This is a genomic window from Colwellia sp. BRX10-9, assembly GCF_014077405.1.
Taxonomy (GTDB): Bacteria; Pseudomonadota; Gammaproteobacteria; order Enterobacterales; family Alteromonadaceae; genus Colwellia_A.
In genome coordinates, this window is the sequence record NZ_JACGVV010000009.1 from 1 (window position 1) to 115,343 (window position 115,343).

A 115,343-nucleotide genomic window follows, 5' to 3' on the forward strand; every position below is an offset into this window, starting at 1 on the left:
TGTTTATTTTAATTTTGTTTATTTTATTGTTTTAATTAATTGAGTTTAATTAGCCGCACAGCGAGTGCGAGTACATAAACTCATCATAACGCGAACATCCATCATAGATATGGCACCATCATTATTGAGGTCAAACGCTAAATCGATCGTTTGTCCAAACTGTATTGCACGCATCAAACCGCGTAAATCATTGATATCAATATCGCCATCTCCATCAAAATCGCCTTGGATTGCTGCAGGTGTAAAATCGAATGCAACGATAACAGGGTCATGGTCAGACATTCTGTAAGCATTATTGTCATATAAGCTAACTAACTGATCAGCCGTCTTATCCGGATGGCTAAAACCAGAGCCACAAAGTTCAGTGTTGTAATCAAGTACGCAAGGTTCATCCGCATTAATATGCCATTCTGTTGTATCAACCACTTTGGTTAATAAACTACTGCTCGCTAGGGCATGATCTAGGTAACCCACTTCACCACCAAAGAGGTAAGAATAGGCTTGTTCGCCTGCAAATTGATTAATGAGGTTAGTGTAACCGTTACTTGTAAATGCTCTAATGGGATCTTCCATTGCATAAGCGTTCAAATCCCCCATCACTAGCACATCTTCTTGCAGACTCAATGTCGAATCAGTCTCTAACCAATTCATCAGTTCGTTGGCCTGCGCTACCCTTTTTGCATTGAAACAGGCTTGTCCATCGTTCTGATCTTGGTCTGCACCTGAAGCACTGCTACAACCCCCTTTAGATTTAAAGTGGTTAACAACAACGGTTATAGCTGAACCGTTATTGTTTAGCGTAAATATTTGAGCTAACGGAGGTCGATTAAATATGCCGTTGTTATTTAACATGGCATTACCCGACGCTGAAACACTGCTAGGTTTATAAAGAAGCGCAACTGCAATCGCATCGGTGCCAATGGTTCCTCCCGTGTTAACAAATGCATAGGTATCTGCACCCACAACGGCATTAATACGCGCAACTAATTGAGCTAATGTACTGTTTGCGTCTACTCCATCATTTTCGATTTCCATTAAACCAATAACGTCGGCATCAATAGCGACAATTGCAGCCACTGTTTTAGCAAATTGACGTTCTAACTCTTCAGCGGTATCTGCGCCCCTTGCTGTTGGGAAACCTCCACCTTGACCATCACCATTAAATAGATTTAAAACGTTCAAGCTAGCTATTTTAAGGTTAGATGGCGAGAGTTCCGGTTGGACAAGTCTGATGTTGTCATTTACAAACGTAGGAGCTACTACTGGAATTATTCTGTAATTACTGAAACTATAATCAATTATTCCAGTTAACTCAGTAACTAAGTCGCCAATGCGTAAGCTGTTGTCAGCCGATAAGCCTCCAGTAGGGAAGATTATTTGCTCAGGATATGAGCCATTAACACCATCGTCTAAAATAATTCGGTTCAAGGAGTTTTCATTCGCAAGTGCTACAGCTTCAGCCGAACCAGGCAAATGTATGTTAGTTGGCACAAACAATCTACTGCTGGATAACGTAACTTCGCCAAATTTGGCTAGGTTATAATTATCGCTAACGGTAAGTGAATCGGCGTTACTAACCAACATTCCTTCTAATGCTTCAGGTTGTTCAACAGAAGTAAAAGGCAAGGATAAGGTCGTAGTAGATACACTACCCGTTCCACAAATAATAAGATCTTGTGCTGGCGATAATTGCGTTCGCCCGAAGAATTCTAAAACATTACCAGCAACACGGACTAGATCACCATTTGATGGTGTAATTGTATTGGCCGTATTAAAGACAAACAGTCCTTCTGAAGTTAACGGATCCGCATCAACATCTGTATCGCTTTCTTGTATAAAGAACCCGTCAAGTGCTGGTAACACTGATGTTACGATAGCTTCAACGACAAGGTTTTGGCCTACTAAAGGTGAAACATCAGCATTGCCTTGGATATCATGGATAAACGTCGATGGGTCTGAACACTGACCTATTAGCATTGGTGTACCATCACCATCGCCGCCGCCAGTATCACCACCAGAACCAAAAGTTTGATTTGTATTTACATTATTGAATGTATTAGCATTGGCATCTTCCCAAGTAAAATCAGCTGAACTGTAACCCGTTCCGCCAAGCTGTAAAGAAAGACCAGCAAGAGTATTACTTGTTTCTGAAACGCCTATGTCGGTGCTAATCATTCCGCTTGCGGGACCATTAGTAGCGGTAAGTGAGCCTTCATAACTTAAAAATTCAATGACAGTTCCGTCGTTATCAATCAGAGCAATGCCGTCAGGAGAACCATTCTGGATGCCGCTGATGTCAAATGACATGGTTCCAAATCCAGCTTGTTGATTAGTCAACACACCAGACAAATCAACTGTTTTGTATGTAGTTCCGTTTGAACCGTTGTAAAGCACTAAACTCAAACCTGATAAGTCGGTTCCTGCTGGACCGGCAACTTCAATCGCTTCTCCAGTATCACCGCCGACGTTGTCATAGTGAATTTCATTAATAAAGACACTACCCGCCAAAAACGTTTGATTGGTATTTACATTGTTAAATGTATTTTCAGCTGCGGCTTGCCAAGTAAAGTCTGCAGAAGTAAAACCTATACCCGCTAACTGAAGAGAAAAACCAACCACTGTGCTACTTACTTCTGAAACACCAATATCTGTGCTAGTCATGCCAGTTGCAGGACCATTGGTAGCAGTTAACGAACCTTCATAACTTATGAATTCTAGAACACTGCCATCACTATCAATAAGCGCTATACCATCTGGTGCGCCATTCTGCATACCTGCAATGTCAAATGACAAGGTACCAAAACCATTCTGTTGGTCTGCCAATACGCCAGCTAATACTTCTGTTTTGTACGTTGTTCCGTTTGAACCATTGTACAGAACCAAACTCATACCGGTTAAATCAGTTCCAGCAGGACCTGCTATTTCAATCGATTCACCAATATCACCGCCGGCGTTGTCATAGTGAATTTCATTAATAAATATATTTGATGTACTGCCGCCAGTATCGCCACCGCCAGTATCACCGCCGCCAGTATCGCCGCCGCCAGTATCGCCACCGCCGTTAGAGTTACAGGCTTCGCTACCATATAAAGTTGATACCCATTCAGGGTGATCAATAAAGGGATTACGATTTCCTTGATATTCGTAAATGGTATTGTTTCGTTTTTGCTCAAAGGCATCAATTGGATCTGCATTATGCCACTCAATTAAACGACATAACCTGCCAAGTTCAGGCCCACTGGTATTTGTACTTTCCACAACGCGCAAATCTGGCATGTTAGCGTCGGCTACTTCATATCGCGCATCCATATAAAAGACCATTCGTGCGACATCACCTTTTACTGTATCTCTAGGTTCGAATGAATTGCTGTCAACCTTATTACCAGGCGCCTCTCCAATTTCAGACCCACCACTATCAAAATCTAAATTGCCTCTTGTGCTGTTAACTGAAATATCAGTAGGCCTTAAGTGATGAATATCTGTATAGCCAGACTGACTTTCACTACTAAAACCACCATGACTTTTCGCCCATACATGTTCCCTGTTCCAGTTTTCTGGATCACTAGAAGCTGGGCCACTGCCGTTTGAAAGTTTAGCTTTGGAAATACCACGATAGAATAAGATTACGTTATCTGAATTTGACGGGTCTTCATCAGTTTCAGTCAATGCGGTCCAAACCTCTGCATAACTTAAGTCTTTATGATTTTGACTTATTGCGGTAGTTATTTCTGCTTTTATTGCTGTGGTACCATGTCCGCCATTAATCGCCAAAATTACATCTTCATAATAAGTGGCATCGTCAAAATTGGTCGAATTAGTAACTTTTTCTAGATCTGGGCAGTTAACACAAACGCTGCCACTGGCACCATCGTCAACATTGCCGCCACCACTATTATCACCGTTGTTACTATCACCACTGTCATCAAATGTTTGGCCTGTATTTACTGCGCCGAATGTATTTGCATTAGCTCCTTGCCAAGTTGAACCATCAAACTGTAGTGAATAACCCGTAGGTGTACTACTGGTTTCAGCAACACCAATATCAATACTTGTTAAGCCATTTGCTGGACCATTTGTGGCTGTTAACGTTCCTTCATAACTTAAGAATTCAACGACAACACCAAGATTATCTACTAATGCAAATGCATCAGGTGCGCCGTTTTGTATACCCGACTTTGTAAAAAATTGCGTACCAAAGCCTCCTTGTTGATCAGGAATAATGCCAGACAGGCTTACAGAGCTATAGCTAGTTCCATTACTACCATTATATAAAATAATTGACCAACCTGTTAAATCTGTTCCTGCAACACCAGCGATTTCAACTGCTTCACCTACGTCTGATCCTGCATTGTCGTAGTGTATTTCGTTAATAAAAACATCTGCTGCAAACGCTGTTTGTGTCATAGAAAAGCATAATGCAGACATAAGCATTACTTTTTTTAAGCAACGTTTGGGGTTGTGATTGGTAAGGGGAACAGCCATGATTTTGGGTCGTAAGGCTAATCGATTTTTTTTCATTTTATTTTTCCATATTATGTTTATTATTATTATTAAAGTGCAATATATTTGCACTTAGCCACTTGATTCAATACTTTTTGTAAACCACTCATTCACACCGTAATTAATTTATTTTTGGACGTATTGTCTATAATTTAGAATGATAAAGGTTTTATAATTACTGCCGTAATTAATATTTTTTCTTTGGATAAAAATTTTAAGAAATAATCGCAGATAGATTTCACCAAAAATTGGTGGTGCAAATAATAAATTGAAACGATTATTTTCAATGATAGAGAGCAATATAGGGTGGATAAAGAAAGTGGATAAAACTTTCCAGTATTAGAGAGAAGAGAAAATATAAAAAAAGATAAGTCCGTGTATCTAAACTCCATTTTACATCCTTATATTGTTGTTTTATATATGCCTATTATTTCCCTGTAATATGACATTTTAATGAATAACTTAATAAAATATTTATATTAAAAATCACATTAAAGTAAAATATGCCATAAACTGACTAAGTGGTCAAATAACAAACAATGAAATAGAAGCCTGTTTAACTTAACAATTCTGCTTAAAAGTAGTAGCCACTTGACCATCAGGATGGATAATTAAATAATGGATGAACTATTTATTCCAAATAGTATATTTGTATCTTCTCTTCTCGTTGATTGCTAATTAATAAGATATTTTTTTGGTGGGTGGCAAAACACTTTCAGCAAAAAAAAGGCAAAAAAAAGCCCACTTATATCACTAAGTGGGCTATTGCTTTTTTAGTAAATGATTAAAGTGTCGCTGTTGTACCCACCATTGGCGCAGCAGTTACTGACTTCGCATCTTCAGGTTCGACGACCATAATCGTGCCATTAGCTGGGTTTACTACAAACTCAACTAGCTCCACAGAACCTACAGCAGACTCAGCAGTACTTGCTTCGGTACTCGCATCTGATTCATTTAGTACCATTTGGTCTAACACAATAGTAAATTGAGTTGGACCATTGGCATAACCTTTAACACGCAGAGTGTAGCTTTCACCACCAACAACCGTACTACCTACCTGCTCTGAAGGACCTAAGTTACCAGATGTAACCATGACATTGCCGTCACTGTCGAGCATTGAGAAATCCAAATCTGGAATGGCTCCCCCCACTTCAGTATCTGCTGTTAAGGTTGCAACAATACTTTGTGCACTTGTCTCTGCAGTAAATACCACATCAACATAATCAACACCGTCAGCAACTTCTACGTCTGTAGTGCCAATAGCAACTAAGCCTTTATGCTCAGAGATATTATGATAAACCACAGTACGATCTGCACCCGCAGATGAATCCATCGGTTTTTGGCTACCATTAGCCGCAACTGAAGGTTTCTCTATCTGAGCAAACACTTTAGCTTTAAAGGTAAACATCTCAGCCATCGGGTTGTTAAAGATAAAGTTAATCGCTGAAGAGTCCATTTGTGATGATAAAGATTCGTCATAAATAAACGTCGCAGTATCGCCATTTTGACCTGTGCCACTTTTAGCGTTAGCTACAGTTACATCAGGGCTACTAATTGAGACAATATTGAACTTTAACGGCCCAAACAAATCATGCGAAGCATTATTTGTTAAGATATTATCAAAAGAAAATAAACCTTCACTAAAAGAAACATTATCGATCCGCGTGGTAACTTTCTTAGTGACATTTCTTTGTTTCAAGTTAGTTTTCGCCGTACCTGACAAATCAGAAAAACCAACTTGACCCGAAGCATTAACTTCAATAGCACGAACAACATATTGATAATCATAAGCATCAATACCTTGACCTGCGCCACGACCAAAACCTTGTCCTTTATCGCTGTAACTGGCACCCGTTACAAATTCAACATGGGTATAGCCATTATTTTCTATATCACCGTCGACATATTCACGACCCGGGACACCAGCGAATAAACGAGCTGGGCTGCCACCTTTACGCTTTAATATTTGATAGCCAATGGCATTATCTACTTCATTCCAAGTGACATCTATTGTGTCTGGGTTGGTAATACTCGCTACAATATTTTGTGGTGCAGCTGGTGCTTTTTGACCCGCAGTAAAGTCACTTACCGCTGTTGAAATCATCTGCACACCACCTAATGGAGCTGAAGCGTTTAATCCCAATTCACGAGCGGCAAATACACGTTCAATAATAGCATGATGTTGACCTAGAGATTTAGCATCAACAGAGGCAGTTGGATATAGCATAGCGTCAGCTGTTAATGCCGCATCTCGCGCTTTAACAAAGGTATCTGGCGCAGTAACCCCTAAAATATACATAGAGCCAAGGAAAATACGTTCCCACGTTTCTTTACCTAAACTGGTTAACTGTGTTGCATCACCCGTTGTTGGATCTGGGCGAGCAAAGTCGTTAGCTGGATACATCTCTAACATAATTTCTCGTAAGTCCCACATCGCGCCGGCATATATTTCGCCATCTCTGTGTACTTCAAAGTCGTCATCGCGTGTGCCTAATTGTGAATAACGTAATTGGCTTTGGCCACTACGAATATATTCAAAAGAATCAGGATCTGTACCATTTTCGCGTAATAAGTCTCTTAATCCACAACCTGCAACTGGGTAACTACCTAAATCAGGTGTTTCACCTATAGTATAAGCCCATAAATCGGCTTGCCCTTCGTTCAAGGCGCCACCTTCAGGGCTACCTTCAAAGCCAGCAATAGGTGTGATAGTCGCATGCGTACCTTCGTGCATTGGTACACTAAAATCTATTGCTAAGTTGTTAAAGTAATAACCATGACCATAAAATGTTGGGTTAACAACCACTTCCTGACCACCAATTTCTTGTGTAAGGGGTATAGCAAAAGCATTATCTAAGTTTACTATTTTATTTAAAAGCTCAGGATCACTAAAGTCTATATCTTGAGCTTCTAGTGCCATAAACACGTTAGGTATATGAACGACACCTACTAAAGGCGTTGACTCATTAGGGTATTGATCAGGAAAACTACCACTGCCAAACCCTCTATTATGAACATCGTCACCATCTTTGTGCAAATAGTCTAAATATTCCATTAAGTTAGTGATATATATAAATTGACTGATACCGTCGAATTGCTGTGCAGGCTCAGCAGTATGATCTTTTTCATTAACGCGGCCATAAAGAGGTGCAGCGTCTTGGTCAAAATAATAAGTGCCTAAAGCCGCTTGAGCGAATGGCAATTTGCTCGATGAAGCATTAAGAATAAGTGCATTAGTACCTGTTAATACACTACCAACACCTGTTACTCGGTTAGTTTCATCAAATTTTCTTAATTTAATGCGCAATAACCCTTCAGGTGTGCCCGTTAAACCGTCATCTGCATCAACAATTTCACAAGAGTCTTGTAATTCTTTGGTGATCGGTGGGAAAGTCGGAAAATAATCAGCAAATTGATCGGTGGGTTGTGGCTCTTCGGCCGTGCGCACTTGATCTTCACGGTAAACTATATCACCCGTTTGTGCATCAACCATGTATTTAAATACGCCAAAAGGATTCGTTGAGTAGTAATAAAACTGCCAAACTAAACTATGGCTATCAGCCGTTTGCACTATGCGTAGCTCTGGTATTGGTGTTTTAAACACACCTAGCTCTGCTGCTATTAATTCATAGGCCGGGGTTAGTATTGACATAGCCTCTGCGGGGATATTCTTTTGAAATTGTACAAGATTACGCGTTGCCATTAACACCGCATCATCAGCAGATAACCCCGGTTGACCCGCTACAGTAAGGGCTTTTTGATAAGGACCCATAATGGCGCGAACGTTGTTGTTACCATCAATAACAACACCTAAACCATTGCCATCAACAAGAATACCATCGACAACTTGATCGAAACGAACAACTTGTCCACCTAATGCCGCTTTAGAGCGATTACGATTATATTTCAGTTGGTCATTGCTTAAACCTTCAAAAATTTGCTGATTGTCGGTAATGAAATTACGCGCCATATTCTCAACAGAGTTACCCGCCGTTTTAACGGTCATACCGGTAATAGCATCAACAGTCCCTGTTGCTTGATTGATATTTACCTGTGCGTTTGGATTAGCTGCTTGAAAGTGACTGATGGCTTGAGCCTGCTCAGCGCTTAAACTCATTAAAGTATTTAGGCCCGTATCTTGAATTTGATTAACGTTTGGTACACCAGCAACGTCAAAATTTAAGATTTTATTAGCAGCATTACTTCCAGTAATGATATCGCTTGTTGATGCATGAACTTGACTAGATATAACGCTTAGCGGAACAGTCAGTGCAAAAGCAATGGCACTTGATATTAATGTATTCTTCATTGTAATCACCTTTTATTATTTGTGACCTTGAGCATGATAATTAAACATATAAGTCAACATCATTCGCTTTCATGGACACTTTATGGGTAAGAAAATTATTTACTTAGTTAGGGTGCCCATTTCTCAGACAAAAAATAATCAGGTATTTCCCTCTTTTACACTAGGTATTAACCCCCAGTGTTATTACTGCTTATCTATGTAGAAGAAAAAAAGTAAAACAAAAAGCCAGCCTAAAATATTGATATACAGACTTAAAAAAAACAAAACCTTTAAATTTGTATTTTTATTTAAATAAACTTGGAATAAATATCTCACATCATCCGTTATCTAAGTGTCATTAACATAAACAAACCTTAGAGGAAGCAAACATGACTTCATTAAATAAAATTGCAAAAGTATTGGTAGTAAGCGGATTAAGTTGTTGGGTAAGTGTTGCACAAGCAAACACTATTCAAATTAATCAAGACGCCCAAGTTAATCAGAATACTCAATTATCTCAAGGAGTTGATAGCACTGATAATTCAGCACAAATGTCGGTACATTCAGACAGTTCCGCAACGAGTAATACACAAGTTACGGCTAATAACGCAGACAACAATCCGCAAGCCTCTGCTCCAAGTGAACCAGCGCAAAGCGAACCAACAGAGCAGCAAATCAGTAATAGCGTTAATGCAACAAGCGTTAAAGCTTTTGATAGCAATAATCAGATGGTTGCGACCCTAACAAATAATACGGGAAGCACTGTCAATATAACCGCTGGTGTTGCGGCCACGTTGAGCCAATCACTGACCCAATCACTTACCCAAGTAAGCACAACAGAGCTACCAGAAGATGATATTCCCCAAGAGAGTGAAGCGACACCTGGTGAAGACTTAGCTGAATCTGAATATGTTGCTAGGGCGTCCAACCTTGATAGCCAAACGTCTTTTGCTAATACGTCGCAGCTGTCGCAGAGTTTATCGCAAGGCATGTTTGAAAATATGTCGGGAGGCTTACAAAATGCCAGTACGTTAGATACCGCCACCTCTTTAACTGGTTCCTCGCAACTGTCGAAGAGTTTGTCAGGAGATTTGCAAAACATTGCCGCTGCAGATGCAGCAGCACAAACCACACAGGTCTTGGAGCAAAGTATTAATGCCAATATTGTTAATTCAATTACCAGCGATACGCAAAGTGTTATTACTCAAGACGTGAATAGCCAAATTAGTCGTGTAGTTACTGAGCAGGTTAACGCTGAAATTGCTGCAGCAACTGCCGCTGAAGTGGTAAGCACTTTGGCAAGCGACTTAGCTATTGGCTTGTAATCTTACTGACTAACTTGTTAAATGCGCCAGTTACCCTGGCGCATCCTATTTAAGGAAATTAAGATGAAATATATGTTGAGCAGTTTAGGGTGCATCCTTAGTATGCAAGTGATGGCAGCAACGCCAGAGACATTTACTTTTAGTGGTGAGGCTTCGCTGGCTTTAATAAACAACTCAGCGCTTAGTGTCGATGAGCTTGATGAAGTTTCCTCACAGGGTGACAGTGGCATTCAAAAAACGGCTGCGGTTACTGGCTTGTGGACGTTCAATAATAAAGCAAAGTTAACGTCATCATATCGATATAATGACCAAGATTATCATCAGTTAGATTCTTTTGATCTTGCCTTACATCAAGTCAGTATTGATGGGACCTATAAATGGCAGGAAAAAGATTTAGGGCTACGTTATGATGGTGCTAAAGCTAAGTTAGCTGGCGAGACATATTTAACCTTTCAACAAGCCAGTATTTATTTGGGAACTTTTCTTCAACCCCAAACATTTTTACGCACTAGCCTTAAAATAAAGCGTAAAGACTTTGCCGTAATAACTCGCCGAAATGCCAACACTTTTGGTGTAAGTACTGAATTATTTCACTTTATCAATGACGGTCGCACTATGCTGATGCTAGGGCTTAGCGCAGATAAAGAAACGGCAACAGACTCACAGTTTAATTATGGTGGCTATGGGGTTAACACTAAGTTATCTCAAAAATTTGAATTATTTGGCTTAGCTCACAAAGCAACTATCGGTTGGCGTTTTCAATCGAAAGATTTTCAAGCAGTCAGCAATAATGATATCCCTAGTCAGCGTGAATCAAAAGCAGATGAACATAGGCATATATTTCACGGACAGTGGCAGTTAAACGTTAACGAACATTTAGTGGTTATTGGCAACGTTGAATATGGCGACTACCGTTCAGAGCTTGATAGCCAAACATACACTCAAACCCTTTCGACTTTAGCGATTAAAGCGCAATTTTAACGGCTTACTATCGCGCCGACACCATAAATAGGGTCCTTACCGCGAGGACCCAAATCTATTGTTGATTCATTGAGCTTTTCTAATAATTGATTTCTGTTGACGCCAATTTTTGCAATTAAACAGGCTAAAGCTGCGGTTACGTAAGGTGCGGCAATCGATGTGCCTGACTCCCGCCCCACCCGCTGACCACTTTGTGCCGTTAAGACATTAACCCCTAAGGCAGAGTAATCGACATAATCACCGCGATTTGACCAACGGTAAGGTTGTTGAAATTGGTCAATAGCACTCACCGCAATAACATCTTTATAAGCCGCTGGAAACATCGGAGGAGCCGCCGGACCTTCATTACCGGCTGCAGCAATAATTAAAGCGCCCTTTGCCATGGCCGAAGTAAGCACAGCCTGCAAAATTTTATTATCTGGGCCCGCTAAACTCATATTGATCACTTTTACTTCTTGTTCTATTAGCCAATTTATTCCCGCTATCATCGCTGACAAAGTTGCACCCTGAACATAATCTGACTGCTGGTAAAATACTTCTGCCGAGTAAATTTGACCCTGTGGTAAAAGCGGTACCAACTGCTCTGTCTTACCAACCAATAAACTTGCGATCACGGTACCGTGTTGAACTGAGGCATCTAATTCAGCAGGCAAAAAAGACTTTGCGGTAATACTTGCCTGCTTAAAAGCATCATGGTTTGTGTCTATTGCACTATCAACTAGACCAACTTTTACCTTTAGCTGACAAGCATTAAATAGGCTTTTAGTTTTTAGCTTTTCACCGACTACTTTTTTATCGGTAAGCTGACGGGCTTGACTTTGTGTTTGATAAATATGATTTCTAGCTAAACTCAGTGACGCTTTGGCAGAAAGTATATTTATTAAGGCTTTCTTTGAGTCGAGAGCTTGTGGCACATTAAAACGTAACAATGTCATGCCCAAACCAGAATAACGAGATTCATTGATTATCACCGCACCCTGACCAATTAAGCGTGCCTTATTAAGGTCGTCGGCTAAGAGTATCCATTGTCCCTTCACGGCTCGCCATCCCTGTTCTACCTCAACATCAAACCAAAGGTTTTTTCCTGTTACTGTTTCTATTGATAATGAATCAGGTAAAGCCGTAAGTGGCTCAGTCGTCAATTTATCAACATTGGGTAAGCGACTTAACGCAAATGGGGCTAGTTTACGTGGTACTTTTATTTGCTGGCTAATATCGTCTAAATTGCGATCTACTAGGGTTATATTTCCTAGAACATCACCGCTAGTGAGTTGTTGTGCCGGTAGAGATGTACTAAGAATTGAAATAAATATGGCGGTAAGTGGTAAGGTTTTCATGTTAGTCTTCAGCCTAAAAAATAAGTGTGTCGTTAATAAAACGTTTCAACTAAAAATAAATTTCCTTTTATGGAATAAATATTTTTTAGATACGTCTACTTAGTAGAGAGGAGTAAAAAATGAATAAACCTATAGAAAATATACTACCAATGCTAAGACGCTTTGCCTACTCTTTAACGGGTAATCCTGCTGATGCAGATGATTTAGTACAAACCACGCTAGAGAAAATACTCAATAAAGGTGTGCCTAGTGGAGTAGACGAAACTAGGTGGGCATTTAAGGTTTGTCGCAATGTTTGGATTGACGAATATCGGTCACGAAAAGTTAGGCAGAATGCGGTACTCAAACCAGAGCTTCAAGAGCCACAAACTGCTAATGAACACCAACAATTTGACAACAAAGAAACGCTGGCACACGTTAATAAAGCGATGAGTACCTTGCCTGACGATCAACGGGCAATTTTATCTTTAGTGGCCGTTCAAGGCATGTCATATAAAGAAGTGGCTTCTTCTATGGAGATCCCTGTTGGTACGGTGATGAGTCGGCTATCTCGAGCACGTGTTGCACTAATGGATATGATGAAACCCTATCAAATAGGAGCAGGCTTATGAAAATAGACAATGAAATATTGAGTGCATTTTTAGACGCCGAACTGAGCGAAGAAGCAATGGAAGAGGTCCGTTGTGCGCTAGAGACTGACGACGATTTAGTGATGCGTTTGGCTGACTTATCACAAGTTGATCACTGGGTTGACGAAAATGCTGCCATTATTGATAGCACTACAATGCCTGATGGTATCTTACTCTTAGCACAAACCTTAGATAAAAAAATAGCAGAAAATAAAGAAGACCAGACGCCTGAAAATGTTGTTAGCTTGTCACGCTGGAAAAGTGTTAACCAACGCATTAAAAAACATTACGCCTTAGCGGCAGGTATTTCGATGATATTTGGCGTAGGAACAATAACCCTAATGCAGTCAGAGCAAACAACTGCGATTACTGCAGAGATATCACAGGTGTTAGATAAGGCAAAAAGTGGTGAAATGTCGTCAACAGACCAAGGTGATAAGGTCATGGCTAATTTAAGTTTCACTAATCATGCGGGTAATTTTTGTCGACAGTTTCAGCACATTAATTTACAAGCGGCCAGTATCAACATTGCCTGTAAAGAAAATCAGCAGTGGCAGCTTAAAATCACCAAAAACGTAGCGTTTTCCCAAGATATTGAAAATTACCGTGTTGCCAGTAACAAGGCACAACTAGACAGCGCTATAGATGAGATGATCAAAGGACAAGCAATGGATAGCGCTCAAGAACAACGAGCAATAAACAATAACTGGCAAACAAATAAACAATAACCGAGGTACATTATGAAATCATTTATTCCCTTTTTATTCGTCACTTTATTAATATCAGCTTGTGCTTCTCAACCTGACTACCGCCCTGCAACTAAAGGGTCATCAGGTTATAGTGAGCAAAAAATTACCAGTGATAGGTATCGTGTACAATTTAAAATCATCTCTAACAGTGTCGCTGATGCAGCTGATTATGCGCTATTAAGATCCGCGGAGCTCACTCAAAAGCAAGGTTTTGATTGGTTTGTCGTGACCAATAAAGAAACTTTTGTTGAGTCTCAAAAAGTAGAGGTTGCCTCTGCATTTGGTTTATCGCATCAACAGCGCATTGAACGCCGTTGTGGCCTATTCAACTGTGAAACTTACCAACGCCCACATAGTGAAATAGGAATTGCCTTTAATAGCGGCAATAACCGTAAAGAAGTGCATAGTATTTTAGAGATTCGAATGGGCAAAGGCATTATGCCTAATGAATCGACTTATAGCGCCGTTGATGTGATTGAAAACTTGTCACAAAAACTGGATAAGCATTAGAAATAAACATGTGATAATAGCTAATGTAAACGCAAGTAATAATCACATAACTTGAGGTAGCTGTTAATCTACTTATTAAACCCGGTAACATGCATGTTACCGGGTTTTTCTATAACTAAAGGGTAAATATTCAAGGTCCCATCACTGTAAATAGCATAAGACACCTCTTTTGAATGAATTAATACCCCTGCAAATCATCCGCTTACCTAACAATGAAAAACATAGCACTCATATTAATTTTAAATTAATGTGACCTGCAAAAGAATCGAATGCTAGAATACACAATAATTCAAATTAATCGGATCAGTTATGAAATATGTTGTATTGGTTATAATTATTGCCTTGGTAATTTTCTTTATTTCAAAAAGTTCAAATGATAAAAAAGCCGCGGTTGAAAATATAGCTATAGCTAACCAGTTCTTAGCTACAAATAAAACCCTTGAAAATGTTGTTGAAACAGCTTCAGGTTTGCAATATCTAGTATTGGAAAAAGGTGATGGATTAAAGCACCCAAGTGCCAGTTCAAAAGTGAAAGTGCATTATCATGGCTCTTTACTCGATGGCAGTGTATTTGACAGCTCAGTTGATCGCGGTGAACCCATTAGTTTTGGCTTAAACCAAGTGATACCTGGCTGGACTGAAGGTCTTCAATTAATGGTTGTTGGTGATAAATTTAAGTTTTTTATTCCATCAAGCTTAGGCTATGGCAATAAATCTGCAGGAAAAATAACCCCCGGTTCGTTACTTGTTTTTGAAGTGACACTACTCGACATTCAGTAAATAAAATATCTAAAACAGCAATAATAGAAATATCATTGCTGTTTTATTTAGTCAGATGATTAGCTATTGCCAGCATATAATAGCCACTATATTTTGTATTGATAACAGCGAACATACGGCTGTTAACTACTCACCTTTGCACTGTAAACTGAATAGAACAATGCTAATAGCAAGCAAATAACAGCAGGAATTAATAAAGCATTAAACTTAAACATACTGAAAAAATAAGCACCCAATCCCCCACCAACAATAAATCCCGTTATTATCAGTAGAAACAATACCGCCTTTCTTTTATCAAAGAGTTCGCCTCGAAGTCTTGAACCTAACATAAGACCAAGATCGGTAAATAACCCAGTTACATGTGTTGTTCGAACAACAGCGCCACTATAGGTTGTCACTAGTGCATTTTGAAGCCCACATGCAGCTGAAGCTAAATAATGGCCAAATAGTGATCCCTTGGATAAGAAATACATTGATGCGAAAATAATGATTGCCTCCAAGATAAGCAGTCGACTGTAATTACGACCCAACTTTAACGAACCACTATTTAGGAAATAGCCTGATATGGCAGAGCCTACTAAGAAGCTAAGCAGAATTAAAACCAAATGAAGCGTATCAGAAAAACTTGAGTTTAAAACACCTACGCCAAGCAGTGTTGCTGTTCCAGATAAGTGTGAAATAGATTGGTGATTAAATCCTAAAAGTCCAACAGCGTTAATAAAGCCCGCAACCAGTGCTAAAACAAACGAGCCATACTCTACCCACCGAGGTAATTTTGATATCACGATAATCCTTTAATCACAAATGCCACGTTAAGCGCCGATTTGAGTGACTTATAGTTCTTGTGTAAGTGCGGCACTTATAGCGATAGTAAATAACAATATTAAAGCGGCAAGTCCTTTAATTACACCTTTTATACGTTTATATGAGAATTCATTATTCCTTTTATCGTAATGATCGATAATTTCAATCAAAAGATATAAAGCACCTAACAAAAGAGCAGCAAAAGAAAAATATACTGCATTACCTTGAAAGGTAACTTCACCTCTTCCTAGGGGGAGATAAAGAGTACCGCTATAGACGCCATAAGTGCCATAGCAAAGTAAAAAAATAATAAGTACTTTTTTAGCTACCGCTGTGGTAAAGGAATATTATTTGGAAGATAGTTTTCACTATTTTCTGACTGCTTTTCCCCACGACGCATACATTAGATTATTGATAAGTTCGCATATAAACTAAATATATATTTTATCGCAAAATAAATAATACTCATGTGCGTTAACATTAAAATCTAGTTCATCTTTAAATCACAGGGATTTTCAAATCAAAACTACCCATACAAAATCCCACGCTATTTCTCGTTTAGTAACGCAGGCAATCGTGTCTTAATTATAATCTTTCTGGAAAATTACAAAAAATACCATCGATATTTAATTCTTTTACTTTGGCAATGTCATCATAGTCATTAACCGTATAAACATAAACTTGTAACCCTTTTTGATGTGCGTCATCAACAAAGTCCTGATTGATAAAATCTAGACTTAAGTTGATGGATTGAGCATTAAGTTCAACGGCACAATCAGCATAAGAAAGAGGAACGCCTTCAAGCAAAACACCGATGGGTATTTGAGGATACAAATGTTTAAATTTATTTAATTCATGATGATCAAATGAAGAAACCATAAAATCAAGCTCAGACCAGCCCTTTTCTTTTATGTATTTATCTATTACCTGATACGTTGCAATTGCGGTACTTCTTCCCTTTAATTCTATATTTACTATCACGCTTTTATCAACAAGATCCAAGACTTCTTCAAGTGTTGGTATAAGTTCACCTTTTCCCGCGTCTAGTTGTCTTAGCTCAACAAAGGTTTTATCTTCAGTATAGCCTATACCATTAGTTGTTCTGTCTACTTTATCGTCATGTATAACAACAAGTTCACCTGTTTTACATACATATACATCTAATTCGATCGCATCAACATTTAACGCTAATGCTTTTTTAAAAGACCTTAGCGTGTTTTCAGGTTCATGACCCATTGCGCCACGATGTCCTATTTTTAGTATCTTTTTATCCAAAATTTATTTCTCTTTATTTTCTATAGTAAAATAATTAACACGACAATATCAATACGCATAGCGCTCATTAACAGCCAACGGCTATAAAAACAGTTCTAGCACTTTAGAAAGCCGACCTAGCTTTTTAGTGCTTTTTTTAATGGTGTTAAATGAGACTCATAATTGCGCCATTGTTCAAGACCACTTTGATAAATAGGTTGTCGAACTTGCTCAGAGCTAGGCGTGCGAACAGCGCGTTTATTTGTATGAAAATCAATACAAGCCTGCTCAAAAGGCAGTCCACAATAGTCTAATATGCGCCTAACTTGGCTTTCAAGATCGGCAACCACATCTTCATACTGCACACGTAAAATCTTACCGGGTAATTCTTTGTCCCAATGGTCCATCAACTCAACATAACTACGATAATAATGTCCAATGTCTTCAAGATCATAGGAAAATTGCTGCCCCTCACCAAACAATTGTTTAAAACCACTAAAACAACAGGACAAAGCATCGCGTCTCGCATCGATAATTTTCGCATTAGGCAAGATCAGATTGATAAGTGCAATATGCCGGAAATTGTTTGGCATTTTATCGATAAAGAACATTGCTCCTTGGCGATGATGCCGAGTCTCTTCAATATACAGCTCGCCCATTTTAGTGAGGTCATCAGCAGTAAGATTGCTTAGAATACTTGGGTATTTGGGGGTGTCACGCGTGGCTTGTCGACCATTTAAGCGATGCGCTAGACCGATAATGTTGGCCAATTCCATTGTCCCATCGACCTGTGAGTGTGAAGAGAGGATTTGTTCTAAAAGTGTCGACCCCGCTCTGGGTAGTCCAACAATAAATATAGGATCTGCAGCAGAGCAACCGGTTTGTTTATGGCGATTGAAAAACGCAGCGTCAAAATTATTTTTCTGAAATTCAAACGATAACTCGAGAGATTTGCTGTCAAATTTGTCTTGCTCGCTCTTGAGTTTGTTGCCGCGATGGTAAAAAGAGAAGGCTTCGTCAAAGAGCTCACTGTCTTCTAAATCTTTGCCAAGAGCAAAGCAAAAATGAATTTTATCATTTATCGATGTTGTCGCGCTTGCTTCTTTAACCCGCATTTGCTGACGTTCATCAGAGGTAAATCGGTAAGTTTTTAAATTGGCCAAACTCCAGAAAGCATCACCAAAGTCAGGTTTGAGATCGTAGCTTTTACGGTAAGCTTGGATCGCGTCTTCAACACGCCCCATCGTTTTTAATGCATGCCCAAGAGTTAAATAGATAGAATAATTAGCTGCGTTGCTATCCAATACACTTTCAAAGGTGCTTATAGCTGCTTCAAAATCTCCAGTGGCTTGTTGCGCATTGCCGAGACCAATTTTAAACGTTGCATTTTCCGGGTCTGAATCTAATAGAATTTTTGCTTGCTCAAGTGCCTTATTAAATTTTTGTCGTTTATGCAGAACATGAACATAGTCAAGGCGTGCTCTTTTGTAATTTGGTTCAAATTCAAGGCAGCTGGCTAATAAGAACTCCGCGTCATCAAGAATTTGAAACTTTGTTCCTAACTCAGCCAATAAGCGCATAGCTTCTGGTTGATGGGGATTGTCTTTGAGAAAATGACGACAGAGCCATTCAGCGCGATGTAATTGCTTTTGATATATTAAGCTAGAAACAGAAACTAATGCTGGCGGCAAACTGGAGAGCCAATCAGCACGTTTTTTTGCTTCCTGATGCATCGGATAACCAGGTTGGTCTGCTAAAGCGCGCCAACTTCCAAACAAAGCTGGATTTAAGGCGACTGCTTTTTCAAAGGATGCTATCGCTTGGCTAGTGTTCGCCATTGCTTTGTGAGTATAACCTTGCTCTTGATGCGCCCGGCCATGGTCCGGTTGTTTTATAAGAATTTGATCAAGACTTGCCATAGCCAGATTATATTTTTGTTGTTTACGCTGACAGACTGCAAGACAATAAACACCTTCAATATGTCCTGGATTTTCCGCAAGCATATCTTCTAGGTTCTTAGCTGCTTGGCTTAAGTGGCCTTTTTGAATCAAAAGTTGACACTGTTTAATAACTTGGTCTGGTTGGAGGTTTTTCAACTGATTTGGCAACATAATGTCTCGGTAAATATCAAGAGATGGTTGATATTGTCTATAAATATACAAAAAAATGGGTCGACGTTATTAAACGCCGACCCTATCTTATCTTATCTTAAAATACTTTAAAATAATGTAAAATGCTAATAATCATAGCTTATTCTAAAGCCAACTGTGCGAGGTCTCGTTGGTGAAACCCTAAAGACATTATCAGCTGAACCCGCAGCAACTTGTCCAAGAGAATCGGTAGCATTGTCAATAAAGAGTGTTGCTTTCCAGTCATCTTTTCCAATAGAGGCAGATAGGTTAACTTGATTATAAGACGGTAACTCGACACGATCAGCAGCAACTAAGCTATTAAAACGTGAGTCTGTCCATTTAAATACGCCTTGAAAAACAGCAGCAAAGTCGCCGATATTTTGATAGTAACGCGCGCCAACCACACCTTCATTTTCTGGTGCGTAAGGGAGATTAGACCCTACTGGTGTGATATTAACTAAGGTGTTTGGAATATCAGTCAACTCTGAATCAATGTAACTAAATGAGCCAAAAAGGTCGACATTATCGGTCGCAGCCCAGTTAAGTTCAAATTCAACACCATTGATATCAGCAGAACCAACATTATCAAAGAATGAGCTATTAGCGATACTAAGATCAAGAACGCCTTGCTGCATGTCACTGAAATCAACATTGTATATCGCGCCATTAAAACGCAAAGTATTATTAAGCCAAGTTGTTTTCCAGCCTAATTCAACACTAACAACATCATCGGTATCAAAAGTAGCCGGAATGCCACCAGTGCCAACTGCACGATTGAATCCACCGCCTCTAAAGCCTTCAGAATACGTAGCATAAAACATCGCGTCAGCATTCATTTCCCAGCGTATATTGGCTTTGTAAATCGTTCCCGATATCGTTGCAGGCGATAAACCAGCCAGTCTTGAATCGACATTGGTTCCGGCATCTGCCTCTGGTCCAGATGCTCTTTGACCGAAAGGAGATTGTCCCATCAAGCCCATTTCAATATTATAGTGACGTGCACCAACTGTTACGGTTACCTCTTCAGTAACGTCGTAAGCAAGCTCACCAAATACAGACATTTCTTCACGGTCTGATTGATAATCATTGAAATAAGTTACGCCCGGCGGTCGAGCACTGCCATCGGTGTTAGTGAAAGCACCCGGTATCGGAAAGTTTGGTGAAAATCCAGCGGCGATAGAACCCGCATAAGTAAAGTCAGTTAACGTATTAAGTTGCTGATCATCATAGAAAACACCACCAATCGCTCTAAAACGGTCTTCCGCATTGGTTGCAACACGAATTTCGTGCACAACGCGTTCTGTTTCAAACTGCTCAGAAGTAGTCATCACAGGACTAAAGCATTCATCATAACCTGGGTAACTACAAATGTAGTAAGGAACATATGGTCCTATTTCTATATAAGCAGTATAGTCAGTATTACCTTGGAACGTGCGGTTGGTGAACGAGCCGTTATAAATAACTTCAAGGCCGCCAAGCATACCATTCAATGTCCACTGTGTTAGGTCAACTTTATCATCACCAGCCGTCGGCGAAAAAGTGGCTGTATTTAAGTCGTCTTCAGTGCTGATAGACGGATCATATTCAAAAGAACCTTCAGTATCTAACTGTTGGTTTGTGTGCTGTACTAACAAATCCCATTCGTCGTTGATTTGCCATAAGCCACTAATTCTGACGCCACGGTGTGTCGCTTCATTGTAATCATCTTTTGCAAGTGTAGAGTTACTGACTACTTGTCGAGATGAAGGAACGCTGCCACCCAGTGCTGGATTAGTTAATGGTAATTGCGTTGTAGACAGCGCATTATCAATAAACCCACCATCAGTAGAATTATAAGCTGCAATTCGTATAGCAAACTCATCTTCTATAATAGGAAGATTGACATAACCTTCAGTTTTATTACTGATGCCACCACTCTTGGTAGATGACATACCTACCTCGCCACCGGCTCTAAATTCGTTCAATTCCGGTTTGTTGGTAATAAGGCGAACGGTACCTGCTTGTGAACTAGCGCCAAACAATGTGCCTTGAGGACCTTTTAACACTTCGATACGTTGCAAATCAACCGCATATAAATCTATATTACGACCTGGAGTAGTGATTGGAGTTTCATCAAGGTAAAAAGCAACGCTTGGCTCGCCCCCTATGCCTGCAAGTCTAACATCAGCACGACCGGCGGATACACCACGGATATAGGTTTCTTGCTTACCAGGACCTTGACCTTCAGAGCTAACACCCGGTAGTAATGCAATATAATCTTCAAAGCTGTCAATACCCAGTTGCTGAAGTTGTGCTCCACTAATGGCTTGAACAGCAAGCGGCACTGCTTGTTGGTTTTCTGAACGGCGAGTTGAAGTAACCGTTATAGTTTCGATCTGGCGCTCAGTCTCAACTTTTTTGTCTTCTGCTTTACTCTTTTCCTGAGCTTGAACGGCACTACTACTCAATGCAAGAGCGATTGCCATGGTCAATACGGTTTTAACTGGTCGGTTTTTATGATACATAAGTACCCTCGTTGATTATTTTCTGTGACTTAGCAGATACTAAGTAAATTAATAGATCAATATCGAAGCAAAACGCTTATCAAGTGACAGCCTTTTGCTTCTTTGTGACAAACCGTCAAAAGTTTTCGCAAACAGCTGTGTCGTTAAAATAGCCTGTAATATAACTTAATGATTAATATCACAGAAATTTTTGAGTTGTAGCATACTACAATATCGGAAAGATTACTGAATATAGCTAAAATAAACAGCAAACTTCGGTGAAAAGATGGTATTTTGAAGAAGTAACGTTTAGAACGACTCACGGGGTTTATTTAAGCTTGTGGCGATAAACTCTTAAAGGGTTAAAGAGTTTATCGCATTAAATACCTTACTTGACGACACTTTCCCCTGACTTTGCCGCTTTATATTCCGCATGCATAAATGCCCAAACAGATATAATACCCACAGCTGAAATCAATATAAGCATATTCATAAAGCTAGACCAACCACCCGCACTATCAGCTAACCTGCCGCCGATAAAAGCAAATGTTGCACTGGCCGCAAAACCAAAAGCATCAATAAAACTCACCAACTTTGCACTGTGGGGTCCACCATATTCGATAGAGAATATTGACATAGGTAGGTAATAAGCGGGAGAAATTGAAAAGGCGAATAAGAAAATTGCGCTCAAAGCGACAATGTAATTCACTTCAACACTCAAATCAAACCAAGATAAATACTTCAGGGTCAGGATACTCAATAAACTCAGAGTCATCGCTATCGTTAATACGGTGCGAATACCTTTCTTTGAAAATCGGTCGTAAAATGCTATCGAAGCTAACAATCCAGCCAAAGAACCTACGGGGAAGATAGTAGAAGCCATTGCTGCTTGTGAAGGAGATAATTGATAGGTTTCCATAAGATAAACGGCAACAAAGTCTAAAAAAGCCATCATACAAGTAAGCATCATTAGCATTAGCACCACGAGCCAAACTCTTGGACTTTTAATAAATGCCAACATACCTGCACCCATACTCGTATTTTGAAGTGGGTGGTTATATTTGTTATCAACTGCCTGCTTTGCTGCTTTGGCTAGCGCTATACCTTCGGCACTGGTATCAGTATGATCACTTTCAATTTCTCTAAAAAAGTTGGGGTTTTCTGGTTTTTCTTGTAGAAAAAAATAACAACCAATAAAAACAACCAGTCCAAAAGCCGCAGCGATGAAAGCGACTGAACGCCAATCCATAAAGCTTAATAACCAACCAAAGAACAAGGTCGCTAACACAACACTGAATCTAGAACTGGTAGAAATAATACTCCAAACTCGCCCGTAATGATGAGGGTGATACCATTCTCCAACCAGTTTGGTCATCGCTGGCCAACCTGAAGATTTTGTACAGTACAATAGGAATGAAAAAACAGTAAAAGCCATTACATTAGGAGAGAGTCCAAAAGCGATAACAAAGAGCGCCGTTAGAAAAATGCCAATCAAAAAAGTAAAGCGCCCACCTATAATATCAGCAAGGGGCCCCCAAATGAGTTTGCCAACCAATGCACCTAAAGTACCATAAGCAGCAAAATCACCCAGATTAGTTTTTGTTAAGGCTAAGGTTTCATCGGCAAGCAAGGCAGGACTAAGAATAGTGACCATTTGACGACAAATCATCATGGCGGCATAACCAAGATACATGGCGATAATAATATTTAATTGCTGTGGGGGTCGGTTAGACATAATTTCTCTATGAACAGTTGTAATATAGTTAATGGTACTCCTATAAAACAATGGCTCTGTTGGGTTAATGATTATGGATTCGATGATACTATGTTATTCAGTAGTTTACGTCAAACACGCCAAAAAAATTAGCCTTATATCAAACTGACAATAATTACAGATGCACTACTTTCAAGTAAAGTGACGATATTTTATTCAAGAATATTTTGAGTTTAAATTAAAAAGATAATTGTTACAGCCTCTATCGTTTATAACAACAGAGTTATTAGCCATGATCGATATTCTCTCGTTAAGCAGAAAATACAATCAAATTCAGCTGTGAATCTTTGAACGTTTTTACGAAGTTATTAATGCAATATAATTCAAGGGAAAACTATATAAACGATGTGAATAATGACTTGTAGTAATGAGAGATATTTTAATTAACTGAATACGAAGTTTAGAAAAAGGGTGCCCGGTGTACTGAACGCCATTGAACGTCAGCCAATTCTTCTTGGCGGTATATCAGCTTACCAAAAACATCGAACATCCGCGATAAAATACTTTTTACCAACCGGCGCTAACAAAGGTTTTCCACTGTCGCCACTTGCATACCGCGTGACAAGCCTTGGGTAGGTGTTAAGACTATACATCGTACCTGCTTAGCATTTCGTTGTTCTAATACTTCAATAACCACTTGTCTATATCAGCTGATTCACTTTTACTTAAATCAATACTAAGTATTGAGTAGAACCGCGGTAATTTCCCCTCAAAAATATCCGTAAATTACACTGCCGCGTATTGCCGTTATATTGCCAATATTTATTTCATTCTCAGATGGTTTCATGAAAAGGTGCACATATTGTTGGTGTCCACCGCCAACCAACAATTTCAAGCATATCTTGACCATGTTTGATGATATACTTTTTATGCTCAAATAACTTTTCATTTCATAACCTGTTACTTAACTTTACCGCTAGTTCAACATCATGGCCATCAATAGTAATGATGTATGCACATAAATAATTATAACTATAAGGCCAGAAACATTAATACTCTGTTCTATAACGTCCCCATAACCAAAATGATTAGGGAATATCATGCTCAACGATATTGACCGCTAAAGCGTTTGAGTTTTTAACCTAAGGGCATTGACGATGACGGATACTGAGCTAAGGCTCATTGCAGCACTGGCTATCATTGGGCTGAGTAATAAACCAAACCAAGGATATAAAATACCAGCAGCAACTGACACACCGAGAAAATTATAAATAAAGGCGAAAAATAAATTCTGACGGATATTCTTCATGGTGTTTTGGCTAAGTAAACGGGCCTTGGTGATACCACGCAAATCGCCTTTAACCAGTACTATTCTTGCGCTATTCATGGCAACATCGGTACCTGTTCCCATTGCAATGCCCACGTCAGCCTTGGCAAGTGCTGGTGCATCATTAATACCGTCACCTGCCATTGCGACAATATGTCCTTGTTTTTGCAATTTTTTAAGATAATTAAGTTTGTCTTCTGGAGTAGCATCCGCCTCCACGTCATCAAGGCCTAGGGTTTTAGCGACAACCTTAGCTGTGGTCGCGTTATCGCCAGTTAATACCACTATTTTCAAGCCAGCTTGATGGAGTTGTTCTATTGCTTCAACTGTGGTTTTTTTGATAGCGTCACCAATACCTATAACACCTCCCAACAGGCCGTCTATGGTAACAAAGATAACGGTCTGTCCATTTTCTCTCATTGACATTGTCTGAGAACGCAACGAAGAAACGTCTATTCTTTGTTCTTCTATTAAGCGGTTATTCCCAATTAATATAGATTTACCGTCGATTGTCGCGCTGACGCCTTGTCCGGTAATTGATTTAAAATCATTGATCGGTTTGAGCTCTAATTTCTCCTGTTTTGCATGTGCTACGATAGCCGTAGCCAATGGATGTTCACTTGACGTTTCTAAACTTGCTGCAAATAGCAATACATCGTTTTCCGTCAAACCTTCTTTTTCGGCTTCATCGCTTACCAATATGTATTGCACTGTTGGCCGCCCTTCTGTCAGCGTACCGGTTTTGTCGACAACTAAGGTATCCACTTTCTCCATCAGTTCTAATGCTTCGGCATCTTTAATCAATATGCCTTCTTGTGCCCCTCGGCCAATGCCAACCATAATCGACATCGGCGTTGCCAATCCCAAGGCACAGGGACAAGCGATAATGAGCACAGATACCCCAACAATTAAAGCATTTGACAATGCAGGTGCAGGTCCAACTATCGCCCAAACAGTAAAAGCAGCGACGGCAACCAAGATAACTGCAGGGACAAACCATTTAGACACTTTATCTGCTAGTTTTTGGATGGGAGCGCGCGAGCGACCGGCCTCATTCACTAACTCAATCATTCTTGCCAGTAAGGTATTACTGCCTACTTTTTCGGCTTTAAGTAGGAATGAACCTGTGGTATTTAGCGTTCCTGCCGTCACTTTACTCGCTGTTGTTTTGTTTACCGGTGCAGGTTCGCCAGTGATCATAGATTCGTCAACATGAGAGTGACCTTCGATAATTTCACCATCTACTGGGATCTTCCCCCCCGGTTTCACCCGTAATTGGTCATCTTCTTTAACCTCATCAAGCGCGACTTGTTCTTCACTGCCATCTGAATTAACACGCAAAGCCTTATTGGGCGCCAATTGCAATAAAGATTTAATAGCACTGTTCGTTTTTGAACGAGCACGCAGCTCAAGCACCTGCCCTATTAATACCAAGGTAATAATCACCGCTGCTGCTTCAAAGTAAAGCGGTGCTCTACCTGCTATTTTAAAGGCTTCAGGCAGTTGTGAGGAAAATAATAAAGTAAACCAACTAAATACAAAAGCGGTAGAGGTACCTAACCCAATTAGGCTGAACATATTGAGCTGCCAACTTTTGAATGACTCAAATGCACGCACAAAGAACGGCCATCCCCCCCACAATACAACAGGCGTTGCTAAAGTTGCCTGTAGCCAGTTAAAAGCACTTTCGCCCAGCCAGTTACCCACATTTACACCCGGAATAAGGTCTCCCATAGTGATGATAAGCAAAGGTAAACTCAAGCTCAAACTCCACCAGAAGCGTCGTGTCATATCTTTGAGTTCTGTATCGTCATCATTGTCAACAGGGGTTATCGTTTCTAGCGCCATGCCACATTTGGGGCACAAGCCAGGGTTGTTTTGACTGATTTCTGGATGCATTGGACAGGTAAAAAATACATTTTTATTTTCGCTACTTTTATTATTACTTGCGGCATTTGTCTCTTTCTGTATTTTGGCTGTGCCGCACACCGGATAATTACGATCACTCTTACCTGTATGGGCATAATGCTCAGGATCGGCATTGAATTTATCAGCACAAGACGAACTACAAAAATAGTAAACAGTTCCTTCCCACTCGACTGTCTTTTCACTATTACTTGTAGCATCATTCGCAACTTTCATTCCACAAACCGGATCATGATTCATTTTTTCTCCTTTATCGATATCGCTGTAATTCGAAAATACAATATCCCTAATAATGCTGATAAACCCGAGGCAACTAAAATCGATGTTTTTGCATTATGTAGATGTTCTGGTTGGCCATCAAAACCAAGCGCAGCAATGAAAGTGGACATAGTGAAGCCTATTCCTGCGATCAGTGATGCCCCAATAACATGTTTAAAGGTGATGTCATTGGGTAAACAACCTATGCGGTAACGCAGGCCAAGCCAACATGCACCAGAAATCCCGAGGACTTTACCAACTACTAACCCTAAGATAATGCCCAGCCCTACAGGTTGTGTCAGGCTATCTATAAAAGAATTTTCACTAAAGACAACCCCTGCATTTATTAACGCAAATAGTGGTAAGATAAATATCGCCACAGGTAAATGAAGGGTATTTTCCCAACGACGCAAAGGTGTATTAGCGTGCTCCGATAACTCACTTATTGCTAACACTTTTTTGTGATCGTTCTTACTGGCCAGAACATCGATATCCTCAGTATTTTTTTGTATCGAACTAATAATTGATTTGGCATTACCCAGCAACTTTTCCGTTGCTAATTTGGGTTTTGCTGGCACTGTAAATGCAATGACAACACCAGCTACCGTCGCATGCACACCAGACTGCAGCATAGCCCACCAAGTCGCAATGCCGGCAATAATATAGAATAACGGCTGACGAACGCCTGCGTAGTTAGCTAAAATCAACATGACAGTCAGTGCGATGGTCACTAACAAGTAAACCATTGATATTTGTTGAGTATAAAACAAGGCAATAACAACTATCGCTCCCACATCATCAACAATGGCAAAGCCAACGATAAAAACGATCAAACTTATAGGAATATACTTTCTGACAAGGCTCAGTACACCCAAGGCAAATGCTGTATCGGTTGCCATGGGAATGGCCCAACCAATTTGTGAGTCGAGCGACCAATTAAAAATAGAATAAATGACCGCAGGTGCTATCATGCCCCCCATCGCACATAAAATCAGCATGCGCCTGTGTTCAGGGCTTGCAAGTTCTCCAGCCAAAACTTCCCGTTTTATCTCAAGCCCCAGCAAAAGAAAAAAAATCACCATCAATCCATCATTAATAATGTGCTTGAACGAAGCTCGCAGCTCAAAATCACCAATAAAAAAACCTATAGGCGTATTTACCAGTTGCTGATAAGCCAAGGCGTAAGCTGAATTTGCCCACCAAAGTGCAGTGATTGTGGCTATTAATAAAAAGACACCGGCGGTGGCCTGGGCGCGCATAAAATTAGAAAAAGGCTCGTGAAATAATTCAAGGCATCGTTGCAATGGGTTTCTATTATCTTGAGAAGATTTGATATGTTTAACCCCTTATTAATAAGTGTTATTTAATGCTAACGAAAGACATTGCTTATCCTGAGTTAAGGTTTATTAGTATTCACTACTAAGGCTGCTTGATACACGTTGTAATAACCCTTTTACCTCTTTAGCTAATTCGTGTATTTCTGGCTTATCCGACACTTTTAATAAGGCTTCTGGATCAATAAAAGCAACCGTTATACTGCTATCTATTTCTTCTCGTACCACCACGTTACAGGGCAGCAATAACCCTATATCAGCATCGGCTTCAATGGCACGAAGTGCCAATGGTGGATTACATGCACCAAGAATACGATAAGGTCTGTGATCAACCTTTAACTTCTCTTTTAGCGTTACTTTGATGTCTATATCACTAAGTACACCAAAACCCTCTTTTTTGAGTGATTCAACAACATGATTAAGCGCTATATCAAAAGGTATTTGTAATTGCACACTGAATCCATACATGGGTAACTCCTAAATATTGGCTGAACCAATATCGATAATAAAAAACAGCCTTATTGGTAAAGGCTAAGTAATAGTTACTTTATCCTTGTATTTATAATTATTCTGTACGTTAACGTACTTAATGAAAAGTTTTTGGCGACTATGTAGTCGTTAGAATAAAGTAGTAGTAAAACAAAATAAGCGCTCTATTCTCAATATCACTCACAGTATCAACCGATAGATTTCATGTAAATAACCGGAAGAATATTCGACAGTGCATAGGTGAACGGTAGGTGGAGTGAGATATTTATCTCATTAAGCAATATCATCAAAAAGTCTTACTATGTAAGATAATTTAACAGGAGCCACCCCCGCAAAACACTTTGACATGCTGTTGTTTTACAGCGGCATACACTGCCCCATTTACGCAAAGTATTTAAAAGAGCTTGAAAAGCATTCAAGCGAATTCGCTAGTCGCGGCGTAAATATTATTGCTGTAAGTACAGACACCAAAGAGCGCGTGATAAAAATGGCATAAAAAATAAATGCCAGTGGCGTAAAGGTGGCTTATGGAATGAGCTTGCAAAATGCGCGAGACTGGGTCTTTATCTTAGTGAATCACTGGGAGAAATATCTGTTGGTATTAATGAGCCCAAGATATTCAGTGAGCCAGCTTTGTATTTAATAAAGCCGGATTCAACGCTCTATTATGAAACTATTCAATCCATGCCATTTGCCCGACCCTCGACATCAGAGATGTTAGCGGCAATTGATTATGCAATTAAAGAGGATTATCCGGCGAGTACTGAGGTTCAGTTGCTTTAGCTCAGCTTGAACGTTATCTCATGCCACTGATATGTTATACCAAATCTATTAAGTTCTTCCCCACTCAGTTAGAATTGAATGGCTTGAGCCAAATTAATAGCACTGGAAGCAACAGAAGATCGGCAAACAAAGCGATTATCATCGCTGAAGCGATCAGTAAAGAAAAATAGATAGTAGGTACAAAGTTAGAAAACATTAATAATGAAAAACCAATCACAATGGTCATAGAAGTATAAAAAATAGCGTAGCCAATACTGTTATGAGTTAAGTGTATTGCCTTTAAATAATCATGCTCTAGTTCGAATTCTTTTTTATAGCGGTGAATATAATGAACGGTATCATCAACAGCAATACCCATGGCTATAGCAGCGATAGTAATCGTCATCATATCAAGCGGGATACCTACCCAACCCATTATGCCAAAAATAAATGATACACTCACAATATTTGTCAACATGGCAATCAAAGCGAGTTTAATCGATCTAAATAATATCAAAAACATGATACTCAAAACAAACACAACCAAACCTAATGTTTTTATTTGAGAATCAAAGAGTGTTTGTAACATATTGTTATAAAGCAACATCATGCCAGAAAGGTGTACGTTGTCAGGTTCAATATCAGCCTCTACCGCTAACTCCTGACTAATTTTCTTGAGTAAAGCATCTCGCCGTAAGTCTTTATTAGAATCCATAATTCGAGTGGTCAATCGAACTTGACTGTTTTCTAAATCGAGATAAGGCGTAATGGTAACATCACGAAATTCCTTTGGCATTTTAGTATAAAGCAGCGCAAGCTCTAAATTATCAAGCGATTCCCCCTCATTTATATTTCGGCCAAGCTTTAATATACTGGCAAAAGAAAGCACTTTTCCGGTGTGTTCTAGTGAATTCAAGTAGTTATGAGCCGCTTCTATTCGCTTCATCTTAAACTCCGTAAACCAATAGGCGTGATCGTCTTCTTCGCTTTTGAATTCATTTTCGAACTCATCAAAAAGCGTACCTGGTTCAGATTGGGCGTCTGATGGTTCGTTTTCTACCTCTTTATCACTCTTTTCATTCTCAGGGAAATCAATGATGATGTCCAACGGTGTCGTGCCGCCTAACGATGTGTCAATCACTTTCATGCCCTGATATATTTCAGAGTCGCTTTTAAAATAATTAATGAAGCTATTCTCTACAATCAACCGATTTGCGCCAGTAGCGTTGAACACAAGCAATGCAATACTAGATACAATAATGGTAACTCGATATTTTTCAGCCATATTGCCAAGTTGACCGATCAACTTAATGTGCTTTTCAAAGCCCAAGTAAACGGGTTCTTTTTTTAATAAAGACATTGTTGCAGGGAATACTAGAAAGACAATGACGAAAGAAACAATCATGCCCGCACTAATCATCCAACCAAAATTCATGATGGGTAAGATATTGCTAATCGCCAGCGAACTAAATCCAGTAATCGTTGTGCATACTACAAAAAGACATGGTAAAAACATCGACAAGGTTGCCTCAAGCACTATTTCTTTGTGGGTAGAACTTTCCTTTTTTCTGATTAATTCACGATAGCGAACACAAAGGTGGATAGCTAGAGACATAGTCATTATGAGCTGTATAGATATGAAATTTGAAGAAATAACAGTGACTTCCCAGCCGAAGTAACCCAGTAGTCCTGCTGTAACGACGATTGACAGGGCAGAAATTAATATTGGAATAACGACATATCTCATTTGGCGGAAAACAATAAACAAAACAAGAATCAATAGTCCGATCAGGGTGCTGCCGTATAGCTTTAAATCATCGCGAATAAAACTAATCATGTCATCCGCGACCATATTAATTCCACCAAGAAAAACAACCGCTTTTTCTTGGTGTTTGCTTAGAGTTTTTCGTATTTGGCTAATCGTTTGATGGTTCTTTTCACGAAAGTTTTCTCGGTGATTTACAAGCTCAATTTCTAAACGATCGAGTGTCGCTTGGTTAACTTCACTCATTTCAGTTAAGCCATGAGATAATTTTTGCTCTAATAGCTGGTTACGTTGTTTAAGTAGCTCGAAATAGGATTCATCTTGCTTATAAAATATTTGTATGGCTGTCGTCTTGAAATCATCACTGACTAAGTTCTGCTGATAGATAGGACTTGATAAGAACTCATTCTTAACCTTAGTCCTATTTTTTTCGATATTGATTGATTTTAATGTTTGAACATTTTTTAGCAGCTCAGAAAATGGTTGGCTGAACGTCTGTAGTAATGGAACATTGAGTATTGACGTAACGCTTTCAACTAAATCAAGTTGTTTGATTTCACTGGTAAGTTGCTCAATATCTTTCAGTACTATTTTATCCAGTAATTGACCTTCCTTGGGAGTATAGGTAACGATTAAAAAGTCTGGATTATAGTAGTTTCTTGTAATTTTTCGGCTATAGGCCAGATCTTTATCATCTTTGAGCAGCAAGGTTTCAGCTGAAGCATCTATCTTAATATTAAATGCTTGGCTGCCTATAATTACAGCAATGAGTAAAACAACGAACAAGACTAGATAGGGGTACTCTATAACCATACGGCTATAAAATTTATTAATCATGGTGACTAATTTTACACTATCGTTTTGATTCATTATTTTTCTTTAGTTTTTCCAGGAATTCATCGATTGAGTAAGCATTTAATATCTCTTTAAATTGAGAACGTTGAGTCTGAACAATGCTTACACCATCCACCTTGATATCATAGGCTAGCCACAGATTGTCTTTTTTAAGGTAAAATTTATACAACAACTTGATTCTATCTTTAGAATCAAGAATATAAGTTGTGACAGCAATTCGTGTTGTTTTATAATGCTCTGCTTTTTCGACAATAATTTCTTGTTGAGAAAAAGCAAACATTGTCTTTAAATACAAGGAACTAATACGCTCGATAAATAGGCCGAGATACTCTTTTTTCTGTTTGGGATTGAGTTCTTTCCATGCGCTCCCGCCGATACTCAATTTAGCCATAAGCTCAAAGTCAATTAAGCCATTGGCGATTGAAAATATTTTGTTTGATTTAACACTTTTTAATTGTGTAGGATCAACCAAAATGGCGACTATGTTGTCGGTTGCGGACTTTACTTGCTCAAATACTTGTCGTTCATCATGAACTCCAGCGTTGGCTACTGAAAGACTAATAAATATCAAAATGGTTCGTGAAACTATTGCCTTTACTAACTTCATCGAGACCTCTGTTATTAATATATCCTACGGTTTATTTCATTATGGCTGCAATGAGCATACTGTTTATTTGAATCTGGAGTTAGCCGATTTCAGCGCATTATTGAGTGAGTTCCACGCACTATCCATGCCTGCTTTTAGATCCTCCCATGCATCGTCTCCGGCTTCCTGAAGTTCGGCAAGCTTGCTGTTGGCCGCTTCTTGCATCATTCGCAATTCCTCGATTTGCTTGTAGTACTCAAGTTGTGCATCAGCTTCAGCTTTATCTGCTTTTGCCTTGAGCTTATCTATCTCTGCTACCAACTCGTCCAATTGTGCTTGCAGTTTTTTTTGGTAAGCTACTTTCATGTTCATTGCTTATCTCCTTGGTTGCTTAATATTGTGAATGAATAATTAGTGCCAAGTACATGCATACCGCCAACTAATACCGTCATTTTTGGAGCGGTCAGCCCCATTTATTGTGTACGATCTAACATTAACTCTTCTTGCCTAACGACATACTCTTGTTTTTAATCAGAGTCTCATCACAAACAGATGGGGGATTGAGTTTATAACTTCCCTAAAAATAATGCAGTTATAATAGATTAGGCCAAAATACCATTGCTTTCTGTACGTTGGCGCACATTATGCCATTTTAAGTGGGTTTAATATGCTAAGCACTCCATACGAGATGGGCTGATTTCCTATGCTATTTTTTATGTGATTTATAATTATCAGCAAGCTTAATTTATAGCCGGGTACATCTTATATTCCCCCCCACAAAAGGAAACTGACATGGCCAATACAATTTTAAAATCAGAAGCTTCTGAAACAAAAAATTATTTAGGCGGTAACAAACCTTCAGAGTTTTATCACTACCTAGCAGATATAAAATATCTTTTTAAAGCAACCAACACACTAACTGGTGATAAGTTATTGAAAATCATAAACTAGCAGCGTGAGAAAAAAACCACTTCCTACTCTTTTAAAGTCGATTGATAAGCCATTTTTTTGCTTTACCTCTTCTATTGATTTTTAGTCTAGCCGTACAGCACTATCATGCTTTATGGCTAGACGAGTTGCTTCTGGTACAACTTAGCCACTCTAATGTAATGGCAGTGGAACATAACCAGCCTTCTTTGCGACCGCTTGACCTGCTTTCGAACGGGCATAATCAAGAAAGGCCTGTATCGCTGGTTTGGCATTGCGGCCAGGAGGGATATTGATAATAATACTGAGCCTGCGTGCAAGTGGATAACGTCCACTTTGAATCGCTCTAATCGAGGGAGAAACTGCTTCATCATCCCTATGTGTAGCTATTGCCAATGCACGGATACCAGTTGAGTGACGCGCACTGCTGGCGAAACCAATAGCGGCCGGGTTGTCGGTCAGAGCCCACTCCACGGCTGCGGGACCAGCCAAAGCTTGGAAGTTGGCACGGAAGTCGCCGTCACACAATGCGACGTGTTTGAATAAGAGGTAGGCACCACTGCTTGCTGTCAAACCCAGTGCTGTAATCGGATCCTTACTGTATTCTCCTTTCACACCCAACTGGCCCCAGTTTTCAAAGGGCTGATCGGCACCACAGCGCAAGCTAGCAGAGTAGATAGCGTCAAGCTGTGGGATAGATATTTGCCGTAACGAGTTGAGTGAATTGACATATAAAACCACCCCGTCCATGGCCACAGGAAATAGCGTGGGCGCATAACCGAAGCGATCCATAAATCGCTCCTCCTCTTGCCGGCTCATAGGCATATCGATGAGCACAGAATCGGCGCTACCGTTGATTAACGCTTCAACACCCACCGAACTGCCTCCATCGGCGACGGTGATGGCAACACGGGGGTTGCGGTAGCTGAAGTCGTCTGCCCACAGGCTGATTAAATTCGCTAAGGGGACAGAGCCGGTGACCACGACACGCCCGCCTAGCGGTAGCTTAGATTCCGATGCTGGATCGGCATAACTCGGTGTTAGGGAAGTCCAGAGCAGCACAGGAAGTAGCAATGACCGAAACAGACGCGCGGTCGAACGGCAATGAAAACTAGATGACAAAACAATGTTGTTGAACATGGTGATTCTTCCTATTAGGGGCTGTGAATATCTTCGCCAAATATTGCACTAGACATCCAAGTCTTTTATATTTCATTTTAAATAATGAAATTTCATTATTGTTCGAAAATACAACGCAGAGATTTTTACTTTCCGAGTTGAGCGTTAGGTAGTTTACCTATTTGAACCGATCTCATTTTCTGATTTCTCCCAGGCATCATTGAGAGCCATATAAGCATCTAAAAAACCTTTTTTCATATGCTTCCAGGCTTTATCAGTACTACTTTTCAGGCTGCCATACCATTGGGCTACCTGATTCCGCTGCTTGCGTAGCGCCTTGAGACTATCACGAGCTTTTTTGCGCGTATCCTTATCCATTTTGTCCCAACGTTCATCAACATCTGCCTCCAACGCGTCAATGCGCTTATCCAGTTTATCCAATGCCGCTTTTGTTTTGTAAATCGCCTCGCTCTTTCGCTCAGCGGTATACGCGTCAAGCGTCTGAAGTAAATATTGTGCTTCTTGCTTAACCTCTTCTATTGACGTTTTGTCAGTCGACGTTATCGCATAGCACTGCGATGTGATTCCGAGGATGCTAATCAACACCATTGAACGGATAGTAAATTTCATTTGTTATCTCCTTTCGTTATACTTGCTATAATCATGTTGTTTACTTAAGATTTGATCCTGTTGACTTAAGCGTTGCCAAGCGTAGTAAGGGAAGTAAAAGCCCCTACTCGACAGACAAAGAAGATGAAGAAAAATCATTGAGATCTATCAATTCAGCCAGCGGTTAGGTTAAATTTAATGGCTCTATTCATAATTTTTTTATCATAATTCGCGTAAGTATTTTAGATCGTTCTTGGTCGTATCTACTATTTCTGCAAACTTTCCATTGACCATTAATTTTGCCATAGATTGTGCAAAGCTTTTCACTTGTTGAAAGTTAAGTGAAGGCGGCATTGCTAGGGCATTGGGATCAGTAAAAATATTGATTATCGCAGGACCCTTATGTTTGAAACCGTTTGACAATGCACTAATTCCACCTCTTTAGATTCCTTAGCCTCCCATGCAGCAACCGATACCATTCAACTCTGCTTCCATAGAAGCAGCATAGGCTCCAGCTTCCTCGTGCCTGACGTGGCTCCATTGTAATCTACCATCCCTTCGCACAGCATCATTGACTGGGTTAAGACTGTCACCAGTCACCGCGTAAATTTTTCTTAACACCAGCTTCTACCAGCATTTCTACTAAATGTTCTGATACGTTTTTTGACATAATTCCTCCTGTTTTTGATTTTACCTAGGCCATCGTAAACAGCTATTTTTTAATTGTTTTTGTATAGCTGTGACCGAATTCTATCTTCGACTGTATTCATAAACCATTTTCATACGAGTAAAAAAGCAAGCAGTTTTCAACTTTAATACTTAGCAAAAGACGAGTTAAAATAACCTCTGCCACACCTGAAATGCGATGACAACAATAGAGGTCATAAAACCAAAGAGTGAGATCCAACGAGGAAAATATATTTTCTGTTTACTATCACGGTTTTCTCTCCCTTTAATACGCCAAAGAGAGAGATTAACGATGGCAAAAATGATCAAGATAATAAAACTGGTAGATTCTGCTAAGGTTTTTAGCGGGAAAAAAACGGATAAAACAAGTACAATGAGGGTTATGAGAGCGGTTGCACGAAGCGGTGTCTGGGTTTTAGCGTTGATCTTTCCTAAAAAAGTTGGTGCTTTATCTTTTTTAGATAAACCGTAAATAACACGTGAAGCCATAATAATCTGTGCTAATGCGCCATTGATAATTAAAATGCTGACAATTCCCAGTATTTTCATAGAAAAATCGCCGTGACCACGCAAAATTTCTGCAACAGGGGTGTTGCTACTTGAGAGCATCTGAGGCGATACGGTTAATACGGCAATGGTAGATACCACTATGTATATAAGAGTTGTTAAGACAATACTCACTAAGATGGCAATAGGCAGGTTTTTTCTGACATCTTTGACCTCTTCAGCTATATTGACCATATCTTCAAAACCGATAAAAGCATAAAAGCCTAAAAAGGCGCCTGAAAATACACCCAACCAAACGGTACTACTTGTTGGGATAAAGAGCTCTGTCCATCTACTTGGTAAAGCTTGTAAACTGTCTCCACCAACAAAGACAATATAGACTAATGCGCCTATTTGTATGACACTTATAACGGCAACAAAAGCGACGGACTTTCCAATCCCCCATCCTGCAATAATTCCCATACCAAGCACTAAAAAAAGTATCGTAAGTGTTTGCGATACAGCGATAAAATCTTGTATAAAACCAGCCGTAGCAACGGTTATAGTGGCAGCTGAAACAATCCCTGTTAAGATAACCAGCCAACCAACAAGCGTAGAGAAATTTTTACTTGAAAATCCTTCCTGAGTATAGCGCGCTTCTCCTGCACTAAAAGGAAACCGTGATGATAACTCAGCAAAAGAGGTGGCACTAATAAATGCCAATCCCCCTGAAAGTAAAAAAGCCAACGGCATAAAGAGTCCAGCTTCATCAGCGATCTCTCCAAGCAAGGCAAAAAAACCTCCACCGATCATAGTGCCTAGTCCATAAAGGATCAGCATGGGCAGTGATATGGAACGATTGAGTTTTGTTTCTGACATTTATACGCCTCTTAGTGTGTAAAGTATGTAGAGCGTGATGAGATAAATAATCAAAACCGCTATGGAGTCCATGCCCATTCGGAGAAAGGTTTGAGATTTTCTTACAATAAGTCCAATAACATAAATAGCCGTGACAACGATGCCTGAGACAAGCGCAAATTTTGCAGAGTCGTTCACGCTATTGAGTATGGCGCCATTGAGGTAAAACATATCTGCAGGTAAAAGTAAAAATATCATAATAAGATTACTGCCAAAGATATTGGATATGGCCATGCTCTGAGCACCTAGACGTACTGCAGCAATACTCGCACTAAGTTCAGGTAAAGAGGTACTGCTTGCGAGTAAGGTTACACCGATAAAGCTTGAGCCTAACCCTGATTGTGTGGCGATAGCTTCCGCTATTTGCACGAGTACGACACCTGAAACAAGAATCGCTAAACTGGCAAAACCACTATATAAATAGAGTTTTTTTGTAGCATGTGAGTTTTTAGCTCGTTTATCCTTTGGGTTTGCTTTTTGTTTTATATCTTCATGGAAATTTGCGACATTCCAACTATTATTCTTGCCGTAGTCTAAAAATATAAAGATTGCTAGTATGTATAAAATAGCTAATAAAATAGGGCTTGCTCCTATATGCCCAAACACAACAGTATCACCCAGCATCGTTGCTACTAAAACCAAAGATAGCAGCAAGATCAATACGACCCCCTGAAGTAAGTTGATGGACTTTTGAGCCGCAACACTCAACGTTGCCGTGCCAATAATGAATATATCGGCGATAGCAAGTACAGCAGTCTGCATCGTCATACCGCCAAACATAGCATTTAAAACAAGTTCCCCGTTACCATGCAAAGCACCTGTAGTGTTAGTGACTATTTCTGGGAGTTGTGTTGCAAGGGCTAGAAATATAAATCCCATACTCGCTTTATCCCAATTTTTACGATCAGAGATGATGTCTGCATACGCAGTTAAGCGTGTTCCAGAAATCCATACTGTTACTCCGGCTAATAAAAATAATATTATGTTTAGCCAGATAGGAAATGTTTGAAAATTCAGCATAGAATCAATACTGTTAGTAGCTGCTTGGGCGTCGTTTTTTCAGCACCTTTTTTAGGTTTTGTAAATGTCAAAATACCAAGCGCGGTTGCACTAACTAATGTCAGACTATAATGGGATGTTTTATATACATGGTCATTCATAGGCCTTCCGATATTTATTATTTGCAGACGTAACTCTTTATTTGGCAATCTCAAAGGCGATTGCGCTAACCGATAACATTACAATTAATATCAAACCAACATCCAACACGTTAGGAAGTTTGCAGTAATAAAGAAAGTCATCAATTTTCCCAAGGACTTTCAGCACGAGTAGGTTCGACTGTGATGTGACTTTTACTTGTGGCTCAAAAACCTTTACCGCTAGCTTTCCACTCTCGACCGCTGCCTCGATGCTCCAAACATCTGCCGTCGTTTTGGTGTGAGCACCAGCAAGAACAAGGTTAGATATTGTGGTCTTTTGCTTCGGCATATATTGCTGGGTATTTGTCGAGTTTACCCATTTTGGTTGGGACGATTTTATTCCTTCAGAAGAAAATTCCCACTCATGCCAAACTTTGATCTTTACAATGGAAAAATCTGTCCAACTTTTACCGCCGTTTGCTTTTTTCACCAAATCTTCCAAGGCATGACTCTGCTTTAATTGAAATAACACTTCATCAAGGAATTGTTCTTCAGTGCATTGTTCCAAACAAAGACCATGTACTGGACCTGGAACCTTTGATACGCAAGCCGTGACTGTCCACAGTGATTTAATATCTTCCCCTAGAGCACTAAGCTGTCCCCAAGCTTGTTCCTGAGAAAAAAGAGTCAGGTTAAAGGCGGAATCTGAAATAACAAGTGCGCATCTTTTTCGAGGCCAAAGCATTTTTTCTTTGAAGCCGATTCTAAATGATACCTGAGTGTGAGGCCCCTGCTTTACTAAGGATTGAAAAAGATTAAGTTCCGGTTTATCTTCAAGTAGAGGGGTTCGCGCCAATATATCTGCCGCACTAAAGGGATTCAGTGCAAGCACATAGATATCGGCCTGAACGGTTTCACCATTGACTAATTCTGCTGCTGTAATCTTGTCTTCTTCAAAACTCAAACGATGAAGTGGAGTCTGCCAGAAGAACTCAACCTGGTTTTGCATTAGGTGATTGATCCACTTATCAAACCAAACCTCACTGCTGGGCCCGTTCAAAAGTAACCATCCTGTGCGCGCCGTGTGATCCCACGGTCCACCTTCACTATCTCCTGAATGACGATACGAATATTTAGTGACCAATTGCTTACGGAAAAAATGAGCGACATGATGGAAAGAAACATTACACCAATCAGAGCCCACCCAAGGGCCAAAGGTGGAGCTCCACGTGTTAAGTGTCGAAGCAGATAAATAGGGCCGCCAAGCTTCTTTAGCATTGATAGTACTGTATTTATGGCTACTGCGGTTATTTGAGCACCAGGCCTTTAGTATAAGCCAACCCCACAGCCATTTTTCTTTGGTCGTCATACTAAAAAGGTTTTCCACATCGACATTGTTGGGATTAGAATCGCCAAAATGAGCCGTTCCTGAGTTTGGCGCCAATCCGAATACTACTGGCCGTGAAAGGATATTTTCATAGAGACTGGAGCACTCATCAAAGGGGATTTCCTTGATGAGTTCGAAAAAATTGTTATACCAAGGACCCATTCCATGCCAAGAGTATTCAGAAGGCATGCCTTCATCTTCTTTCCTTCTGGCACTTCTAAAAAAGCCACCAGCATCAGAATTCGCCTCAAACACCTTGACATTATAGCCAAGCTTTGAAAATTCATGCGCTACCGTAAGTCCAGAAATTCCGCCACCAAAAACAGCAACACTTTTCGTTTTTGTGGCTGATTCTGTGGATTTAGACATAGATTCTGATACCATTTAACACCTCTAATATTATTGTCAGTCGCTTCTACCGCGCTACTATAACTGTGGTTTTTGGGTGTCATTTCTCTCATCATCCACCCAATAACCGAGACGGCCATAATGATTGTAGATATACATTTCCGCCTTACGATCCACTTGCATTGCTTCGTTATACGCCGGAGCATCCTTCACATCCTGTCGTGTCAGATTGACAGACGCCTTAGCATCCACCCAGCTAACATCCTCAATCCAATGTGGAGGAATGAGCACTTGATGACCTAGCCACCAGTTACTTGTATTCACTATCATGTATCGAATGGCCCAAGTATCTTCATCGATAAGCAGGCCCTCTATGTGGCCGATGTCACCATCGGTAGCATGAATGTGGTAGTTGATTATCGCTTGACAACTACGAAGATGAATATCATCATCTTGGTGCTGTTCAGCTCTAGAAGCCTTCGTCGCTTCTGGATCTTCGTCATGGGGTGGCAAAATAAAGCCATCGTGTCTAGTTAACATCATACTCGGATACATACCCTCGCCCCACATCCCATAACCTCCCCAATAATATGGATAGCCGTAGTACTCAAATAACTGGATCTCTTGCTGTCGAGAGACTGGCTTTTGGGTATTGATGTCAGGGCTGTTCTCGACTTGGTCTTTTGTGATCGAAACCGGTAGGAGCTTGTCCGCCCAGTTCGCTATGCCTATCGAGATAGGTGATATAAGGACTTCTCTACTCGAAAGCCAAGTGCCTGTGTCAACAACCAGATAGCGAGCGCACCAAGTTTTGTCATCGAAATAAAAATCTGTGACATGACCAATGTTGCCATCTGTCGCTTGGATAGTGTAGCCTTCTAGATTTTTAATAGTTCGTAACATGAGGTATTTCTCCTTCAAATAAAATAGTTAAACAGGGTTAGATATAAAGATATTAATATGCCGATCTGACAACTCAGCTGATAGGCTTGCGAACATTAACATTAGAACAATTGATATTTAGATTTACTTTAACGACTAGTTCTCCAATGTTTTTTCGGAGATAGCCTAACCGATTACAATACTAGAATTGGTCACTATTAGAAGAACTCAATGGGTAGTTGTTTGAGTGCTGATAGCACTTGAAGAGAACCGTATATATTTTAAATACTAGGTTAATCACCTATTTTTAATTATCAGTCTCTTTTTTAAACATCTACGCGCTGCCAATCTCCCTGTTATTCTGAGTTATTGTCTTATCTGTAAAGAGGTAATCTTTTAATTTTTTATCAAAGGTTGGATCTTGCCTTCTGATCAATTCTTGGAGCATTGCGGCATGCTCTTTTTCTTCATCTCGATTATGTACAAGAATTGCTTTTAATTTTTCATTGTTAAAAGCATCAACTGTTAGTTCACTTGTTGGTTCGTGATAGCCTTCGTTTAACATTATTATCTACTCCATGAATTGTGGTTGTTGTTATAAACATCCAACGATCACATTCAAATACACATTACTGAAATATTACTTCACTGCGTCTATATTCTTTGATGATAGTGAATTAGGTGCATCGTCCAATGTCTAATTATCAATGAATATATATGCAATGTCTGTTCGCTGTCGAACTTAGTAAGTTTTGGCATTCCATAACAAGACGCTGTTTAATACCAAACGGATTAATTACTCCAATTAACTAAGCCCAGTCAAAATGCCTTGTCCGTTAGCAGTTTGCAGTTTGCAGTGCAAGAAAGCATTAACATCTCAACCCTGTATAGTTGGCAAAAGCAATTTAATACCTCGGGTTTAAATGTGTCAAAAGTGAGTTCATCAGATAAGTGGTCAAGTGAGGAAAAGTTTTCAATTGTATTGGAAAAAGCCACACTATTGGAAGTTGAGTTAAGTGAGTATTGTCGAGTGAAAGGTTGGTATCCGGAGACAGACTTGAGGTGTCACACTCTATGTTCAAGTAAAGTGACGAGATTTTTATTCAAGAGAAAAAATCTAAACCATATAGATGATGACTTATAATAATGGGGAGGATTTTAACTAACTAGGAAGTACAGAAAAAAAGGTGGTACCCGGAGCCGGACTTGAACCGTCACACTCTATGTTCAAGTAAAGTGACGAGATTTTTATTCAAGAGAAAAAATCTAAACGATGTAGATGATGACTTGCAATAATGGGGAGGATTTTAACTAACTAGGAAGTTCAGAAAAAAGGTGGTAGCCGGAGACGGACTTGAACCGTCACACTCTATGTTCAAGTAAAGTGACGAGATTTTTATTCAAGAGAAAAAATCTAAACGATGTAGATAATGACTTGCAATAATGGAGAGGATTTTAACTAACTAGGAAGTACAGAAAAAAAAGTGGTACCCGGAGACGGACTTGAACCGTCACACTCTATGAGCGAGGGATTTTAAATCCCTTGTGTCTACCAATTCCACCACCCGGGCATCGGATAATTCTTTTTAAAGTAGAGATTGGCTCCCTACTAACTCTTAATTACTAAGAGATTTTTACTATCTAGCTTATCTAACTAAACGCTAAATATTGGAGCGGCTAACGAGACTCGAACTCGTGACATTCACGTTGGCAACGTGATGCTCTACCAGCTGAGCTACAGCCGCTTCGTAGATTAAGTAATATAATATCATTACTTAAGGTTTTCTTTTCTTTAATAAAATTTGGAGCGGCTAACGAGACTCGAACTCGTGACATTCACGTTGGCAACGTGATGCTCTACCAGCTGAGCTACAGCCGCTTCATAACTTGCTATTACAAACAAGGTTTAAATTTTATCTGCATGCGCCAACATACACCATCTTAACTACCCACTTTACTCTGTTAAAAACAAAATGGTACCCGGAGACGGACTTGAACCGTCACACTCTATGAGCGAGGGATTTTAAATCCCTTGTGTCTACCAATTCCACCACCCGGGCATCGGATAATTATTTTTTATAGTAGTGATTGGTTCCCTACTTCTTAGTATTTAAACTAAGTCCTTCATACATCCAACACTTATAAATAAGTAATGGAGGCGGGTCCCGGAGTCGAACCGAGGTCCACGGATTTGCAATCCGCTGCATAGCCATTCTGCCAACCCGCCGAATCCTTTGAATAGATAACGATTTAAAAAAAATCATTATAAATCAAACTTGGAGCGGCTAACGAGACTCGAACTCGTGACATTCACGTTGGCAACGTGATGCTCTACCAGCTGAGCTACAGCCGCTTCATCTGCTGACTCCCTGTCAACTTGGGACGCATTCTACATTGAAATTATTTGGAGTCAACAGTTTAATTTCAATTTTGTTTTGACTGCTCAAAAAGCGGCTAATTTGACGTTTTTTTAACTAAATATATCATTTTCTAGCTATTTTGTTTCGCTAACTCTGGCCAAGCTACTTTAAAATATGCCAGCATTGACCAAAAAGTAAGCACTGTGGCTATCGCATAAAAGCTGTAAGCGATAAACATTAATATTTCATGTGGAAAATTAAACAAAATTAACGGAATATCATAATCAGGTTGCCAAATTAATCCCATAATACCTAGCATTTGCGCAGCTGTTTTATATTTTCCCATTTGAGAAACAGCAATTTCATCGCGTTTACCGCGTGAAGACATAAATTCGCGCAAGGCACTAATAAAAATTTCACGAGCAATCATTAATATTGCTGAAATTGAAATCCACCACAGTTGATAATCTTGAATAAGTAGCACTAAAGCAGCAACAACCATTAATTTATCAGCTACTGGGTCGATAAAAGCGCCAAATGCTGAAGATTGGTTTAATTTACGTGCTAGATAGCCATCAAGAGCATCACTAATAGCAGCAAGCCAGAATACGGCAAATGCGCCGAAATGATTCCATGAGACTGGTAAATAAAATACCACTAAAAAAACAGGTATTAATACTATCCGAAACATGGTGATTTGATTTGGAATGGTCCACATAAATTTATTTTACTACTAAAGCAACAAGCGTTACCGCATTCTACACATTACAGGCAGAGACGTAAATTTTTATCAAAAAATAGCAATAATAAGTGTAGACAACAAAGGTGGGTTTATTACAGGAAGACGTTTAACTTATTTATCATGTAAGGCGTTATATATTGTATCGGCTAAAACAGCACTAATACCAGGCACCTTTTCAAGTATTGACCTATCGGCTTGCATAACTTCTTGGAGCCCACCTAAATATTTTAATAAGGCTTGACGTTTTTTCGCGCCAATTCCTTCAATAGATTCAAGTGTCGATTTTTTGCTGGCTTTTTGACGCTTGGCTCGATGTCCTGTAATGGCAAAACGATGTGATTCATCACGAATATGCTGTACTAAGTGTAAAGCTGGTGAGGTTGATGGTAATGAAATTAGCTGATGACTACCTGCTAAGATTAGCGTTTCAAGTCCAGGCTTACGCCCTTCTCCTTTAGCGACACCAACTAATAGTGGGATTTTTTCTAAAGCGGTATCTATTTGCCATTGAGCAAAAAATGCTTCTGCTTTTGATAATTGTCCTTTACCGCCATCAATAAAAACAATGTCAGGCATATTTTCCATGGTGTTCACCTTGCCATAACGTTTGTTAAGCGCAAACGCCATCGCCGCATAATCATCACCCGGTGTAATGCCATAAACATTATAACGACGATAATCACTTTTTAAAGGCCCTTCTTGATTGAACACCACATTAGATGCCACGGTTTGTTGCCCCATGGTATGACTAATATCAAAACACTCAATTCGGTTAATGCCATTATCAAGTTCAAAAACTTCATTTAATGCCGAAAAACGCGCTTGCATTGACGCTTTATGACTATTCTTAGTGACTAATGCATTTTGCGCATTGGTACAGGCCAACTTTAAATATTGGGCACGTTCGCTGCGAACACTCGTTGATATTTTAACATTGCGCTCGGCTTGCTCACTCAAAAGCTTAGTAAGCTCTTCAATGTGTTCAAAACTTTCACTGATCACTATTTCTTTAGGTATCGCAGCACTTTTCAAGTCTTGCCCTAAGTAATGCTGGCTTATAAAGGCTTGGTAAACGTCTGCTTGTTCAGTTTCGGCAGGAATACTAGGGAAATAGCTTTTGCTACCCAGTATCTTTTGATCACGTATAAATAAAACGTGTACACAAACCTGTGATTTCTCAATATAGATACCGATAACATCAAGTTCAGCGACAATACCACTGACAAACTGTTGCTTTTGAACTTGTCGTAACGTAGCGATTTGATCTCGGTACTTAGCCGCAGCCTCAAAGTCTAATGTGTGGCTAGCTTGTTCCATTTCAACCACTAAACTGTCAATAACCGTTGAGCTTTTTCCTCGTAAAAATAGTTTAGCTAAGTCAACTTGTTGCTGGTAATCAACCGCTGATATTTTATCGACACAGGGTGCAGAACAACGATTTAATTGATACTGCAAACAAGGACGACTGCGCGCACGATAATAACTATCTTCGCATTGACGAACCGGAAATAACTTTTGCATTAAACGAAGGCTTTCCCAAACAGCACCAACAGTTGGATATGGACCAAAGTATTCACCTTTAACTTTTTTACCGCCTCGGTGAACGCCTAGCTTAGGATGTTTATGGTCTGTTATTAGTAAATAGGGGTAAGACTTATCATCTCGTAATAAAATATTATATTTAGGGAGATATTTTTTAATGTAGTTGTTTTCAAGAATTAACGCTTCGCCCTCAGTATGAGTAACAGTGACGTCAATCGCCATAATATGGCTGACTAATACTTTGGTTTTGGTGCTGCCGACATCTTTACGAAAGTAACTGGCAAGGCGTTTTCTAAGCTGTTTAGCTTTTCCTACATAGATAACCGTTTGGTGTTTATCGTACATCCGATAAACACCCGCTTGCTCAGAAACGGAAGAAAGAAAAGCTTGGTGATCAAAAAGAGATTGAGAAATTGACAAGTTTTATAATGTTTCTGTTTTGATCATACCATGACGAATAGCGAGATGAGTAAGTTCTACATCATTACCAACGTTCAACTTTTCAAACATTCTATATCGGTAACTATTAATCGTTTTAGTACTTAAAATGAGTTGTTCTGAAATATGGGGGACTTTTTCGCCACGGGTGATCATCAACATAATTTGAAGTTCACGTTCAGACAAGGTATTGAATGGATTTTCTTCATTCGATTTAAACTGACTTAATGCCATTTGTTGAGCAATATCTGGTGTTATATAACGCTGACCACTGTTTACTGCTCGAATAGCGTTAACCATTTCATCAGCACCAGCACCTTTAGTTAAATAACCTGCAGCGCCAATTTGCATGACCTTGGTAGGAATAGGGTCTTCTGAATACACAGTTAACACGATAACTTTTATGTCAGGTGAATAACGAATTATTTTTTTAGTCGCTTCTAAACCACCTATCCCCGGCATGTTCATGTCCATTAACACAACATCGGGTTGACTTTTACGACAAAATTGTACGGCTTCTTCTCCGGTTTCGGCCTCGCCTATGACTTTAAGTCCTTTTACGTCGTCTAGAATTCTACGTATTCCCGTACGAACTAACTCATGATCATCGACCAATAAAACATTTATCAACGGAGGTTCACCTTAATTTACAATTTTTATTATCTTGGAGAATACTGTAAGAAATATTCCTTATATGATTAGAGCATATAGGGTATTAGCAAGCAGTACAATTGAATTCAACCATCTTACATTGAAAAAGTGCAGCATAGTTATAGCACTGCTTTATTAACCTACTGTTAGGCTAAATTTTAACTAAAGATCATGCTTCTTTAACCAATTATTTAACAAACCAATTTGACCATTTTTATAAGCAGCATAAGTCAATCTAACCGCATTACTTAAAATGACGCTGTCCGTCCATTTCGTCTGCTCGGCTATGAGTTCGTAACAATTTTGTGCTTCTGGAGACAAATAGCCACGCATTTCTTTTTTGCCATTCTCTTTTTGTCGTTCGCGATAGCGCTTTTGTTTCTCTGCGTTACTAAATGCTTTTTTATTCTCTTTCATCAGTTAGTTACCAAATTATCTAAAATAAAAACAAGGTTATGCGTAACCAAATAATATATAAAAAAGTGATAATAATCTAACTTTATATTAATAAAACTCAAATAAAGCACTGCTCGGAGTTGTTTAGTGTACAGGTGTTCGCTAAAGTAGCGAATAATTTAATTACTGAAAATAAAGTGACCTCATGTTAGATCAAAATTCATACTCTAAAGAAGACTTAGTAAAAGCAGGAACTGGCGAAATGTTTGGCGAAGGAAATAGTCAATTACCTTCAGACAATATGTTGATGATGGACCGAATTATTTCTATCACTGAAGATGGTGGTGAATATGGTAAAGGTGAGATTATTGCTGAACTTGATATTAGCCCAGACCTTTGGTTTTTTGATTGTCACTTTAAAGGCGACCCTGTTATGCCTGGTTGTTTAGGCTTAGATGCTATGTGGCAACTCGTTGGTTTCTTCCTTGGTTGGTCAGGTGGTCCAGGTCGCGGTAGAGCGTTGGGTGTAGGTGAAGTTAAATTTACAGGTCAAATTTTACCGACCAACAAAAAAGTGACTTATAAAATCACTTTAAAGCGTGTTATCAAGCGCAAATTGTTTATGGGTATTGCTGATGGTGAAGTCTTAGTTGATGGCAAGGTTATCTATACTGCTAAAGATTTAAAAGTAGGCTTATTTACTGACACTACTTCATTTTAGTCTTGTTTTATCTAAGACTTATCTAAGACTCATATAATAATACCTTACGTTATATATGTTAAAGCCTACTTTTAGACAGTAGGCTTTTTTATTTTATTAATTTCCTGCCTTTATTTGCGATATTCTGCTAAATTAACCTTATTAAACTTATCACGCTATTCTTAAAATTATCCTTATGATCAAGTTACCCTCAAGTGTTTATAACAGTACCAAATTAGTCTTTATCCTAATGATTTCGCTGGTGTTAGTTTTTATTCTTAACAGTGTATGGCAGTTCATCAGTCATATCGATGATCTTTCTTTTAGTGAAGATTCTCCTTTAGTAACAAGTAATTTTAGCTACGCTATTGACCGTGACAATAGTTTAAATATCAAAACTCTCATTAAAAGCAAAGAGGCAGAAGCGCGATTCACTCCCTCGTTAGCTAATGACATTCCTTACGCATTAGGTCTTCAATCCTATTGGGTGAAAATTAATATTAGTAACAATACTTCAACCCCCCAAAGTGTTGTATTGCATGCCGATAACAGTCGTTTGGCTTTTTTTGATGTTTATAAAGTCAATGCTATTTTGGGAAGTACGACACAAATAGCTCAACAAAAACAGACGCCTGAGCAAGAAACCTTATTGGATGTATTTCCACATGTAGCTTTTGATCTCCTTGCAAAGAGTACGGCACAAGTTATTGTGCATGTAAAAAGTAATGGCGCACCAAATATCCCGTTAATACTTTATAGCAAAGACAATTTTGATAAACGTGCTGATTATGTGCAAATGACTTTTGGGATTTTTATTGGCATTATGCTTTTAATGGCAGCCTATAACTTTGTGCTATTTTTTGCGACAAAAGATAAAGTTTACTTGGTATATATTGGCTATTTATTATCTGCTTTTATTGTTATAGCTGGAGTAACGGGGTATGGATATCTAATTTTCTCAAAAAACATTCAATATATAATCCATGAGTACTCGCTATTTTTAGATTATTTTATGATATTTTTCTTGTTACTTTTCTCATTATATTTCTTACGTTATGACCAAATAAAAGGAAAGTTTTATAAAGTGGGCCTGACATCTTGCCTACTGTTAATAGTTGTCGCTTTTTATTCATTGACCTTAGATCAAATTGCACAAACCAAACTGTTTTTTTCAATTCAACCGATATTTATTTTATATGCACTATTTATCATTTTTAGAAGACTGTCTAAAGATTTTGCCTGGGCACGATTTTATTTCATTTCATGGGTACCTTTTTTAGCTGGCGCGGCAATTCAACCACTCGTGTTATTAAATTATGTTGATTCGACATTCATTACACGTAATGCATTTCTATTTGCGGTGATGATTGAAATTACTTTTATGGCTTTTGCACTCGCTGAGCGGATGCGCAGGAATGAGCAAGATAGAATTCATGATATTAGTTACCATGATTTTACCAGATTACCCCGTAAGTCGATGCTTGAAAACGCGATGAACGAAATGAAAATTTCGGGTACAAACGATTTTTGTGTATTAATAATTAAACCAGAACATATCGAACAAATATCACTTTATATTGATGATAAAGCTAACGCGGCTTTATTTAAACGCCTAAGTCGTCGCTTAAGCTCATTGTTCATTCATAATGATGCTATCGTAAAATTATCTTCTAACCACGAAAAAATTTGTTTTTTAGAAAATAACTGCCTGGCTATAATCGTTAATAACGAGAAAAATCAGCAAGACTTGCCTGTTTTGATCAAATCAATACAACAGCTTACCTCTGAGACATTTCAAATAGATGACCTTAAGTTACCCTTGTCAGCAGTAATTGGTGTCGCTAACCACCCAGAACATGGCAGTGCTAACTACTTATTGATTAATCATGCCCAGTTAGCGGTAAACGATGCGCAACTTGTCTATGGACGTTGGGCTTATTATCAAAGCGAAAAATCAGATCACACCAGTTACTTGCTCAAACTTGCCACCGATTTAAAAGAAGCAATAGAGAATGACACATTAGCTATATACCATCAGCCACAAATCGATCTTAAAACCTTACGTGTATGCAGTAGCGAGTGTCTAATTCGTTGGGAACATCCTCGTGAAGGTTTCATCTCACCTGACATTTTTATTCCTTTAGCCGAAGATTTAGGTCTTATTAATCAACTAACGTTATGGGTTATTAAGCGCGCTTTAGCACAGCATCAACAAATTTTAGTCAATAATAATCATATGGTCTCAATTAATATTAGTGGTAAAGATATTGCTCATGAACACTTTTTTACTAATGCTCTAAGTATTATTGAAGAAAGTGGCATAGCCGCTGACAAAATAATTTTAGAGTTAACTGAATCGGCGTCAATTAGCCATAACAAGCAATCTCTTGAGTTAATCCAAAAATTAGGCGATTTAGGTTTTACTATTAGTATTGATGACTTTGGCACAGGATATTCATCCATGGCGCAAATTAGCCATCTTCCTTTTCAAGAGCTCAAAGTTGACCGACTATTTGTTGAGAATGTTAATGATGATCACAAACGTAAAACCATTGCTGAAGCTACGGTTAAAATGGCAAAGGGTTTAGGTTTAGAAGTTGTTGCTGAAGGTATTAATAGCCAAGAAGATGAGGACACATTACGTAGTTTTGGCTGCGATATTGGCCAAGGCTACTATTACGCAAAACCAATGCCCATTGATGATTACCTTGACTGGTTGGCTTCACAAAACAATGGCCGAACACAAAAGCGTGTCGACCTTGATGGTGAGTTCATTCCTGCTGATAAAATCTAGAATAATCTATTTTCTAAAGTTTTACCGTTAGTTAATTGTGAATATTGCCATTTGTGTTGATGACAAAGCTTTAATATTTGTAAATCTAACGGTTCGCTTTCAGGAGAAATGATACCGGTAGTGATTAAAAACTCATTATTTTGCGTCTGTTCAATATGCTGTACATCGGCAACGCCAGCCATTAAAGGTAAGAAGTTATCGTACGCCTTCCTCATTCTAATCGTTAAGAAACCTTGCTGATCTTCGCTTTGCAAGTTTTGATGTTGTTTTAATTGTCCCTTCTCTATATATAAGACTTGGCTACATAACCGCTCTAGTTCACTCAAATCATGAGAACTTAAAATAAAGGTCATTTCTGATGATAATGAAGCAACGAGCTGACGAACTTCTCGTGCATTTATCGGGTCAAGTCCCGCTGTCGCTTCATCCAACATAACTATTTCTGGCGAGCCAATTAACGTTTGGGCAATAGCAACACGTTTACGCATGCCATGTGATAACTCATCAGGCTTGGCTTTTAGCGTGTCAGCTAAGCCAACAAGCTCTAACGTTCTTTGTGCTTCTTTTTGTGCATTCTTGCGAGTTAGACCTTGCAGTTGGGCATAAAAGGTTAATTGATGTGCAATAGAAAAACGTGGGTCAAACTGAGCATCTTGTGGTAAAGCCGCTAATCTGCCGAATAGGTTGGCGTCTCCAGCCCTTAATCCTGCAATAGTGATAGTGCCGCTACTGGGCAACAGATAACCACATAAAAGGCTAAATAAAGTTGTTTTACCAGCACCATTAGGTCCAACTAAAGCAATGGGTTGCCCTTTTTCTATACTGAATGATACGTTGTCTAAAGCTAGATGATCGCCAAATGATTTTGAAAGATTATCAACTTGAATTAATGGCGCAGATTGGCTATTAAGTAAACTCATATTGATGCCCTCTTTAGTAGTTTATCCGCAACAAATAACAAGACAATTGTTTGTAATATAGGAATTAAATAATGGTAAAAATCGAGTCCATCTAATGAAACTACACTGCTAATTTGTGTACCCGGAAAAATAAAGTTAAGAAAAAGTCCACTGTCTAATTGAAATTGAATAAAACCTATCAATAGTGCTCCTATGGTATAAAACAAAATACCAGCAACAATACTCATTTTTGCTGAGGATAAAATACTATTAAAAAATGACATCAGAGCAATGAAAGGTAAAATTATAATTGCTAATTCAATAAACAAAACTGCAGCTTGTTTTAATGCTGGTAAAAACAAAGCATTATCACGAACTGTGGCTAAAATAACACATGCAACTAATGTTAGTAATATAAGGCTAACAAGTGTAAGGAATTGACCTAAAAATCGTCCTAGCAGTATTTCACTACGCGAGGCTCTTAAAGTAATAAAACGAAGCGTTCCGCGAGCACGGTCGGAACAAGTTTGATCACTACTGACTAAAAAAGTGAATATTGGAAATGAATAAACCGCGACTAGCCAATAAATAGAAAATTCAGCAACGGGCCATTTCAACAAAGCACTTACTCCCAATGAACCAAATAAAGTACTTGCTGCCACCTTAAATCCATCGGAAAAAACCAGTTCAGTGGCTGAGCTGATCACATAAGTCAAAAGTATGAACCAAACAGCACAAAATGCCGTTAAGGCGATTAAGCCATTTTTAGTATTAAAAATACGCTTCAATTCAAATTGCGTGAGAATAGATAGTCTATGGATGTTCAACAAATTAACGCCTGCTAGTGATTATTTTTCAATACCATAAAGGCACAGCTAACAAAATGCGAGTGTTATTTTGTTTCAAACAGTGGCAATAACATCAGCGCTCGACATTGAGTTTACAAATAAAAAAGCCAATCAAAATTGATTGGCTTTACTAATACACCTAAAGAAGAGAGAAAATAAACTTAAGCTCTACGAGTAACGACTGACTCACTCAGTTGTGCCAACAAGACTTCTGTATCAGACCAGCCAATACAAGCATCGGTAATACTTTGACCATATGTCGCCACTTCTCCGTCAATCAAGTCTTGGCGTCCTTCTACTAAGTGACTTTCAACCATGACACCGAAAATATTGTCATTCCCGCCACTAATTTGCTGACAAACATTATCGCAAACGAGCATTTGATTTTTAAACTTTTTACTGCTGTTAGCATGACTAAAATCAATCATGATCTTGGTGTTAAGTGAAGACTTCTCTAATTGCTCAGTCACAACTTTTACACTGTCTGCGTCAAAATTTGTCGATTTACCGCCTCGTAAAATAATATGACAATCTTTATTACCCGTTGTTTGAACAATAGCAGAATGACCATATTTAGTGACCGACAAAAAATGATGAGAAGCACTTGCTGCGCCAATTGCATCTATAGCCACTTTAATGGTGCCATCTGTACCATTTTTAAATCCGACTGGACAAGATAAGCCTGAGGCGAGTTCTCGATGAACTTGGCTTTCAGTAGTACGAGCCCCTATTGCTCCCCAACACATAAAATCAGCCATATACTGTGGCGTTATCATGTCTAAAAACTCACCAGCTGTCGGCATCCCCATATCATTGAGGTCGAGTAATAATTTACGGCCAATACGAAGGCCGTCATTTAGCTTAAAGGTGTTATCCATGTAAGGGTCATTAATTAAGCCCTTCCAACCCACCGTTGTTCTTGGCTTTTCAAAATAAACTCGCATAACAATTTCAAGCGTGTCTTCATACTTTTTACGCAGTTTAACTAGTCGCTGGCCATATTCTAATGCTGCATCGGTGTCATGTATTGAACAAGGACCAATGACAACGAGCAAGCGATCATCTTTATTATTAAAAATGTTACTAATGGCTTTACGTGCAGAAAATACCGACTTAGATGCTTCTTGAGAAGCTGGAAATCGCTCAATAAGTGCGATTGGAGGTAATAATTCTTTTATTTTACTGATGCGAACGTCGTCGGTTTGGTAGAACATAGTCATTTCTCTTTACTTCAATGCTAAAAAGTACAGTTATTGCACCGCTTAGAATTTATTTTCATTGTGTATGTCTAACTCGCTGGCTAGACTCCTAGATGGGTAACCCATCAACAACTTAGCAGTGTTAATCGGACAATACCAATAGAAAATGCCTTAAAAACAATATATCGATAATGTTGGCAACAATGGTGATTTTTCGACAATAATCAACGCGACTTTAGTCAATTTATTTTACCTCTACACTTGAAAAACAAATATTTTGCCACACATACACCATATTAATAATTAATTTACTTTTCTTATGTGGCGTACTTTTTCGATAACCCTGTTTTTATTTGTCTTAGCTGCCACGGCTAATGCTTTACCTATTGAAAATTCAGCTAATAGCGATTTAACTTTTTCTAGTATATCGACCATTGGAAAAAGTCACTCGCACCCGACATCAAACTTTTCGGTATTAATAGATAATATTGCCCCCGATGATGTGGTTAACTTACCGCGCTTAAATCTAATTTCCGCCTCTTTATTTATTAATGAAATACAAACCACGCCAAACTATCTTCTCGTTACTGAGTTTTTTACGCTAAAACTCTCTGCAAGTTTATTTAAAAATCTTGCAAACCCTCCTGCTAAACTTAATTGGTATGAACAACTCAGTCATCGTTCAAACTCTAATCGACTTGCTGGTTGGAAAGATGGCAATACGCTATACACAGCTCGCCTGACTTATCATTCATAGATTCATCATCTAACCATTATTAACTTATTTTTCCTTTTTCCCGTCACTGCTTTAACAGTGACCCTTGTTGCATGCGCTTTTCTAAAATTTAGAGAGTAAAGGTAGCAAAATTTCGAGATTTTATGATGAATTCACCTAGAAAAAAGCCATATCGTTACTTTACATGGCAAAACCTATTAATTATTTTCACCTTAGTTTTTTTATTAGTAAATGCCCTACCCAACATATATAAAGATAAAGTCACAATTGTCCTCTCACCTATTAATGCGAACGTGCAAAAACTAACGACTAGTGAGCTTAAAGGTTTATTGAATAAGAACAACTTAACCGTTGATAAAATTCATACTATTGATAAGACAACGTCAATAACACTCAGTAATACAGCCGACATAGCGTCAGTTAACACACGTTTATCTAATGAGTTTAATCATTATCGTGTTGAGACCTCGGTGATAAGTGGCGTACCCTCATGGTTGCAATCATTCGACGCTAAGCCAATAAAATTAGGCTTAGATTTAAGTGGTGGAGTATTATTTGTACTTGATGTCGATACAAAACAAGCTTTATTTGACCGTCTTAAAAACATCGCATTAGCAATAAAAACCCTAGCTATGGAAGAACGTATTCGAGGCGTTAGTGTTGTTCAACATAAGATTGATCTTACTAGAGATGCGGACAATCAAAACCTTTCGGTGAATTTTTCTAACGCTGACAAAAGTAAAATGGCTATACTTTTCACTAAAATAAAAGCAGCCTACCCTGATTTATCTCAACAAAAAAATCAAAATGACCAAGTGATCTTGTCATACTCCTCGCAAAAAACAGCTCAATTTCGCCAAGAAACTATGCAGCAAACATTAAAAACGATGCGTGGAAGAATAGCTGAGCTGGGTATAACCGAAGCGGTTACACTTCAACAAGGTAAAAACCATATTCGTATTGAATTGCCTGGTGTTCATGATCCCGAGGAAGCAAAACGTATTATAGGTGCCACGGCATCACTTGATTTTTATCAGCTTGCCGAAAACTCAAATGCAGCAGGTATATTACGCATGGCGGACGAACATGGCAGAACGTTTACCTTAAACAGTCAGGTAGTTTTTTCAGGTAGTAATATCGAAAATGCTCGAGCAGGACAAGATCAAATGAGCATGCCTTTAGTCAACCTCACCTTAGATGGCTTAGGTGGTAAGAAGATGTCGCAATTTTCTAAGCAAAATATTGGTAATGCTATGGTGACGGTGTTTTCTGAGTTTTATCGAGATGCTGATGATCAAATGGTTAAAAAAAGTAAAATAATTAATGTTGCCACCATTCAACAACACTTAGGTTCACAGTTTAGTATTACCAACATGCCCAGCCAACATGCGGCACAAGAACTGTCATTATTATTACGAGCAGGCTCGCTAACAGCGCCAGTAACTATAGTAAAACAGCGCACCATTGAAGCGACACTCGGCGAAAATAATATCAAAAATGGTATAAAAGCACTGAGTATAGGCATGGGGTTTACTTTGTTATTCATGGTTTTTTGGTATAGAACTTTGGGGCTTATCGCTAATGTAGCGTTAACAGTAAACTTAATAAGCTTACTAGGGTTGATGTCGTTACTCCCTGGGGCAGTACTAACACTTCCGGGTATTGCTGGTTTAGTATTGACGGTTGGTATGGCTGTAGATACCAATGTACTTATCTTTGAGCGGATAAAAGAAGAGTTAAAGCGTGGACATAAAGTACTATCAGCTGTTGAGCAAGGCTATAAAAGTGCATTTTCAACAATTCTTGATGCCAATGTAACCACCATGATCACTGGTATTATTTTATACACCATAGGCAACGGCCCAGTAAAAGGTTTTGCCCTTATTTTGTGTTTAGGTATTTTAACCAGTATGTTCACCGGCGTTTTTGTTTCTAAAAGTTTAACAAACCTTGTCATTCGAAAAAATAAAGCTCAATTATTAGGTGTTAATGTATGAAAAATTTTAAAATAAATAGCACGTCTAAATTAAGTGTTTTTCGCCTAGTGGGTTGTTTTATAGCTATGATTTTTGTTGTTATAGCGCTAGTAGGACTATCAAATAAAGGTTTAGCACTCGGTTTAGATTTTACCGGTGGTTACTTAACTGAATTTTCAACCGAGAAATCACTCAGTCAACAGGATATGAATAACTTACTCAGTAACTATCTTCCAGAAAGCTTTAAACTGACCTCTGCAGAGCAAGGGACTCATTGGAGTGTTCAACAAGCAGATAATAACGTCAGTTTACAAGATAAGGCATGGCTATCTGATTTTGCTGACAAAAATCAACTAAACATTAGCCCTCAAGATGCTATTTACATTGGCAGCCAAGTCGGAGAAGACTTAATTAACCAAGGTGGCTTAGCACTATTAACCGCAATCATTGTTATCTTAATGTATTTGTCTTTTAGATTTGAATGGCGTTTAGCCGCGGGGGCTGTTATTGCGCTTTTTCATGATGTGCTTATTGTACTGGGGCTTTTTGCATGGTTTGGTATCCCCTTTGATTTAACAATATTAGCGAGTTTATTAGCTATTGTAGGGTACTCGTTAAATGACTCTATTATTGTCGGTGACAAAATCAGAGAAATAATGAAATCTACCCATGACACCACAATAGATGAAGTGATCAATCAAGCTATTAAATCAACTTTAGTGCGAACGATGATCACCTCAGGAACAACCTTAGTGACTATTATGGCTGTATGGGGTTTTGCCGGGGAGTCTTTAGCGGGGTTTTCTATTGCGCTATTTTCAGGGATTTTAGTGGGCACTTTCTCTTCTATTGTAATTGCGGCAACAGTGCCACAATTACTCGGGCTAACCGCTGATTATTATCAACAAAAAGAGCTAGAGGTTTGTCCTTTACCCTAATATAAACGGTTTGAGAGGAAATTGGCAACACTAGGATATTTGCACTTAAGTCCATATCCTAGTGTTAAACGTTACTGTCTTTAAAGTTGGTTACTGTTCAAAAATTGAAGCCAGTCTGACTTTATAAAGATTATTGGTTGACCCATAAAACTCAATAGTCTGTTCAAATACAAAACCAAGCTTTTTTAATAATACGTTAGAGGGAGTATTTTCTAGTGCGGTGATCGCGACAACATTTGCCGCATAATTATTGTCATAAGCAACTTTTAATACGGCTAATGAGGCTTCTCGAGCAAAGCCTTGCGAACAATATTCAGGTAACAAGGCATAACCTAAGTCAGGGAATTCCAATTCAGGCCGCTTTAACAAACCACAGAGTCCAATCGGTGTGTTATCACTTTTCAAAGCGACTAAATTTAGCCCAAAACCCTGTTCGCTATAGCTTGCTAGTGGACCATTAACTAAGTAGGCAATTGCATCTTTAGTCTCTCTAACCCCTTTATCACCAATGTTTTTAATAAAAGCATCATCATTCAATAATTGCAGAACAAATTCATGGTCCTGCTCATTCAGGTGCCTAATGGTTAACCTTTGTGTTGTGCATAGCAGCATGTAAATTCCAAACTTTTAACGCGTAAAGCCTAAGCTTTATTTTTTAATAAAATACTGTCTAAGATTTATTTTCTAAGGCAGTGTTCAATCTATCAAAGCCTCGAGCAAGGTCGGCAATTAAGTCATCAACATCCTCTAAACCTATATGCAGGCGAATTAATGGATATTCATAATTCCACTTTGTCGCTGTTCGCAAACGGCCAACATTGGTATTACCCAAAATTAAACTTTCAAAACCGCCCCACGAATAGCCCATTTTAAAATGTTCCATACCATCAAGTAAGGCATTAAGTGATTGCTTATCACCGCGGGTTAACACAAATGAAAACAAACCGTTAGCACCAGTAAAGTCACGCTTAAAATATTCATGGCCCGGACACGATTCGAATGCAGGATGAAGAATAACATCAACTTCTTCGCGTGTTGCTAACCAATTAGCCACTTTTAGCGCACTAATTTGATGTTGTTTTAAACGCACACCTAAGGTACGAATGCCACGCATTGCCAAATATAGATCATCGGGTGAAGTACATTGCCCCATCAGATAACTGTTTTCACGCAGTTGTGGCCAATACTCTTCAGTGGCTATTGCCGTACCTAACATCACATCTGAATGACCAACGATATATTTAGTCGCTGCTTGAATCGAAATATCGACACCATAATCAAAAGGTTGAAAATTAACCCCTGCAGCCCAAGTATTATCGAGCATAACCATACAGCCATGCTGGTGAGCAACTTCAGCTATACCGGGAACATCTTGAACTTCCATGGTAATAGAGCCAGGAGACTCTAAGAAAATAAGTCGGGTGTTTTCTTTAATAAGTCCGGCTATATCTCGGCCAATAGTTGGATCGTAATAAGTCGTTTCAACGCCAATATTGACCAATATTTTATCGCAAAAATCACGCGTGGGTTCATAAGCCGTATCGACCATAAGGATATGGTCACCGGTTTTAACAAACGAAAGAATAGCATTAGTGATCGCCGCAGTACCCGATGGATAAATGGCACAACCAGCGCCGCCTTCGAGATCAGTCATAGCATCGGCGAAAGCAAAAGCCGTTGAGGTGCCTCTTCTGCCATAGAAAAGTACTTGATTACCACGATTTGCTGTTGCGTGATTCATTTCTTTAACCGTATTAAAAACAACGGTTGATGCACGTTCTACTGGGGGATTAACAACGCCACGTGTCCATTTTGATTTTCGTCCCGCATTGACTATTTTGGTATCGTTGATCATGATCTTTCATCCTAAAACATAAAATTCATTTAGCCATCTAAATAGCTAACTCAATAAAGTCACCTTATGATCTTTCCAAGCATGATGCACGATTTATTTATATTAATTAAAACAGCAGAGGCTATTGAAACAAGTTCATTTGATCACTGGTTAATTTTTCGAAACTACTCCCGACAAAAGGTAAAATAGCATCAGCAACGGTCGCTAATTGCCGATCGATATAAAACTGGTAATCGAGTGGCGCGTTAACATAACCTTTTGCTTGCGGTCCAGAAGTCGTGATCAAGTACTCTATCCAACCACGTTGCTGATATTTTAGCGGTTGCTTATTTATCTTGTTTATATCATCGGCTAAACGTGCCGCTTTCACATGTGGAGGCACGTTTTTAACGTAATGATCTAACTGCCTACGAATGCGTTTACGATACACCAGTAAATGATCTAATTGTCCTGCTGATGTTTGAGTAACAATATTGCGTACATAGTCAGCAAAAGGTTCGCCATTAAATATTTTTAAATACAACTCTCGTTGAAAAGTTTTAGCCAGTTCAGTCCAATCGGTGCGGACACTTTCTAAGCCTTTAAAAATCAATTCTGATGAGCCATTCTTTTCTACAATGCCAGCATAACGCTTCTTAGTACCGACATCTTGCCCTCTGATGGTTGGCATCAAAAATTGGCTAAAATGTGTTTCAAACTCAATTTCAAGTTGGCTTTCTATCGCAAATTCTTTTTTAAGCGTTGCTTGCCACCTAAGATTAATTTTATCTTGTAAGGTTTTACCCAGCTTTTGACATTGCTGGTGACTAAAATCATCGTCAACACTGACAAAAATAGAATCGGTATCACCATAAATTACTTGATAACCATCATCTTCTAGCCACATTTTAGTGGTGATTAATAATTCATGGCTTCGTTTAGTGATTGAGCCCGACAAACGTGGATCAAAAAATCGACATCCCGTAGAGCCTAAGACCCCATAAAACGAATTCATAATAATTTTTATCGCTTGCGACAATGCCGCATTTTTATCTTTTTTAGCGATATCACGCTCTAACCACAACTCATTAATAATTTCAGGTAAAAAATGTTTATCTCTAGAGAAATAAGCACCATCAAAACCTTTGATACTAGTCTCAGGTGATTGTAAACCTTCAATTAGGCCCATAGGATCAATATTAAAACTTCGAATAATAGAGGGGTAAAGACTTTTAAAATCAAGTACTAAGACATTTTTATATAAACCCGGAATAGAGTCCATCACATAACCACCAGGAGAAATCAGCCCTTGCAAGCCATCGCCCATATTGGGCGCAATATAACCACTACGGTGTAATTTAGGTAAATATAAATTGGTAAACGCTGCCACAGAGCCGCCAATACGGTCTATAGATAAACCGGTTAGTTTGGCGCGCAAACGCGTGAATTCGAGTAACAAGGATTGTTCAAAGATCAGGGTAACTAAATGGCAATCTTCAAGGTTATAAGCGGCTAAAGCTAGCTTGTCATTGGCAAAGTTGTTGTTAATCTCTTGCATTCTATTGTCAACATCATCGACCTTTTTCCCTTTACCTAATAAGGCATTGGCAACAAAATCAAGGGAAAAACTTGGAAAGTTATAAGTCGCGTTTTTTAGTAAATCAAGACCATCAAGGACCACTCTGCCAGCGACATCAATAAATTTTTGCTCATTTTGACTACCGCCTGCCGAACGTGTTCGCCAGCGAGGTGACTTATCATTGCGGCCGATATTAAAAGGGATATTATAAATATCACAGCGTTTTTGTAGCAAATTAAAATCAAAGTTAATCACGTTCCAACCAATAAAAATGTCGGGGTCGTGGATTTTTATCCAAGCGATCAGCTCAGCGAGCAGCGCTTGTTCATTGTCAAGCCAAACGATGTGCTCTGCGATTTCTGTCGCCTCAGCGTCAGATAACTTGGACTGCGTTATTTTTGCTAAAAACTTGTTTTGATCACCGATCATCAAAACACATTTTATCGGCTTACCATCAGACATTTTATGAGAATGTAAGCCAATAGAATAAAGCTCCCCTGCCATTGAACACTCAATATCAAGTGATACCATAGTTAAAGCAATATCATCAAGTAACTGAGTCTTATCCGTTGCTCGGCATTTGTCACTATAAAAGGTAGCAAAGTTAGTCTGTGAAAACTGTTTGGCAGATTCGGTTACCGATGAAGCTGTTAACCGAGGGATAAATTCAATACCAGCGGTAATAAAGCGCTCCATTAAAAAGCGTTCATCAGGGCGAAAATCGTCTTCATAGCATTTTATTTGGGCTTGTTTTAAAACATCGCGTGCGCGATAGAATTCACGCATCGTTGAAAAATAAAAGCCACTGACGAGTTGTTGATTAAAGGTTTTAAGCGCAAGCGGGGTAACTTTAGCCGTTACTATTCGCTGCTCCGACAGGAGACTTTGCGCGAGTAGTTGCTGCGTTTGTTCAACAAAAAATAATGCCTGTTGATTTTGCACAATAACATTAACAGCACCTTGAAGGGTTTTAACCCATAAAGACAATTCGATACCTTGTTTGGTATCATAGGCTTGACGGGTTAATAAAAAGCCATAATTCAAGCTAGGCGTTAATTTTTCTACAGTTAATGACATTAATTATTTTAATTCGTTGCGGATAACGATAAACTGTTAATACATACAGCAGTATATACTCATCCTATTTGAAGATACAGGATTCAGCCTATTTAACTGGAATGAGTATATAACCTAATGAACCCTAAATGGCTAACAGCATGCTAAGCGATAAAATTAAAGTAGCAATTCGCACATCGTATAAAACCATTGGTGAAAATTTAGAAAACTTTCATCCAAGAAAACAGCAAACTTTTTTGATTGCCGAAATAGCTAAAACTCTTGCGGGAGAATACGATAAAGCGCGAAAAATTATTACCATAGAAGCCGGCACCGGTACGGGTAAATCCTTGGCTTATTCATTAGGCGCTATTCCGTTAGCGATGTCACGTCAAAAAAAGGTCTGTATTTCTACTGCAACAGTTGCGCTACAAGAACAATTAGTGGATAAAGATTTACCCTTCTTAAAAAAACATTCAGGCTTAGATTTTAATTTCACCTTAGTCAAAGGTCGCCAACGCTATGTTTGTCGGCAAAAATTAGCGCTGGCTGTCAGTCAAGACGATTCACCTCAGGCCGGTTTCACCTTTGCGCAAAAACCTAATGCCATGGATATAAAGCTATTACATCATTTACATAAAGCGTTAACGGATAATAAATGGCAAGGCGATCTAGATTCTTGGGCTGACCCTATCCCTCATCATTTATGGCAACAAATTCAATGTGACAAACACAGTTGTTTAAAACATTTAGCCGATCACACCCATTGCCCTTTTCATAAAGCTCGAGAAACCATGGAGTCTGCCGATGTGTTGGTCATTAACCATAGTTTATTACTGGCTGATTTAGAGCTTGGTGGAGGTGTTATTTTACCCTCGCCAGAAGACACTTTTTACATTATTGACGAAGCACATCATCTGCCTAAAGTAACCCGTGATCATTCAAGTGCGAATGTTGCCATTAAAGGTGCCATTGATTGGCTAACTAAGTTAAAAGAAACCGGCGATAAGATGGCAAAATTAATAAAGTCGACTTCGGCCATTTCACCCTCGTTAAAGTTAGGGGACGATTGCCAAGATTTATTAATGGAAATGCAAAAAGTAGCGAGCTTTATCGAAAACAATCAGGCGTTATATTTCAATGAAAAAGCTAAAGAAAATAGCCGTTTCTCTCGTGATGACGAGGCGGCATTATATCGTTTTGAAAACGGAATCGTTCCACCGAACTTAAAAAACTCAGCTAAAGATTTAGCAGAGCTCAGTAAAAAATGTTTAGGACATTGCAACAAGCTATATAACTTATTGATGGAGTCAGTGAAAGACGGGGAGTGTAAAATGTTTGTTGCCGAGCCCTTACTTGCAGAAGCTGGTTTTATGATCCAACGGTTAGAAAATTTCAACTCACTATGGAAAATGTATGCCAAAACAGACAGTGAGAAAGGCGCTCCAATGGCAAGGTGGTTCGAAAAACTGACAGGGAAACGTAGTGACTTTTTAGTGTCGGCTTCCCCTATTGAAGTTGGCTTTACCCTTGAAGATATTCTCTGGTCAAAATGTGAAGGGGCGGTATTATGTTCAGCCACTATTTTAGCATTGAATTCGTTTGAGCATTTTCGACGCCAGGTCGGTTTACAAATTAATGATGGCACCCAATATCAAAAAGTCGACTCTCCGTTTGATTATCAAAACAATGCGCAACTTGTTATCGCTAAAATGAAAAATGAGCCAAGTAGCCCTCAGTTCACCGATGAATTAATTAATGAGTTACCGGCGTTAATTAAGCAAGAAAAAGCCTGTTTAGTGCTATTTTCTTCGTATTGGCAAATGGAGCAAGTAGCTAAATCCTTACGAGAGCAGCACAAAATGGAGATTCTAGTTCAGGGTGAGCAGTCACGTCAGCATATTATAGAGGCCCATAGAAAACGCTGTGATGAAGATAAAACCAGTATAATTTTTGGCACACAAAGTTTTTCTGAGGGTCTAGATTTACCCGGTAAATATTTAACGAATTTGATTATTACCAAATTACCCTTCTCTGTTCCAACATCACCCGTTGAAGAAGCACAAGCTGAATACATTACCGCTAAAGGCGGCAATCCTTTTATGTCGATTTCAGTGCCAGAAACATCCAAAAAACTGATTCAAGCGACAGGAAGATTACTGCGAAATGAGAAAGATACCGGTATCATTACTTTAATGGATAAACGTTTAGTGACCAAGCGCTATGGTAAGCAATTACTTGATTCTTTACCGCCCTATCAAATTATTTCAAAAGGATAAGCTTTGACTAACCTCACTAAGCGTGCAAAAGCGTCAAACTCAACTAATCGTCGATTATCTAAGAGTCGCGCATTAAAAGATGTTAAGCCTCGCCCTGCCCCAGCAGATCGAGTGTTAGTACTTTTCAATAAACCCTTTGATGTACTGTCACAATTTACTGACGATCAGCAGCGTAAAACCTTAAAAGATTTTATTCCGATTAAAGACGTTTATGCCGCTGGGCGTTTAGACCGCGACAGTGAAGGCTTATTGTTGCTGACCAATGACGGGAAATTGCAGCACAAACTGGCTAACCCAACCGAAAAAACTGAAAAAACCTATTGGGCACAAGTCGAGGGTGTACCACAGCAAGCTGATTTACAAAAACTTCGAAAGGGCGTAGAACTAAAAGATGGCCAAACGTTACCAGCGAAAGTAAAAGTGATCAATGAACCAGACCTTTGGCCACGTAATCCGCCGATACGCGATCGAGCGAATATTCCCACGACATGGCTCAGTATCGCGATTACCGAAGGAAAGAACCGGCAGGTCCGCAGAATGACCGCGGCTATTAATTTTCCAACGCTACGACTTATCCGTTACAGCATTGGTCAATACAGCCTTGACGGTATCGAAAATGGCCATTACCAACAACTTAAAAGTGAATAAGAATATGACACTAGCGGTTAACACTGCCGGTAATGACCATGGCGAAGATCAATTTAAGCCCAATGCTACCGTGGCAGCTATTATTGTTCATCAAAATAAGTTTTTATTGGTTGAAGAAATTGAAAAAGGTAAAAAAGTCTTTAACCAACCTGCTGGACACTTAGAGGCGAATGAGAACTTAATTAGTGCCATTGAACGAGAAGTTCTTGAAGAAACAGGCTTAGCACTTTCGCCGAATTATGTTTCAGGTATTTATTATTTTTATCGCCCGGATATTAATCTTTATTACCTTCGATTTTGTTTTGTTATCGAACTTGATGAATTTCTACAAAGTATCCCTCAAGATGATGAGATTATTGCCACCCATTGGCTGTCATTTGATGAAATAAAAGCAAAATCTGCACAATTACGCAGCACGCTGGTCTTGGAATGTATTGAGGATTACTTAGCTGTTTTGAAAAATGGAAAAAAAATATCATTATCTTCATTAAAATCCAATCTTTAATCTATGCCCCTAAATCCTGACATGCTATAATTTTTCGCCTTTTTCTCTAGATTTGTAGTTTTAATGTCATCACAAGTATCATCGAGCGCTGAAAACCAAAACACCGCGCCTATAAGTAAAGCACCACACGACACCAAAGTAATTGTTGGTATGTCTGGCGGTGTTGACTCCTCTGTTTCTGCACACTTATTGATTGAACAAGGTTATCAAGTTGAAGGCCTGTTCATGAAAAATTGGGAAGAAGACGATACCGATGAATACTGTGCAGCGGCACAAGACCTCGAAGATGCACAACTTGTTTGTGACAAACTCGGTATAAAGTTACACACCATTAATTTCGCAACAGAATACTGGGATAATGTTTTTGAGTATTTCTTAGCTGAATATAAAGCAGGTCGCACGCCGAACCCTGATATTATGTGTAACAAAGAAATCAAATTTAAGGCCTTCTTAGAGTTTGCTTGTGAAGACTTAGATGCCGACTATATTGCCACCGGACACTATGTTCAGCGTGAGTTTATTGATGGTCAGTGGGCTATGTTACGCGGTTTAGACAGTAATAAAGATCAAAGTTACTTTTTATATACGCTAAGCGATGAGCAAGTGGGACGGACATTATTCCCTGTGGGTAATATCGAAAAGCCTGCAGTACGCGCCATTGCCGAACAGGCTGACTTAATCACTCATAATAAAAAAGACAGTACGGGTATTTGTTTTATTGGTGAGCGTAAATTCAAAGATTTTTTAGGTCAATATTTACCCGCGCAGCCAGGAAAAATTGAATCCGCTGAAGGCGATGTCATTGGTGAGCACGACGGTTTAATGTACCACACGCTAGGTCAGCGCAAAGGCCTTCGCATAGGCGGTTTAGCTAATGCCGGAGAAGAGCCTTGGTACGTTGTTGAAAAAGATTTATTGCGCAATGTTTTAATTGTTGGTCAAGGTCATAACCACCCTCGTCTATTTTCTAAAGGTTTAATCGGTAATCAATTGCATTTAGTGAACCGCAAACCTCTTGATACGCCAATAAAATGTACCGTTAAAACCCGCTATCGCCAAGATGATGTCCCTTGTCATCTATCTCCGATGAGCGATGGTGAATATTTAGTCATGTTTGATGAAGCACAAAGTTCAGTAACACCAGGACAATCTGTAGTTTTTTATCAAGATAATATTTGTCTTGGCGGCGGTATCATCAACACACTTATCCGTTAAGTTATAACGAAAATTAGTTGAGCAGTTAATAGTTATGAACAGTATAAATGAACAAACCCTAACACTTGCCGCGGTTTGTCAAGTCGCTTATTGGGTACAAAAAATATCTCGTAGTGGGCAAATAGACGAAGACGAACTCGCCTTATTACTTAATAGTGTCATGATCACATCGCCTAAAAACACCATGGAAGTTTACGGTGGTGAAATGAGTCATTTAAAAATAGGATTAACAACACTAGTTAACCATTTAGGCAATAAATCAACTAACAAAGATCCTGAGATCACCCGTTATGTGGTGAGCTTACTGGGTTTAGAGCGTCGTTTAAGTAAATATAGCGATAAAATGAATGCGCTCGGTGAACGAATTAGCCAAAGCCAACGTCAATTAGTACATTATGGCATTACCAGTGAAACACTCGTTTCGAGCTTAGCGTCAATTTATAGCGATTTGATCAGCCCGCTCGGAACACCTATCCAGGTAGCAGGCGAACCCGCTATATTAAAGCAATCAGTCAATCAACATAAGATACGTGCCTTGTTATTAGCCGGTATTCGCTCAAGTGTTTTATGGCGACAGGTCGGTGGACAACGCCGAAGTATTTTATTTTCACGTTCAAAATTGGTTGAATGTGCCGAGCAGCTGCTCAAAGCTTGTTAAACAAATTCAAAATTAGTTTTTAACCTTACTTTAAATATTAGGAAAACCCTATGGAACTTTCAGCGTTAAGTGCAATATCTCCAGTAGATGGTCGTTATGGCAGCAAAGTTAAGTCATTACGCCCTATATTCAGTGAATTTGGTTTAATAAAATACCGTGTTACCGTTGAAGTTCGTTGGTTACAAAAACTTGCAGCAACGACAGAAATTGCAGAAGTTCCGGCTTTTAGTAATGACGCTACGGCAACATTAAATGCGATTGTTGATAACTTCAGTGAAGTAGACGCACAGCGTATTAAAGACATTGAAGCGACCACTAATCATGATGTAAAAGCGGTTGAGTATTTCTTAAAAGAAAAAATTGCTGATCATGCTGAATTAAACGCAGTCACTGAGTTTATTCATTTTGCTTGTACATCTGAAGATATTAACAACCTTTCGCACGGTTTAATGTTAAATGACTGTCGTACCGACGTTTTATTACCAGAAATGGATAAAATATTAGCGGCAATTAAAGCACTAGCAATTGAATACAAAACCATTCCAATGATGTGTCGTACTCACGGTCAACCTGCTTCTCCAAGTACTTTGGGTAAAGAAATGGCCAACGTTTATATTCGTCTTAAACGTCAACGTGCCCAAATTGCTGATGTTGAATTATTAGGTAAGATTAATGGTGCTGTTGGCAATTACAATGCACACCTATCAGCTTACCCTGAAGTTAATTGGCATGAATTTGCTAATGAATTTGTTACTTCATTAGGTTTATCGTTTAATCCCTTTACGACTCAAATTGAACCACATGATTACATTGCCGAATTATTTGATGCCATTGCCCGCTTTAACACCATCTTAATCGATTTTGATCGTGATATTTGGGGTTACATCGCGATGGGTCACTTTAAGCAAAAAACCATTGCAGGTGAAATTGGTTCATCAACAATGCCACATAAAGTTAATCCAATTGACTTTGAAAATTCTGAAGGTAACTTAGGCATTGCTAATGCATTATTTACCCACTTGGCGCAAAAATTACCGATTTCTCGCTGGCAACGTGACTTAACTGATTCAACGGTTTTACGTAACTTAGGTGTTGGTTTTGCTCATGCGATGATAGCTTACGGCGCTACATTAAAAGGTATTAGTAAGTTACAAGTAAATGAAGCAAATCTAGCTGCTGAATTAGACAGCAACTGGGAAGTTTTAGCTGAACCCGTACAAACAGTAATGCGTCGTTATGGTATCGAAAAGCCATACGAAAAATTAAAAGAGCTAACTCGCGGTAAACGCGTTAATGGCGACTCAATGCGCGCTTTCATTATGACGCTTGAATTACCTGATGCGGCTAAAGCACAGTTATGTGAAATGACACCCGCGAGTTACATAGGTCGCGCAGTAGAGTTTATTAACGAATTAGACTAGTTTTATCTAAACGTATGCTAATAAAAAGGAACCTCGCGGTTCCTTTTTATGTTCAGGATGAACGGTATAACGTGATGGCATGGATGCCAATGAACGTATATGTTCAGGATAAACGGAAACCTATATGTCTTGGCTTTTTAGCAACGCCCTGATTTATTATGGTATTAGTGCATTTATGCACGCCAATTAACAGTAGTAAAATAGAGAGTAACACGTAATGCAAAAAATCCATTGGGGCGAATTAACGCCTGAGCAGTTTTTAAAAGAATATTGGCAAAAAAAACCGTTATTAATAAAAGGTGCGTTCAAAGACTTCACCGACCCAATTGATGCCAACGAACTTGCTGGCCTCGCGATGGAAAGCGAAATTGAATCGCGTATTATTGCCTGTAATAATGGTGACTGGCAAGTAGAGCAAGGTCCTTTTGATTCATTCGATAAGTTTGGCGAACAGAACTGGACGCTACTGGTGCAGGCGGTAAATAATTGGTCTCGCGATACCCAATCATTGCTAGCAGCTGTTAATTTTATTCCACAATGGCGTATTGATGATGTAATGGTTAGCTTTTCAACACCCAATGGCGGTGTTGGTGCTCATTTAGACCAGTACGATGTCTTTATTGTGCAAGGTGAAGGAAAGCGTCGCTGGCAAGTTGGTGCGCCTGATAGTTCACTAAAACAGCTATTACCTCACCCTGATTTAAAACAAGTCTCTAGTTTTGTTGCTGTTATCGACGAAATAACCGAAGCAGGTGATTTACTTTATATTCCACCAAATCATCCACACAATGGCGTGTCATTAGAGAACTCGATGAATTTTTCTATTGGTTTTCAAGCACCGAACAATCAGGAATTATGGTCTGGTTTTGCTGATAAATTAATAGATGAAAACCTTGGAGAAGCACGTTTTCCTGATAATGAACGTACACTAACCAGTCATCCCGAACAACTTGAACAAATGGATATCGAAAAGTTAAAGGCGTTCATGAAAGCACAACTTGATGACGATAAGTTATTTACTCCTTTTATCGGCAAATATCTTACACAGAACCACCATGCCTTAGAAATATTAATGCCGGTCACGCCTATCGACAGCGAACAACTTTCCGATATTCTGGCTGAAGCAGAAAACACCTTAGTGCCTGTTTCCGGGATAAAAAGCTTAATTGTTCCTTTTCAACATCAGGAACAAGCGCCCAACGAAACAAGTTTTTTATATATTAATGGTGAAAGCTTTTTAATTGATAAAGAAACAATCACATTAGCGACATACCTAACAAAACAGCAAACTTTGACCACTCAAACAGTAAAAAGTTTACTAACAAATTTGAAAAATGAACAATTATTGACTAGTGTTCTAAATATGGGCTTTTGGTATATTGAATAACAACACGTGGAATAGTTATAATGTCGTTCAGTGTCAGTAGAGTAAATTGGGAACAAGCGGCATCACTATTAAGAGATGTCCGCGAAAAAGTTTTTATTTGTGAATGGCGTATTCCACGAAAAATAGAGTTTGACCGAAAAGATCACTATGCATTTCATGTCTTAGTTTGTGATGATATTACTCAAGAGCCCGTTGCAACGGGCCGTATATTATCTACGGGTGAAATTTCTCGCATCGCAGTATTGATGTCTTTTAGAAAAAGAAACATCGACAGAGATGTTGTCAAAGGTTTACTGGCTATTGCTAAAGATCTCAAACTTGATGAAGTATTTATTTATAGTCCACTTGATGATGTTGAATATTTTAGAAAATTTAACTTTATCAGTGCTGGCGCAGTATTTATGGAAGCAGGTATGCCAAGACAGCGTATGACCTGTGCTGTTGAGAATATAAAAAAATCTACCCGCTTCGCTTTTAATCACTAGTTTATTAATTCCTACTCTCCTAATAAGCCACTCTTCTTATCCTTTTGCCACTATTATTAAATTTTGTGCTTTATTCTATACATTTACCCTAACATAGTGACCGTTATATTTTGATCTGACGGCTAGCGCAACATTAGGCTAAGTGGTATTGTGCGCATCGAAACAATACAACTCTTATTACAGAAGTAAAAAGAATATTAACAAAACTTTTTACGTGGAGATTTAGAAGTGGCAATTTTTGATTTAGTAGATTTCGACAATCATGAACAAGTTGTTTATTGCAGCGATGATGCAACAGGCTTAAAAGCTATCATAGCAGTACACAGTACTGCACTTGGACCGGCAGCAGGTGGCTGTCGTTTTTGGGATTATGTAAATGATGAAGCAGCATTAAAAGATGTTTTACGTTTATCAAAAGGCATGACCTACAAAAATGCTATGGCTGGGTTAAAACTTGGCGGTGGTAAAGGGGTTATTATTGGTAACCCTAGACACTTAAAGTCAGACGATTTATTCAAAGCTTATGGCAAAGCCGTTAATAATCTAGGTGGCCGTTATTACACCGCTGAAGATGTAAATATTACTACTGGTGATATGGCTATTGTTAATCAAGTTACCGACTATGTTTCGGGTCTTGAAGGAAAAAGTGGTAATCCAGGCCCCTTCACTGCGCTAGGTACATTTTTAGGTATTAAAGCAGCGGTTAAGTTTAAATTAGGATCTGATGATTTAACCGGTATTAAAGTGGCTGTTCAAGGGCTTGGTAGTGTTGGTTATTCACTTTGTGAGCGACTTCATGCTGCGGGTGCGAAATTAATCGTCACTGATATTAACCAAGAAATTTTAGATAAAGCCGTTGCCGAGTTAGATGCGACAGTTGTTAGCTTAGACGATATTTACAAACAAGATGTTGAAGTATTTTCACCTTGTGCGTTAGGCGCGTCGATTAATGACGATAGCATTGCAGAACTTAAAGCGGTGATCATTGCCGGCTGTGCTAATAACCAACTTGCAGAAAGTCGCCATGACCAAGTCCTTTTAGACAAGGGTATTTTGTATGCTCCTGACTACGTCATTAACGCTGGGGGAATTATAAATGTTGCCCTTGAAATTTATCCTGAACCTTATTGTGCTGATAAGGCGACAAGTTTGGTCGAAAATATTTATCACACACTAATGAATGTTTTTGTAACTGCGAACGAGAAAAACTTACCAACAGGTAAAGTAGCTGATGAAATGGCGAGAGCTATAATAGCGAACGCTGGAAAATAATTTTTCCGTATAAACTAAAAAGCCGCACTATATAAATAAAGTGCGGCTTTTTTTTCGCTATAAATTGTTGGCATCAACTCACACCAACAATGTTATCAACTTATAGACTAATTAACGGGTAATGTTGGTACCTGAATACCTGACATTTCTAGCATTACTCTAACTACCTGGCAGCTGTAACCAAATTCATTGTCATACCATACATACAATACAGCGCGATCGCCATCAACAATCGTTGCTTGAGAGTCAACAACTCCAGCGTATCGAGAGCCAACCAAGTCAGTAGAGACGATTTCAGTTGAAGCCGTATAATCTACTTGATTTTGTAACTTAGAATTTAACGAAATATTACGTAAGTAATCGTTTAACGCTTCTTTATCAGTTGATTTTTTCAAATTCAAATTCATGATAGCCATTGAAACGTTTGGTGTTGGTACGCGAATCGCGTTACCCGTTAACAAACCTTTCAATTCAGGTAATGCTTTAGCAACCGCTTTAGCAGCACCCGTTGTGCTAATAACCATATTTAATGGTGCACTACGACCGCGGCGAGGAGCTGGATGGTAGTTATCAATTAAATTTTGATCGTTCGTATATGAATGAACCGTTTCAACGTGGCCATTCTTAATACCGAACTCATCGTTAATGGCTTTTAACACTGGTGTAATAGCGTTAGTGGTACAACTCGCTGCAGAAACAATTTTGTCATCCGCTAAAATCATATCTTGATTCACGCCATAAACGATATTTTTAATATCACCTTTAGCGGGTGCTGTTAACAATACCTTAGCAACACCTTTTGATTGCAAATGTTGCCCTAGACCTTCTTCGTCACTCCATACACCGGTGTTATCAACAACTAAAGCGTCATTAATACCATATTGGGTATAGTCGATTTCGCTAGGATTTTTTGCGTAAATAACTTGAATAAATGCGCCATTAGCTTTAATGACACTATTTTCTTCATCGATAGTAATACTACCGTTAAAAGCACCATGCACTGAATCACGACGTAATAGGCTGGCACGTTTTGCTAAATCACCTTTACCACTTGGGCGAATAACAATAGCACGTAGATTTAATGTTGAGCAGGGTCCTGCGCGTTCAATTAACAGACGCGCTAATAAGCGACCGATACGACCAAAACCATAAAGAACAACATCTTTAGACTTTTGTGGGTCAGTATTTTTATTAATTGATACTAATTCTTTTTCTAAAAACTGCTCAATTGACAGACCATTAGCTTTACCTAGAAATAAATAACGGTAGGCCAATTTACCGACATCAATACGTGCTGGTGCTAAATCCATGTGTCTTAATGCATCAATAAAAGGAAAGCTTTCACGTAAACGTAATTTACTGTCTTCATGTAGCGCAACAGATTTATGTGCTTTAATGATATCAATTGCAGAAGCATTAACTAATGGACGACCATAAATAGATACTTCGAGACCTTTGTTTCTGAAAAGTTGCCCTATAATAGGTTGCATATTTTCAGCAAATGTTTGGCGTTCTTGCCAGCTAGCTTGGTATTGTTCCTCAAGATGAGAAGTCATTGCGTAAACCTTTTTATTTCAGTCAATTGAACGATGAGTTATTATTAATATTAGCACTAATAACAATAATAATTAATTGCGGCACTATTGTAATCGAACCTGAAAACTTTCGCCACTAGTTACAGATAATATCACGCTCAAATATGGGACAAAAATGAAGACAATAATAGCCTACTTCTCTCTAATTTTTTTATTAACCGCTTGTGATAGCAAGCCAAACTTTGCTGAACTTTGTGAAAGTAATTCTGAAATCTGTAATGAATTTCAAGAAGACTCATGGTGTAAACGAGAACGTATTACGGTGGGTTTTTCTAATTTAGAGGAAAAATTGGCTAGTTCAGATCTACATAAATATCATCAACTCATTGCTTACGAAGATTATGCACAATGTATGGTTCATGCCTCAAAAATTGAGCATATTAAATTAAAACATAAACAAACGATGAGAGTTGATAACGCAATTCAAGCACAGAATCGTATCAAAGAGATATCAAAAGAAACAATAACCTCAGATCACCCTCACCTGCTCTACTATCACTGGTCGAGATATATCAACGAAGAATCTTTAAATAAATTTTTAGCACAAGAAGGGACAAAAGCCCTTGAAAATTCAAGGTCGCAATATAACTTAGCGACGCATTATACAAAAACAGATCCTAAAAAGACCTTAACGTTACTTTATCGAGCTTTGCAATTATACCAACCAGATCAGAAAATAAATGCAGAAATCTTTCAGTCAATAGCAACGATATTTATAGAAAAGCAAGATGTTAAAAAAGCTTATCTTTGGTTAAGAATTTTACGTTTACATTCGCCAGAAAATAAAGAAGTGACTGAAAAGTCTTTAAATAATTATGTTGTAGGTTATAAATTAAATAAAACATTATTAGATAAAATTGCCAATATAACCTTAGATAAAATTGAAGCGGGAACCTTTGAATCACCAAAGGTTTAGGTTTAATCAAGAGATTAAACCTTGTCTTTTTAAAGTGCGCTAAACTGTAAACTTAATGAATTAACACAATAGCGTTTACCGGTGGGTTGTGGGCCGTCATCAAATACATGACCCAGATGAGAGTCACACGTACTGCAAGTGATTTCTGTACGCATCATTCCAAGGCTGTCATCTTCAATGTAGGCGACATTTGGGCTAATAGCGGCAGAAAAGCTTGGCCAACCGCAACCCGATTGAAATTTATCTGTTGAAGAAAAGAGCTCCTTTTCACAACAGGCACAATGATAAACACCGGCTAGCCAATGATCGTTATACTCGCCACTGAACGGTTGCTCTGTGGCAGCCAAGCGACATACTCGAAAAGCCTCGGGTGTTAACTTATCTTGATAAGGGTCTTTAGACATATATTTTCACCTTTTTATTTTGAATGACCAAATTCGATCATTTCGCGCTCAGGGTGTGACCATTCAACATGAAATTTCTTTCCTGGCGCTTGATCAACACGTTCAAAAGTATGTGCACCAAAAAAATCTCTTTGTGCCTGTAATAAATTTGCAGGAAGAACCGCAGTACGCATCGCATCATAATAGGTCAACGATGAACTTATTGCACTGGTTGAAATTCCCATTAAAGCGGTTTCTGCAACAGTTTTACGCCAATTTAATTGATGAGCATTTAATTGCTCCACAAAGAATGCATCTAGCATTAAATTTTCTAACTTCGCATTACGTTTAAAAGCATCGGTAATAGATTGTAAAAATGCTGCACGAATAATACAACCCGCTCGCCATATTTTTGCAATACTGGCAAAATCTAGCTCCCAATCATGCTCTTGCTCCGCTTGCTTCATTAATTGAAAACCTTGGGCGTAAGCACAAATTTTCGCACAGTAAATCGCATCATGTAAACGAGCAATAAACGCTGTTTTTTCTTGTGCATTTAAGGTCTTAGCTTCAGGGCCGTTAAGCAGACTTGAACTCTGCACTCTTAAATCTTTAAATGAAGAGATGGAACGTGCGTATACCGCTTGGGCAATAGTGGGAGCTGGTGTGCCTAATTCTAAACTGCTCATCGCAGTCCACAAACCTGTACCTTTCTGCCCCGCTTTATCGAGAATCAAATCCACTAGCGGGATGTTATCTTCGGTCACCTTATGGCGAAGTACTTCGACAGATATTTCCATTAAATAACTGTCTAGAGGACCTTGGTTCCATTGTTCAAAAATATCAGCAATCTCATCTGTTGATAAATTTAAACCCGCACGTAAAGTATGATAAGCCTCACAGATAATCTGCATATCCGCATATTCAATACCATTATGAACCATTTTTACATAATGACCCGCACCGGCTGGGCCAATATAGGCGGCACAAGGTTCACCTTTCTTAATGGTTTCTCCTGGCTTAGTCCGCTCTAAAGGTTTACCTGTTTCGGCGTCAACCTTAGCTGATATGGCTTCCCAGATAGGTTTGATGCGAGTCCATGCATAAGGAGAGCCACTGGGCATTAAAGCAGGTCCAAATCGAGCGCCGACTTCACCGCCAGAGACAGCTGAAGAAAATAAAATAAAATTACTCTTATACTTTTTCTCACGAGCAACGGTATCAACCCACAGACTATTACCTGTATCAATAATAATATCGTCGGGTTGAATACCAGCGCCAATCAAACTCTCAGAGACTTGATCAACAGGAGCACCAGCAGGTACAGAAAGTACAATAAGATGGGGAGTTTTTAATCGCGATAATAATTCTGTATATGATGAGCAACCGTGAACACGTTGCTTATTTTCACCATTTTCCAATTTGTCTTGGGCAATAACGCCAAGCACTTTTTCATTATCTAAATCAAAAGCAGCAATACTGTAACCGTTGTCGGCTAAGTTTAGCACCAAATTTTTACCCATTACACCAAGGCCAATAAAGCCGATGTCACACAAACTATTGTCTTGTGTCATAGTAGAAAGTCCATAAATACTGAGAAATACAATGGCATTTATTCTACCATGAACAAAACTAAGCCACTAGCAATTAAAGCCGACCCAATTCGTAATAAAACGTCTTTTTTATCAATAAAAGGCCAAATACGACAAGTATCGCTTGTATAAATCTCAAAATGATGTAATTTTACTACATTATTTTCATTTGGAATTTTAACATGACTATTAAAGTTGGCATCAATGGTTTTGGCCGTATCGGTCGTTTTGTATTTAGAGCTGCTGCGCAGAGAAGCGACATTGAAATTGTCGGTATTAATGATTTAATCGACATTGACTACATGGCTTACATGCTTAAGTATGACTCAACACATGGTCGTTTTAACGGTACGGTAGAAGTTAAAGATGGTCAGTTGATTGTTAATGATAAAGTTATTCGCGTTAGCGCTATCCGTAACCCCGAAGAACTTAAATGGGATGAAATAGATGTTGATGTTGTTGTTGAATCAACCGGTTTATTTCTAACTGATGAGACAGCACGAAAGCATTTGATCGCCGGAGCTAAAAAAGTTGTACTTTCTGCCCCTTCAAAAGATGACACCCCAATGTTTGTCTGTGGTGTAAACCTCAATGAGTATAAAGGCGAAGATATTGTATCAAACGCCTCATGTACTACTAATTGCCTAGCACCTATTGCTAAGGTTCTTAATGATAATTGGGGAATTGAAAGTGGTTTAATGACGACGGTTCATGCAACTACAGCAACACAAAAAACTGTTGATAGCCCTTCAGCTAAAGATTGGCGTGGTGGCCGTGGTGCAGGACAAAATATAATCCCTTCATCTACGGGTGCTGCAAAAGCGGTTGGTAAAGTTATCCCTGAATTAAATGGCAAACTCACTGGTATGGCCTTTCGTGTACCAACACCAAATGTATCTGTTGTAGATCTGACTGTTAATTTAAAAAGTAGCGCAACCTATCAAGAAATTTGCGATGCGATGAAATCAGCAGCTCATGGTGATTTGCAAGGCATATTAGGCTATACCGAAGATCAAGTAGTTTCTAATGATTTCATTGGCGAAACGTGTACGTCAGTCTTTGATGCGGGTGCGGGTATAGCACTAACCGATAAGTTTGTAAAAATCGTTTCTTGGTACGACAATGAAATTGGTTATTCAAACAAGGTACTTGATTTAGTGGCTTACGTCAGCGCTTATAAAAATTAATCATCTTTAGAATAAAAGTTATATCAAAAAAGCCAAATATCTTTATTTGGCTTTTTTATTGAGATAAATGTTAGTCAAAGCCCCTTACTTGAACAACCTTGACTAGTGGATTTACGGCTCTCACCTGTAGCATCCCTATAAAGATGTTATTTAGCTATCGACTGCCTTTACTTGCTTATAAAAGGATATATGAGGATTGATGTCAGGCGGACAAGAAGTCGTATATATAAAAAAGGCTGGAGCACTATCAATAGCGCTTCAGCCTTTTTGGTATTCACTTTACGCGTTATTTTACATGAGCAAGTGCTTGTTTAGCTAATTCAGTAATTTTAGCCCAATCTTTATTTTTAATTATTTCGTCGGTAACCAACCAAGAGCCACCACAACAAGCAACGTTTGATAAGGCTAAATAGTCCTTAACATTACTTAAATTGATACCACCTGTTGGACAAAAGCGAATGTCAGGGAATGGTCCGCCCATAGATTGAATCGCTTTAACACCACCAGAAGCTTCTGCGGGGAAAAACTTCAAATGATCATAACCAAAGTCAATTCCGTCCATCATTTCTGAAATTGATGAAATTCCTGGTATTAGAGCAATATTACCTTCATTACCCGCTTTTAATAAATCTTTTGTTAAGCCAGGACTTATTGCAAACTTAGCCCCTGCTTCTTGACAGCGTTGTAGCATTTCACGATTTGTTACTGTACCTGCGCCAACACAAGCTTCAGGTAACTCTTGCGCGATAATTTTAATCACATCAAGTGCCGCTGGTGTGCGCAAAGTTACTTCTAAGACTTTTATGCCTGCAGCGAGTAAGGCTTTAGCAATAGGTAAGGCATCTTCAACATCTTTAATAACAAGAACAGGCACAATAGGCCCCATAGCGAAAATTTCTTTTGGCGATAACTGCCAATTATTTGTTATGGTCATGATTTAGATGTGTCCTTTCATTGAAGATAATTGTTGACGAATATAGGCAGACGCCCCTATCAAACCGGGTTGATTTTCGGTGATCACATACGTCGGAATATTATTAATAAAACTAGATAGTCGGCCTTTTGTATCAAAACGCTGCCTAAAATTGCTGTTTTTGATGAAATCTATAAAACGAGGCACAATGCCACCGGCAATATATACACCACCAAAACAACCTAACGTTAAGGCTAAGTTACCGGCAAAGCTGCCTAAAGTATTACAAAATTGATGTAAGGCTTTTTCACATATTGGACATGAGCCATCTATCGCTTTAGCGGAGATTTGTTCAGCTGATAAATTACTCTTGGGCAAGTTATCAATTGACAAAAAGGCTTGATAAATTTGCTCTAAGCCTCTGCCACAAAGTAATTGCTCATAGGATATTCTATGTTGTTTAGTTTCAAGTAAATAACTTAATATTTTAATTTCATCAGCATCAACAGGAGCAAAGTCGACATGGCCTCCTTCTCCCCCTAAACAACACCAACCGTCTATGGTCGGTACTAAATTAGCAACACCTAGTCCGGTACCAGGGCCACAAATAGAAATAGGTTTGTCAGCAATTGCGACCCCTTCTCCAATTTGCACTTTCTGTGCTTGTGTTAGCAAAGGTACTGCATGAGCTATTGCGGTATAGTCATTTATTAAAAATAACTGACTAATATTCAATGCTTTTTTCAAGGACGATTGAGAAAATGTCCATGGCAAGTTAGTCATGGTAATTTGATCTGTTTCAACCGGACAAGCAATGGCTAAACACGCATTGATTGTTTTACCCGCAGCGTTATGTAACGCTAAATAAACGCTAATAACATCGGCTAAGCTATCATATTGGTCGCACTGATAAGTTTTAATATCTGAGGTTTGACCATCGTCATTAACGAGGCCAAACCTGATATTAGTACCGCCAATGTCAGCGACTAAGTTAAGTATTGACTCACTCACGAAGCTTTACCATCAATATCAGTTTCATCAAATAATGAACAAGCACCGGTTTCAGCGGTACTTAAATTACGACGCATAAAACCAAAAAGCTCTCGGCCCATGCCTTGATGATGACCATTGACTTGAAAAATAGCGTTGTCACGTTGGGCAAGCTCTGCTTCGTCAACCAATAAGGTTAATTCTCCAGTTTCGCCGTCAACTAAAATCATATCACCGGTTTTCACTTTCGCGATCAAACCGCCATCTAGGGCTTCTGGGCATAAATGAATAGCAGCAGGTACTTTACCTGAGGCGCCAGACATACGGCCATCAGTTACCATAGCGACCTTAAAACCTTTGTCTTGAAGAACGCCAAGTGGTGGTGTTAGTTTATGTAATTCAGGCATACCGCGCGCTTTAGGTCCCTGAAATCTAACAACAGCAACAAAATCTTTTTCTAATTCACCCGCATCAAATGCCGCTTGTAATTCATGTTGATCTTCAAAAACGACGGCAGGTGCTTTAATAACAAAACTACCTTCACGCAATGAAGATGTTTTAATGACAGAGACACCTAGGTTACCCTTAAGAACGCGTAAACCGCCAGTAGCTTTGAACGGGCTTGCAACGGTTGCAATAATACTATCGTCGAGAGATTTTTCAACACAGTCAACCCACTTAAGTTCACCGCTTTCGAGTACAGGTTTTTTAGTGTAGCGCGTTAAACCGCGGCCACAGATAGTTTCAACATCTTCAAAAACTAAACCGCCTTCAATCAATTCTCTAAAGAGTAGTGCCATACCACCGGCTTCTTGAAATTGATTTATATCTGCTTCGCCGTTCGGGTAGATACGTGTTAATAGTGGCACCGCTTCAGACAAATCATTAAAGTCTTGGAAGTTAATGATAATACCCGCTGCTTTTGCAAACGCAATAATATGCATGGTTAAGTTCGTTGAACCGCCCGTAGCAAGTAAGGCAACAATTGCATTAACAATTGAACGCTCATCAACCATTCTGCCAATCGGCATATAGTTGCCCGACTGTTGCGTTAAACGAGTTGCTTGACGTGCCGCTGCTTTTGTTAATTCTTCACGAAGCTGCGTATTCGGTGCGATAAATGAAGCGCCAGGTAAATGAAGTCCCATGACCTCAACAACCAATTGATTTGAGTTGGCTGTGCCAAAGAAAGTACAAGTACCCGCAGAGTGATAAGAGGCAGATTCAGCTTCAAGAAGCTCTTCTTCGTTAGCTTCACCTTTAGCATATTGCTGGCGAACACGTGCTTTTTCTTTGTTTGGTAAACCTGAAGGCATAGGGCCCGCAGGAATAAATACCGTGGGTAAATGGCCAAAAGTCATACTGGCAATCAACAAGCCCGGTACGATTTTATCACAGATGCCCATCATTAATGCGCCATCAAACATATTATGCGATAAGCCAACCGCTGCAGACATTGCAATAACATCTCGGCTCATTAGGCTTAAATCCATACCCGGTTGGCCTTGAGTAACACCGTCACACATAGCAGGTACACCGGCTGCAAATTGTGCAACACCACCCGCATCTCTCACTGCTGCTTTAATAATCGCAGGATAAGTTTCATAGGGCTGATGAGCAGATAACATATCATTATAAGCTGAAACAATAGCGATGTCTGAGTGATGTATGCCACGTAATGAGGCCTTGTCTTCTTTACCACAAGCAGCAAAACCATGAGCTAAGTTACCACACGACAAACCGGCACGATGTACTGTTTGCGAGCTTTCAGCTTCTATCTTAGCTAAATATTTAGCCCTACTGCCTTTACTACGCTCAATAATTTCATTGGTAATAGCGACGATTTTTTCATTCATTTTAATAGTCATATGTTACTCCGCCCAATACACTTGTGTATTGATATCTGGGTTTTGTAAAAATGCCCTTATTGGCATTTCTGTTTGATTGTTACTTGAAAGTGCTTTTTCTAAAACGACCTTTTTCCCGGCACCACAAACATGCAAAATAATATTTTTACTCTGCGCTAAATGAGCATAAGTAAAAGTTATACGGTCGTTAGGAGCTGTTTTGGGGACAACCTTCATTAGGGCATCTGAATTATCAAGCGCAAGTGCTGATGATATTTGCTCGCTACAAGGGAATAAAGAAGCCGTATGACCGTCTTCACCCATGCCAAGAATAAGCACATCTAAGGGCAATAACTGGCTTTTAGCATCAGTATTTAATTGCACTAGGGTTGATTGATCACATTCACCCTCTTTTTTAAGGTGAAAAAATTGTGCAGCGGCTGCTTTATTTTTTAACAGGTTTTCATGTACCAAACGGGTATTACTTGCCTCAGACTCAAACTCAACCCAACGTTCGTCCGCTAACGTGACGGTTACGTTTTGCCAATCAATATCTTTAGTCGATAAAGCCGTAAAAAAACCTTTGGGTGTAGACCCGCCAGAAACAGCCAAGCTTGCTTTACCTTTCTGACTCAAAGCGTTTGATAAAAGTTCAGCGACATTATTGGCTAAGGCATTATCTAAATCTGTTCGCTGAGCGAAATCGTTTAATTGGTACATAGTTATTTCCTGAAATTCACGTTATCTCTAAAATTTATTTATTCAACCCACTGGCGATCATCACGAGCGATCATAGAAAGAGAGGCAACGGGTCCCCAAGTTCCAGCAGGATAAGCTTTAGGTGCTTCATTACTTGTTTTCCAGGCTTCGATAATACTATCAGCCCAAGTCCAAGCAGCTTCGACTTCATCACGACTAACAAATAACGATTGATTACCGTTGATAACTTCTAGCATCAATCGTTCGTATGCATCGACAACACGCTGATTTTCATAAGTTTCTGAAAAACTCAAATCAAGCTTATTTTCTTGGATATGCATTTGTGAAGCAATACCTGGAATTTTATTCATCATCTGTAATTCAACGCCTTCGTCAGGCTGTAAACGAATCGTTAATTTATTTGCCGGTAGATCAGCATGGCTATCTTTAAAGATATTATGCGCTTGAGGTTTAAATTGCACCACTATCTCACTGTGCTTAGCAGGCATTCTTTTACCCGTACGAAGGTAAAAAGGCACGCCAGCCCAACGCCAATTATCAATTTCCGCTTTTATAGCAACAAAAGTTTCAGTATCACTTTTTTGATTGGCATCTTCTTCATTTAAGTAACCCGGCACTGGTAAACCATTTAAGTAACCATCGGCGTACTGACCGCGAACTGTTTTTTCTTTCACATTCAAGCGATTAATGGGCGCGAGAGCTTTAACTGCCTTTAACTTTTCAACACGAATACTTTCTGCACTTAAATCAGCAGGAGGCTCCATCGCTAAGAGTGATAAAATTTGTAATAAATGGTTTTGTATCATGTCGCGCATTTGCCCTGCGTCGTCATAAAAACCCCATCTCCCTTCAATTCCTACACTTTCAGCAACCGTTATCTGTACATGGTCAATACTATTACGGTCCCAGTTATTGGTAAAAAGTGAATTGGCAAAACGCAGTACTAATAGATTCAGTACGGTTTCTTTTCCTAGATAGTGATCGATACGATAAATTTGGTTTTCATTGAAATAACGAGAAACTTGATCGTTAATAACTTTTGATGATGCAAGGCAGTTGCCAATCGGTTTTTCCATCACAACACGGTCAGCGTCAGTAATAAGTTTAGCTGACTTTAAACCGTCGGTAATATCACCATAAATAGCAGGAGGCGTTGAAAAATAATAAACACGTGTATCATGGCCACCTTTTAACGTTGCAGCTAAGTTACTATAAGAGACAGTGTCTTTAAAATCTAACTGTTGATAAACCATACGGCTAATAAAACGAGCAAGTACTTCTTCGTTTAAGCCTTCTTTGACAAACTCAGTAAGATTCTCAATAACAAAAGCCGTAAATTCTTCTACCGAATGGTCTTGTCTGGCGACACCTAAAATTCGACTTTCTACATTTAATAAGCCAGCTTGGTCTAATTGATATAAAGCGGGTAATAATTTGCGACGAGACAAGTCACCAAGTGCACCAAAAATAACAATTTCACTGGCAGACTGAAGATCAGAACTTTTCATAAACAATATCTCTTTTTTTGGCTTTCTTTATTGAACACTGATAATAACTAAAATTACCTCATCAATAAACCTAGCACATATTGTAACTAAACTACATTTATCCATAATTTAACGGGTATATTGGCATCAGTAAAGAACTTTTTGTAATTAAATTACATTTTAGGTATTATGAATAAATAAAAGCTTTACGCGGCAATTTTACTCAAAGTTCATTGTTGGTTAGTGGTTATTCGTATGAAACATTAATTAAAGGTTTGCTAAAAATTGCCAATATGTTTTATATTAGCTGTAATTATGAAATAAATTTTCATTATTCTCGTCATTTAGACAGAAAATTAATTACAATTATTGTAAAAAGTAGGATTGACCGACATGAATATATTAGAAAAGATCGCCGACGAATTAGATACTTTCAGTAAATCTGAACGTAAGGTGGCAGAGGTAATATTGTCTTCTCCGGGTACCGTTATTCATGCCAGTATCGCTGCCTTAGCTAAACAAGCAAATATCAGTGAGCCTACTGTTAATAGGTTTTGTCGTCGTTTAGATACTAAAGGTTATCCCGATTTTAAACTTCATTTAGCCCAAAGTTTAGCCAACGGTACCCCTTATGTTAATAGGCATGTTGATGAAAACGATACGGCTGATGAATATACAGATAAAATTTTTGAATCAACCATGGCTAATCTTGAATTAGCCCGTAAAAGTTTAGATGCAAATGTGATCAACCGATCTGTTGATGTGTTAACACAAGCGAACAAAATATCATTTTTTGGCTTGGGCGCTTCCGCAGTTGTTGCTCATGATGCTTTAAATAAATTCTTTCGCTTTAATGTGCCAGTAGTTTATTTCGATGACATATTAATGCAACGTATGAGTGCTATAAATAGTCGCCAAGGTGATGTTGTTGTTGTAATTTCTCATACGGGGCGAACCAAGTCATTGGTTGAAGTCGCCAGTTTAGCAAAAGAAAATGATGCCATTGTTATCGGAATAACAACGGCGGGTAGTCCTCTGGCAAAAGAATGTAATATCGTTTTATCTGTTGATGTTGCTGAAGACACCGATTTATATATGCCTATGTCATCACGTATCGCTCAACTTGCATTGATTGATGTATTAGCAACAGGCTTTACCCTGAGACGTGGTACAAAATTTAGAGAAAACTTAAAGAAAGTTAAAGACAGTTTACGTAGCTCTCGTTTCGAGCGCAAAGACTAAACAGCATTATCGATGGCGACTAACACTGATTTGTTTATCGTCAAAATCAAACAATATTATAATAAGGATTAAGATGCCTAGAAGAACTAAAATTGTAGCGACCTTAGGGCCAGCCACTGACGACAGAGCCGTATTAAAAGAAGTATTAGCCGCTGGTGTAAATGTGGTTCGTTTAAACTTCTCTCATGGTATTCCACAAGATCATATTGACCGTGCCAACAATGTTCGCGAAATAGCTAAAGAATTGGGTATATATGTTGGTATCTTAGGTGATTTACAAGGCCCTAAAATACGCGTATCTACTTTTAAAAATGGTCCAATTAAATTAGCCATTGGTGATAAATTTGAACTTGACGCAGAATTGCCAAAAGGTGAAGGCTGCCAAGAGAAAGTGGGTATCGATTACAAAAAATTACCACAAGATGTCGTCCCTGGCGATATTCTTTTACTTGACGATGGTCGTGTGCAATTAAAAGTTTTAAGTACACAAGGGCAATCAGTTTTCACCGAAGTAACGGTGGGTGGACCTTTATCAAACAATAAAGGTATTAATCGTCAAGGCGGTGGCTTAACAGCACCAGCATTAACAGCTAAAGATAAAGAAGATATTAAATTAGCCGCAAAAATTAATGTCGACTTCTTAGCGGTATCTTTTCCTCGTGATGCTGCAGATATGCGTGAAGCACGTTTATTAGCGCAAGAAGCTGGTTGTGATGCACGCTTAGTATCTAAAATTGAACGTGCAGAAGCAGTAAATGATGATAAAGTGCTTGATGAAATTATTCTAGCCTCTGACGTTGTCATGGTTGCTCGTGGTGATTTAGGTGTTGAAATTGGCGATGCTGCTTTAGTCGGTAAGCAAAAACATATAATCGCTCGTAGTCGTCAGTTAAACCGTGTTGTTATTACCGCAACACAAATGATGGAGACCATGATTGAAAACCCTATGCCGACTCGTGCTGAAGTAATGGATGTTGCAAATGCCGTGCTTGATGGAACTGATGCAGTCATGCTCAGTGCTGAAACTGCCGCAGGTAAATACCCGGTAGAAACAGTAAAAGCGATGGCATCAGTATGTATTGGCGCTGAAGAGCATCGTTCAGTAAACATTTCAAACCACCGTAATGAACTCACTTTTTCTGAGATTTCAGAAACAATCGCAATGTCAGCAATGTATGCAGCTAATCACCTAGTGGGTGTTAAAGCTATTATATCATTGACTGAATCTGGACATACCAGCAAAATCATGTCGCGTATTACTTCAGGTTTGCCTATTTATTCTTTATCTCGTCATCAGAAAACATTAAATAAAACTGCTATTTATCGTGGTGTTTATCCTGTTGAATTTGACTCTACACATTTTCCTGATGAAGAATTATCTAATGCGGTACTCAATAAAGTCTTAACTAAAGCAGACTTAAAAGTTGACGACATAGTGATATTCACCCACGGTGATATGATGGAAACGGTTGGCGCAACGAATACGATGAAAGTGTTAACAGTAACAAAAAAACATCTCAGCTAATCAATTGCTATGACCCATTAAGGTAAAGCTTCAAGCAGTTACCTTAAGCTGGCAAGCAAAAAAGTTTAGATCCAAAAAGGTAGCTCAATAGCTACCTTTTTTTATGTGCAAAAGATAATCAAGGTAAATAATGACGGATGCAAAAAACTTCCTTAGAATAGATTTTACTAGATAAGGTTAAAAACTATTATGACGATAAAAAATATTGCGGTATTAACCAGTGGTGGCGATGCTCCCGGCATGAATGCGGCGATACGTGCGGTCGTACTTGCTGCGCATCACTATGCATTGCCCACGATTGGTTTTTTTTCTGGTTATAACGGTTTAATTGAAACGAGTTCGACATTGCTAACACCTGCAAGTGTTAATGGCATTATCCACCGAGGAGGAACTATTTTAAAAAGTGCTCGCTGCCCTGCCATGCTCACTGAGCAAGGTTTAAAATCAGCCGCGGCAACCCTTAGAAAAGAACAAATAGACGCCTTAATCGTTATTGGCGGCGATGGCTCTTTTAACGGCTTACTGGCGTTAAGTAAATATTGGTCAGGAGCTATTATAGGTATTCCAGGGACCATAGATAATGATATTGATGGTACAGATTTCACCATAGGCTTTTCTACTGCAGTCAATACAGGTATTGAAGCGATAGATAAAATACGTGACACGGCAGAAGCTTTTGAGCGCATTTTTATTGTTGAAGTCATGGGCAGGCGAAGTGGACACATCACTTTTAATGTCGGTATCGCCAGTGCAGCTGAGCAAATATTATCTTTTGAGAATTTTTCTCAAGCCGACGAGCAAGAAAAACTCAGTCATTTAGCTAAAGAAATCAAACAAGCACAGCACAATAGGCATGCCAGTTATATTATAGTTATTGCTGAGAACTTATGGCCCGGTGGCGCTGTGCAGCTCGCTAAGCAATTAAAACAGACCGCAAACATTGACTGTACTGCATGTATACTTGGCTATATTCAACGAGGTGGTTCACCGGTAGCTAAAGACCGAATTTTAGCAACAAAAATGGGGGTTGCTGCAGTACAAGCGCTAATAGCAGGAAAGAGTAACGTTATGATTGGCGAACGTAATAATCAATTACTCACAGTTCCTCTGGATGTTGCCGTTCAACATAAAGAAAAAGTCAGTGAAAGCTTAGTTTCAGCCCAAGAAAATATTCTCGCCTTAACAGCGCAGTAACTGCCTAAAAAAAAGCTTAAGCAACAGGCATAAGCTTTTAAGGTATCTATCAAATCGCTGAGCTGAAATAACTTAAATACCGAGTTCTTTACACCATTGACAAGCGGCAACAAACTCTTGCTGAATATACGTTTCGTCAAGTGAATACATTTCAATTAATTGCTTTATATTCTCACCATTACCCCTGATGTACTTAACCGTAAAATCAAGTAATTCGCCGAGTAAACCTGAGTGGTCAACTAGCGCGTTTTCAATTGGAATGGCGAGTGGCATTGTTTTAACGATTTCGTTAATCGGCATACGCAAAATAATTTCAATAGCACTTAATAAGCCGGTAATAAAAGCAAAATCACTGATCTCTTTAAAGGCACCTTCTTTGGCTAATGCCGTCATTAATTTTGCAGTAATGAGCGCCTGCTTAGAGATTTCATCGGTCTTGTCGGTGGTCAATTTAGATAAAGCGAGGATAGTCACAAACTGTTTAAGTTTATCTTCACCTAAATAGGCCGCGGCTTGTTTTAATGAAGTAATTTCAATACGAGTTGATGTTGCTACGTTATTAACCATTTTTAACAAGCCAACAGTTAAGTTAACATCATGACTGATAATCGTGGCAATGTTGTCAAAATCTAATGGTGAATGAAATGTTTCACTGATCAAATGCAGCATTTGTGTTTTGATTGGCGCAAGTGTTTGCCCCTCGACTATCTCAGGTTCGTGATAAAAGTACCCTTGATAGTAATCAAATCCTACTTCTGCTAAAGCTTGTAATTGAAAGTTAGTTTCAACTTTTTCTGCGGCAAGTTTAATGTTGTGATCTTTTAAACGCTCGATAACTTTATGTAGACGTTTCGGATTAACTTTATCGGTATCAACTTTAATAATTGATATATATGGAAATAAAACATCCCACTTTGCATCAAGATCATATTCAGTTAACGCAACTTTATAACCTTTATCAAAATAAAACTTAACAATTTTAAACAAGCGTTCCGTTGGTACTTTATGGCCAACAAGTTCGATAACAATAGATTTTTTATCAAACATCAGCGGATATTTATTAATCAGACATTTTTCAGTAAAATTAATAAAAGCAAGTTTTCCCATACTGATAGAGCGAATGTCACCTTGTAGGTGATTTTGAATAATTAATTTTGAGCTAGCAACATCTGAATCAATGTCAGGAAATTTGTTATCTGCGCTATCTCTAAAGAGCAGCTCATAACCAATCGTGACATGGTTTCTATCAAGTATCGCTTGTCTTGCTATATAAGTGTTATACATATATCAGAGCTAAAATTTTATTAATTATTATTAACTTAAACATACCCTATTTTTCTTTGAATTGTAAAGTAATTAAGCCGCTAAGCCGTTATTTTATTGTCAATATTATTAGAAGCATTTATACGCTACTCAAATAAACGAATGAAATGGGTAACCTATATACGGTTGATTAATTTCAGCTCTTTATTTAAGCCTAAATGGCGCGGTTAATAAAGCCTGCGCTAAAGGGATATCTTGATAGTGATTTTCACGAATATTATGAATAAATTTCAGGGTCTTAAAAGCATCAAACCAAACGACTAGCTGTTTATTAAACTGCTTTTCACTATTATTTATTTGTTTTTCAACAAAAGCTTCAAAACCTATTTGATTTAATGCGGTAACTATTGGCTCAGATAACGGTTCTAACCATGCGATTAAATCGCCACGATAGTGCCATAAATTTGCAAAAGCAGACAATACAGCTTTGAGCAATGTAAATACTTGAGGATGGTAATAACAATAATCGAGGTGACTTGCTTGTAAATCAAGAATTTTTTGCACTGCAGGTCCAGTACCAAACGGCACACGTTGAGACGTTCTGGCATCAAGGTTTACTGTTACCTCTTCAATAAATTCAACAGCACCTAACTTAGCTAATTTATTTATTAAATAAAAATCTTCTCCAGCACTGCGCTTTGGAAAACCACGAGCCTGAACATATACTTCCGCTTTAAACGCTAAAATACTCCCAATAGTAAAAAAGGCATAAGGTGAATCGGCATAATGTAAGCCCGCAACATAATAGCGCAAAGCGCTTTCATAAAGAAAATTAGCCTGATGAATGCTTTTATCTTCACTGCTATGCTTAAAGTTAAAACAGCAAACTACGGTATTTTTATCACGTGTATGTAAAGCGTTAAAATAATCATCGGGTAAGTATGCATCGGCATCACTAGAACAGATCCAAGTTTTTCTGATCCGGTTTACTGAAATTAAATAAGCACTGAGATCAGTGCCTATTTTACGTGCCAGCCCTACGCCTTGCTCTTTATCGATAGCACGGGTAAAACGGTCAACCACTAGCAGCCATGTTTGACTTTGTGCTACCTTAATTAGGGTTAGGTTATCGTATTGCCAGCAGTTATCACCACAAGAAAGTGCATATTGATAAAGTGCTTTTTGTTGATTTATCTCGTTATAATTAGCCACTGAATTATCTTCGCGTAAAGATTCAGTAACAGACTCGGCGATAAGTTCGGTAATAGGTTCGGCGATCGATTCGGTAATAGGTTCATTAATTACCAGCACCATAAGCACTGGAGATTTTGAAAGTGGTGAAGCTAAAAAGCGCTCAATAAAAGCGCTTGTTTCTTGATAAGCAGGAATAACCACAACATGGTCAACAGTAAACTCATCAGGTAACCCTGATTCATATTGAGTTAGTACCGCAACTTCACTTTCAGCATAGCGACTAAAATATTGGTTAAACACTTTTGACATCAGCTTACCCGTTAACCATTTATCGTTAAATAATTAATGCAGAGCCGCTCTAAAGGGAAGTTTTGCACAAATCTCAGCTTCTAATGTCAGTACTTCTTCTAAACGTATATTGACTTCGTCTTTATCAAAATATTCATAAGCGAGTTCGATAAATAAATTTTTATGCTTTTCTTCTGACTTTGCAATCGCGTCATATAAGACTTTGTCTTTGCCTTCAGGCAATGCTTGGGCAATAAGCGAAAAACGTTCGTATCCTCGTGCCTCAATCACACCAGCAACGATTAATCGGTCCATAAAAAACACTTCTGCACCATTACGAAAGGCTTTACGAATTTGGGTAATATAAGGGTCTTTGGTGTCAGCGCCGAGCTGAATGCCACGCGCATTAATTAATTTTAACACTTGTTTAAAATGAATGAGCTCTTCTATCGCTAAGTCAGCCATAGCTTTAACCATATTTTTTCTATCGGGATAATGAGAAATCATTGACATCGCCATACCTGACGCTTTTTTTTCTGCCGTTGCATGATCAAGTAAAAAGGCATTGAAATCAGCAAGAGCAACTTGCGCCCATTCTTTTGGCGTATGGTATTTAAGTTCAAACATAAAACTACTTATTATTGAAAGAGGAAATTTGCCCGCTATTTTATAGGAAAATAGCGGGCGAACAAACATAAATGTTCACTTGTTTGTCAAAGTCGCGTTATGACTTACTTACTTAACTTTTTCAATCGTAAGCTCACTAATACCAGTAATAATAACCAGTAAATACTGCCACTACTTGATTGCTCAGGATCGGTTTTCTTGGCAACTTCAGCATTAGGCACAACGGCAACACCACCTGGGTCGTCTATAATACCGTTAACCAAACCATCCGCATCGTTTGCACCGCCATCTTCAATCAATAAGCGTACACATTGATGCCCTTCAGTTAAACCTGTCTGGTATAAAGCACTCTGTGGCGGTGGACATACATCGTTATCTGCTGGACTAGACGCTAAGGTATTTTTGCTGTTTTCAACAAAGTTTTGCCAACCACTGTCACGATTAAATTTCCGGTAAAGCGCATTTTGTGGAATACCATCATTTAACGGAATAACCACAGCTGCAGAGGCACCAAAAGGAGTCACCTGATGAATTTCAAAGTCAAAGTAATCACTACGATGATCATAAGTGTCCGTTGCGACTAAACCGGTTGCATCCATCTCTTGTTGTGTCATTTGCACGCCATCTGAAAACTGCTGTAACGCATATTTACCTAAGCGTAACTTTAAGCCTGGCTCAGTTTCCATTAACTTAGTTTTACCGGCATTAACATGTAATGGCTGCAAATAAGCAATATCATTATTATCTAAGAATGCCGGAACACCATCGTTATCGTCATCAGCATAACCTTCAATATTATCTGCGATACCATCACTGTCCGTATCACTACCGTCGAGTCGAGCTAAAATGCTATTAACCGGAATACTAAGGCGATGAGTTTGTGACAATTCGCCACTGCCATTATCAGTAACACTGACTTCTACCGTAATTAATCCTCTTATTTCTTCAGGTAAAACAAAGTTGTCAGGTTGCAAATAAACCTTTAATTGACTGGCACTTATTTCGGCATTGATATACTCAGGCAGTAACCAATTAATAATGTGTGAATCATTTGGATTATCATCATTTATCTGTAGCTCTATGGTCACTTCACCTTGGTCTTTACTGATACTAGAAACCGCTATATTTTGCTGAGTCATACGCAATTGTGTTGTCGGTACTATATTATTTTCAGTAATAACTATGGTGTGGCTATTATTGACACCGGCATTTATTTCATTGCCAAAACTCAGCACAAGCTGTTCATCACTTTCTGCTTGAAAGTCTTTATTAATCAAGATATCAATAAAGCCTGACGTGCCCTCAGTAATAACAATTTTATTGTCTGTTATCTTATAATCAAGGGCATCTACATTACCAGAAATAGCAAAAGGTAATTCAATGGGATAAGCCGGCGCTTTGCCTGACAAGACAACTTCAACCCGAGCCGTAGCGCCCTCACCTATTGTTTGCGTCGCACTAAAGTTCACTAACGGATAAACATTAAGCACTTGTGGGGTGGTTGAAACATTACCAGCCTCATCAACCGCTCGCCATATAATATTGTACAACCCTGAGGTAATATATTTTTGTCCGCGCTCAAAACCCACCGGTGTTAATGCACAACAGTTAGCGCCATCACGACCATCTTCAACATAAACGTCGGTTAACTGTACCAATTGTGTTTGTGTTAGCGCAGTAAAGGTATGATCAGCATCAAGGTGAACTGCTTGTGGGACCGTTATCACTGGCGCATAATCGTCAATTAATGGATTGGTGTTGTTACGCTCTTCATCAACATTTGCCGTGCCGTCTGAATCTGTATCAATTAGTGCATCAGCATCGTTAAATGGGTTAAAACCATATTGAAGCTCAAAGACATCACTCATGCCGTCATTATCGTCATCAGGATCGGCATTATTACCTAAACCATCAACATCAAAATCTAGTGACTCTGTCGGGTTTAGCGGTAACTGGTCGAGATAATCAAAGACACCGTCGTTATCATCATCGATATCGTTAACATTGCCAATACCATCACCATCGGTATCAACACTTTCTATCGGATCGAGTGGGAAAGCATCGTCGATATCAAGCACACCGTCATTATCATCGTCACTATCGCTATTATTTCCAATGCCGTCATTATCACTGTCACGTGATTCATTCGGGTCAAAGGGAAATAAATCAACGTTATCTAGCACACCATCATTATCGTCGTCAGTATCAAGTACATCACCAATACCATCGCCATCAGTGTCAAATATTTCTCCTGGATCAAACGGAAAAGCATCATCAGTATCAAGAATACTATCGTTGTCATCATCGGCATCAGCGTTATCGCCTAGCCCATCTCCATCCGAGTCTTGCCATTCAGTTGCATCTAATGGATATAAATCATTACTATCAAGATAACTGTCATTATCGTCATCTGTATCTGCATTATTCCCTATGCCGTCATTATCGGTATCAAGCCTTTCATTAACATCTAATGGAAAAGCATCTAGGCTATCAACTAAACCATCGTTGTCATCGTCACTGTCGCTATTGTTACCAACAAGATCTCCGTCGGTATCTTGCCACTCGTTAGGATCTAAAGGAAAAGGGTCGTTAGCATCTGGTTCACTATCACCATCATCGTTGATATCAACATTATTACCTGTGCCATCACCGTCGGTATCTAAATATTCGCTCACATCTAATGGAAAGGCATCAGCATTATCAGCAAAACCGTCACCATCATCATCTGGATCAGCGTTGTTACCAATACCATCGCCGTCAGTATCTATGCTTTCAGCCGCATTTAACGGAAATAAATCAATGTTATCTACAACACCATCATTGTCGTCATCATTATCATTAGTTTCATTAGCTAGGCCATCGCCATCCGTATCTGTTCTTGCTAAAGGATCGGTTGGTCCGGGATCAACCGCATTGGCAATACCATCGCCATCAATATCTGGATCGCTATTATCGCCGATAAAATCGCCATCTAAATCATTCCATTCAGTTGCATCGAAAGGAAAAAGATCTATCGTATCAGGAATACCATCACCGACACCGGTAAAATCGTGCGTGTCATCATCAAGATCGGTATTATCAGCAACGCCATCACCATCGGTATCTGTGGTTGCTAAGGGTAACAGTGAGTTTGCCGGTGTTTCATTTACATCTAATATTCCATCGTTATCATCATCTGTATCAGTATTATTACCAACGCCGTCTCCATCAGTATCAAGCCACTCACTTGCATCTAATGGAAATCTATCGACGCCATCAGCTACATTGTCGCCATCATCATCGGTATCAGCAACATTACCTGTTCCATCACCGTCAGTATCAATATATTCACTAGGGTCTAATGGAAAGACATCATCTAAACCATCGATAATACCATTGCCGTTAATGTCATCTAAAACGCCATCATTATCATCGTCGGCATCAGAGTTATTACCTATACCATCAAAATCAGTATCTACTGACTCATTAACATTAAGCGGAAAAGGGTCACTGCTGTCTAAGACACCATCACCATCGTCGTCTGTATCTGCATTATTGCCTGTACCGTCACCATCAGTATCAATAAATTCAGTGTTATCAAGCGGAAAAGCATCGTTTACATTTAAATGGCCATCGCCATCAATATCTGTATCACCATTATCGCCAACACCGTCACTGTCGGTGTCTAACCATTCACTCGCATTTAGCGGAAAATCATCATTTATATCAAGGAAACCATCACCAACACCCGTACCATCATGTGTGTCATCATCGGTATCAATATTATTATCGATACCATCACCATCGGTATCAAACCATCTTGAGGCATCATTGGGCCATACATCAATACCATTTGCGTAACTGTCTCCATCACTATCGTTATCAGCATTATCACCTATACCGTCACTATCAAGATCTCTTTGCTCTGAGCTATCAAGTGGAAAAGCATCATCAACGTCTAGAATAGTATCGCCATCGTCATCGGTATCAGTGTTATTACCTATACCGTCAGAATCGGTATCAAGTTGTTCAGAGGCATCAAGCGGAAAAGCATCATAGCGGTCAATGATACCGTCACCATCATCATCAGTATCGGTATTGTTGCCTATCGTATCACTGTCGGTATCGTCCCATTCAAGTGGATTAAGGGGATATATATCAACAACATCAACAACGCCATCACCATCATCATCAAGATCAACCGTATTGCCAGAGCAATCACCGTCGGTATCAAGCCATTCAAAAGAATTTTCGATAAAAGGATCGTATGCGTTCAGTACAGGGTCACCATCACGGTTAAAATCAAAACCGTCGGGTACACCATCACCGTCATCATCAGGATCAGCATTATTACCAATACCGTCTAAGTCTGTGTCATACCACTCGGTTGGGTCAGTTGGAAATAAATCATAAGCGCCGCCAATAACCATAGTATCGTCGTAACCATCACCATCAGCATCGAGTAAAGGAGTTGGCGGAGGGCATTGTGGTACAACCGCATAAACAGGAAAACTGCTCATAAGTGTTAATACGAGAGGAAAAACGACTGAATGAATTCTTAATGGCATAAACATCCCCACCAATAGCAATATATTTTAAACTTACAGGTGTAAGTTATTACGTCTTGAAATTAACAAGACCACCTATTTAATGGCGATCATTATTAATTTCTTCTTTAAACTTTAGCAAATATCATCAACAAAGACCTTAAATGCTAGGCTAGACAACTTTTTCTATCAAACTTAATAATCTAAGCCTCGTCCAAAACGATAACTTAGACCAACATAAACAGATGTTATAGCACCAAATTCAGAAAAATTAGGTTGATGTTTAACACCTAGGTTTAATGCAGTATTTTTATTAAACTTATAATGGGCAACAACGCCTAGTACCATGTTTATATCATTTTCTTGCGAAGGGTATATTTCCACTGTATCTGAACTGTTTGGGTCGGTATAGGTAAGTTTATTTTCAGTGAGCGCTAGTGAAGCGCCCAGTTGATATTCAATCGTTAATTTTTTGAAAAAAGCATTATAACTTTGTATCTTATGACGATAACTAACAAGCCCATCAATGGTATTAATTTTAAAAAAACGTTCGTCGGTTATGGTGAAAGGTAAATCATATTTTACTTTTTCTAAGTTATTATAAGAAGCAGTCCAATAGAAATGTCCACCTTTAGTAAAGCTGTCTGCTAAAGAAAAACTATAACCTTGGCTGTTAGCGTCTTGACCTTTGTGAATGTTACCTGCTACTTCTAAAGCATTAACACTGTATGAAAAAAGACTTGAAGCAATAAAGATACCGCCAACGGCAAAAGTGTTCCGCAGCTTACTTAAATTTTTAACCATTATATTTCTTCCCAAATGAGAGTGTTGCAATATTAAATTTTCTTGTTCGTTGTTATCTATATTAATTTTCACTATTGATACCACCATCAAAAATTTGACTCTTTATTGCATTCATATAAATGCATAATCTATTTTATAAATATGCAATTTTTAAACCATAAAAATTTTAAAATATAAACAAATATATGCTAATGTTATTTTTTGTGAATATATATTTAAGCGATAAGTTAGCTATGTTTAGAGTGATTAATAATATTATTGACCGCTGTTTCTTCACTGTAACATTTATAGTAGGTGTGCAATTACCGGCATTTATCATTCAATATAAACATCGCCTGTCCGGACACTTATCTGAAGCAAAACTGCACCTAGTAGAATTTCAAAACATTGCAGATCTGCACTACCAAGGTAATTTATCAGCGATGATAACGAAGTATCAAGCTAATTCTGAGCCGTCAATAGTCAATACTGCCGAAATTATTAACCAATTGGTCATACGGGTTGAGTATTTGCAGTCACAACTTAGCGTGATAACTAGCGACGTTTATATTGAACGGATTTATAACTTTATTGTTTATGGCGATAAAGTCATTATTAAAGATACCTTAACTGATTTTTCACTGACTATCCCACTTGAGATAAATGCACTAAGTACTGGAGCGGTCATCGCTATTGTTGGTTTAATAGCGAAGGAAATAATTGTTTCTTTGCTTAAGTTACTAGGTAAAAAGATGTCACTAAATCATCAAAAAAGTTCACACTAAAGCAAGATAGTTAAGCGCTACTCTAGATCACGCATAGAGACACATTGATACCGTAACTAAACGATATCAATAAAGACTACCCTTGCCACCCTTGCTTGGCTCTATTTTATCTATCCCAGCTCTCTCGCAAGCATAAAAAAAGGTTGCCGTAGCAACCTTCTATAAACATCATCTCATCTATTATTGAATACATAGAAAAGCATGCTCTAACTTTATACGTTATTAATTAGCCGTTACCGTTTTCAACGCGACTCTTTAATTTTTGTCCAGGACGGAAAGTAACAACTTTACGAGCAGAAATTGGAATATCTTCACCCGTTTTAGGGTTACGACCTGGGCGTTCGCTTTTAACACGAAGATCGAAGTTACCAAAACCAGAAAGCTTAACTTGTTCGCCACTTTCTAACGTTTCGCGTATTTCTTCAAAAAACACCTCAACCATATCTTTTGCGTCGCGTTTGCTCAGCCCAACTTTCTCGAATAAATGTTCTGCTACTTCTGCTTTAGTAAGCGCCATTACCTAATTCCTCAGTGATGCATTTAGCTCAGTTTCTAATGTGTCTACGACACGTTCAACGACTTCATTAATGTCTTTTTCTTCGAGGGTTTTATCACAATCCTGTAAAGTCATCGCTATCGCTAAGCTCTTAAACCCTTCTTCAATACCATTTCCTCGGTATACGTCAAACAAGTTTAGATCAACTAAATAATTTCCGCCAACCTTTTCAATAAGTTGTAAGACATTATTTGCATTAATTTGCTCTTCAACGATCACTGCTATGTCACGTCTATTGGCAGGAAAGCGAGATATATCACCAGCTTCAGGGATTTGTTGTGTTGAAATTTCAGACAATAATAGCTCAAAAATAAATGTACGACCGTTTAGTCCTAATTTTCTTTCTAATTCAGGATGTAAGGTACCAACATGTCCCACCAGCACACCATTCTTATGGATTGCGGCGGTTTGGCCAGGATGAAGTGCGACTATTTCATCTTTTGAAAACTGATATAACGAAGCATCGCCAGTAAGAGCCAGTAAGGCTTCTACGTCTGATTTAATATCAAAAAAATCACTTGCAGACTTTTCCATATCCCAATGTTCTTCATTACGCTGGCCGGTCACAACACCTGCAAACATTTGTTCTTGGCGAACACCGTTTTCTGCGGCTTCATCTGGAACAAAACGTAAACCTGTTTCAAATAAACGGATGCGAGATTGCTGGCGGTTCTGGTTGTAAATAACCGATTGCAATAAGCCTGTCCACATACTTAAACGCATCACCGACATTTCAGAAGAAATTGGATGCGGTAAAGTCATCACCGCTTGTTCAGGGTGAATAAGCGCTTGAACTTTTGGGTCAACAAAACTATAAGTTATTGCTTCTTGATATCCACGATTAACCATAACGTTGCGTAAACGTTTCAACGGAATGAACTTTTCTTTTTGTTCGCGCATCGCCAACGTTGCTTTAGGCGACACATTTGGAATATTGTTGTAACCAAAAATACGCGCAACTTCTTCAATTAAGTCGACTTCAACTTTAATATCAAAACGATATGCTGGTACCACTACGGTCCAAACATCATTTACAAAGGCAATTTCGAAACCTAAACGCGTTAAAATCTCAGTCACTTTAGCATCTTCAATATGATGACCAATGCGTCCATCAAGTTTTTCGCGGCGTAAGGTTACTGTTTTTTCTTTTGGTAAATGTTCATCACTTAATGCTTCAACGATAGGTCCTGCTTGGCCACCGACAATAGCTAATAATAAGGTCGTTGCACGTTCCATAGCACTACGCTGCAATTCAGGGTCAATACCACGTTCGTAACGATGTGATGAATCAGTATGTAAACCATATTGGCGGGCTTTACCTAAAATAGCCAAGGGAGCAAAGAAAGCACTTTCTAAGAAAATATCAGTTGATTTTTCTTCTTCATCAGATTTAACACCCGATTCTTTTCCGCCAAAAATGCCAGCCATCGCTAAGGCTTTACTTTCATCAGCAATCACTAATGTTTCGCTCGAAAGCGTCACTTCATTACCGTCAAGTAAAACAAGTTTTTCACCTGACGTAGCAAAACGAACATTAATACCACCATCGATTTTTGATAAATCAAAAGCGTGCATCGGGTGCCCTTGCTCAAGCAACACGTAATTAGTTACATCGACAACAGGGTCAATTGAGCGAGTGCCACAACGGCGTAATTTTTCTACCATCCATAACGGTGTTTTCGCGGTTACATCTATATTTTTAATCACTCGTCCTAAATAACGCGGACAAGCTTGTGGTGCAGATAAAGTAATGTCACGCACATCATCAATCGTTGCAACAACAGCAACAATTTCAGGTTCAGTAATATTAGCACTATTTAACACCCCGACTTCGCGTGCTAAACCTTTAAGGCCTAAACAATCACCGCGATTAGCCGTTAAATCAACATCGATGGTAACGTCATTTAAGTCTAAGTATTCACGAACACACATACCGATTGGTGCATCGGGTGCAAGCTCCATAATACCGTCAGCACTTTCAGACAAACCAATTTCTGACTCACTACACAACATGCCATGAGAAGGCACGCCACGCAATTTAGCTTTTTTAATTTTAAAGTCGCCCGGTAAAACTGCGCCAACCGTTGCAACAGCAACCTTGAGGCCTAAACGACAGTTTTTAGCGCCACAAACGATGTCAACTAACTCGCCATCATTAAACTCGCTACCTAGGTTTATTTTTGTTACTTGTAATTTGTCTGCGTCAGGGTGAGGTCCACATTCAACAACTTCACCAATTAATACACCGGTAAATTCACCCGCAACAGGTTCTACAGCGTCAACTTCTAAGCCGGCCATAGTTATTTGATGAGCTAACTCACTCGATGAAATAGCAGGATTAACCCACTCACGTAACCAAGATTCACTAAATTTCATTGTTGGCTTTCCTACTTGAACTGTTTTAAGAAGCGAAGATCATTTTCGAAGAATGAACGTAAATCGTTTACACCGTAGCGCAACATGGTTAAGCGTTCAACGCCCATGCCAAAAGCAAAACCTGTGTATACTTCAGGGTCAATACCTACTGATTTTAAAACGTTAGGATGAACCATACCGCAACCTAAAACTTCTAACCATTTGCCATTTTTGCCCATAATATCCACTTCTGCTGAAGGTTCAGTAAAAGGGAAATAAGAAGGACGGAAACGAATTTCAACTTCTTCTTCAAAAAAGTGATGTAAGAAGTCGTGTAAAATACCTTTAAGATGCGTAAAGCTAACATCTTTATCAACCATTAAGCCTTCAACTTGGTGGAACATTGGCGTATGCGTTTGATCGTAATCATTACGATAAACTTTGCCTGGAGATATAATACGTAAAGGCGGTTGCTCTTTTTCCATAGTACGAATTTGTACACCAGAAGTCTGTGTACGTAAAACTAACTTAGGATTGAAGTAAAAAGTGTCATGGTCTTGACGTGCAGGATGGTGCTCTGGAATATTCAGTGCATCAAAATTATGAAAATCGTCTTCAACCTCAGGACCTTCTTTAACAGAAAAACCTAAATCACCAAAAAAGCTTTCTATACGCTCAATAGTACGTGTTACTGGGTGTAAACCACCTAGGTCATTACTACGCCCTGGCAATGTTACATCAATAGACTCAGCAGCTAACTGTTTAGCAATAACCTCTGCACGCAATAACTCACCACGTTCGGTTAATAATTTTTGTACTTGCTGCTTAGCAATATTGATCACTTGCCCTGCTTTAGGTTTTTCTTCTTTAGGTAATTTACTTAAGCCCTTCATTTGCTCAGTGAACAAACCTTTCTTACCTAAAAAATTAACGCGAACTTGATCAAGCTCTACTGGATCTTTTGCTGCAGAAATAGCTTGTTCTGCCTGCAATATTATATCGTCTAAATTCATGAGTTCCTCTAAAACGGCTCTAAAACCGTTCAGTAAATTTGAAGGTTTTGGCTAGACTGATGGTATTAATATAAATGGTGTATGATTTTACACAAAAATCAATTGATTATGTAGTGAAAAGAGTGCTTTTACTGAAAAAACAGCTCAGATAAGAAAAAGGCCTCTATTTCAATAAAGGCCTTGCTGTTTTTTGACGTCTAAATCACAAAATTTAACTACAAATTATACCCTGATTCATCATGTTCAATTAAATCAAGGCCCGTTATTTCTTGTTCTTTATCAACCCTTAAGCCTTTAGTCATCAAGGAAACAAGCTTAAACAACAGGTAAGAGACAACCGCCGTATAGACAATAACAGCGCCAATTCCCACTAATTGAACACTGACCTGCCCTAACATCGTGGTGATACCCTCTGCATAACCATAACCACTAAAAGCGCCTAGCTCTGTAGAAGAAAACACACCCGCTAATAAAGTGCCTAAAATACCCCCGACACCATGCACGGGAAAAACATCTAAAGAATCGTCAATTTTTAACTTTTGTTTAATATAGACCGTTGAATAAAAACAAATAAAACCCGCAGAAATTCCTATAACTAGTGCGCCACCTGGGCCAACAAAACCTGATGCAGGTGTTATTGTCCCTAAACCGGCAACCATGCCCGTTACCGCGCCTAAGACACTCGCTTTACCAAATTTTTTCCATTCAATAGCAGCCCAAGTCAGTGCACCTGCTGAAGCGGATAAATGCGTGACTAACATAGCCATTGCTGCGTCACCATTGGCGGCTAAGGCACTACCACCATTGAAACCAAACCAACCGACCCAAAGCAAACCTGCCCCCGTAATAGTCATGGTTAAGTTATGTGGCAACATAGGCGTTCGAGGGAAACCATATCGAGGACCTAAAACAACAGCAGCAACCAATGCGGCAACACCACAGGTAATATGCACCACAATACCACCGGCAAAATCATAAATGCCCATTTGGCCTAACCAACCGCCGCCCCAAACCCAATGAGTTACCGGAGCATAAACCGCTAGCAACCATAAGCCACTAAAAATTAAGACTGCAGAAAACTTCATTCTTTCTGCATAAGCGCCAATAATAAGTGCTGGAGTAATAACCGCAAACGTCATTTGAAATAAAGCAAACAAGCTTTCCGGAATATCACCAACAAGGGTTTCTTTGGTTATTCCCATCATAAGTACTTTGCTAAAATCCCCTATCCACGCATTACCTTCACCAAAGGCTAAGCTATAACCGACCACAAACCAAAGTATCGAAGAAAGAGCAGCAATTGAAAAACACTGCATAAGAATAGAAAGAATATTTTTACGTCGAACTAATCCACCGTAAAATAAAGCGAGTCCGGGTAAGGTCATCATTAGGACTAGAGCCGTTGATGTGAGGATCCACGCCGTATTTGCGCCGTTCAATTCGTCATTGCTGGCAAAACTTGGCAATGCGACCGCGGACAAAAGTAAAACAAAAAGTGTTAATACTTTATTCATCGTTATGCTTGAGTGTAACTGTTTAAATAGCTTCATTATCTGTTTCACCTGTTCTGATCCTAACAATATGTTCGATGTTAGTGACAAATATCTTACCGTCACCTATTTTTCCTGTTTGTGCTGTTTCGAGAATAGTGTCGATAACACGCTCAACCATTTCATCCTTAACAGCGAGCTCAAGTTTCATTTTTGGTAAAAAATCGACAACATATTCGGCACCACGATAAAGTTCGGTATGACCTTTTTGACGGCCAAAACCATTAACTTCGCTTAACGTTAATCCTTCTAGACCTATCTCACTGAGTGCTTCACGAACATCATCGAGTTTAAAAGGTTTGATTATTGCGGTTATCAACTTCATTTGTTCACCTTTAGTGCATATTATTTAAGATTGTTTATATAAATTTATTTAAGCACCATTTGTGCCCAAAGAGACAATCAATTAAAAAACAATAAGTTAAAAAATAATAATTAATATTACACCGCTCAAATGCACCAAAATGTTACACACAAACACAACCCAAACACCATATTGGTGCGCAGATTATGACCATTAGTCAGATTTTATGTTTAAGAAAAAGTGTAAAGGGCAAAATTGAAGGTTTAGTATTAGCAAAGGTTAGAGATGGTAAATAGCGCACAAAAAAAAAGCCCTACGGGTGTAGAGCTTTTAAGCAGAGACAATAACGACTTAATCGATTAGCTGATACTGCTCGCGTAAAATATCAATAATTTCAGCTTTAGGGTTAGCAGACAAAACAATTTTTTGACCGGTAATTTTCTCAGCGATCGCTGTGTATGTTTGTGACACATCCATTAATACGGATGCCGGTAACTCATTGTTGCGAGCTAAAGCTAAGCGCTCGTCCATGCGATTTTTATTTAATAAAATATCAGCATCAGGGAAATGTGCTAAAAGTAATTGGCGGAAACCTTCTTTCGAGTTTTCAACCACTTTACCGGCACGATATTGCTCGCCATCCCAAATACGTGAAGAATCAGGCGTACCCACTTCGTCCATATAAATTAACTTGTCGTTGCCAGCTTTATCTTTTACATAGCCAAATTCAAACTTAGTATCTACAAAGATTTGGTCAAGCTTTGCCAACGCATCAGAAATAACGTCAAAACCTTCCGTTAATAATTTTTCGTATAAAGTAATATCATCAGGCGTTTTAAAATTAAAGGCTTCAAAATTATCTTCAATATTTTTGCGAGTAATATTAACATCATCAATCGCAGGAACGCCCGGAATGCCTTCTAAAATACCTTTTGTTGAAGGTGTTTGTAGAAGTTCAGGTAGCTTTGAATCTTTCAATAATCCTTCAGCTAATTCGATACCACAAAAATCACGTTCACCTTTTACGTATGAACGCCACATAGAACCGGTAATATACTGACGACAGATAGCTTCAATCATTACAGGTTTAGCTTTTTGTACGATCCAAACAAACGGATGTGGAATATCAAGAATATGACTATCGGCTAGACCTTGATCTTTAAATAATTTAAACCAATGATTTGATATAGCATTCAGTGATGCACCTTTTCCAGGTACACCTTGCATACCACCTTCGCCTTGCCAAATACATTCAAAAGCAGAAATACGATCACTAATAACCATAATGGCTAAAGGTGTGTCGTCGGCAACATCATAGCCTTTCTCTTGAATTAGTCGCTTACTATCCGCGTCGGTTAACCAATAAACACTGCGCACTTTACCGCTGTGAACTGGTGCATCGGTACGAATAGGTAAATCATTATTTACCGCTAAAATTTGATCTGCAAGACTCATCGGTTTAAACCTTAATTATCAAGTTAATATTAATTGTAGCGAATAATATCTTTGCGCGTTATCCCAAAAGATAAAATAGTATTCGGTATAATTAATAAAAACATTTTAATACATTATAACCAAGGTGTTTAGTTTAATTTCCAAAGTAAAGAACGGTGCTAATAACTATTAGTAAGTACTTTAAAACGCAGAAAGTGAGCTAAAGAACAAGTTAGTATAATTAAAAAAAGAAAAGGACGCCTAATGGCGTCCTTATCTCAAAGCTTTTTCAAGTTCTATGCAGCTAAAGCAGCTTTCGCTTTTTCAACTAAGAATGTGAATGTTGCTTTGTCGTATACTGCAATATCAGCTAGGATCTTACGATCGATTTCAATAGCAGCCTTTTTAAGACCATTAATGAAAACACTGTAAGATAAACCGTTTATGCGAGCTGCTGCATTTATACGAGTGATCCAAAGCTGACGGAATTGACGTTTACGTTGACGACGATCGCGGTAAGCGTACTGACCTGCTTTAGTTACTGCTTGATAAGCAACACGGTAAACACGGCTACGTGCTCCGTAATAACCTTTAGCTTGCTTTAGAACCTTCTTGTGACGTGCACGAGCTTGTACACCACGTTTTACTCTAGCCATTCTATATCTCTCCTATTAACCGTGACGTAAAAGTTTTTTAACTGACTTAATGTCAGCCGCCGAAATCATGCACTTAGCACGAAGATGACGTTTAACTTTAGTACGACGCTTAGTCAAGATATGACGAAGGCCAGCTTGTTTGAACTTGTAGCCAGAGGCTGTTTTTTTAAAGCGCTTCGCAGCACCTTTGTTAGTTTTCATTTTAGGCATGAATATTACTCCGCATTCATGTTTGTGCTATTACACATAAACATTGCCATTGAAATTTAGCAACTTAGGCGAAAAACTTAACGCGTTTATTTAAGGATAAACAAAAATAAACGTTAGTTTTTACTTTCAGGCCTAAAGTTACCCGTTAAAATCAATAATGGTGAACTTATTTTAATTTACATCAAACTAAGTTACTTGAAATACCGGTTATTGATTATTTTTTAGGTGCTAGTACCATCACCATTTGTCTTCCTTCCGCACGACGCGGGAAGAATTCAAGTACAGTTAACTCTTCTAAATCGTTTTTAACGCGAGTTAGTAGTTGTAAACCGAGTTCTTGGTGAGCCATTTCACGACCACGGAAACGTAAAGTTACTTTAACTTTATCGCCACCCTCTAAAAAGCGCTTCAGGTTGCGTAGTTTTACCTGATAGTCGCCTTCATCTGTTCCAGGACGGAATTTAATTTCCTTAACCTGTATCTGTTTCTGGTTTTTGCGTTGTTCTTTTTGTTCTTTAGCTTTTTCATAGATAAACTTACCGTAATCCATAACACGGAGTACAGGAGGTTTAGCCGTAGGGCTTATTTCAACAAGATCAACACCAGCTTCGTCAGCTTGATCCATTGCTTCATCTAATGTGACGATGCCACCAGGCTCTCCGTCAAATCTAATCAAACGAACTTCATTATCAGCAATACCTGTAATTAACTCATTTAAACGATGTGCTGGCTCTTTTTGCCCGCCTCGTTGTCCACCTTTAATAGCCATGTTCCTCCAAAGAACTTTGTTCCGAGTAGCTGGTGTTATTTTTAACTTAACAACTACTCAGATTAATAAAATATTTTGATGTATGTTATAAACGTTATTATAAGTAATTTAAACGCTAACTGCGAGAGTTAACTTCTTCACTTAGTTTAGAAATAAAGTCATCAACAGACATTTTGCCTAAATCTTCACCACTTCGCGTTCGAATAGCGATTTCGCCTGCTTCCATTTCTTTGTCACCAACAACTAACAAATATGGAACACGCTTCAAAGTGTGCTCGCGGATTTTAAAGCCTATCTTCTCATTTCTCAAGTCTAGTTTTACTCTAAATCCACTTTCTTTTAGTTTTTTAACAACTTTTTCACAATATTGACCCTGTTTGTCGGTAATATTCATCACAGTTGCATGAATTGGAGATAACCAGGTCGGAAACTTCCCGGTAAACTCTTCAATCAAAATTCCAATAAAACGCTCAAGTGAACCTAAAATAGCACGATGAATCATCACTGGGATGTATCTTTCGTTGTCTTCACCAACATAAGTTGCGCCTAAACGCTCTGGTAAAGCAAAATCGAGCTGCACTGTACCACATTGCCAAGCACGACCTAAACAATCCATTAAGGTAAATTCAATCTTAGGACCATAAAATGCTCCTTCGCCTGGTAAATATTCAAATTTGATGTCGCTGTCGGTTAATGCTTGTGCAAGGCCCGCTTCAGCTTTGTCCCAAATTTCATCACTACCAATGCGATTTTCAGGACGCGTTGATAATTTAACAACAACATCTTCAAAACCAAATGAACCATAGACATCGTATACCATCTCGATACATTTTTTTACTTCGGCTTGTACTTGTGATTCCATACAGAAAATATGAGCATCATCTTGAGTAAAACCACGAACGCGCATTAAGCCATGTAATGAACCTGATGGCTCGTTACGATGACAACAACCAAACTCAGCGATACGTAAAGGTAAATCGCGGTACGATTTCAAACCTTGGTTGAATATCTGTACATGACCTGGACAGTTCATTGGTTTTATCGCGTATTCACGCTTTTCAGACTCAGTGGTGAACATGCCGTCGGCATATTTTTCCCAATGACCTGATTTTTCCCAAAGGCTTCTGTCCATCATCATCGGCGCTTTAACTTCGTCATAATCATATTCGTGTAATTTTTCACGAATAAATTTCTCTAACTCAGTGTAAATTGTCCAACCATCGTTATGCCAAAACACCATGCCTGGTGCTTCTTCTTGCCAATGAAATAAATCTAATGTTTTACCAATTTTACGGTGATCGCGCTTTTCAGCTTCTGCTAAACGAACGATATACGCTTTAAGTTGCTTTTTATCAGCCCAAGCTGTGCCGTAAATACGTTGCAACATTTTGTTGTCAGAATTACCGCGCCAATAAGCACCAGCAACTTTCATCAATTTAAAATGATGACAATGACGCATACTAGGTACATGAGGACCACGACACATATCAATGTATTCTTGGTGATGATATAAAGCAGGCGTATCAGTTTTCTCGATGTTTTCATCAAGAATCTGTAATTTGTAGGTTTCACCACGCTCAGTAAACGCATCGTAAGCGTCTTGCCATGAACCTGTTTTCTTAACAACTTCATAACCGGTGCGTGCTAGTTCAGTCATACGTTTTTCAAGTTTGACTAAATCGTCTTCAGTAATTGACTCTTCAAGGTCAATATCATAATAAAAGCCGTTATCAATCGTTGGTCCAATCGCCATTTTAACATTTGGGTATAACTGCTTAATAGCATGCCCTAGTAAATGCGCACAAGAATGACGAATAATCTCAAGAGCTTCGTTATCTTTATTAGTGATAAGTTGTAAAGAAGCATCTTGGGTAATTAATTCACAAGCATCAACAAGATTTCCGTCGATACGACCCGCGATGGTTGCTTTAGCAAGACCAGGTCCTATGTCTAAGGCAACATCCATTACCGATACTGCATTGTCGAATGAACGTTTTGAACCGTCAGGGAGAGTGATAACAGGCATTAATTTTCCTTTATTTCAGTGGCGTCACACACAAAGTGACGCTTGAATATATTTTTAATAATATAAACTATTTCTTTTGGGAAATATTTGAGGTCGCAAATATAGGGGAATTCCCCTTTATTTGCAATATAAAGACAGACTTATCTTTTTGCCATCATTGCCAGCGCCATCGCTTCTGCGACTTTAATACCATCAATACCCGCTGATAATATACCACCTGCATAACCAGCACCTTCACCAGCCGGATAAAGACCTTCGACATTAATGCTTTGCAGTGACTCTCTATCACGGGTAATTTGAATGGTTGATGATGTTCTTGTCTCAACAGCCGTTAATGTCGCATCATTCATTGAAAAACCTTTTATCTTACGTTCAAAGGCAGGTAATGCTTCACGAATAGCGGCAATAGCGTAATCAGGTAAGGTTTCACTTAAGTCGCAATATTTAACGCCGGGCTTGTATGAAGGGCTAACTTCGCCATGCTCACCGCTTTTACGTCCAGCAAGAAAATCACCAACCAACTGCACTGGCGCATCATAATTTTCTCCACCGAGTTTAAAGGCTGTTTCTTCTAAACGGCGTTGAAATTCAATACCCGATAATACGTCTGAAGGATCATCTTTATTAGCAAAGTCGCTAGGCTCAATACCAACAACAATTGCGCTATTCGCATTACGCTCATGACGCGAGTATTGGCTCATACCATTAGTGACTAAGCGCCCTTCTTCTGATGCCGCTGCAACTACAGTTCCGCCAGGACACATACAGAAGCTGTAAACACTTCGACCATTATTACAATGGTGTACTAATTTATAATCTGCAGCGCCTAATATTTCATTACCGGCATTGTCACCAAAACGTGCATCATCAATAACTGATTGCTCATGTTCTATGCGAAAGCCAACTGAAAAAGGTTTAGCTTTTACCGAGACTTTATTTTTAACAAGCATCTCAAAGGTGTCACGAGCGCTATGACCTACGGCTAAAGCAACATAATTGGTATCAATACGTTCGCCACTGGCCAGTGTTAAGCCATTAATACGTTTGTGTCCATCAGCACCTTGCTCTTCATCAAAATGAAATTCGTCAACGCGTTGTTCAAAACGAATTTCACCACCAAGCGCAATAATCTTAGCGCGCATTTGCTCAATCATAGTAACGAGCTTAAAGGTACCAATATGCGGTTTACTCACAAATAAAATTTCTTCAGGCGCGCCTGCATCAACAAATTCATGCAGCACTTTACGGCTATAATGTTTCTTGTCTTTAACTTGGCTATAGAGTTTACCATCAGAAAAAGTACCTGCACCACCCTCACCAAATTGTACATTAGATTCAGTATTGAGTATTTTTTTGCGCCAAAAGCCAAAGGTATCTTTGGTGCGTTGACGTACTTCTTTACCGCGCTCTAAAATAATCGGCTTAAATCCCATTTGAGCAAGTACTAATCCGATAAATAAGCCACATGGACCAAAGCCAATAACAACAGGTCGTTGTGATAAGACTTCTGGCGCTTGGGCAACAAAATTGTAGCTCATGTCAGGGCTTACTTTTACTTGGCTGTCTTTAGCAAATTTTTCAAGTAATTCTTCATTAAGGCGAGTGTCTACATCAAGCGTATAAATCAACACTATTTTTGCTTTTTTACGTGCGTCATATCCGCGCTTATGAACCGTAAAATCAATTAGCTGATCTTCAGAAATTGATAATGTATCTAGAATAGCCAGTTTTATATCAGCTTCTTCATGATCAAGCGGCAGTTGGATATTTGTTAAACGCAACATAGTGAGCGGTTCCAAAAAGAGAAAAGGGAATTTTTCGGCATTTTACCTGAACATACCTCTCAGTTAAATCAACAATTGAAATTATTGCTAAGCTAGGTATGATCAGCTCGAAAATATTTCATCTCATCAAAAGAGTACGTTATGGCATTTGTAGTTACCGACAATTGTATAAAATGTAAATATACCGACTGTGTAGCAGTATGCCCAGTGGATGCATTTTATGAAGGTCCTAATTTTTTAGTCATCAGTCCTGAAGACTGTATTGATTGTGACTTATGTCCGGTTGAATGCCCTGCAGGCGCTATATATCAAGAAGATGACGTTCCTGAAGATCAAAAAGAATTTATCGAACTCAATGCTGAGTTAGCTAAAGTATGGCCGAGAATAACCGAAGTAAAACCCGCACCTGCCGATGCACAGGAATGGGATGGCGTACCCAATAAAATAGCTCACTTAATTATTGAAAATTAAAATCAGCTCAGCAAAATAAACACATTGCTCAATTATTAACTATACTCACACCAACAGGGTCAATGAATAATTGGTGCATTATGTGGCAATCTATTGAGCAAGCAATCAAAACTGAAACCGGTGAGCAATTCACTATTGAAAAAAAGCGCCTTATTTCAACAAGTGAAAGCAATTTAGCTTACCAACTAAGCAATAAGCATGATCATTACTTTATTAAAATTAAAGATAAAAATCACTTCAACCATTTTGAATCAGAAGCTTACGCCCTAAATCAAATACGTTCTCTTAAACAAATCACTTGCCCCGAAGTTATAGCATTAGGAAGCACCCTTGATAAAAGCTTTATTGTGCTTGATTACATTCCATTTTCACACGCTACCGAAAAACATTGGTATAATTTAGGTGCACAGCTCGCCTTGATGCATAAAGGTTCGCCACATGGACAATTTGGTTGGCAACACGACAATTATATTGGCGACACTTTACAGCCGAACAACTGGCGTAGTAATTGGAAAACCTTCTTCTCAGAACAACGAGTTGCTTGGCAATTACAATTACTGAGCGAAAAATCAATAACACTGGGTAACATTGACCATATTACTGATATTTGCCACGACGCATTAAATCATCACGATGTTAAACCTTGCCTAGTTCATGGTGACTTATGGATGGGTAACTTAGGCTTCACAGACTCTTTGTCAGTCATTTATGATCCTGCTTGCTATTATGGTGACCGAGAAGTCGATATTGCGATGACCGAACTCTTTGGCCAACTACCTTATGATTTTTATCAGGGTTACCAAGATATTTTCCCCCTTGAAAAAGGCTATGAGCAACGAAAGCTCATTTATAATTTTTATCATATCCTAAATCATGCGAATCTATTTGGTGGTATCTATATTGATCAATCAAGAGCTTTGTTATCTCGAATTTTATCATTACATTAATGTTAAAATAAAATTGATTGCACACAATAAGTTAAATAATTTAGACAACTTTATTTTTGATTTTGTTAGCGATTTTTACAAATATGAACATACTTAATCATCAGTAACCAAAAGAATCTAGGAGGCAAAATGTCCCAGGAATCAAGCTTACAAGCGATAAAAGAAAAACGTATTAGCTGCCCTCATTGCGGTCATCACTTACATTTATCTTTAGATACATCGGCTGGTGATCAAGATTATTACGAAGAGTGCCCTTCTTGTTGTCGAGATATTCACTTAAATATGCATATTGATGAATACCGCCAAAAAATTCAATTAGCGATAGACAGTGATGACGAACAAGTTTTTTAGTAATTATTACTCGTGTTTTCGCTTCACCATTGTTTTTTATAAAGGCTAAATTCACTAGAGAAACATTGCACAACTGCTTTAAACCTATATCATTCTCATCTTGATCATTTTTCTTCTTAAAATGATGGTTTTATAAGCACTCTTCCCTAATGAATATTACTGACTTTAGAAAAAACACCAAAAGCCTAATGAAATTGGCTTATCCTATTTTGATCGCTCAACTTGTGCAAACCCTAATGGGATTTGCAGACACGGTGATGGCTGGTCGAGTGAGCGCTACCGACATGGCTGCAGTAGCCGTTGCTAGCAGTGTTTGGCTACCCTTAATACTAACTATATATGGTTTAGTTATGGCACTTGCTGCCATAGTATCGCAACTTGCTGGAGCAAAAAAATTCCATTACGTTGCCAAAGCGACCTATCAAACAGCATGGATAGCATTAACCTTAGGTTTGTTGTTGATCGTTTTATATTATGCGATCACCCCCTTAGTCATTGAACAAATCCCACTAGAAAGCCATTTAAAACAATTACTTTTTGATTACTTAGGCTATATCGTTTGGGGGGGGCCAGGTTTTTGTTTATATCTTGTCTTAAGAAACTACTCTGAAGGTTTGTCGCATACCAAACCAACAATGATCATCAGTATCATAGGTTTGTTAATTAATATTCCGGCTAATTATATTTTTATCTACGGTGAGTTTGGCATGCCTGCACTAGGTGGTGCCGGTTGTGGTATCGCCACAGCTATCGTTTATTGGGTTATGTTTGTCTCGATGTTTATTTATTGTTACGTATCAAAAAAATTAAAACATGCCTCATTATTTGAACGTTTTTACTGGCCAAACTGGCTAGAAATAAAAGAAATACTGACGATCGGTTTTCCTATTGCAATGTCATTACTGTTTGAGGTGAGTTTATTTGCCGTAGTCGCAATTATTTTGGTGCCCTTTGGTGCAGAGGTTGTTGCAAGCCATCAAATAGCCATTAACTTTTCAGGCTTAGTATTTATGGTGCCATTAAGTTTAGCTATGGCCGTGACTATACAGGTGGGTTATGCCGTTGGTAATAATGATTTAGCTAACGCGAAAGAAATATGCAATTATTCACTGATATTGTCACTTGTTATTGCAGTTGGTACTGCACTATTAACGATTGCTTTACGCTACCCCATCGCAGAAATATATACGCTAGATAGAAAAGTGATTGAGTTAGCCGCTAGCCTAATGTTTTTAGCTTCTTTATTTCAGTTTTCCGATGCAATACAAGTTATTTCTGCGGGAGCATTGCGAGGCTATAAAGATACGCAGTCTATTTTATACATTACTTTCTTTTCATATTGGGTCATTGGCTTAAGTTTAGGGCTAATTTTAGGGTTAACCAACTGGATAATTGACCCGATTGGTCCTTATGGTTTTTGGATAGGTATAATTTTTGGCTTAACAACTGCAGCCGTATTATTAGCTTGGCGACTCAGTATCATTCAAAAAAGAGTCGAAATGGCGCATTAATAAGCAAACAGTTAATTATTTAAATTGAAATACATAAAACTACTTGCAACTAACATTTCATATCGATAATATGACGCCCGTTGGTTAAAGCAACTAACAATTGCTCGCTTAGCTCAGTTGGTTAGAGTACTTGCATGACATGCAAGGTGTCACTGGTTCGAGTCCAGTAGCGAGCACCAAACATAGGTTCTTTAAGAACCAATAGAGACCGGAAAACCCTAATCAAACAAGGTTTTCCGGTTTTTTTATGTCTTATAGCTTCCGATATAAACTCGTGACATCCTCAAAAAAAAGCAGTACTGTAAACAGTACCGTTCAAATAGCATACAACTGGTACTGCTTTATGCCGAAAGTAACCCCCCTAAGCTCTACGGAAGTCAAGCAATCGTTATCTAACCCAAAAGTTAAAGCTGCTATGGCAGAAGGTAAAGTGTTTATATTGCGTGATGGTGGTGGCCTACACCTCAGAATAAGGCCGAATAAATCAAGATCATGGGGTTTAGACTATGTACAGCCATATACCAAAAAGCGTGTAAGCATCAGTTTTGGCACATACCCTACCGTATCACTGGCATCAGCCAGAGAGCATAGACAGAATGCAAAAAGACTCCTAGACAACAATATAGATCCCAAAAAACATCGGGAAGAATTAGAGCGCAAAGAAGTGCTATCGACTAATAATACGTTCGAGGCCGTTATGCTTACTTGGTTCGAATTGAAAAAAACCAAGGTTAAAGCAAATACCGCAAACGGTATTTTCCGGAAACTCGACAAGTATATTCTTCCGGAGTTAGGAAAAAGACCAATTAAAGAAATATCAGCGCCAGAGGTCATCGAAATATTAAAGCCAGTTGCGGCAAGTGGCATTCTCGAAACTAACACTAAAATAATTCGATATTTAAACGAAATTATGACCCATGCAGTTAACGCCGGCATTATTGACCATAACTCGCTAGCTGGCATAAAATCTGTTTTTGAAACACCTAAAACCAAACATGTGCCAACCATCAGGCCTGAAGAATTACCAAAGTTCATGAAAGCATTAAGCCTTTCTCGTGCAAAACTTGTGACGAGGCTTTTAATCGAATGGCAACTTCATACTATGGTTAGACCCGGAGAAGCTGCAAAAGCGCGATGGTCAGAAATTGATTTTGTCAAAGAGCTGTGGAATGTTCCGGCAGAGACCATGAAAAAAAATCGCGATCATACAGTGCCATTAACTGAGCAAACATTAAAAATACTTGAATCAATAAGGCCAATTAGCGGCCATCGTGAGTTTATATTTCCTGGGGACACAAATCCAAACAGACATGCAAATGAATCAACTGCGAATAACGCAATTAAGGGTATGGGCTATCATGGGATATTAGTAGCACATGGTATGCGTTCAATTGCAAGTACAGCCCAAAATGAACAAGGCTTCGACTTTGACGTTGTTGAAGCTGCATTAGCTCATCTAATTAAAGATAAAGTACGCCGAGCATACAACCGTGCTGATTATCTAATACCAAGAACGGTAATGATGGCTTGGTGGTCAAATTATATCGAGCATGCTTCAACGGGGAATTTAAGCTTAGCGAGTACTTTAAATGAGCTTAAGTTAGTGAATAGCAACTAAAGCTGTACAAAATACCACCCTGTTACGAATATTGCGCAACAATAGGTATGTTAAACACAAAACCTTAGAAATATCTCGCCACTTACTAGTGTAACTTGGCGGTAAAAGCCTCGCTTCACATGCTGTTTTTTGCTCGTTCTTTCAACGGCAACAACCTAATAGCCGGAAAGCTTTTTAGACGAATTGCTAGCTGTGTAAGCAAGTGTAGGAGTTTACCTAAAGCAACACACTCAGGCAAACGTTCTTCTCGCCGAACTTTTTTACTATGGTCATGTGGATACCCATGCCAGTCATCAATCAAGTTGCCGTAATTTTGTAACCTGAAGAAACGACTCACTATTGGATTAATATACTGGTCAGCACAAGTGAAGTCGTAATTATTAGTTAGCACTACAACTGACTTGTTTCGGATTAAGGGATCAAACCCTTCTCTGCTGACATATAGTAGAAGCTTCATCAACGAAAGCATACATTCGATAACTCTCTTGTTTTGCGGTGTATGCGTATTGATCGCGTAACGATGCCCTCAACTTGAAATTCATCATCGACCCAGAAGCCACCGTGAGATAATGAGTCATAAACAGCCTTGTTAAAATTATCAGCATCATAAGAACGTCTATCACCGCGATAAAGCTCTAAACGAATCAATACAGCGTCTTCAATCATTATTTTAGCAAGTCCAAGCCTTTGCAATATTTCAACAACAGCTTGCTTGTAATCGCGCCCTTTCTTACTCAACAACACCCTATCATCAACATGTCTATAATAAGTATTGTTCGATGGTGGAAACGGCAAGGTAAATTTATACATCAATAATCAACTATCAATTGAACGTACAAATATATTCACTTCTAAACATTCATCTTTCAAACAAGAAAATCAC

At 38.8% G+C, this 115,343-nt stretch carries 93 protein-coding genes, 7 tRNA genes and 1 pseudogene; 36 read left to right on the forward strand and 65 right to left on the reverse strand.

From position 1 onward, the window contains the following. Positions 1 to 45: 45 nt before the first annotated feature. Complete coding sequence (locus H4J69_RS07390) at positions 46 to 4,518, reverse strand: ExeM/NucH family extracellular endonuclease (protein WP_182251931.1); 4,473 nt, start codon at positions 4,516 to 4,518, stop codon at positions 46 to 48. A 766-nt stretch (positions 4,519 to 5,284) separates the two neighbouring features. After that, positions 5,285 to 8,809, reverse strand: coding sequence for a M36 family metallopeptidase (locus H4J69_RS07395; protein ID WP_182244845.1), 3,525 nt, complete (start codon positions 8,807 to 8,809; stop codon positions 5,285 to 5,287). A gap of 368 nt (positions 8,810 to 9,177) precedes the next feature. Between H4J69_RS07395 and H4J69_RS07400 the strand changes: the two genes are divergently transcribed. Both H4J69_RS07400 and H4J69_RS07405 read left to right on the forward strand, forming a co-directional pair. Further along, positions 9,178 to 10,113: a hypothetical protein gene (locus tag H4J69_RS07400; protein WP_182244846.1), complete on the forward strand. Its 936-nt coding sequence runs from the start codon at positions 9,178 to 9,180 to the stop codon at positions 10,111 to 10,113. A gap of 63 nt (positions 10,114 to 10,176) precedes the next feature. Then, entirely contained in the window at positions 10,177 to 11,094 is a 918-nt protein-coding gene (locus H4J69_RS07405; RefSeq protein ID WP_182244847.1) for a surface lipoprotein assembly modifier, read from the forward strand. Here H4J69_RS07405 and H4J69_RS07410 read toward each other — a convergent pair. Continuing rightward, positions 11,091 to 12,431 carry a S8 family serine peptidase gene (locus H4J69_RS07410; protein WP_182217208.1) on the reverse strand — a complete coding sequence of 447 codons (1,341 nt, stop codon included), beginning with the start codon at positions 12,429 to 12,431 and terminating at the stop codon, positions 11,091 to 11,093. The genes H4J69_RS07405 and H4J69_RS07410 overlap by 4 nt on opposite strands. 119 nt (positions 12,432 to 12,550) lie before the next feature. Between H4J69_RS07410 and H4J69_RS07415 the strand changes: the two genes are divergently transcribed. The 4 genes from H4J69_RS07415 (at position 12,551) to H4J69_RS07430 (ending at position 15,099) form a co-directional block, all read left to right on the forward strand. Then, positions 12,551 to 13,042: an RNA polymerase sigma factor gene (locus H4J69_RS07415; RefSeq protein ID WP_182217207.1), complete on the forward strand. Its 492-nt coding sequence runs from the start codon at positions 12,551 to 12,553 to the stop codon at positions 13,040 to 13,042. Then, on the forward strand, positions 13,039 to 13,788 hold the full coding sequence (locus H4J69_RS07420; protein WP_182217205.1) for a hypothetical protein: 750 nt from the start codon (positions 13,039 to 13,041) through the stop codon (positions 13,786 to 13,788). The genes H4J69_RS07415 and H4J69_RS07420 overlap by 4 nt, the downstream gene beginning before the upstream one ends. 12 nt (positions 13,789 to 13,800) lie before the next feature. After that, on the forward strand, positions 13,801 to 14,319 hold the full coding sequence (locus tag H4J69_RS07425; RefSeq protein WP_070373679.1) for a CC0125/CC1285 family lipoprotein: 519 nt from the start codon (positions 13,801 to 13,803) through the stop codon (positions 14,317 to 14,319). 309 nt (positions 14,320 to 14,628) lie between these two features. Then, a complete protein-coding gene (locus H4J69_RS07430; RefSeq protein WP_182217204.1) occupies positions 14,629 to 15,099 on the forward strand; it encodes an FKBP-type peptidyl-prolyl cis-trans isomerase in 471 nt (156 codons plus the stop codon). A gap of 122 nt (positions 15,100 to 15,221) precedes the next feature. Here H4J69_RS07430 and H4J69_RS07435 read toward each other — a convergent pair whose 3' ends face one another. The 5 genes from H4J69_RS07435 to H4J69_RS07455 form a co-directional block, all read right to left on the reverse strand. Further along, positions 15,222 to 15,884, reverse strand: coding sequence for a YoaK family protein (locus H4J69_RS07435; protein WP_182217202.1), 663 nt, complete (start codon positions 15,882 to 15,884; stop codon positions 15,222 to 15,224). Between the two features lie 604 nt (positions 15,885 to 16,488). Beyond that, a complete protein-coding gene (locus tag H4J69_RS07440) occupies positions 16,489 to 17,178 on the reverse strand; it encodes a glycerophosphodiester phosphodiesterase family protein (protein WP_197517634.1) in 690 nt (229 codons plus the stop codon). A 116-nt stretch (positions 17,179 to 17,294) separates the two neighbouring features. Continuing rightward, a complete protein-coding gene (locus H4J69_RS07445; protein WP_182217201.1) occupies positions 17,295 to 19,268 on the reverse strand; it encodes a tetratricopeptide repeat-containing sulfotransferase family protein in 1,974 nt (657 codons plus the stop codon). Positions 19,269 to 19,393: 125 nt separating this feature from the next. Then, entirely contained in the window at positions 19,394 to 21,793 is a 2,400-nt protein-coding gene (locus H4J69_RS07450) for a TonB-dependent receptor (protein ID WP_070373683.1), read from the reverse strand. A 367-nt stretch (positions 21,794 to 22,160) separates the two neighbouring features. After that, positions 22,161 to 23,507 carry an MFS transporter gene (locus tag H4J69_RS07455; RefSeq protein WP_182244848.1) on the reverse strand — a complete coding sequence of 449 codons (1,347 nt, stop codon included), beginning with the start codon at positions 23,505 to 23,507 and terminating at the stop codon, positions 22,161 to 22,163. 450 nt (positions 23,508 to 23,957) lie between these two features. Between H4J69_RS07455 and H4J69_RS20335 the strand changes: the two genes are divergently transcribed. Continuing rightward, positions 23,958 to 24,122: a hypothetical protein gene (locus tag H4J69_RS20335; RefSeq protein WP_310733595.1), complete on the forward strand. Its 165-nt coding sequence runs from the start codon at positions 23,958 to 23,960 to the stop codon at positions 24,120 to 24,122. Positions 24,123 to 24,606: 484 nt separating this feature from the next. Here the strand turns inward: H4J69_RS20335 and H4J69_RS07465 are convergent, their stop codons facing one another. From H4J69_RS07465 to H4J69_RS07475, 3 genes are all read right to left on the reverse strand, one after another. Then, positions 24,607 to 26,979, reverse strand: coding sequence for a heavy metal translocating P-type ATPase (locus H4J69_RS07465; RefSeq protein WP_182244849.1), 2,373 nt, complete (start codon positions 26,977 to 26,979; stop codon positions 24,607 to 24,609). Then, positions 26,976 to 28,301: a Na+/H+ antiporter NhaA gene (nhaA, locus tag H4J69_RS07470; RefSeq protein WP_259364778.1), complete on the reverse strand. Its 1,326-nt coding sequence runs from the start codon at positions 28,299 to 28,301 to the stop codon at positions 26,976 to 26,978. Before nhaA ends, H4J69_RS07465 begins: the two co-directional genes overlap by 4 nt. Before the next feature lie 102 nt (positions 28,302 to 28,403). Further along, on the reverse strand, positions 28,404 to 28,799 hold the full coding sequence (locus tag H4J69_RS07475) for a DUF302 domain-containing protein (RefSeq protein WP_182217195.1): 396 nt from the start codon (positions 28,797 to 28,799) through the stop codon (positions 28,404 to 28,406). Between the two features lie 367 nt (positions 28,800 to 29,166). Between H4J69_RS07475 and H4J69_RS20450 the strand changes: the two genes are divergently transcribed. Then, positions 29,167 to 29,316, forward strand: coding sequence for a redoxin domain-containing protein (locus H4J69_RS20450; protein ID WP_182217194.1), 150 nt, complete (start codon positions 29,167 to 29,169; stop codon positions 29,314 to 29,316). A gap of 351 nt (positions 29,317 to 29,667) precedes the next feature. On the opposite strand, the gene H4J69_RS07485 is transcribed toward H4J69_RS20450, so the two are convergent. The 3 genes from H4J69_RS07485 to H4J69_RS07495 all read right to left on the reverse strand — a co-directional run bounded on the left by H4J69_RS07485 (position 29,668) and on the right by H4J69_RS07495 (position 33,160). After that, entirely contained in the window at positions 29,668 to 32,217 is a 2,550-nt protein-coding gene (locus tag H4J69_RS07485) for an RND family transporter (protein WP_182217192.1), read from the reverse strand. Further along, entirely contained in the window at positions 32,201 to 32,809 is a 609-nt protein-coding gene (locus H4J69_RS07490; RefSeq protein ID WP_182217190.1) for a phospholipid-binding protein MlaC, read from the reverse strand. The genes H4J69_RS07485 and H4J69_RS07490 overlap by 17 nt, the downstream gene beginning before the upstream one ends. Positions 32,810 to 32,872: 63 nt before the next feature. Then, the gene (locus tag H4J69_RS07495; protein WP_182217188.1) at positions 32,873 to 33,160 is read right to left on the reverse strand and encodes a coiled coil domain-containing protein; all 288 of its coding nucleotides are present in this window, start codon (positions 33,158 to 33,160) and stop codon (positions 32,873 to 32,875) included. 420 nt (positions 33,161 to 33,580) lie between these two features. On the opposite strand from H4J69_RS07495, the gene H4J69_RS07500 reads away from it, so the two are divergent. After that, the gene (locus tag H4J69_RS07500; RefSeq protein WP_182217186.1) at positions 33,581 to 33,739 is read left to right on the forward strand and encodes a hypothetical protein; all 159 of its coding nucleotides are present in this window, start codon (positions 33,581 to 33,583) and stop codon (positions 33,737 to 33,739) included. A gap of 150 nt (positions 33,740 to 33,889) precedes the next feature. Here the strand turns inward: H4J69_RS07500 and H4J69_RS07505 are convergent, their stop codons facing one another. The 9 genes from H4J69_RS07505 to H4J69_RS07545 all read right to left on the reverse strand — a co-directional run bounded on the left by H4J69_RS07505 (position 33,890) and on the right by H4J69_RS07545 (position 41,855). Further along, positions 33,890 to 34,855 (reverse strand): PstS family phosphate ABC transporter substrate-binding protein, encoded by a 966-nt coding sequence (locus tag H4J69_RS07505; RefSeq protein WP_182217185.1) that lies wholly within the window; start codon positions 34,853 to 34,855, stop codon positions 33,890 to 33,892. A gap of 153 nt (positions 34,856 to 35,008) precedes the next feature. Beyond that, on the reverse strand, positions 35,009 to 35,464 hold the full coding sequence (locus tag H4J69_RS07510; RefSeq protein WP_182217183.1) for a hypothetical protein: 456 nt from the start codon (positions 35,462 to 35,464) through the stop codon (positions 35,009 to 35,011). A 201-nt stretch (positions 35,465 to 35,665) separates the two neighbouring features. Continuing rightward, positions 35,666 to 35,866 carry a hypothetical protein gene (locus H4J69_RS07515; protein WP_259364777.1) on the reverse strand — a complete coding sequence of 67 codons (201 nt, stop codon included), beginning with the start codon at positions 35,864 to 35,866 and terminating at the stop codon, positions 35,666 to 35,668. A 27-nt stretch (positions 35,867 to 35,893) separates the two neighbouring features. Then, positions 35,894 to 36,064 carry a thiamine pyrophosphate-binding protein gene (locus H4J69_RS20455; RefSeq protein WP_220466039.1) on the reverse strand — a complete coding sequence of 57 codons (171 nt, stop codon included), beginning with the start codon at positions 36,062 to 36,064 and terminating at the stop codon, positions 35,894 to 35,896. A 213-nt stretch (positions 36,065 to 36,277) separates the two neighbouring features. After that, entirely contained in the window at positions 36,278 to 37,495 is a 1,218-nt protein-coding gene (locus H4J69_RS07525; protein WP_182244850.1) for an APC family permease, read from the reverse strand. Next, a complete protein-coding gene (locus H4J69_RS07530) occupies positions 37,496 to 38,554 on the reverse strand; it encodes a sodium:calcium antiporter (RefSeq protein ID WP_182244851.1) in 1,059 nt (352 codons plus the stop codon). A 177-nt stretch (positions 38,555 to 38,731) separates the two neighbouring features. Next, the gene (locus H4J69_RS07535; RefSeq protein ID WP_259364776.1) at positions 38,732 to 40,429 is read right to left on the reverse strand and encodes an FAD-dependent oxidoreductase; all 1,698 of its coding nucleotides are present in this window, start codon (positions 40,427 to 40,429) and stop codon (positions 38,732 to 38,734) included. Positions 40,430 to 40,486: 57 nt separating this feature from the next. Beyond that, positions 40,487 to 41,311 (reverse strand): PRC-barrel domain-containing protein, encoded by an 825-nt coding sequence (locus H4J69_RS07540; protein WP_182217176.1) that lies wholly within the window; start codon positions 41,309 to 41,311, stop codon positions 40,487 to 40,489. Between the two features lie 313 nt (positions 41,312 to 41,624). Further along, positions 41,625 to 41,855: a ferritin gene (locus H4J69_RS07545; RefSeq protein ID WP_182244852.1), complete on the reverse strand. Its 231-nt coding sequence runs from the start codon at positions 41,853 to 41,855 to the stop codon at positions 41,625 to 41,627. 240 nt (positions 41,856 to 42,095) lie between these two features. On the opposite strand from H4J69_RS07545, the pseudogene H4J69_RS07550 reads away from it, so the two are divergent. Continuing rightward, positions 42,096 to 42,341: pseudogene (locus H4J69_RS07550) on the forward strand (IS3 family transposase); the annotation flags it as partial. A 434-nt stretch (positions 42,342 to 42,775) separates the two neighbouring features. Here the strand turns inward: H4J69_RS07550 and H4J69_RS07555 are convergent. The 10 genes from H4J69_RS07555 to H4J69_RS07600 form a co-directional block, all read right to left on the reverse strand. Continuing rightward, positions 42,776 to 42,861 (reverse strand) — tRNA-Leu (locus tag H4J69_RS07555). A gap of 98 nt (positions 42,862 to 42,959) precedes the next feature. Then, positions 42,960 to 43,035 (reverse strand) — tRNA-Gly (locus H4J69_RS07560). Positions 43,036 to 43,093: 58 nt separating this feature from the next. Next, positions 43,094 to 43,169: transfer RNA gene (locus H4J69_RS07565), tRNA-Gly, on the reverse strand. Positions 43,170 to 43,264: 95 nt separating this feature from the next. Beyond that, a tRNA-Leu gene (locus tag H4J69_RS07570) sits at positions 43,265 to 43,350 on the reverse strand. A 93-nt stretch (positions 43,351 to 43,443) separates the two neighbouring features. Next, positions 43,444 to 43,517, reverse strand: a tRNA-Cys gene (locus H4J69_RS07575). Positions 43,518 to 43,567: 50 nt separating this feature from the next. After that, positions 43,568 to 43,643: transfer RNA gene (locus H4J69_RS07580), tRNA-Gly, on the reverse strand. Positions 43,644 to 43,780: 137 nt separating this feature from the next. Then, positions 43,781 to 44,368: a CDP-diacylglycerol--glycerol-3-phosphate 3-phosphatidyltransferase gene (gene pgsA / locus H4J69_RS07585; protein ID WP_070373704.1), complete on the reverse strand. Its 588-nt coding sequence runs from the start codon at positions 44,366 to 44,368 to the stop codon at positions 43,781 to 43,783. A 135-nt stretch (positions 44,369 to 44,503) separates the two neighbouring features. Further along, the gene (gene uvrC, locus H4J69_RS07590) at positions 44,504 to 46,348 is read right to left on the reverse strand and encodes an excinuclease ABC subunit UvrC (protein ID WP_182222048.1); all 1,845 of its coding nucleotides are present in this window, start codon (positions 46,346 to 46,348) and stop codon (positions 44,504 to 44,506) included. A gap of 9 nt (positions 46,349 to 46,357) precedes the next feature. Continuing rightward, complete coding sequence (gene uvrY, locus H4J69_RS07595) at positions 46,358 to 47,002, reverse strand: UvrY/SirA/GacA family response regulator transcription factor (protein WP_070373705.1); 645 nt, start codon at positions 47,000 to 47,002, stop codon at positions 46,358 to 46,360. A 183-nt stretch (positions 47,003 to 47,185) separates the two neighbouring features. Next, entirely contained in the window at positions 47,186 to 47,440 is a 255-nt protein-coding gene (locus H4J69_RS07600; RefSeq protein ID WP_070373706.1) for a hypothetical protein, read from the reverse strand. A gap of 184 nt (positions 47,441 to 47,624) precedes the next feature. Here H4J69_RS07600 and fabA point away from each other — a divergent pair, with 184 nt between their 5' ends. Beyond that, complete coding sequence (gene fabA, locus H4J69_RS07605) at positions 47,625 to 48,140, forward strand: bifunctional 3-hydroxydecanoyl-ACP dehydratase/trans-2-decenoyl-ACP isomerase (protein WP_070373707.1); 516 nt, start codon at positions 47,625 to 47,627, stop codon at positions 48,138 to 48,140. 175 nt (positions 48,141 to 48,315) lie between these two features. Continuing rightward, the gene (locus H4J69_RS07610; protein ID WP_182244469.1) at positions 48,316 to 50,913 is read left to right on the forward strand and encodes an EAL domain-containing protein; all 2,598 of its coding nucleotides are present in this window, start codon (positions 48,316 to 48,318) and stop codon (positions 50,911 to 50,913) included. On the opposite strand, the gene H4J69_RS07615 is transcribed toward H4J69_RS07610, so the two are convergent. The 3 genes from H4J69_RS07615 to aroG form a co-directional block, all read right to left on the reverse strand. Further along, the gene (locus tag H4J69_RS07615; protein ID WP_182243414.1) at positions 50,910 to 51,833 is read right to left on the reverse strand and encodes an ABC transporter ATP-binding protein; all 924 of its coding nucleotides are present in this window, start codon (positions 51,831 to 51,833) and stop codon (positions 50,910 to 50,912) included. The genes H4J69_RS07610 and H4J69_RS07615 overlap by 4 nt on opposite strands. Beyond that, entirely contained in the window at positions 51,830 to 52,642 is an 813-nt protein-coding gene (locus H4J69_RS07620; protein ID WP_182222018.1) for a hypothetical protein, read from the reverse strand. Before H4J69_RS07620 ends, H4J69_RS07615 begins: the two co-directional genes overlap by 4 nt. Positions 52,643 to 52,821: 179 nt before the next feature. Then, positions 52,822 to 53,874 (reverse strand): 3-deoxy-7-phosphoheptulonate synthase AroG, encoded by a 1,053-nt coding sequence (gene aroG, locus H4J69_RS07625; protein ID WP_182244489.1) that lies wholly within the window; start codon positions 53,872 to 53,874, stop codon positions 52,822 to 52,824. Between the two features lie 304 nt (positions 53,875 to 54,178). Here aroG and H4J69_RS07630 point away from each other — a divergent pair, with 304 nt between their 5' ends. The 3 genes from H4J69_RS07630 to secF all read left to right on the forward strand — a co-directional run bounded on the left by H4J69_RS07630 (position 54,179) and on the right by secF (position 57,509). Further along, positions 54,179 to 54,616 carry a hypothetical protein gene (locus H4J69_RS07630; protein ID WP_182218305.1) on the forward strand — a complete coding sequence of 146 codons (438 nt, stop codon included), beginning with the start codon at positions 54,179 to 54,181 and terminating at the stop codon, positions 54,614 to 54,616. Between the two features lie 125 nt (positions 54,617 to 54,741). Then, on the forward strand, positions 54,742 to 56,592 hold the full coding sequence (gene secD / locus H4J69_RS07635) for a protein translocase subunit SecD (protein ID WP_404842818.1): 1,851 nt from the start codon (positions 54,742 to 54,744) through the stop codon (positions 56,590 to 56,592). Next, positions 56,589 to 57,509 (forward strand): protein translocase subunit SecF, encoded by a 921-nt coding sequence (gene secF, locus H4J69_RS07640; protein ID WP_182243417.1) that lies wholly within the window; start codon positions 56,589 to 56,591, stop codon positions 57,507 to 57,509. Before secD ends, secF begins: the two co-directional genes overlap by 4 nt. 90 nt (positions 57,510 to 57,599) lie before the next feature. Here the strand turns inward: secF and H4J69_RS07645 are convergent, their stop codons facing one another. The 3 genes from H4J69_RS07645 to H4J69_RS07655 form a co-directional block, all read right to left on the reverse strand. Continuing rightward, the gene (locus H4J69_RS07645) at positions 57,600 to 58,121 is read right to left on the reverse strand and encodes a GNAT family N-acetyltransferase (RefSeq protein WP_182222015.1); all 522 of its coding nucleotides are present in this window, start codon (positions 58,119 to 58,121) and stop codon (positions 57,600 to 57,602) included. Between the two features lie 58 nt (positions 58,122 to 58,179). Beyond that, positions 58,180 to 59,364 (reverse strand): cystathionine beta-lyase, encoded by a 1,185-nt coding sequence (locus H4J69_RS07650; protein WP_182222014.1) that lies wholly within the window; start codon positions 59,362 to 59,364, stop codon positions 58,180 to 58,182. Positions 59,365 to 59,485: 121 nt separating this feature from the next. Beyond that, entirely contained in the window at positions 59,486 to 61,999 is a 2,514-nt protein-coding gene (locus tag H4J69_RS07655; RefSeq protein ID WP_182244471.1) for a DNA polymerase II, read from the reverse strand. 140 nt (positions 62,000 to 62,139) lie between these two features. Here H4J69_RS07655 and dinG point away from each other — a divergent pair, with 140 nt between their 5' ends. The 9 genes from dinG (at position 62,140) to H4J69_RS07700 (ending at position 71,848) form a co-directional block, all read left to right on the forward strand. Next, positions 62,140 to 64,257 carry an ATP-dependent DNA helicase DinG gene (dinG, locus tag H4J69_RS07660; RefSeq protein ID WP_070376947.1) on the forward strand — a complete coding sequence of 706 codons (2,118 nt, stop codon included), beginning with the start codon at positions 62,140 to 62,142 and terminating at the stop codon, positions 64,255 to 64,257. A gap of 3 nt (positions 64,258 to 64,260) precedes the next feature. Next, positions 64,261 to 64,905 (forward strand): pseudouridine synthase, encoded by a 645-nt coding sequence (locus tag H4J69_RS07665; protein WP_070373717.1) that lies wholly within the window; start codon positions 64,261 to 64,263, stop codon positions 64,903 to 64,905. A 4-nt stretch (positions 64,906 to 64,909) separates the two neighbouring features. Beyond that, the gene (locus H4J69_RS07670) at positions 64,910 to 65,410 is read left to right on the forward strand and encodes an NUDIX hydrolase (protein WP_182217640.1); all 501 of its coding nucleotides are present in this window, start codon (positions 64,910 to 64,912) and stop codon (positions 65,408 to 65,410) included. Between the two features lie 63 nt (positions 65,411 to 65,473). Continuing rightward, the gene (gene mnmA / locus H4J69_RS07675) at positions 65,474 to 66,625 is read left to right on the forward strand and encodes a tRNA 2-thiouridine(34) synthase MnmA (RefSeq protein ID WP_070373718.1); all 1,152 of its coding nucleotides are present in this window, start codon (positions 65,474 to 65,476) and stop codon (positions 66,623 to 66,625) included. A gap of 34 nt (positions 66,626 to 66,659) precedes the next feature. After that, positions 66,660 to 67,283: a high frequency lysogenization protein HflD gene (hflD, locus tag H4J69_RS07680; RefSeq protein WP_182244472.1), complete on the forward strand. Its 624-nt coding sequence runs from the start codon at positions 66,660 to 66,662 to the stop codon at positions 67,281 to 67,283. 50 nt (positions 67,284 to 67,333) lie between these two features. Then, complete coding sequence (purB, locus tag H4J69_RS07685; protein WP_070373720.1) at positions 67,334 to 68,704, forward strand: adenylosuccinate lyase; 1,371 nt, start codon at positions 67,334 to 67,336, stop codon at positions 68,702 to 68,704. Between the two features lie 217 nt (positions 68,705 to 68,921). After that, positions 68,922 to 70,091 carry a cupin domain-containing protein gene (locus H4J69_RS07690; protein WP_182222008.1) on the forward strand — a complete coding sequence of 390 codons (1,170 nt, stop codon included), beginning with the start codon at positions 68,922 to 68,924 and terminating at the stop codon, positions 70,089 to 70,091. Positions 70,092 to 70,111: 20 nt separating this feature from the next. After that, the gene (locus H4J69_RS07695; protein WP_070373722.1) at positions 70,112 to 70,576 is read left to right on the forward strand and encodes a GNAT family N-acetyltransferase; all 465 of its coding nucleotides are present in this window, start codon (positions 70,112 to 70,114) and stop codon (positions 70,574 to 70,576) included. A gap of 228 nt (positions 70,577 to 70,804) precedes the next feature. After that, positions 70,805 to 71,848, forward strand: coding sequence for an amino acid dehydrogenase (locus tag H4J69_RS07700; protein WP_182217626.1), 1,044 nt, complete (start codon positions 70,805 to 70,807; stop codon positions 71,846 to 71,848). 107 nt (positions 71,849 to 71,955) lie between these two features. Here H4J69_RS07700 and H4J69_RS07705 read toward each other — a convergent pair whose 3' ends face one another. Then, positions 71,956 to 73,404 (reverse strand): glyceraldehyde-3-phosphate dehydrogenase, encoded by a 1,449-nt coding sequence (locus H4J69_RS07705; protein WP_070373724.1) that lies wholly within the window; start codon positions 73,402 to 73,404, stop codon positions 71,956 to 71,958. Positions 73,405 to 73,558: 154 nt separating this feature from the next. Between H4J69_RS07705 and H4J69_RS07710 the strand changes: the two genes are divergently transcribed. Further along, positions 73,559 to 74,359, forward strand: coding sequence for a DUF2989 domain-containing protein (locus H4J69_RS07710; protein ID WP_182217624.1), 801 nt, complete (start codon positions 73,559 to 73,561; stop codon positions 74,357 to 74,359). 29 nt (positions 74,360 to 74,388) lie between these two features. Here H4J69_RS07710 and msrB read toward each other — a convergent pair whose 3' ends face one another. Next, on the reverse strand, positions 74,389 to 74,763 hold the full coding sequence (msrB, locus tag H4J69_RS07715) for a peptide-methionine (R)-S-oxide reductase MsrB (RefSeq protein ID WP_182217623.1): 375 nt from the start codon (positions 74,761 to 74,763) through the stop codon (positions 74,389 to 74,391). Positions 74,764 to 74,777: 14 nt separating this feature from the next. Beyond that, positions 74,778 to 76,316 carry an NADP-dependent phosphogluconate dehydrogenase gene (gene gndA, locus H4J69_RS07720; protein WP_182222007.1) on the reverse strand — a complete coding sequence of 513 codons (1,539 nt, stop codon included), beginning with the start codon at positions 76,314 to 76,316 and terminating at the stop codon, positions 74,778 to 74,780. A gap of 200 nt (positions 76,317 to 76,516) precedes the next feature. On the opposite strand from gndA, the gene gap reads away from it, so the two are divergent. Continuing rightward, complete coding sequence (gap, locus tag H4J69_RS07725; RefSeq protein WP_070373727.1) at positions 76,517 to 77,521, forward strand: type I glyceraldehyde-3-phosphate dehydrogenase; 1,005 nt, start codon at positions 76,517 to 76,519, stop codon at positions 77,519 to 77,521. A 286-nt stretch (positions 77,522 to 77,807) separates the two neighbouring features. Here gap and H4J69_RS07730 read toward each other — a convergent pair whose 3' ends face one another. The 5 genes from H4J69_RS07730 to zwf are packed head-to-tail and all read right to left on the reverse strand — an operon-like array spanning position 77,808 to position 83,499. Further along, positions 77,808 to 78,455: a bifunctional 4-hydroxy-2-oxoglutarate aldolase/2-dehydro-3-deoxy-phosphogluconate aldolase gene (locus H4J69_RS07730; protein ID WP_182217619.1), complete on the reverse strand. Its 648-nt coding sequence runs from the start codon at positions 78,453 to 78,455 to the stop codon at positions 77,808 to 77,810. 3 nt (positions 78,456 to 78,458) lie between these two features. Further along, complete coding sequence (locus H4J69_RS07735) at positions 78,459 to 79,445, reverse strand: glucokinase (RefSeq protein WP_182222006.1); 987 nt, start codon at positions 79,443 to 79,445, stop codon at positions 78,459 to 78,461. After that, entirely contained in the window at positions 79,442 to 81,280 is a 1,839-nt protein-coding gene (gene edd / locus H4J69_RS07740; protein WP_070376951.1) for a phosphogluconate dehydratase, read from the reverse strand. The genes H4J69_RS07735 and edd overlap by 4 nt, the downstream gene beginning before the upstream one ends. Before the next feature lie 15 nt (positions 81,281 to 81,295). Further along, a complete protein-coding gene (gene pgl / locus H4J69_RS07745) occupies positions 81,296 to 81,991 on the reverse strand; it encodes a 6-phosphogluconolactonase (protein ID WP_182222005.1) in 696 nt (231 codons plus the stop codon). Between the two features lie 38 nt (positions 81,992 to 82,029). Continuing rightward, positions 82,030 to 83,499, reverse strand: coding sequence for a glucose-6-phosphate dehydrogenase (zwf, locus tag H4J69_RS07750; RefSeq protein WP_182217616.1), 1,470 nt, complete (start codon positions 83,497 to 83,499; stop codon positions 82,030 to 82,032). Between the two features lie 372 nt (positions 83,500 to 83,871). Here zwf and H4J69_RS07755 point away from each other — a divergent pair, with 372 nt between their 5' ends. The 3 genes from H4J69_RS07755 to H4J69_RS07765 all read left to right on the forward strand — a co-directional run bounded on the left by H4J69_RS07755 (position 83,872) and on the right by H4J69_RS07765 (position 87,439). Next, positions 83,872 to 84,720: a MurR/RpiR family transcriptional regulator gene (locus H4J69_RS07755; protein ID WP_070373731.1), complete on the forward strand. Its 849-nt coding sequence runs from the start codon at positions 83,872 to 83,874 to the stop codon at positions 84,718 to 84,720. 73 nt (positions 84,721 to 84,793) lie between these two features. Beyond that, complete coding sequence (gene pyk / locus H4J69_RS07760; protein ID WP_070373732.1) at positions 84,794 to 86,245, forward strand: pyruvate kinase; 1,452 nt, start codon at positions 84,794 to 84,796, stop codon at positions 86,243 to 86,245. Positions 86,246 to 86,434: 189 nt separating this feature from the next. After that, a complete protein-coding gene (locus tag H4J69_RS07765; protein ID WP_182243430.1) occupies positions 86,435 to 87,439 on the forward strand; it encodes an ATP-dependent 6-phosphofructokinase in 1,005 nt (334 codons plus the stop codon). A 72-nt stretch (positions 87,440 to 87,511) separates the two neighbouring features. On the opposite strand, the gene H4J69_RS07770 is transcribed toward H4J69_RS07765, so the two are convergent. The 5 genes from H4J69_RS07770 to H4J69_RS07790 form a co-directional block, all read right to left on the reverse strand. After that, positions 87,512 to 88,723 (reverse strand): EAL and HDOD domain-containing protein, encoded by a 1,212-nt coding sequence (locus H4J69_RS07770; protein WP_182222003.1) that lies wholly within the window; start codon positions 88,721 to 88,723, stop codon positions 87,512 to 87,514. A gap of 183 nt (positions 88,724 to 88,906) precedes the next feature. Next, the gene (locus H4J69_RS07775; protein ID WP_182244474.1) at positions 88,907 to 90,205 is read right to left on the reverse strand and encodes a hypothetical protein; all 1,299 of its coding nucleotides are present in this window, start codon (positions 90,203 to 90,205) and stop codon (positions 88,907 to 88,909) included. Between the two features lie 33 nt (positions 90,206 to 90,238). Next, positions 90,239 to 90,811, reverse strand: coding sequence for a tRNA-(ms[2]io[6]A)-hydroxylase (locus tag H4J69_RS07780; protein WP_070376952.1), 573 nt, complete (start codon positions 90,809 to 90,811; stop codon positions 90,239 to 90,241). A 104-nt stretch (positions 90,812 to 90,915) separates the two neighbouring features. Further along, positions 90,916 to 95,358: a thrombospondin type 3 repeat-containing protein gene (locus H4J69_RS20090; RefSeq protein ID WP_182244475.1), complete on the reverse strand. Its 4,443-nt coding sequence runs from the start codon at positions 95,356 to 95,358 to the stop codon at positions 90,916 to 90,918. A 174-nt stretch (positions 95,359 to 95,532) separates the two neighbouring features. Next, positions 95,533 to 96,213, reverse strand: a complete 681-nt coding sequence (locus H4J69_RS07790; RefSeq protein WP_182244476.1) for a hypothetical protein — start codon at positions 96,211 to 96,213, stop codon at positions 95,533 to 95,535. Between the two features lie 131 nt (positions 96,214 to 96,344). Here H4J69_RS07790 and H4J69_RS07795 point away from each other — a divergent pair, with 131 nt between their 5' ends. Then, entirely contained in the window at positions 96,345 to 96,905 is a 561-nt protein-coding gene (locus tag H4J69_RS07795; RefSeq protein WP_182221999.1) for a DUF2937 family protein, read from the forward strand. Between the two features lie 226 nt (positions 96,906 to 97,131). On the opposite strand, the gene H4J69_RS07800 is transcribed toward H4J69_RS07795, so the two are convergent. The 11 genes from H4J69_RS07800 to H4J69_RS07850 all read right to left on the reverse strand — a co-directional run bounded on the left by H4J69_RS07800 (position 97,132) and on the right by H4J69_RS07850 (position 109,562). Next, positions 97,132 to 97,422 carry an integration host factor subunit alpha gene (locus H4J69_RS07800; protein ID WP_070373739.1) on the reverse strand — a complete coding sequence of 97 codons (291 nt, stop codon included), beginning with the start codon at positions 97,420 to 97,422 and terminating at the stop codon, positions 97,132 to 97,134. 3 nt (positions 97,423 to 97,425) lie between these two features. Next, complete coding sequence (gene pheT / locus H4J69_RS07805; protein ID WP_182244477.1) at positions 97,426 to 99,837, reverse strand: phenylalanine--tRNA ligase subunit beta; 2,412 nt, start codon at positions 99,835 to 99,837, stop codon at positions 97,426 to 97,428. A gap of 11 nt (positions 99,838 to 99,848) precedes the next feature. Further along, positions 99,849 to 100,829: a phenylalanine--tRNA ligase subunit alpha gene (gene pheS / locus H4J69_RS07810; RefSeq protein WP_070373741.1), complete on the reverse strand. Its 981-nt coding sequence runs from the start codon at positions 100,827 to 100,829 to the stop codon at positions 99,849 to 99,851. A gap of 215 nt (positions 100,830 to 101,044) precedes the next feature. Continuing rightward, positions 101,045 to 102,379, reverse strand: coding sequence for an ammonium transporter (locus H4J69_RS07815; protein ID WP_259367729.1), 1,335 nt, complete (start codon positions 102,377 to 102,379; stop codon positions 101,045 to 101,047). Continuing rightward, entirely contained in the window at positions 102,366 to 102,704 is a 339-nt protein-coding gene (locus H4J69_RS07820) for a P-II family nitrogen regulator (protein WP_070373742.1), read from the reverse strand. The genes H4J69_RS07815 and H4J69_RS07820 overlap by 14 nt, the downstream gene beginning before the upstream one ends. A gap of 330 nt (positions 102,705 to 103,034) precedes the next feature. Next, positions 103,035 to 104,138 carry a phosphoribosylaminoimidazolesuccinocarboxamide synthase gene (locus H4J69_RS07825; RefSeq protein ID WP_070373743.1) on the reverse strand — a complete coding sequence of 368 codons (1,104 nt, stop codon included), beginning with the start codon at positions 104,136 to 104,138 and terminating at the stop codon, positions 103,035 to 103,037. Between the two features lie 275 nt (positions 104,139 to 104,413). Continuing rightward, positions 104,414 to 104,773, reverse strand: a complete 360-nt coding sequence (gene rplT / locus H4J69_RS07830; RefSeq protein ID WP_070373744.1) for a 50S ribosomal protein L20 — start codon at positions 104,771 to 104,773, stop codon at positions 104,414 to 104,416. Between the two features lie 15 nt (positions 104,774 to 104,788). Then, positions 104,789 to 104,983: a 50S ribosomal protein L35 gene (gene rpmI / locus H4J69_RS07835; RefSeq protein WP_070373745.1), complete on the reverse strand. Its 195-nt coding sequence runs from the start codon at positions 104,981 to 104,983 to the stop codon at positions 104,789 to 104,791. Between the two features lie 214 nt (positions 104,984 to 105,197). Further along, on the reverse strand, positions 105,198 to 105,752 hold the full coding sequence (gene infC, locus H4J69_RS07840; protein ID WP_070373746.1) for a translation initiation factor IF-3: 555 nt from the start codon (positions 105,750 to 105,752) through the stop codon (positions 105,198 to 105,200). 115 nt (positions 105,753 to 105,867) lie between these two features. Then, positions 105,868 to 107,778, reverse strand: coding sequence for a threonine--tRNA ligase (gene thrS, locus H4J69_RS07845; protein WP_070373747.1), 1,911 nt, complete (start codon positions 107,776 to 107,778; stop codon positions 105,868 to 105,870). A gap of 140 nt (positions 107,779 to 107,918) precedes the next feature. After that, positions 107,919 to 109,562 (reverse strand): NAD(P)/FAD-dependent oxidoreductase, encoded by a 1,644-nt coding sequence (locus H4J69_RS07850; RefSeq protein ID WP_182218015.1) that lies wholly within the window; start codon positions 109,560 to 109,562, stop codon positions 107,919 to 107,921. A 141-nt stretch (positions 109,563 to 109,703) separates the two neighbouring features. Between H4J69_RS07850 and fdxA the strand changes: the two genes are divergently transcribed. The 6 genes from fdxA (at position 109,704) to H4J69_RS07880 (ending at position 114,460) form a co-directional block, all read left to right on the forward strand. Further along, positions 109,704 to 110,033 carry a ferredoxin FdxA gene (fdxA, locus tag H4J69_RS07855; protein WP_182218013.1) on the forward strand — a complete coding sequence of 110 codons (330 nt, stop codon included), beginning with the start codon at positions 109,704 to 109,706 and terminating at the stop codon, positions 110,031 to 110,033. 62 nt (positions 110,034 to 110,095) lie between these two features. Further along, the gene (locus H4J69_RS07860) at positions 110,096 to 110,980 is read left to right on the forward strand and encodes a fructosamine kinase family protein (protein ID WP_259367730.1); all 885 of its coding nucleotides are present in this window, start codon (positions 110,096 to 110,098) and stop codon (positions 110,978 to 110,980) included. Between the two features lie 129 nt (positions 110,981 to 111,109). Beyond that, entirely contained in the window at positions 111,110 to 111,331 is a 222-nt protein-coding gene (locus H4J69_RS07865) for a CPXCG motif-containing cysteine-rich protein (protein WP_182172011.1), read from the forward strand. Positions 111,332 to 111,480: 149 nt separating this feature from the next. Continuing rightward, positions 111,481 to 112,842 (forward strand): MATE family efflux transporter, encoded by a 1,362-nt coding sequence (locus tag H4J69_RS07870; protein ID WP_070373752.1) that lies wholly within the window; start codon positions 111,481 to 111,483, stop codon positions 112,840 to 112,842. 102 nt (positions 112,843 to 112,944) lie between these two features. Continuing rightward, a tRNA-Val gene (locus tag H4J69_RS07875) sits at positions 112,945 to 113,021 on the forward strand. Positions 113,022 to 113,185: 164 nt separating this feature from the next. Next, positions 113,186 to 114,460 (forward strand): tyrosine-type recombinase/integrase, encoded by a 1,275-nt coding sequence (locus H4J69_RS07880; RefSeq protein ID WP_182244478.1) that lies wholly within the window; start codon positions 113,186 to 113,188, stop codon positions 114,458 to 114,460. 115 nt (positions 114,461 to 114,575) lie between these two features. Here the strand turns inward: H4J69_RS07880 and H4J69_RS07885 are convergent, their stop codons facing one another. Beyond that, on the reverse strand, positions 114,576 to 114,851 hold the full coding sequence (locus H4J69_RS07885) for a hypothetical protein (RefSeq protein WP_182244479.1): 276 nt from the start codon (positions 114,849 to 114,851) through the stop codon (positions 114,576 to 114,578). A gap of 65 nt (positions 114,852 to 114,916) precedes the next feature. Further along, on the reverse strand, positions 114,917 to 115,270 hold the full coding sequence (locus H4J69_RS07890) for a RusA family crossover junction endodeoxyribonuclease (RefSeq protein WP_182244480.1): 354 nt from the start codon (positions 115,268 to 115,270) through the stop codon (positions 114,917 to 114,919). Between the last annotated feature and the right edge of the window lie 73 nt (positions 115,271 to 115,343).

Bases quoted from the DNA above. Each gene is read 5' to 3' on its own strand.
- H4J69_RS07650 (WP_182222014.1), bottom strand. From the start codon at position 59,364: ATGATCAACGATACCAAAATAGTCAATGCGGGACGAAAATCAAAATGG.
- H4J69_RS07610 (WP_182244469.1), top strand. From the start codon at position 48,316: ATGATCAAGTTACCCTCAAGTGTTTATAACAGTACCAAATTAGTCTTT.
- H4J69_RS07600 (WP_070373706.1), bottom strand. From the start codon at position 47,440: ATGAAAGAGAATAAAAAAGCATTTAGTAACGCAGAGAAACAAAAGCGC.
- H4J69_RS07870 (WP_070373752.1), top strand. From the start codon at position 111,481: ATGAATATTACTGACTTTAGAAAAAACACCAAAAGCCTAATGAAATTG.
- H4J69_RS07710 (WP_182217624.1), top strand. From the start codon at position 73,559: ATGAAGACAATAATAGCCTACTTCTCTCTAATTTTTTTATTAACCGCT.
- pgsA (WP_070373704.1), bottom strand. From the start codon at position 44,368: ATGTGGACCATTCCAAATCAAATCACCATGTTTCGGATAGTATTAATA.
- H4J69_RS07425 (WP_070373679.1), top strand. From the start codon at position 13,801: ATGAAATCATTTATTCCCTTTTTATTCGTCACTTTATTAATATCAGCT.
- H4J69_RS07705 (WP_070373724.1), bottom strand. From the start codon at position 73,404: ATGACTTCTCATCTTGAGGAACAATACCAAGCTAGCTGGCAAGAACGC.
- H4J69_RS07490 (WP_182217190.1), bottom strand. From the start codon at position 32,809: ATGAAGTTAGTAAAGGCAATAGTTTCACGAACCATTTTGATATTTATT.
- H4J69_RS07645 (WP_182222015.1), bottom strand. From the start codon at position 58,121: ATGCTGCTATGCACAACACAAAGGTTAACCATTAGGCACCTGAATGAG.
- fabA (WP_070373707.1), top strand. From the start codon at position 47,625: ATGTTAGATCAAAATTCATACTCTAAAGAAGACTTAGTAAAAGCAGGA.
- H4J69_RS07690 (WP_182222008.1), top strand. From the start codon at position 68,922: ATGCAAAAAATCCATTGGGGCGAATTAACGCCTGAGCAGTTTTTAAAA.
- hflD (WP_182244472.1), top strand. From the start codon at position 66,660: ATGAACAGTATAAATGAACAAACCCTAACACTTGCCGCGGTTTGTCAA.
- edd (WP_070376951.1), bottom strand. From the start codon at position 81,280: ATGAATGAAAAAATCGTCGCTATTACCAATGAAATTATTGAGCGTAGT.
- msrB (WP_182217623.1), bottom strand. From the start codon at position 74,763: ATGTCTAAAGACCCTTATCAAGATAAGTTAACACCCGAGGCTTTTCGA.
- H4J69_RS07800 (WP_070373739.1), bottom strand. From the start codon at position 97,422: ATGGCGCTTACTAAAGCAGAAGTAGCAGAACATTTATTCGAGAAAGTT.
- H4J69_RS07780 (WP_070376952.1), bottom strand. From the start codon at position 90,811: ATGTTTGAACTTAAATACCATACGCCAAAAGAATGGGCGCAAGTTGCT.
- H4J69_RS07890 (WP_182244480.1), bottom strand. From the start codon at position 115,270: ATGTATAAATTTACCTTGCCGTTTCCACCATCGAACAATACTTATTAT.
- H4J69_RS07695 (WP_070373722.1), top strand. From the start codon at position 70,112: ATGTCGTTCAGTGTCAGTAGAGTAAATTGGGAACAAGCGGCATCACTA.
- H4J69_RS07775 (WP_182244474.1), bottom strand. From the start codon at position 90,205: ATGTCAAAAGTGTTTAACCAATATTTTAGTCGCTATGCTGAAAGTGAA.
- H4J69_RS07655 (WP_182244471.1), bottom strand. From the start codon at position 61,999: ATGTCATTAACTGTAGAAAAATTAACGCCTAGCTTGAATTATGGCTTT.
- H4J69_RS07410 (WP_182217208.1), bottom strand. From the start codon at position 12,431: ATGAAAACCTTACCACTTACCGCCATATTTATTTCAATTCTTAGTACA.
- H4J69_RS07475 (WP_182217195.1), bottom strand. From the start codon at position 28,799: ATGTATGGATTCAGTGTGCAATTACAAATACCTTTTGATATAGCGCTT.
- H4J69_RS07495 (WP_182217188.1), bottom strand. From the start codon at position 33,160: ATGAACATGAAAGTAGCTTACCAAAAAAAACTGCAAGCACAATTGGAC.
- thrS (WP_070373747.1), bottom strand. From the start codon at position 107,778: ATGCCTGTTATCACTCTCCCTGACGGTTCAAAACGTTCATTCGACAAT.
- mnmA (WP_070373718.1), top strand. From the start codon at position 65,474: ATGTCATCACAAGTATCATCGAGCGCTGAAAACCAAAACACCGCGCCT.
- H4J69_RS07815 (WP_259367729.1), bottom strand. From the start codon at position 102,379: ATGAAGCTATTTAAACAGTTACACTCAAGCATAACGATGAATAAAGTA.
- infC (WP_070373746.1), bottom strand. From the start codon at position 105,752: ATGGCTATTAAAGGTGGACAACGAGGCGGGCAAAAAGAGCCAGCACAT.
- H4J69_RS07770 (WP_182222003.1), bottom strand. From the start codon at position 88,723: ATGTATAACACTTATATAGCAAGACAAGCGATACTTGATAGAAACCAT.
- H4J69_RS07390 (WP_182251931.1), bottom strand. From the start codon at position 4,518: ATGAAAAAAAATCGATTAGCCTTACGACCCAAAATCATGGCTGTTCCC.
- H4J69_RS07415 (WP_182217207.1), top strand. From the start codon at position 12,551: ATGAATAAACCTATAGAAAATATACTACCAATGCTAAGACGCTTTGCC.
- H4J69_RS07420 (WP_182217205.1), top strand. From the start codon at position 13,039: ATGAAAATAGACAATGAAATATTGAGTGCATTTTTAGACGCCGAACTG.
- H4J69_RS07405 (WP_182244847.1), top strand. From the start codon at position 10,177: ATGAAATATATGTTGAGCAGTTTAGGGTGCATCCTTAGTATGCAAGTG.
- zwf (WP_182217616.1), bottom strand. From the start codon at position 83,499: ATGAAAAGTTCTGATCTTCAGTCTGCCAGTGAAATTGTTATTTTTGGT.
- aroG (WP_182244489.1), bottom strand. From the start codon at position 53,874: ATGTTCTACCAAACCGACGACGTTCGCATCAGTAAAATAAAAGAATTA.
- pheS (WP_070373741.1), bottom strand. From the start codon at position 100,829: ATGAATTTAGACGATATAATATTGCAGGCAGAACAAGCTATTTCTGCA.
- rplT (WP_070373744.1), bottom strand. From the start codon at position 104,773: ATGGCTAGAGTAAAACGTGGTGTACAAGCTCGTGCACGTCACAAGAAG.
- H4J69_RS07430 (WP_182217204.1), top strand. From the start codon at position 14,629: ATGAAATATGTTGTATTGGTTATAATTATTGCCTTGGTAATTTTCTTT.
- H4J69_RS07755 (WP_070373731.1), top strand. From the start codon at position 83,872: ATGAATATATTAGAAAAGATCGCCGACGAATTAGATACTTTCAGTAAA.
- H4J69_RS07860 (WP_259367730.1), top strand. From the start codon at position 110,096: ATGAATAATTGGTGCATTATGTGGCAATCTATTGAGCAAGCAATCAAA.
- H4J69_RS07400 (WP_182244846.1), top strand. From the start codon at position 9,178: ATGACTTCATTAAATAAAATTGCAAAAGTATTGGTAGTAAGCGGATTA.
- H4J69_RS07500 (WP_182217186.1), top strand. From the start codon at position 33,581: ATGGCCAATACAATTTTAAAATCAGAAGCTTCTGAAACAAAAAATTAT.
- H4J69_RS20450 (WP_182217194.1), top strand. From the start codon at position 29,167: ATGCTGTTGTTTTACAGCGGCATACACTGCCCCATTTACGCAAAGTAT.
- gap (WP_070373727.1), top strand. From the start codon at position 76,517: ATGACTATTAAAGTTGGCATCAATGGTTTTGGCCGTATCGGTCGTTTT.
- H4J69_RS07485 (WP_182217192.1), bottom strand. From the start codon at position 32,217: ATGAATCAAAACGATAGTGTAAAATTAGTCACCATGATTAATAAATTT.
- H4J69_RS07820 (WP_070373742.1), bottom strand. From the start codon at position 102,704: ATGAAGTTGATAACCGCAATAATCAAACCTTTTAAACTCGATGATGTT.
- H4J69_RS07530 (WP_182244851.1), bottom strand. From the start codon at position 38,554: ATGCTGAATTTTCAAACATTTCCTATCTGGCTAAACATAATATTATTT.
- H4J69_RS07850 (WP_182218015.1), bottom strand. From the start codon at position 109,562: ATGTTGCGTTTAACAAATATCCAACTGCCGCTTGATCATGAAGAAGCT.
- H4J69_RS07825 (WP_070373743.1), bottom strand. From the start codon at position 104,138: ATGAGTCTTGCAGATCAAATTTTAGCGGTAAATAATGATTTACCTATT.
- H4J69_RS07880 (WP_182244478.1), top strand. From the start codon at position 113,186: ATGCCGAAAGTAACCCCCCTAAGCTCTACGGAAGTCAAGCAATCGTTA.
- H4J69_RS07730 (WP_182217619.1), bottom strand. From the start codon at position 78,455: ATGACCATAACAAATAATTGGCAGTTATCGCCAAAAGAAATTTTCGCT.
- H4J69_RS07465 (WP_182244849.1), bottom strand. From the start codon at position 26,979: ATGAATCATGATCCGGTTTGTGGAATGAAAGTTGCGAATGATGCTACA.
- pgl (WP_182222005.1), bottom strand. From the start codon at position 81,991: ATGTACCAATTAAACGATTTCGCTCAGCGAACAGATTTAGATAATGCC.
- purB (WP_070373720.1), top strand. From the start codon at position 67,334: ATGGAACTTTCAGCGTTAAGTGCAATATCTCCAGTAGATGGTCGTTAT.
- H4J69_RS07445 (WP_182217201.1), bottom strand. From the start codon at position 19,268: ATGTTGCCAAATCAGTTGAAAAACCTCCAACCAGACCAAGTTATTAAA.
- H4J69_RS07535 (WP_259364776.1), bottom strand. From the start codon at position 40,429: ATGTCTAAATCCACAGAATCAGCCACAAAAACGAAAAGTGTTGCTGTT.
- H4J69_RS07865 (WP_182172011.1), top strand. From the start codon at position 111,110: ATGTCCCAGGAATCAAGCTTACAAGCGATAAAAGAAAAACGTATTAGC.
- pheT (WP_182244477.1), bottom strand. From the start codon at position 99,837: ATGAAATTTAGTGAATCTTGGTTACGTGAGTGGGTTAATCCTGCTATT.
- H4J69_RS07630 (WP_182218305.1), top strand. From the start codon at position 54,179: ATGTGGCGTACTTTTTCGATAACCCTGTTTTTATTTGTCTTAGCTGCC.
- H4J69_RS07545 (WP_182244852.1), bottom strand. From the start codon at position 41,855: ATGTTAAACGAAGGCTATCACGAACCAACAAGTGAACTAACAGTTGAT.
- pyk (WP_070373732.1), top strand. From the start codon at position 84,794: ATGCCTAGAAGAACTAAAATTGTAGCGACCTTAGGGCCAGCCACTGAC.
- secF (WP_182243417.1), top strand. From the start codon at position 56,589: ATGAAAAATTTTAAAATAAATAGCACGTCTAAATTAAGTGTTTTTCGC.
- H4J69_RS07765 (WP_182243430.1), top strand. From the start codon at position 86,435: ATGACGATAAAAAATATTGCGGTATTAACCAGTGGTGGCGATGCTCCC.
- H4J69_RS07455 (WP_182244848.1), bottom strand. From the start codon at position 23,507: ATGTCTAACCGACCCCCACAGCAATTAAATATTATTATCGCCATGTAT.
- H4J69_RS07450 (WP_070373683.1), bottom strand. From the start codon at position 21,793: ATGTATCATAAAAACCGACCAGTTAAAACCGTATTGACCATGGCAATC.
- dinG (WP_070376947.1), top strand. From the start codon at position 62,140: ATGCTAAGCGATAAAATTAAAGTAGCAATTCGCACATCGTATAAAACC.
- fdxA (WP_182218013.1), top strand. From the start codon at position 109,704: ATGGCATTTGTAGTTACCGACAATTGTATAAAATGTAAATATACCGAC.
- rpmI (WP_070373745.1), bottom strand. From the start codon at position 104,983: ATGCCTAAAATGAAAACTAACAAAGGTGCTGCGAAGCGCTTTAAAAAA.
- H4J69_RS07540 (WP_182217176.1), bottom strand. From the start codon at position 41,311: ATGTTACGAACTATTAAAAATCTAGAAGGCTACACTATCCAAGCGACA.
- gndA (WP_182222007.1), bottom strand. From the start codon at position 76,316: ATGACACAAGACAATAGTTTGTGTGACATCGGCTTTATTGGCCTTGGT.
- H4J69_RS07615 (WP_182243414.1), bottom strand. From the start codon at position 51,833: ATGAGTTTACTTAATAGCCAATCTGCGCCATTAATTCAAGTTGATAAT.
- H4J69_RS07505 (WP_182217185.1), bottom strand. From the start codon at position 34,855: ATGTTCAACAACATTGTTTTGTCATCTAGTTTTCATTGCCGTTCGACC.
- H4J69_RS07395 (WP_182244845.1), bottom strand. From the start codon at position 8,809: ATGAAGAATACATTAATATCAAGTGCCATTGCTTTTGCACTGACTGTT.
- secD (WP_404842818.1), top strand. From the start codon at position 54,742: ATGAATTCACCTAGAAAAAAGCCATATCGTTACTTTACATGGCAAAAC.
- H4J69_RS20090 (WP_182244475.1), bottom strand. From the start codon at position 95,358: ATGCCATTAAGAATTCATTCAGTCGTTTTTCCTCTCGTATTAACACTT.
- H4J69_RS07670 (WP_182217640.1), top strand. From the start codon at position 64,910: ATGACACTAGCGGTTAACACTGCCGGTAATGACCATGGCGAAGATCAA.
- H4J69_RS07525 (WP_182244850.1), bottom strand. From the start codon at position 37,495: ATGTCAGAAACAAAACTCAATCGTTCCATATCACTGCCCATGCTGATC.
- H4J69_RS07510 (WP_182217183.1), bottom strand. From the start codon at position 35,464: ATGAAATTTACTATCCGTTCAATGGTGTTGATTAGCATCCTCGGAATC.